The organism is Leptotrichia massiliensis, from assembly GCF_900104625.1.
GTDB classification, from domain to species: Bacteria; Fusobacteriota; Fusobacteriia; order Fusobacteriales; family Leptotrichiaceae; genus Leptotrichia; species Leptotrichia massiliensis.
In genome coordinates this window covers 1-115,343 of record NZ_FNVZ01000005.1, presented here as the reverse complement: position 1 = coordinate 115,343, position 115,343 = coordinate 1, and the positions used below count along the sequence as shown (strand labels likewise).

The window sequence follows — 115,343 nt, the reverse complement described above, 5'->3', positions numbered from 1 at the left end:
AATTGAAAGCCAAAATATCAAAGCAAATAACCAATTTTTCCAATTAAATCTTATTTCAATTTCCATAACTTCTTTTTCAATGTTTATTTTTTGTTCCGAACTTTTAACAAAAAGTGTACTTGCTTTAATTGTATGTTCTCCATAATCTACATATTCAATTTCTTTTTTTATTCCTTTAAATGTTATAATTTCATCATCTAGAAAAAAATTCATTGAAATATTTTGTCTAATATTTGATTTATCATTTATAATCAATTTAGGCATAAATTTCCCTCTCGATCATTCAGAATTATTTATTATAAAGCCTATTTATTCCGTTAATATAAGCCTTTATACTTGCTTCTACAACATCTGTACTTTGTCCTCTACCAATAAATCTGTTTCCATTTTTCTCGATAATTACAACTACTTGTGCCTGTGCATCAGTATCTCCAGTTATTGCCTCCAGCTTGTATTCTTCTAAAACAAAAGTATCACTTACCGCTAGATTAACCGCATTATAAGCTGCATCAACAGGTCCATCTCCAAGAGCTTCTTTAACTAGTTTTTCTCCATCCAGTTCAATTGTAACTGTCGCTTTTGGCTTTTTCCCTTCCTGTCTTGAAATTTCAAAGTGAGCCAGTTTTATTCTTCCTTCTATTTTTGCTGCTTCTCCAGCAACTAATGCGATAATGTCTTCATCTAAAACATATTTTTTCTTATCTGCCAATTTTTTAAACTGTGCAAATAATTCTTCCACTCTGTCACTTCCGACATGATTAAATCCTAGTGATTCTAATTTTTGTACAAAAGCGTGTTTTCCTGAATGTTTTCCGAGTACTAAGCTGTCCGGATTTCTTCCAACTGATTCTGGACTCATAATTTCGTAAGTTTCAGGATTTGCTAATACTCCATGTTGATGAATTCCTGATTCGTGTGCAAAGGCATTTGCTCCAACAATTGCTTTATTTGGCTGTGTTGAAACTCCTGTCAAAAGGCTTACTAATTTACTTGTTGGGTAAATTTGCTTTGAATCAATGTTTGTATAATATTCTTCAAACAAGTCTTTTCTAGTTTTTAAAATCATTGCAATCTCTTCAAGCGAAGTATTCCCTGCTCTTTCTCCAAGTCCATTAATTGTACACTCAATCTGAGTTGCTCCAGCTTGAATCGCCGCAACCGAATTTGCTACAGAAAGTCCCAAATCATCATGGCAATGCACAGAAATATCCACATTTTCAATCCCTTTAACATTGTTTTTCAAATAAGTTATAAGTTCAAACATTTCATTTGGAGTTCTATAGCCTACTGTATCAGGTACATTAAGTGTAGTTGCCCCAGCTTTTATAGCTGTTTCATATACTTCCACCAAAAATTCCTTTTCAGTTCTAGTCGCATCTTCTGAAGAAAATTCAATATCGTCAATAAACGATTTTGCATAAGACACCATTTCTTTTACTCTATCTAAAATCTGCTCTTTTGTCATTTTTAGTTTGTATTCCCTATGAATCGGAGAAGTTGCAATAAATGTATGTATTCTTGGTTTTTTCGCATTTTTCACTGCTTCTGCAGCTACTTCAATATCTTTTTTTACAGCCCGAGACAAACTCGTAACTGTAGACTTTTCCACATTTTCTGCAATCATCTTAACTGCCTCAAAATCCCCTGGTGATGCTACCGCAAATCCAGCCTCAATCACATCCACCCCAAGACTCTCAAGCTGTTTTGCAATTCTCAGCTTTTCCTGTGCATTAAGATTGACACGTGGTGTCTGTTCTCCATCTCTTAGCGTTGTATCGAATATTTTAATATGTTTTTTCATTGTCTCCTCCTTATTAGGTAATACTTTTCATTTTATTTTTATTTTATAGAATATATTGCTGCCTGCTCTGCATGAATAATCGCTGTATCAAATAACGGAATATCAGTATCTTCATTTTTTATAAGAAGTCCTATTTCAGTACATCCTAATATTATACCTTCTGCTCCTTTACTTCTTAGCTTATCAACAATTTCTAAAAATTTCTTTTTTGAATCAGAATTTATGGTTCCAAGACAAAGTTCGTCATATATTACTTCATTTATAATTTCTATATCATTCTTATCAGGTATTATAACATTTATACCCTTTTCAATAAGTTTTGATTTGTAAAAATCCTGTTCCATCGTATATTTTGTTCCAAGCAATGCTATATTTTTTAATCCTTTTTCTAATATTTTCTCTGCTGTCATTTCAGCAATATGCAATATTGGAATGGAGATTTTTTCTTTAATTTGGTTAACAACCTTGTGCATTGTATTTGTGCAGATAACTATGAAATCTGCTCCCGCTTTTTCCAAATTATATGCAGCTTCTCCCAAGATTTCTCCACTTTTTTCCCAGTTGCCATTTGACTGACATTCTTCTATTTCTTGAAAATCTACACTGTATAATATGCATTTAGCTGAATGAAGTCCACCAAGCTTTTCTTTCACAGTTTCATTTATTATTTTATAATAAGTTACTGTGCTTTCCCAGCTCATTCCTCCTATTAATCCTATTGTTTTCAAATTCATCTTCCTTTCAAAATAAAAATTTTCTATTCTTTCACAGCCTCAAATCTCAATCTCACATAATCCGCCAGAATTTGTCCATTTTCATTTCTTTCCAGTTCTTTTTCAACTTTTTCTGTTATTTCATCAATCAGTTTTTCATGCATTTCCACCGGAACGTTTACAAGAGCAGGTGCAGAAAAAGTTTGCAACCATCCTTTTATCCCGGTTGGAAGCAAAGTAGGACGGGGAAAGCTTATCATTCTTTTGACTTTTAATCCATATTTTTGAAGTAATTTCGTTTTTTCTTCCGGAGTTGGAAAAAACCAGCATTTTTTAGCTTTCAGGTTATGTTTTTCTACAGTTTCAAAAATAGCATTTTCTATTTTCCCCACATTTCCTTTACAGCCCGTCTCGGCTACAAAACGTCCGCCTTTTTTCAAGGCTCTAGATGCTCCTTCCATTACTTTCTCGGGATTAGTCATCCAATGTAACGCCGCATTGGAAAAAATCGCATCAAATTCATTTTCAAATTTCATATTCTGTGCATCTCCCTGTACTGCCTCAACCCCAATTTTTCTTGCTGCCTCAACAAATTTCTGACTTCCATCAAGTCCTAAAACTTTGCACCCATATTCAGTAATTTTCTTAGTCAATACTCCATCTCCACAGCCTAAATCCAAGATATACTCATCTTTTTGAGGATTTAACCATTCAATCAGCTCTTCTCCGTAAACTGATACAAAACGTGCATTTTTCTCATATTTTTCCTTTTCCCAATGCTGACTTACTTTCATTTTATATTCCCCTTCTGTTTTTTTAAAATTACACTTTGATACTATTCCTGATTTAAATAGTGAATATTTAATAAATTTTAAAATACATATTATTTAGCAAAGTTCTCATTATTACTACAGTTTCTGTTTTCTAACGATATTTAGTATCAAATTATTTTGTTTAATAATAGTTTTTCTATTTTTATTATGTTTTCTTACTTGAAAAATTTGCAATAATTTCGTTATTTAAAAAGAGTTTTGTATAAATTCTGAAAATATTACATTTTTTCTCCACGGCTCATTGCTACAACCCCAGTTTTAGCGATTTCGAGTATTCCATAACTTTTCATCATTTCTACAAATCCACGTAATTTTTTCACATTTCCTGTAAGTTCTATTACAAGCGAGTTTGGTGCCACATCCAGCACTTTTCCACGATAAATGTCTGCAATTTGAACGATTTGAGCTCTAGTCTGAGCGTCGGATTTTACTTTTATAAGCATAAGTTCACGTCTTATAACGCCTTCCGATGGAAAAATTTTTACTTTTACAACGTCAACGATTTTATAAACTTGTTTTTGAATCTGATTTAATGCCTTATCGTCACCATCAACTGTAAGTGTCAATCTTGCATAACCTGGCTTATTTGTAACTCCCGCTGTCATTTTGTTTACTGAATATCCTCTTCTATTAAACATAGACATTATTCTTGATACAATTCCGTTTGTATTTTTAGTAATTATTAATATTTCATGCTCCTTAATCATTTTCCAACACTCCTTTCTTACCTATCATCTGACTTACAGTTTTTCCAGCAGGTATCATTGGGAACACATTTTCTTCCTTTTCAACAATACAATCCAGTATCACGCCTTCATCTGATAAAATCAAATCTTTTAATTTATTCTCCAAATCTGCCTTTGTCTTCAGTCTTTCCGATTTTATGCCATACGCATCAGCAATTTTCACAAAATCAGGGTTACATTCCAAATCAACAAAAGAATATCTTCTATCTTTAAATAATTCCTGCCATTGTCTAACCATTCCCAAGAATGAATTGTTTATAATTACTACTTTTACTGGCAAATTATACTGTCTAATCATCATAATTTCTTCAAGCGTCATTTGAAAACCACCATCTCCAACGATTAACACAACTTTCTTATCTCTTGCCCCAACTTGAGCTCCAATTGCTGCTGGCACTCCAAATCCCATTGTTCCAGCTCCACCTGAAGTTACGATGCTATTTGCATTTTTATAAGTCATATATTGTGCAGCCCACATTTGATGCTGTCCAACATCTGTTACAACGATTGTATCCCCATCCAGAATATCGTTAATTGCCTTTAATACTTCCTGTGGAAGCAATTTATCCTTACCAACATCTCTATGTGCCAATGGATATTCTTTTTTCCATTCTTTTACTTTATCTGTCCATTCTTTGTGATCCTGTGGCTCCAATTCCTTATTGATTTCAGAAAGCACATTTTTCAAATCTCCAACGATTGGAACATCAGCCTTTTTATTTTTATCAATTTCAGCAGGATCAATATCTATATGTATTATTTTCGCACGTTCACAAAATTTACTCGGATTTCCTGCGATTCTATCATCAAATCTTATCCCAGCCGCAATTACCAGATCCGCCTCATCAGTGGCATAATTCGCTGGAACAGTCCCATGCATTCCAAGCATTCCAAGTGACAAATCATGATTTTCAGGAAATGCTCCAAGTCCTAAAAGAGTTGTAGTTACTGGCATATCCATTTTATTTGCAAGTTCAAAAAGTTCCTTTGAAGCCTGCGATTTTATAACTCCTGCTCCTGCAATAATTAATGGCTTTTTCGCTTTTTTTATCAATGATAATGCTCTTTTTATCTGTACAGGATGCCCAACATAAGTCGGATCGTATCCTTCCAGCTGCACTTCCTTGTCAAACAGCTTGTTAAATTCCTCATAAGAAATTTCCTGCTGCTGAATATCGTTTGGTATATCCACCAATACAGGTCCCGGTCTTCCTGTTGAAGCTATAAAATAAGCCTCTTTTATAATTCTTGGAATATCTTTAATATTTTGCACCAGATAATTCCCTTTTGTTATTGGAACTGTAATTCCTACAATGTCAGTTTCCTGAAAAGCATCTCTACCAAGCAAGTTGCTTCTTACCTGCCCTGTTATTGCCAGCAATGGTATAGAGTCCATGTGTGCTGTCATAATCCCTGTAACCAAATTTGTTGCTCCAGGTCCCGAAGTTGCAAGACAAACTCCCACTTTTCCAGAAACTCTCGCATATCCGTCTGCGGCATGTACTGCTCCCTGCTCATGTCTTGCAAAATAATGTTTAATCTTTTCAAAACTGTAAATTTCATCATAAATAGGTATTACCGCTCCACCCGGATACCCAAACATATCAGTCACACCTACTTTATGCAGGCACTCCAACAGCATTCTTGCACCATTTATCATTTCGCTACTCATTTTTCAACCACCTTTTCTTTTAAAATTTTATTTTTATTATTCTATTTCCTGAGAATTTAACCTTTTTATTACATATCCTCTTTTACTAAATTCCTCTGTTATTTTGTTAATATGTTCCTCGCCATTCGTTTCTACTGTTACCTGAAGTTCTACATCGTGAAATCTGTTAAGATTTTTAAATTGATTATGCTCAAGCCTTATAACATTTGCATTCTGTTCAGAAAGAATTTGTGACACAGCAACCAGCTGCCCCGGTTTATCAGGCAAGTCAACCGAAAATCTAAATATTCTCCCTCTTACAACAAGCCCTTTATTTATCATAGAGGAAATCGTCAGCACATCAATATTTCCTCCACTTAAAATTGATACAATTTTTTTCCCTTTTTCCTTAATCTTTCTAAGTGCCGCAACCGAAAGAACTCCCGCATTCTCTGCAACAATCTTATGCTTTTCAACTAACAGAAGAAAAGACTCCATAAGTTCATAATCTGAAATTGTAATTATATCGTCCACATAATTTTTTATATAATCAAAATTCAGTTCCCCAATTTTCCTAACTGCCGTTCCATCAGCAATTGTATTAGTTTCAGGCAGTTCCACAATATCTCCATTTTTTAGAGCCGCAATTGCCGAAGCCGCTCCTTCTGGCTCTACACCAATTATTTTTATCACAGGATTTTTCAGTTTTGCCGCAAGCGCAATTCCCGAAATAAGTCCTCCGCCTCCAAGTGGCACAAGAATTATATCAGCATCAGGTAATTCTTCTAACACTTCAAGTGCAATTGTTCCCTGTCCTTCCACAACATCATCATCATTAAATGGATGAATAAACACATACCCTTCTTTCTCCTGCAATTCTCTCGCATAATTATAGGCATCATCATATTCTTCCCCTGCCAAAATAACCTCAGCTCCATATTGACGAGTTGCTTCCACCTTTATAAGAGGCGTGTACTTAGGCATTACAATAACTGCCTTAATTCCCAGTTTCTGAGCCGCAAGAGCCACACCCTGAGCATGATTTCCTGCTGATGAAGCAATAACTCCCTTTCTCTTCTCCTCTTCCGTCAATTTTGCAATCTTGTTATATGCTCCCCTAAGTTTAAACGAACCTGTTCGTTGTAAATTTTCAGGCTTAATATAAACATCATTTCCAGTTTCTTTCGAGAATACTGAACTGTGAATCAATTTAGTTTTAGTAATCACAGTACTTAATCTCTCTCTTGCTTCCATAAAATCATAAAGTTTATGCAATCTCTTCACCTTCTTCAAAAAATTTTTATTTTAATAACTCAAATTAATATTAACAGTTCTTTGAATGACTGTTAATAAATATTTCCTCTTATAATTTCTATGTTTTTTCTTTTTTATAACGCAAAGGGGATCAATCGCCATCCCCTTTGCAATCCCTGCTCGTCTAAGCATTTTTTTGAAATAAAATTGAAACTCGCTTTTTAATAAAGATTATTTCAACTCTTTAAACAAATTCAACTTCAATATTTTTAAAAAAGCTCAGACAATCAATTTTATTCCAAAAAAATCACGACAATTTTAGTTTAATTATATATAGTTAATTTAACTGCCACAAATAATAAGAATAAAATAATTATTAATCAAATATTTTAAAATAAGAATCATATATTTTTTATCTTTTCATTTAAAAACTCTATTATTATCTTTACAATTTCTGGCTGAAACCAATATTCATCAGAATGTCCTGCCCCAGTTACTACATACCTTGTTGATTCTATCCCTTTTTCAATTAATGCCTTGTGAAGTTTTTCTGTATGAATTGGAGGGACTAAAGTGTCTGCGTCTCCATGCATCAATAGAAATGGTGGCGTTTTATCGGAAATATACGATATTGGGTTTGTTACTTTTATATCATTTCTTACATCATTTAGCCAAAATTTCACTGATAATAATATTGCCCTGTAACCTTCATCAATATCATCTGGAATTTCAAAATCCACTTCTCCAAAGTCTGTTACTCCATAAATATCGATAACTACCTTTATATCGCTATTTTCAGATAAATTTTCACCTTTGTCAAAATCTCTTGTTCCATTTGTCGCTCCAGCCATTGCTACAAGATATCCACCAGCAGAATCTCCCATTATAGCTATTCTCTCCTTGTCTATCCCATATTCATCAGCATTAGCCTTCAAAAATCTGATTGCTGATTTTACATCTTCTACACTTTGTGGAAATACTCCATCAGGAATAGTTCTATATTCCATGCTTGCAACCACGTAACCAGCCTTTGCAATTTCAATTCTTTGCTGTAGATAATTTTCCTTGTAGCTATGTGCAAATGAGCCACCTGTTACGAACAGCACTGTTGGAAACTTTCCTTCTCTATTTGGTTTCAAAATATCCATTTCCAATTTTATATTTTTTCTAAAATAGCTGACTGGCTGTGAATAAGTAACATTCACTATTGATTTTATCTTTTCCTGTGTCAGCTCGATATTTAAAACTTTACTTTCTCCACCATTTCCCATTTCTATCTTCTCCTTTGTTAAAACACATTAATCCAATATCTCAATAGCCCCTCTATCCGCAGAGGACACGTGCATTGCATATTTTCTCAAATACCCTTTTACTTCAATTTTGAATGGCTCCAATTTAGCTTTTCTTGCTTTAATTTCCTCATCCGAAATTTTTATATTTATTGTTCTGCTTGGAATATCAATTTCAATAATATCTCCATCTTGAACTATAGCAATATTTCCACCCGAAGCGGCTTCTGGCGAAACGTGTCCAATTGAAGCTCCTCTTGTCGCTCCTGAAAATCTTCCGTCTGTAATTAACGCAACATCCTTGTCAAGTCCCATTCCAGCAATCATAGCTGTTGGCGATAACATTTCTCTCATTCCAGGTCCACCTTTTGGTCCTTCATATCTAATAATTACAACATCTCCTGCTACGATTTTTCCACCAACAATTGCTTCCACAGCTTCTTCCTCACTATTAAATACTTTTGCTGGTCCTGTATGCTGCAGCATTTCTGGATCTACTGCCCCTTCTTTAACAACGCAGCCATCTGGTGCCAAGTTTCCTTTTAATACCGCAATTCCACCAGTTTTATATGCTGGCTTATCCCAAGGCTTGATTACATCATCATCATTTATAAATGCTTCTTTTGCAAGTTCTCCTTGAGTACGTAATGCTACAGTTTTTGTATTTTCATGCAATCTTCCATTTTCAAGCATTCTTTTCATAACACCTGTTACTCCGCCTGCTCTGTACAAGTCTTCTATAAAATGTTCTCCAGATGGCGATAATTTACACAATTGCGGAGTTATTTTTGCAATTTCATTAAAATCTTCCAATGTCAATTTTATTCCTGCTTCATGTGCTATTGCTGGCAAATGCAGAGCTGTATTTGATGATCCTCCAAGAGCCATATCCATTGCAACAGCATTTTCAAATGCTTCTCTTGTCAAAATATCTTTTGGACGAACATCTGCTTTCAATACTTCCATAATTTGCATCCCAGCTTTTTTAGCAAGCCGTATTCTTTCTGAAAATACCGCTGGTACAGTTCCATTTCCTGGAAGTCCTAGTCCAAGCGCTTCTGTTAGGCAGTTCATTGTATTTGCCGTATACATTCCTGCACAAGATCCGCAAGTCGGACACGCCATTTCTTCAACAGAATTAAGTTCTCTTTTAGTTATTAATCCAGCTTCATATTGTCCAACTGCTTCAAATACATTGCTAAGCCCTATCTTCTTACCTTTATACACTCCCGCAAGCATCGCTCCTCCACTTACAAATATTGAAGGTATATTTAGTCTTGCAGACGCAATTAACATTCCAGGCACTACCTTATCACAGTTTGGCATAAATACAATCGCATCAAACGGAGTAGCCATTGCAACTGCTTCAATCGAATCTGCGATTATGTTTCTTGTTACCAGTGAAAATTTCATCCCAATATGATTCATTGCAAGTCCATCACAAATTCCAATTGTATTAAATTCCATTGGAACTCCTCCAGCCATTCTTATACCATCCTTCACAGCCTGAACCAAGTTTTTCAAATGAACATGCCCCGGTATAATTTCATTAAATGAATTAGCAATCCCAATAATTGGACGATCCATTTCCTCACTTGTAAATCCTAGCCCTTTCAAAAGCGATCTGTGTGGAGCTCTAGCCTCTCCTCTTGTCAAGTTGTTACTTCTTCCTTTTCCTTTCATTGTCATTGATTTCACTCTCCTAAAAATTTTTATGTTTCACTATTTTTCTTATATATATTTCAACAAATCTAGCTTGAGTCTGTTTTATCAGCCTCAAAACTATTTGATTAAATACCAAAATTCTTTAATTCCAATCTAAAATCTAAGTTTATATACTCAATTTTAATTGGCTTTATCTATATTTTATCACATTTTTTATATTTTTTTTACTTTTTTATATGTGTATAGCAAATTTTTTTAAATTTACTTTTACTTCTAAAAAAATAAAAGACGATTTTTAAATATAAATCGCCTCAAGTTTTTTATTATTAATACTGCATATGATTTTATTAACTATTTTCTAACGAAATTAGTCATTACATCTCTACCATTTACCGACATAACAAAATCATTTTCAGAAATTTTTAAGGCAACATATTTTTGGTTTTGCACAATTACAATTTCTAAAAGTTGAATAATCAGTAATAATGATAAGACTAAAATTAATAATGACATAATTTCCTCCAATTTTTAATTTTTTTGCTTCTTTCTCTTGCTATGAAATTATTATAACAAAAATCAATCATTTTGTAAAATATATGTTATATATATGACTTATATATTTCATTAATCTTTACAATTTCAAATTAAATAAAATTTATTTTGCTTTTTGAATAACATCTAGTGCTTCTTGTAAATATTTCTTCAATTCTGAATCATCTGCTTTTTTAGATATTTCCATTCCTTTTTTAGCCCATTTTTCTGCTGTTTCAGAATCTCCTAACCCAGCATAAAAGTTCGTCAGATTATAATATGCCCATGGATATCCTTTTTGAACAGAGGCTTGATACCATTTTAATGCTTCTTTTTGATTGCCTTCCTCTTCAAACATTACCCCCAATTTATTTTCCGAAAATCCATCTTTCTCAAATTTAGCTACCTTTAAATACCATTCTTTTGCATTTTTATAATCGTCCATTTCATAATATGCTGCTGCAATCCAAAGATAATTATCGGGATTATCCACCAACTTTTGATATTCTTTATAATATTTTATTGATTTTTCATAATCTTTTTTTTCAAAATATAAATATGCTATATTTGAAATTGCTGTAAAGTTACCCTTTTCTATGGCTTTTAAATACCACTTTTCAGCCTCTGAATAATTTTTTTGATTAGTATATAAAACTGCCAACCTATTTAAATAATCTGCATTGTTTGGAAATTCAGTTACATATTTTATAATTAAAGTTTCCAATTTTTTCTTATCATTTTTTCCATAAGCATCATCTATCTGTTTTTCTAATTTTGTTTTTTCTTCTTTTGTCATCGCTGAAAAGCTTTGAACTCCTAATCCTAAATTTGCAATTACTAATAACAAAATCAAGTATTTTTTCATAATGTCCCTTCTTTCTATCTCCTATATTAATAAACTTAGTTATTACTCTCAACTTCTTTAATGATCTCCTGTATATCTTTCATTTGTTTTTGATCTTTTTCTTTTTTCGCTGTTTCAAAAGATTTTTTTAGCCATTTTAATGCTGCATTCTTGTCTCTCTGCTGATAGTACAAAATCCCTAGATTCGCTTGGCCTCCTGAATTTCCTTTATCTGAGGATTCTAAAAACCATTTTCTAGCCTCTTTTTGATTCCCTTCAGCAAGATAAATTTGCCCTAAAATATTTTGTGACATACCTTCTTCATCCTTGATGTAGGATTTTAATAAATATTTTTTTGCTTCTTCTGTATTTCCCAATCTATAATTTAAAGTACCCATTACAAGATCCATTTCATCTATTTTTTCAAAAGTTGTATTATCAATTTCACTAAACCATTCTAATGCTTTCTTATAATCCCTTTGATACATATATAATATGCCAATCACTAGCCTTACATCATATTTTTTACCATTATCTGCTATAAAAGGATATTTCTTCTGCAGCTCTACTGCCTCATTTAATTCCTTTTCACTTTCGTTCTTTCTACCCATATCATTATAAAACATTCCCAGCATAACTTTTAATATGATATTAGAAGGATTTTTTTGTATATCTTCTTTTAACATTGACAAAGCTTTCTGCTTATTTCCTTTATCGTATTCTTTCGCTACTTTCGCCATCACTTTTTCAAATTCCTTAGAATTCATTTGCGAAAATCCCTGCACTCCAAAAACTAAATTAGCGAGAATCACCATAAAAACTAATATTTTTTTCATTTTCTACCTGCCTTTTTCAATATTTCGTTGTTTTATCTTAGTAAAATTTTCTTTGTTTATTGTATCATAATCATTAAAAAAATCAAAGTTATAGATATAAAAGTATTAAAATTAATAACCTTTAACTTTAATTTTTATAAACTAAAAGTAGAGTTCTGAAATTCATCATTGAAATATTTGTAAACCTTATTAAATTTAGTTTTTTATTTAAACAAAAAAACTGCCTTTCAATTCTAAAAGACAGTTAGATATTTGTTTTTTATTTTATATTTAATTATAATCCAAATGAGTAACCTACGCTTAAAGTAAGTGCTCCGTGATTAGTATTAAATTTATTATTTGCTTTATATCCAGGAAGATCCACATCTAATTTTGTTTTCAAACTATTTATATTATATGATAAATCAGTTACAAAATTTTTATATTGAATTCCAGCTCCAATTCCATAATAAATTCCTGAATTATATTTGAATTTAACACTAGAAGGTCCTTCTTTAATTTCTATTTTTCCAGAATTAAATGCAACTCCTAAATTACCTTTTACATAAGGAGTAACTTCAGAATCATTTTTAAAGTTATATCTTGTTGTAAAATACACAGGTACTGAACTAAGTCCTTTTACACTAACTCCTGGTAAGTTCTTACTGCTTAATTTATTATATTTATAAGCAATTCCACCACCCATTTCAAGATTTTCATTGAATACTGGTGTTCTATATTCACCTGTAATTTCAAATCCTCTCTTTAATGCATCTTTGTTGATTCTCCATGTTGAATTGTCAGTATCCTTAAATGTTGCACGGTTTGTCAAGTCTCCACCTATTCTAACTTCAGCAACACCAGCCATAGCAGTTGCACTTACAACTAATCCCAATAATAACAATAATTTTTTCACAAAAATTACCTCCAATTCTTAGTTTTTATTTTAACAAAATTTTTGTTAATTATTAGCATAGTATCAAATTTTTAATGTTTTGTCAACAACTTATTTTAAAAAATATAATACCTGATGTTGTGAGATAATACATTTACTTCAAAGTCTCAAAAATAAAGCATTGAATATTTATGATAAATACTTTATAAAAATATATCTAAAACTTGTTTTATTAAATAAAAAAAGTTTTATCTTATCATTTCTCTTATTAAAAAATATACAAATAAATTTATATGACACTAAACAAAATAAAAACTAAAAAACTAAATAGTTTAAACAATACATTCTAATCTTATACATCAGGATATTTTCTTACAACTTCAGTAATATTACAAGCTCCCTCAATCACAGGGAACATCACAACAGCTCCAGTACCTTCCCCCAATTTCATATTCATAAAGAGCATTGGCTCTAAATCCAGCTCCTTCATAATATACTTCATTCCAGGCTCTTCGCTCAAGTGTGAAGCAATCATAAAATTCCTGCAGTTTGGACAAATTTTATATGCAACAAGGGCAGAAATCGCTGAAATAAAACCATCTATCACGACAGGCACACGGTTTTTTGCACATCCTAGATAAGTTCCCACCATTCCAGCAATATCAAGTCCCCCAACTTTTGCCAGTACATCTATTATTTTATTTTTTTCAAATTTTTCTTTTTTTCCTGTTCCATTTATATTTTCTTCAAAAAATTTTGACAATCCATTTACTTCAACTGCTCTTTTAACAACATTCTTCTTATGCTCCAAAGTTTTATCATCTATTCCGCTTCCATAGCCAACAATCTCATCTAGCGACAAATCTGTCAGAACCTTTAAAATAGCACTACTAGTCGTAGTATTTCCAATCCCCATTTCTCCAGTTGCAAATAAATTGTATCCGTCCCTTGCAAACTCATCAACCATTTCAATCCCAGTTTCTATAGCCTTTACAGCATCTTCATACTCCATTGCGGCTTGTTTAGCAATATTATTAGTACCTGATTCCATAATTTTTCTGCTAATAATTCCTGATAAATCTATTTCTTTTTTTATGTCCGAACTCTCATCAATTCCCAGATCTACCACTTTCACATCAGCATTATATGCCATTGAGAGAGCATTAATTGATGATTTGCCATTTAACATCGCTTCCACTACATACTGCGTTATTACTCTTTTGGATTTGCTGACTTTTTCTCTTTCCACACCGTTATCCGCTGCCATTACAAGCACCATTTTTTTGCGAGGTTTATAATTTTTACTCATTCCCTCAAGCCTGATTGCCAGTTCTTCGAGTTTTCCCAGTCCATTTGGAGTTTTTAGCAGTGAATTCAGTTCATTTTTCTTTTTTTTCATTTTATTTCTATCTAAAGCCGTTATTTTTTTTATTGTATCAAATAAAATTTCTCCTGTAATTTTACTCTTTATGATTTCCATATATATTCCTCTATTTACAAATTTATTTTAATTTTTCAGCAATTTTTTGAAAAGTTTTTTCCACACCCTTCAACAATTTTTCCACATCCTCATCATTATGAATATAAGAAACAAAATGTGCCTCATATTTTGAAGGTGGCACAATTACTCCATTTTCAAGCATTATATCAAAATATATACTGTAAAATTCATCATTCGTATTAATTGCATCTTCCAAAGTTTTCACTTTTTCCTTTGAGAAAAATATTGTAAATAAGCTTCCGAAGTAGTTCACACTTGCTGGAATATCATATTTTTTTATTAATTCATTAATTTTATTTACCAAATTCTCCGTTTTTTTATTTACATTTTCGTAAATTTTAGGATTTTCCTTCAAAATCGAAATTGTTTCTATTCCTGCAGCAACTGAAATTGGATTTCCAGAAAGCGTTCCAGCGTGATAAACATTACCAACTGGCGAAATTAAGTTCATAATTTCTTTTTTTCCACCAAATCCACCAACTGGATAACCACCACCAATAATTTTTCCAAGAACAGTTAAATCAGGTATAATTCCAAATACTTTTTGAGCACCGCCTAACGAAACTCTAAATCCAGAAATTACCTCGTCAAAAATTAACACTACATTTTTTTCTTTCGTGATTTTACGTACTTTTTCCAAATATTCCTTTTCTGTTTCAATAAGCCCCATATTTGCTGGAATTGGCTCAATAATCACACACGCAATATCATCATCATTTTCCAAAGTTTCCTTCAATTTCTCAAAATCTCCAAAAGGCAATGTTATCGTATCCTTCACAACACCTTCAGTAATTCCGTTGCTATCCTGATGTGCAAATGTCAAAAGTCCCGAACCAGCCTTAACCAGCAATGAATCTGAATGTCCGTGATAACATCCTTCAAATTTTATAATCTTATTCTTTCCAGTAAACGCACGGGCAACTCTCACACTAGCCATAGCCGCTTCTGTCCCAGAAGTAGTCAATCTTAATTTTTCAATCGAAGGAAAACAGCTCTTTACAAGTTCTGCCAGTTCCACTTCCTTTTTCGTAGGAAGTCCAAAAGAAGTCCCATTTTCAAGTTCTCTCTTCACAACTTCCAAAACTTTCGGATAATTATGCCCTAAAATCATTGGTCCCCAAGAACCTATCATATCCACATACTCATTTTCATCCTCATCATAAAGTTTACTCCCATTTCCCCTTTTAATAAAAATCGGATATTCCTTATCCACCGACTGAAATGCTCTAACTGGACTATTTACTCCACCTGGTATTGATTTTTTAGCTTTTTCATAAATTTTTTTTGAATTATCTGTTTTCATTAAAATTTCCCTCTTTTCTAAATAATATTTTCTCCATTTTATCATATTTATTTTATTTTGCAAATATTGATTCAAGTTAGTAATTTTAAAAAAATTTACTAATTAAAATAATAAGATGAAATGATAAATTTTTATTCTATATTTTTTAGAAAAAAATTAGCAAAAAAAACAATATTATGATAAAATGAAATATAAGAATTTTTTTTAGGAAAGGATTGATCTTATGTTGATAGATAAAGTGAAAAAAGTCAAGATTACTGATAATCTTACTATTGGTAATGATAAGATTTTTTTGATTGCTGGACCTTGCGTGATTGAATCAGAAGATTTGGTTATGGAAGTGGCTGGGAAAATGAAGGACATCACTAACAAGCTAGGGATTCAATATGTTTTTAAGGCTTCATTTGATAAGGCTAACCGTTCTTCTATTTCCTCGTTTAGAGGTCCAGGACTTACAAAAGGACTTGAAATTTTGGCACGAGTTAAAGAAAAATACGGTGTGGCTCTTGCAACAGATATTCACGAACCTTGGCAATGTAAAGAAGCGGCCAAAATAATTGATCTACTTCAAATACCTGCATTTTTATCACGACAGACTGACTTGCTTATTGCCGCTGCAGAAACTGGAAAAGCTGTGAATATAAAAAAAGGGCAATTTTTAGCACCTTGGGATATGAAAAATGTTGTAAGAAAATTTGAGGAAGTTGGAAATGAAAATATAATGCTTTGCGAACGTGGGGCTTCATTTGGATACAATAATTTAGTCGTAGATATGCGTGGACTTCTGGAAATGAGAAAATTTGGCTATCCTGTTGTGTTTGATGCAACACATTCAGTACAAATTCCAGGAGGACAAGGAGAAACTTCAGGAGGAAACCGTGCTTATGTTTATCCACTTACTAGAGCAGCTGTATCTGTTGGAGTTGACGGAGTTTTTGCAGAAGTACATCCTGAACCTGACAAAGGATTATCTGATGGGCCAAATATGTTAAAACTTGACAATGTTGAAGATATTTTAACAAAATTATTACAGTATGATAAATTGACAAAAGAATTATAAAATAAAAATATCTATTTTAATAAATTTTTAGGAGGATTATGATTATGAGTTCAAAATTATTATTAACACCCGGGCCAACTAACATACCCGAAGAATATTTAGAAATTTTGGGAAATGATATTATTCATCACAGAACACCTGAATTTAGAAGAATTATGAAAGAAAACAACGAAAACTTGAAAAAAGTCTTTAAAACAACAAATGATGTAGCTATACTTACTTCATCTGGAACAGGCTCAATGGAAACTGCCATTGTAAATTTCTTTTCAAAAGGAGATAAAGTTTTAGCAATAAATACTGGATATTTTGGAGACAGATTTAGAAAAATTGCTGAAATTTATGGTTTAAATGTAATCAATTTACAATATGAATTTGGGGACAGCTATAATCTAGACGATGTAAAGAAAGTTATTGCTGAAAACTCTGATTTAAAAGGAATTCTAGCAACTCATAGTGAAACTTCAGTTGGAATTTTAAATAATATAAAAGCACTTGGAGATTTAACAAACAATACTGATATTTTATTAGTTGTTGATACAATTAGTGGACTTGTAGTAAATGATTTTGATTTTGATGCTTGGCATATTGATGTAGCAATCGCAGGAAGCCAAAAAGCATTTTTAATACCACCAGGACTTGCTTTTGTTGCTGTAAGTGACAAGGCAAAAAAAGCTATGGAAACGTCTGATTTGCCAAAATACTATTTTGATTTAAAACAATATGAAAAATATTTTGACGCTAACTCAGAAACACCGTATACTCCAGCAATCGCTTTAATTTTAGCATTAAATCAATCGCTAAAAGACTTAGTTAAAAATGGAGTTGAAAGCACAATTAAACAAAAACACGATTTAAGAAAATATGTTGAAGAAAAAGCACAAAAATTAGGATTTGAACTATTAGTAAAAAATGAAGAAAATAGAACAAATACATTAATTTCAGTATATAGAGAAGGAATTGTTATAAAATCAATTATTGCCGCTCTTGAAGAAAAAGGATACACTGTTACAGGTGGAAAAGGTAAATATGCTGAAAGTCTTATGAGAATTGGAATTTTAGGACAAATTTCAAAAGAGCAAATTGATGACTTCTTTGTAATCTTTGAAGAAGAATTAAAAAAACAATTATAAAATTTACAAAAAATAAATAAAGTAATGGAACTGTCTTAAAGAATTTTATTTATTAATAACAAATAAAAATACAATACTTTAACAGTTCCTGTTGCAAAATATTGAAAAGGAGCGTAAATGAAACCATATTTATTTAAAATTGGAGGTTTTGAACTTAGAATTTATAGTTTAATGTATATTTTAGCCTTTCTTTTTGGAATGTTTATCGCACTTGCTGATGATGTTGCCGAAAAAAGAGGCGTTGATGATAGAAAAATTATTGAAGATTTTGCATTTACAACAATTTTGGCTGGATTGATTGGAGCAAGACTTTATTATGTTATTTTCAAATTTTCAGATTATATAGGAAATCCTTTATCAATTTTTTATATCTGGGAAGGCGGACTTGCCATTCATGGTGGGATTATTGGTGCATTCATAGGTTCATATTTATATGCTAAAAAAAATAAGCGAAGTTTGTGGGTACTCACAGATATGGCTGTTGGACCTTTACTATTTGGACAATTTTTAGGAAGATTTGGAAATCTGGCAAATGGGGAAGTACACGGTGTACCAACATTTACTCCACTTAGTGTAATTTTTTCAGGAACATTTACTAAATGGTGGTCAGAATATCAAGCGATGAGCATTGCTGCAAAAACTCAGTTTAAACAGCTTGTGCCTTGGGGAATAAGTTTTCCATTAGATACGCCTGCTGGTTCAGAATTTCCAAATTTACCATTACATCCAGCTATGCTTTATGAAGCATTTTTAAATTTGATTGGCTTTATAATTCTTTGGTTCTATTTTAGAAAAAAAGAATATAACCCTGGAGTTTTATCAATGATTTATTTAATTATGTATGCAATCATTAGAATGTTTGTAAGTACATTTAGAGCCGAAGATTTGTTACTTTTTGGAATCAGACTTCCATATCTAATAAGTATAGCTATGATTATTGTTGCAATTATTGGAATAAAATATCTTAGTAGTCCAGACAAAAAATTTACACCTATTGAAGTTAAAAAAGAAGAAACAAAATTAGCTGAATAATTTTCTATTTAAGAATTCTTTGTACAAAACTCTTTAAAATTTAAATATACAAAAAAACTGTCAAATTCATTTTATTAGAACGTGACAGTTTTTTATTATTTCTTTTTCTTAGTAGATTTTTCATCTTTATTTTCAGGATGTCTTTTTCCACGATTATCGACTAATGCGTCAACTCCACCTTTTTCATATTTTTTTACCCATGAATAAATTTGTTGATATGAAACGCCAAATTTCTTGATTGTTAAATTATAATCATAATTATTATTTTGACAAAATACTACAGCTTCAACTTTTGCATCAATTGATTTTCTTATATGTTTTTTTACTACTGTATAATTTCCATTTGCATCCATACTTCTTCTATAGTCTCTAATCCAGTAATTTAGTACACTTACAGACGCAATATCGTATTTTTTACAGATATCAAACAAAGATCCTTCATTATTTAAATAGCTTTTGATAGCTTTTTCTTTAATTTCACGGCTATAACGTCTATTTTTATCTCCAACCATAATACTTTCTTCGCCGATTTCAACATATTTCTTTTTCCAAGTCATTAATGAAGATTTTGCAATATTGTATTCCTTTGCTAAACTTTTAATGCTTGCTTCTCCTGATAATACCCGTTTTACGAGCTCAATTTTTAGTTCATTAGATATTTTCGATTTTCTTCCCATTAAACTACCCTTTCCAAAATAAAATATATATTTACATTTTTAATACAATAAGTACCTTAATTACCCCGTTTTAAATTTTTTATGAAACTAAATAGTATACAGCCAAAAAATGAAAGACACTTCCTAAAATAACAAAAATGTGCCAAATCATATGATTAAATTTACATATTTTCCACGAATAAAAAATTGTTCCTAGTGAGTATAACACACCACCCAAAATTAAATAAATTAATGAAACTTGATTTATATTCTTTATCAAATCATTCCAAGCAAATACAATCATCCATCCCATTATTAAATATAACATTGTGGAAAACAACTTAAATTTTCCAGTAAAAAATGCTTTAAAAACAATTCCTAAAATACACACTACCCATTGAATCGTCAATATAATTTTGTTCATTGGAGAATCAACGACTAGGTATAAAAAAGGTGTATAAGATGCTGCAATTAAAATATATATTGCAGAATGATCAAAAATTTCAAAAATCATTTTAGCTGTTCCTGGTTTTAACCCGTGATATATTGCAGACATTGTATATAAAACAACTAATCCAAATCCAAATGCCATAAAAGATATAATTGTTCCTATATCTTGATTCCAGCTTGCACGTATCGTAAGTACTATGAAAGCTATTACAGCAAGTCCAGCACCAACAGTATGACTCACAAAATTAGCAATTTCCTCACCTTGTGAAAAACTTTCTGCTTTTTTATGTATTTCTAATAACGTATTAGCGTTTTTATTCTTAGTTTTTTTATTCATATTTTTCCTTTCATATACAAAGATATTTTTTGTGTTTTACCACATCAGTTAATCAATCTTTATGCTTAAATAAACGATTAATAAGATATATATGAATATAAAATCAATTTTAAAATACTAACTTTGTATTATAATAATACCATATAAAATTTAATAGTACATTTTTTTTTGCTTATAAAATGATTTTTTTTTGCTATCAAGTTATAATTATTTAATTTTCAAATACAAATATATCACCTGTTATATTACATAATTTATTATAACAGGTATTTTGATTATAATCAACCTAAAATAACAATTTATAATTAAAAAATTTTAATTAAAACAAAATAATTACTTGTATATACTAAAAATTTAACTAAAAAAATTAAATATATTACTAAATTTCTAAATTATTATTATACTATTTCCAAACAATGTTTGACACAAAAATATTTTTATAGTAAAATAATTTTATATAAAAAATACTAAGAGAAAGAAGGACGAAGTATGTTAAAATACCTTATTGACGGCGGGATATTTATGTGGGTAATTTTACTTGCCTCAATATCTGGACTTGCTGTTATTATTGAAAAAATGTATACTTTTTTATCAAAAGAGAAAAAATTGTCAGAAAATGAGAAAAATCAGCTTTATAAAGCACTTAGAACAGGTAACAGAGAAGAAATTTTAAAACTTTGTAAAGATAAGACTGATTCAATTTCTAAAAGTGTAACAAAAATTGTTTCCAATATGGATATTAACTTTGATGAACTTGATAATTCACATAGACAGGTTATAGAGGGTATAATAAGTGAAAGCATTTTAGAGCAGACTACTGAACTCGAAAAAGGGATGAGTTTATTGGGAACAGTTGTAAATGCTGCTCCTCAACTGGGACTTCTGGGAACTGTTACAGGGATGATTGCAGCCTTTTCAGCCCTTACCCGAAATGGTACAAGCACAGCAAAAATAGTGGCTGGCGGAATTTCAGAAGCACTTTACACAACTGCGTTTGGATTAATAGTTGCAATACCTGCATTAGTCTTTTATAATTATTTTAACAGACGGATTGATGTTATTGTGGCCGAGATGGAAAGGGCGGCATTGCAGTTTTTGAGCCGAGTAAAAGATTGATTTTTAACCTTTTATTCTAATCTTAGATTTAAAATCCAAACTAATTTTATCTGATTTAGATTAGTTTAACTTCAAACAAATTATAAGTAAAATTTACAAATCAAATTTCTTAGGAGAAAAATATGAAATTTTCTAACAGACGAAAACGTCAAAACGTTGATATATCAATGTTAAACTTAATTGATGTAATTTTTATGCTGCTAATATTTTTTATGCTTGCAACTACATTTAACAATTATTCACAATTTCAGCTGTCAGTTCCAAAAACATCAGCACAGCTTGAAAAAAAGGAAGATACAAAAATAGAAGTAATCGTAAATAAAGACAAAAAATACTTCTTAAAAATAGACGACAAAACTAGGGAACTTTCCCAAAATGAAATAGCTTCCGAATTTTCAAAATTACCAAAGCAAGCATTAAAAAATATAACTTTAACTGCCGACGAACATTTAGAATATAAGGACATTGTGGATACGATGAGTATTTTAAAAAATATGAACATAGAAAATATAAGTTTAAATATTCAAAATAAAAATTAAAACTATATAAAATTAGATATTTAAAGAAAACGAATGAAGGTGAAAAATGAAATATTACATAATTTCAGCTGCAATAAACTTGGGAATACTTCTTATTCCAATTGCAACTCCAGTTTTAAAGCAGAAACTTGAAGAAAAAAAAGAAAAGCAGACTATTGTTGTTGACTTAAAAAATAGCATTTTAGAAGAAAATAAGACAAAAAGCACAGTTGATACAGATAGCAATGAGGAAAGCAACGGAACAGCCGGGTTGCAAAAGGGCAATCCACAAAATAAAAACAATGCAATTTCCGAAGCTCAAAACATAGAACAAAATAAACTGCCTAAAAATCCAAAACAGCCCGAACTTTCACCAGCACAACCAATACAGCAAAAACAAGCACAGCAACCATTACCACAATCTCCCAAAGTACCCCAAGAGACCATACAAAAAGAACAACCAAAACCTACATCACACCCAATTATCCCCCCAGTTACCTCCACCCCTAAAAATGCTACACAACCAGTAATTTCAGAGTCCACAGGAAATTCTGCCAGCACAAAACCAGTACAAAACACCATAACTGCTTCAAACTCCACTATTTCCAATAATTCTGGACATAAAAACACTCCCTCAAATTCAGGAACTTCACATGGAAATAAAAATGGAAATACTGCTAACGGAAACTCTACAAGTAACAAAAACGGAAATGGAACAGGAACAAGCGGAAATTCAACTAGTTCTGGAAATGGAAACGATAAAAAGTCTGGAAGTACACGGGGAGGTGGATGTCATGAAGGTACTGATTTTTCAGTTTCATACAGAGAAACATTGGAAATGCCACAAGGCAGTCAACGTTTAAACAGAGAATTTAATGTTGTTGTAAATGTTACAGTAAAATTTACTAGAGGTGGCGGCATCTCAGTAATTTCAGCTTCAGGAGCAAGTTCTATTTTTCTAAATGAAGCCAAAAAAGCCGCTAAAGGAATAAGAATAAACTTCAAAACTAACAATTGCTCATCTGGAGTAATAACAAAACCATTTAGATTTAGAAAAACTCACTAAATATATTTCAAGCAAAATTTCGTTAGAAGAAAAATAGCTGTTTGAGCTTTTGAAAAAATCTTTAAATCATTGATATTTATTTATATTAAAATAATTTGTATTCAAAAGCGAGTTTTCTTTTTCTTTTATAAGAAAGTTTTGCGTCAAGCCAGAGTGCAGAGGTATGGCGTTTGATACCTCTGCGTTAAAAAAGCTAATATAACTAAAATTTAATGAAAAATAAGCATTGATTGAAATCTTTTAGAAAAAATAAATAGAAAAAATTTTGAATTTGTGTTACACTTTAAAAGTAAAAAAATTTTAATAAAAAAGAGGAAAAAAACATGGAAAAAAGAACTGAAAAATTATCAAGAATTTTAAATGAACTGAATATTGATGGATTATTTATTACAGATTTGTATAACCTTCGATATTTTACTGGATTTACTGGGACAACTGGAGTCGCTCTTGCGACAAAAAACGGAAATTTTTTCTTTTCGGATTTTAGATATAAGACACAGGCTACTAAACAAGTTAGTGAAATGGGATTTGAATTTGTGGAAGTCTCACGTGGTTCACTTCAGACAGTTGGAGAATATATAAAGAAATTTGGGCTAAAAAATGTGGGATTTGAAAATGTAAATGTGTCATTTTCTCTTTATCAAACGATAAAAGACATTTTCAAAGTGGAATTAGTGCCAGTTGGAAATAAACTTGTAATGGAAAGAATGGTAAAATCTGAAGAAGAAATTGCACTTATTAAAAAGGCTGTAGAAATTAGTGATGTGGCATTTTCAGAGGCTTTAAAAATTATAAAGGAAGGTGTTTCTGAAAAGGAAGTTTCTTCATATATGGAATATATTCAAAGAAAACTGGGGGCTGAAGATCGTTCATTTGCAACAATTTTAGCCAGCGGATACCGTTCAGCTATGCCACATGGAGTTGCTTCTGATAAAAAAATTCAAAAAGAAGAATTTATTACAATGGATTTTGGGGCATATTATGAAGGATATGTGTCAGATATGACAAGAACTGTTTACTATGGAGACAATATTTCTGATAGACACGTAGAAATTTATAATACTGTTCTAGAAGCACAAATACTAGGTGTAAATACTATAAAAGAAGGAATCATGTCAGATGATGTTGACAAAGTTGTTAGAAATTTTTTAACTGAAAAAGGATATGGCGAGTATTTTGGACACGGACTGGGACACGGAATTGGTGCTGAAATTCATGAATTACCTTACTTATCAACTGCTTCACATATTGAACTGAAAGAAAATATGGTTGTAACTTCTGAACCAGGACTTTATTTTGATGGATGGGGCGGAGTTAGAATTGAAGATGATGTTGTAGTCAAAAAAGATGGTAGAGAAATATTAAATAAAAGTAATAAGGAATTAATTATCTTACATTAATTCTATTTTCGATTTACATAACAAATTTATTACAAACTTTTTCAATAAAAGATAAAAAATTAATATTTAAAGATAATTAAAATTAATAAACCGACGGAGCTTTTATTTGTTCAGCTACGACTGTCTGACGACTGGAAGGAGGAGTTTCGGAGTTGGACAAATAAAAGTCGTAGTCTAGCCATAGGTTGTAGGATTTGCGGCAATGAGCAATCCTACGAAAATAAATAAAGAAAAAATATAATAAAAATAGTAAAACTGTTATTAAACAAAATAATTTAATACTAAATCTTATTAGAGAAGAGGGAATGTCCCATAAATTGAGACACTCCCTCGTTTTTTTAAAAGTACATTTTTTTAAATAATGTTGGACACACTTCTTTCATGCTGTTTGGAAATTGTGCACACCAGTGAAATATTATTTTTGGATATTTTTTATTAATATATCCTATTTTTCTCTTATAAGTATTCAATCTTTTATTATAATCATCGATAAAATCATCTTGAAAAATAGTTCTGTTATTAATTTTGTAACTTTCCTTTTTTAAAATATTGTGTGAGCAGTTTTTTCTAGAGAAGGCATAGGCTGGGATAAAAGCAAAGTTTTCATTTTCAAAATAATTTGTCATAAATTTAGCTTCAAAAGATATGTTTATGTATTTTGATAAATTATCCTGATTTTTTATAATCGAATAATATATTTTTTCCCCCTGCGAAATCAACCATAGCCTGAAAAAATCAAAACTCCAGCTCGCTGTGTCGCCGTTTACAAGATACGAGGCACACCACAACTTTTCATTATAACTTTCACGCATTAATTCAAATGTAATTATTTCAAAATCAAAAATTTCCTCATCTGTTTTTTTTGACAGAATATCTATTAAATAATCTACAAACTCATTGTTATTTTTAGCTTTTTTATGAGATATGGAAATGTATTTCCAAAACTCTTCACGTTTCATTTTAAGTTTTGTAGCAAAATTTCTTATAGACATCTTTGTCACACCTCTTTTCTTTTCTAACTTTTATATTTCCCCATATTTTATTAATTATTTTTATAAAAATTTATTTTAAAATCCACCTCATAAATTCCGTCTAATTTTTATTAATCTGACTCTAAACACTTTTAGGCATATTCAAACTTTGAGTAATAAATGCAATAAATACAGCTTTAATCTTATTATCTCTTCTATTTCTAAAAAACAGCCCTCCATCAGAATACGACGCATCATTTTTCCTAAATTTATCCACACTTCCCTGATTCATATGAATATCGTGCAAACCTTTCCCATTCGCATAAAGCCTTCCAAACGCAATTACCTCATAATCATCATTATTCATAGCCTGCACAACATTCTTCTCGATAATTCCAGTTAAATAAATACTTGTTACATCAAACCCCTTCATCTGTACCATTTTTTCGTGTGGAAAAAGTTTCATTCTAATATAATCCAGATATAAATCCTTGTGACATTCTGTAATACCATCTTTTTGCAACAGCATTTTACGGACAATCCTCTTTCGGCAATTATAACTCTCATCATAATAAACCTTCAAATTGGAAGAAACAATTTCATTCATCTTCTCATAAATACTCCCAATATTAACCGCCAAATCAAATCTTTTCCCCTCATCATCCATCACTACAATATGATAATGTGCCCTTTTATCAAAGTCGTACCATTTATCTATAACTTTTCCTCGAAACATCACATATTTTTCCATATTTTCCTCTTTACTGCATACCTGAACTTTTACTTTTTCTCATTATAAGTATAACATATTTTTTACGAAAGAAAAGGGATTGGAAATTTTATTAAAAAATTTTTTTAAATTACAAACAAAAAAATAACCGCTGTCTTTTACAACAACGATTATTTTAAAATTTTTAATTATATAAATTTTTACTAAACATAGCAATCAACATTGTAAATATAAAGCTAATTTCCCCATCCCTCCTTTTTTATTCAAAACTTTTTACCAATCTTTCATCAACTCTAAAAAGAAATTTTTAGAATTATCATTCATATCAACAATACTAACAACAGCAAAGACATTATCATCAATTTTTTTATAATTTGATCTAATTTAACTTTTTACTATTGTCATTTCCTTTTTTAAGTATTCTAGAATTTTGGAATTCTTTTATTCGAAAACCTTTATATGAACTATTTTTTGTATTTCATCCATAGCTTCAGAAAGCCCAACATTATCTCTTGATTTTTTGAAATTATCAGGTTTTGGTATATAGATATTTAAAAGAATATTTTTTACATTTCGTTATTAACTTCTTTTTGTTATTCTATCATAAATATCTCCTATTAATTATCATTTTACTTCCTCGATATTGTTTATGAAATCAATAATTAAATCATAATATTCTTTTAGATTAGGTGAAGGATCATACATAGCGTCTATGTAAATATTTGATACTTTGGACACTATGTATTTATTACCATATCCCGATACTATTTTAACTTTTCCAAAATCTTTTAATATATCCTTATTTTTATCATAATTTTCAAATTGTTCAGAATTAGAAGAATAATTTAATGATATACCTAAACTCATCATTTTATTCTCTTTATCATATAAAAATAATGTATTCTCATATTTTTTAGTGACAATATTTTTAGGCATTTTTATAAAAGAGGTATCCGATACTTTTAAAACATATTTCTCTCTATTTTTTAAAGAATTCATGTACTCTTTAAATTTTGGTTTATCTTTATAGTAAAGTTTTTTTATTCCATCAGAACCTCCACCACGAGGACCATACTCATCAAGAATTGAACCCAAAAAAAATCCAGTTGTTAAACAAGAACTCAAACAAAAAATACTTAATAAGCATAATATCAACAATTTTAATTTTTTCATCTTAATTACCCACTCTTTCTCTTAACTTTTTTAATGTTTCATTTATGTTGCTGTTGTTTGTTGGAATTATATTATTTTTTCTTTCAAAATTTTGAATTTCTGTTCCACTTCTTTCTAATGAAGGATTTCTGGGATCTGTATTTTTCAATTCTTCTTTTAAAACATTGTTTCTTTGTTCTACTAAATCTTTATCGTAGTCTGCATTCACTCTTGGAATATTCATAAGCATATCTTTTACATTGTCCTTTTTTTTTAATTTTCTTTATATCTATTTAGACTGAACCTAATTTTACTAAATGTTTTTTTATTATATCATATTTCTATGTATTTGTACATTCTAGCCTTTAACTTTTCAAACCTTTCATTGCGTGTTTATTTTTCAATGTCCTGTAAAACAATTCTATACAGTCATTAAATAATTCCCTTTTCTACTATTAAAAGTACTCATTCCTTTTGCCACACAGTTTCTTAAATTTCGCAATTTCATAAAAAGAGCCACAAACCACTATCGCCTTATACCGGCTATTCTTTTCCAAAACCATTTGTTTTGCTTGATTATAAGCATCCAAAATATTATCTTCAAAAATAATATTATTTGTCAAAATATTTGCATTTTCCAGATTTTTCTTTATTTCATTGGCAGAAAGTCCGTAAGTAACCTCTTTTAGAGACGTTATAAAAATTTTGTAATTTTTTTCCAAAATTTTCTCAAAAATATTTGCAATGTCCTTTGTTCCAAGTATCGAAAGAATAAAAATTACTTCATCATTTTTAAAAAGTTCATTCAAATTTTCTACAAGAACTCGTACAGAATCATCATTATGAGCCACATCCAGTATTGTAGCTGGATTTTGTGAAAAAATCTCAAACCGTCCAGCCAGCGAAATTTCATCAAGCCCTTTCTGAATAATTTCATCGCCGATACCATAAATTTTAGCAATTTCATAAGCAATCAAAAAATTATTTGCCTGAAATTTTCCAAAAAGTGGCAATATAAATGTTTTTCCCAAATTATATTTATTTTTTTTATCTTCAATATTTTCAGATTCGTCTAAATTTTCATTTTCAAAAATCTTCACAATTGTCTTATAATTTTGAGTATCCAGCTCAACTTGTAAATTCTCATACTTTTTCAAGACATTTACTGAATTATCAGTTTCCTTTTTTACAGCATTCTCCAATTCGACTAAATTCTGGGCATAAATACACAGCTGTCCGTCCTTTATAATGCCAGCTTTCCTATCTGCAATTTTGTCAAGTGAATTTCCCAAAAGACTGACGTGATCAAAACTCACATTTGTTATAGCTGCAATTGTCGAATTTACAACATTTGTAGCGTCATATCTTCCGCCAAGACCAGTTTCCAGAAATATAAAGTCAGGATTTTTTGCCTCAAAATAAAGTAAAGCCATAAAAGTCGTTATCTCAAAAAAATTTATCTGCAACGAATTTTTTTCCAAAATATCCATAACAACTTCATAATACTTCACAACATCCTCATCAGAAATCATTTCTTTATCTACTAAAATTCTCTCATTAAACCGTAAAATATGTGGCGAAGTAAACTTTGCAACAGAATATCCCGCTACAAAAAAAATTCCCTCTAAAAATGTAGCTGTCGAGCCTTTCCCATTAGTTCCTGCAATATGAACAATTTTCTTATTTTTACACGGTTCTCCCAGCAACTCATAAATTTTTCTCAACTTTTCATTATTTTGTTTCAAAGATTCATTGGTTATTCTTTTATTAATTGTTCTCATATTAAAAATTTTTTCTAAAACTTCATCTATTCTCATATTTATATTTATTTTAATAATTAAAAATTTCTCCTTTCAATCAATTATAATAAATCTTCTTTAAAATTATTTAATTTTATCAGTTTGATATTAAAAAATTTGTATCTAATCCTACCACTTGTTTAAATAACGAAATTTATGAAAAATAAAAAGCCAGCCTAATGCTAACTCTTTATTAATAATTTTATATTCCTATTGGTAATTTTTATCATTTTTTTATTTATAGTGTTTCCAAATACGTAGTCAATGAAGTTGCTTTACGTCCCAGCACTTTTTCAATGTCATTTGAAACACCAGCTTGCTCACCTTCAGCGATTGCCGTATAAGTCGAAACCCACGAATCATATTCCCATTGTTCAGCTTTCCAGATTTTACGTGATTCATAAGCCTCATCTACTGTTTCAGGAATATATTTAATTTCTTTACCCAAATATTTACTTGCAAGTTTTGTAATTTCCTCCATTGTCAATTCTTCAGGTCCTGTCATATTCAATGTCTGATTTTGCCATTTTTCTGGATTTTCCAAAATTTTAGCAACCACTTCTGACACATCCGAACGCACCACAGCCGAAACTTTACCATTTCCAGCAGGCCCTTTTATTTCACCGTACTCTCTGCACATATCCACAAAGAAATCCGCATAAAAATTATCTTTCAAAAATGTATATTTAAAGCCATTTTCTTTAATGTATTCCTCAGTTGCATAATGATCTCTTCCCAATGTAAATATCGAATTTTTTGAAGCATTGTAAAACGAAAGATAAACAATATGCGACACTCCAGCTGTTTTAGCAGAATCAATAAAATCCTTATGCTGTTGAACCCGGTCAGGATTTTCAGAACCCGACACCATAAAAAGTACATCAATTCCTTCAAGCGATTTTACAGTATCATCTGACTTGTCGTAACTTGATTTAAAAACATCAGAAAACCCCATTTTTTCAGCTTTTTCCTTATTTCTAGCCAAATTTCTCACTTTTATTCCATTTTCTTTGCATAATCTTGAAACTATTACACCCAAATTTCCTGTCACTCCAGTTACTGCTATTTTAACCATTTTATTTCTCTCCTACTTTTTTTATTTCAGACATACTTTTTCTATTCCCAATTTATCTTTATAACCCTTTAAACCACCTGATAATTCTAAAACTTTATTATGTATTTTTAAAATGTCACAAACTTCAAAATATTTAATCATTATTTATCACGCATTCTGATAAAAACATCTTTATTTTCTTCCATTTTATTAAATAGAATATCCATTGAATTCTTTTCAATTTTGTTTTCTTCAACAAATTTAGCCATCAATTGAACTAAAACGTCACTTTCACTTTTTCCAGTTTTTTTTACAGCTTTTTTAAATTCATTAATTAATTTATTATTTTCTATTTCTGCAATATATGTCATCTTAATTACCCCTAATTTAATTTTTCTTTTTAAAAATTCCTCCCCCTTTATTAAACTTTATCCCTTTACAACAATATTAACCAACTTATTAGGCACTACAATTACCTTAACAACTTCTTTTCCATCAACAAATTTTTGAACTTTTTCTGAAGAAAATGCCAATTTTTCAGCGTCATCTTTTGAAATTCCAATTTGTGCAGGCAGCATATCCCTAACTTTTCCATTTACTTGTAAAACCAAGTTAAAGTTGTTTTCCACAGTTAATTTTTCATCAAATGTTGGCCATTCTTCCTCAAAAGTAAGAGTTGTATTTCCTAAATCACTCCATAATTCATCCGCCACGTGCGGTGCAAAAGGCGCAATTAGTAAAATCACTTTTTCAAGAACTTCGTGCCATACTTTTTTACTTTCTGACGAAATGTCGTTTTTGTCAATTACATTTTGCTTGTAAGTTGTCATATCATTTAGAAGTTCCATTATTGCGGCTATTGCTGTGTTAAAGTGAAAATCATCCTCAATGCTGTCTGTAACTTTTTTTACAGTCTGATGTAATTTTTTCTGAATTTCCTTGTCTTTCTCACTTCTCGCATCCAAATTAATTCCATAATTATTTTCCTTTGATGCATTTTTATCAGCAAAATCAGCTGTTGATGAAATTAGCAGATAAAGTCTGTTTATAAACCTGTAAGCCCCTGCAAGACCGTTCATATTCCATTCCAGCTCTTTTTCAGGCGGTGCAGCAAACAATGTGAACACTCTTGAAGAGTCAGCTCCGTATTCCTTCACGATTTCTTCAGGATCTACTCCATTATTTTTAGATTTACTCATTTTTTCAACTTTTGTTGCCAATTCTTCTCCAGTTTCCTTAGAAAAAGGCTTTCCATCCTTCATTTCCACTTCTCTTGGGAACAAATATCTTCTTTCATTTTGAGAATAGTAAGAAGGTCCTAAAACCATTCCTTGTGTCAATAAACGCTTAAATGGCTCATTTGTGTCAATGTATCCTAAATCTCTTAGTGATTTGTGGAAAAATCTTGCATAAAGCAAGTGCATTACCGCATGCTCAATTCCACCGATATATTGATGAACTGGAGTCCAGTTATCTGCATCTTCCTTTTTAAACGGCTCTTTATCATTGTGAGAATCCAAATACCTCAAGTAATACCACGAAGAATCAACGAAAGTATCCATTGTGTCAGTTTCTCTTCTCCCTTTTTTCCCATTTGGTAAAATCACATTTTTAAATTCCTCAGAAGTTTCAAGTGGATTTCCTTTTCCGCTAAACTCAATATCTGTAGGCAGTTTCACAGGCAAGTTTGCTTCCTCTTCCAAATAAATATTTCCATCTTCATCATAAATCACAGGAATTGGAGTTCCCCAGTATCTTTGTCTACTGATTAGCCAGTCATGAAGCCTATAATTTACTGTTTTCTTACCTAGTCCAATTTTTTCCAATTTTTCAGTAATTTTCTCTTTTGTTTCATTACTATTTAATCCATTAAATTCTTCTGAGTTTACCAGTATTCCTGGAACTGTTAAAGCATTTTCCAATTTTTCAACAGAAACTTCTTCTAAATTTCCATTTTTATCAACAGGATTTACAACAATTTTCAAATCCAAGTTATATTTCTTAGCAAATTGAAAATCTCTTTCATCATGTGCAGGTACTGCCATTACAGCTCCTGTCCCATAATCCATCAATACATAGTTTGCAACCCACAACTGCACTTTTTCACCATTTACAGGATTAATCACATAAAGTCCAGAAAATACTCCTTCTTTTTCCTTATCTTCCGCTGTACGTGCAATTTTATCCTCATTTATCATTCTTTCAACAGCTTCTCTTATCGAAGGATTTTCTTTCAAAATAATTTCCTCAACCAACGGATGCTCTGGTGCAACAGTTGCATAGGTAACCCCATAAAGCGTATCAGGTCTTGTTGTAAACACAGAAATCACAACTTCTCCATTATCATTCAATTTTAAATGCGAATTTCCATCATTTTCAAATTTATAATCTAAAATAAAGTCAACTTCAGATCCTGTTGATTTTCCAATCCAGTTTTTCTGCATTGTCAATACTTGCTCTGGCCAATGTCCTCTAAGTTCCTCATGCCCCTGCAGCAATTCTTCTGCATATTCTGTAATTTTAAAGTACCATTGCGACAATTCCTTTTGAATAACATCAGTTTTACCGTGACGCCAGCATTTCCCGTCTTCAACTTGTTCATTCGCCAAAACCGTATTACAGTCAGGACACCAGTTTACATAAGATTTTTTCTTGTAAACAAGCCCTTTTTTATACATTTCAATAAAAAACTTCTGATTCCACTTATAATATTCTGGAGTATAAGTGCTAAGTTCCCTGTTCCAATCATAAGAAAGTCCCATAAGCTTCATCTGTCTTCTCATATTGTCAATGTTCGCTTTAGTCCATTTCCCAGGATGTGCCCCATTGTCAATCGCGGCATTTTCCGCAGGCAGCCCAAAACTGTCCCATCCAAACGGATGCAGCACATTAAACCCTTTCATCTTCTTGTATCTTGCAATCGCATCTCCAATCGCATAATTTCTCAAATGCCCAACATGAAGCTTTCCAGATGGATACGCAAACATCTCAAGCACATAATAATTCTCTTTTCCCTCAACCTTATTTTCCGATTTAAAAACATCCTCTTCAAACCATTTATTCTGCCACTTTTTTTCAATTTCCGACGGTTTGTATTCCTTTATCATTGTTTTCCTCCATTTTTTTCAGTATTTATAATTTTGATTTTTTATTCATTTTACAAATCTGTAACTAAACTCTGTTGTTTTAACAGTACATAATGCAAATTACTACTTCAATTCATTTCACAATTCTATTCTCCTAATTATTAATGAATAAAATAATTTTTAAAATTTAAAGCATATGTATTTTCTATTTTTACCTAATAATTGTACTATATTTTGAGATTTTTGACAATTATTTTTCAATTCTTTACTTTAAAATATTTTATACATTTACCTATCATTTTCTAATTTCTAAAAAATTTTTAACACCTTGAACATCAAGTTTATTATCTATAACATATTTAATTTTTAAATTATCTGGTACTAAAAGCATATATTTATTTGAACTTAAGTAAGCATCTACTAAGCTTATTTTTTCTAACTTCCTTGACTCTTTTATATCATTTTCAAAAAAATTCACAATTTGCGTTTCATTTATCCCACTTTTTATAATATTGTTTACAGCTTCTTCTATAACATTATCATTTGATTGAATTGTATCATTTAATTCCCTAAAATCTTTTAAATCTAAAAAAATCAATAATAATATCATCAAAGTTCTGTCTATTTTAGTACTTCTAAATGTTTTTATATCTTTTCTATTTTTATCTAAATAAAAATAAATTTTTTGTTTTAAAATAAGATTTTTTGAAATAATTTCCAAATTTTTTCTTATTTTTTCAGAATATTTTTCCCAATTTTTTTTATCGAATAAAATTTCCTTCATTTCTTTTCTTAATTCATCAGTAATTTCTCCCTCTTCTCCCAAAAATCTAGGTGCTTTCCCATCTGTTGCCTTTTTTACAAATATTTTCTTTACCTTTTCATCTACTTTTTTTATTTTCCAAATTCCTGCGGCCAAATATATATATCATCTATATTTACTCTTATACCTAGTGGAAGTTCTCCTACTTTATTTTGATTATTGTATACTGAATACATATCCTCTACTTTAAATTGAGTGTAAAACTCTGCTTTTTTTAACAATTTCTCAAGATTAATTCCTGCGATAACATTATTGTCCAATATTTCAATATATTTCTCTTTCAAAAGATAATTACATATATTTGAAAACTCTTCATATTCAATGTCTTTCCAAGTTTGATATTTTTGAATAAATTCTTTAAACTCTGATAAATTTATTTCACTCTTTTCAACTATTAAAGATAATATCTGATGAGCCATCACATCATAAGGTTTCTTCACAACATCTATTTTGTCAACTTTTCCTTTTTTATAAATTGAAATTGCTGATAATCCTTGTAATAAATCCCATTTTTCATCTGAAATAAAATGTAAATTATTCATTCCTGTTCTTCTGCCACTTCTACCTAATCTTTGAGCTAAGGATGATACAGAATGAGGAGCATTGTATTGAACTATGCTATCAACTGCTCCTATATCTATCCCTAATTCAAGTGTTGATGTACAACATATTGTAAATAAATTTTTATTAGATTCTTTAGCAAAATTTTCTACCATTGCCCTGATGTTTTTGCTTACTGAAGCATGATGAGAAAAATAACTTATATTAATTTTTTCTTTTTGAGCTTTTTTCTTGAGATTTGCCGCTATCATTTCAACTTTTTGTCTTGTGTTCGGAAAAACTAACATTGTTTCACTTTTAGAATATTCATAAATCTTATTTAATACTTCTGTTTCATCAGAATAAAAATTATAATCTATTTTTAGTTCATTTTTTCCTTTATCTCTAATTATTTTTGTTGTTCTTTCATTTTGAAAAATTTCTTTTAAGTCTGAATAATTCTCTTCTGATACTGTTGCAGACATTCCAATAATTCTAGGATTATTATTTTCTATATATGAGTTCATTCTCTCCAGTAAAGATTTAAGCTGAATTCCTCGATTAGAACCAATAAAACTATGAATCTCATCTACAATTATATTTTCAACACTGTAAAATAATTTCCTCACTCTATCTGATTTTGTTACAAATAATGCTTCCAGACTTTCAGGAGTTATTAACAATATCCCCTTGGGATTCTTTAAAATATCTCTCTTTTTACTTTGAGAAGCTTCTCCATGCCATCTAGTAACAGTTATTTCCATATATTTACATAATTCTGAAATCCGATTAAATTGATCATTAATTAATGCAATTAATGGTGAGATATAAACTATCTTAATACCTTCTTCCCAATTTTCAATACTATTAATTGCAGGTAAAAAAGCTGCTTCTGTTTTTCCTGAGGCAGTTGGTGCAATTAAAATTAAATTATCCTCACTTTCGCTATAAAGTTTTATAGAATGTTCTTGTATTTTAGTAAATTTCTGCCAATTTTGATCATAGATATATCTTCTGATTTCTTTTTTTAACATATTATAAGTGTCCATTAAAATACCTCTATTTCATCATCAAAATTATTTTCATCCTTTTCCACTTTATTCATTTTTCCTAATTTTGCTTCTATTATTGCTATTATATTTTCATTTGGGTTCTGTCTTATTAAATCTAAAATTTCAATATAATCCTTTATTACTGCTCTCGGTGTCAAAAATTCATCTGCTCCTGAAAGATTTAATTTTCCTTCCATGTATAATCTTATTTCATTTGCATCTAGTTCTATAGAAGTTTTATAATTTACATTATAAATATCTTTCAGTCTTTCTAAAAGTATAAATATCTCTTCATTGTTTAAAGGTTTTAATAATAATACAGATTTCTTCGTATTAATTAAATTTGATAAATCATCATTTTCTGTCCCTAATCTCCCTTTTAATGCCTCATAACTTGACATTCCTCTGCTTTTGTCATATACCGTTTTTTTAGTTGCACCAAAATTTATAAACATTCCTCTTGCCTTATTAGATTTACATTCATTAAAAATATTTAATATCTTCTCATAATTTTTTTCTCTTGTTTGTGATTGAGGTATTTTATATAAATTAACTAATTCATCAAAATTAACTACAAAACCCGAGTATCCCATATCTAAAATTAATTCTCCAAATGTTTTCAAGGCCTCATACCAGTTATCATCATTGATTATTTTTCCAATTCCTAATTCCTTTTTTGCTTCAGTTTTAGTTTCAATATTTCCTCGTAACCATCTTAAAGCTTTCTCTTTTATATCATAATCTTCTTCTAATATTCCTCTATAATATTGAATAATTGCTTGACCAAATTCATAGGATATTGACGATGTCGTAAACGAAGAAGTTAAATTTAATATTTCTTTTTCAATAAATTGTGGATTTTTATCCAGTTCTTCTGCTTTTAAATTTTTATTATTTATGATTTGATTCTTGATTTTTTCTATCCAGATTTCTATTATTGTATTTATAGCTTTTCCATTTTGAGCAGTTTGAACTACTATATTATCTATTATTTCACTATAAAGAGCTTTTGATTTTCCATCTGTTGAATAAAATCTTCTTGTAGGATTCAAGTCAACTGTAGAAACAGCAAAATTCTTTTGTAAGGCAATAGATTCTATTGTCCTCAACATAAAACTCTTTCCTGAACCAAAATCTCCTACCCAAAATTTTATTTCACTATCTCCTTCAGTTATTTTATCTAATATTTTTACTATTTCCTGAACTTCGTTATTTCTTCCAACTAACAAATGCTGTATTCCTCTTCTAGGAGTTATCCCTCCCTCTATTGCTTTAATCACACTATCTGCTTCTTTGAGATTTATCTTAATCATTTTCTTTCAGCCACTCCTTTATATCATCAATATAAAATTCATCTATTTTTACAGTATTATTTTCAAGAATTATTACCTGATCATTTACAATATCATATAACTCTTTATTTATAAAATCTATGTAAGCATTTAATGACATATTTTTTTCTTTAGCATAATTTTTCAAATCATTTTCGTCTATTTTTTGAGTTTCTATTATTACTTTCAATACTTCTTTTACTTTATTATCCTGAAAATTTTCTGTTTTTTCTTGTTCTTTATTCTCAACAACTATATCTTTTTGTTCTTCATTACAAATTTTACTAATATTAGCTTCTTCATTTTCTTCTTTTAAATATTCTTCTAAAATATTAACTGTTTCAGCAAATTTCTCTTTTGTCACTTTTACTTTTTCTAAATTTAAATCTATTTTTTTCTTTTTCTGAAACTTTAATAATTTTAATTCCTCGTATGTTTTTTGAGTTATTTCATTATCTTTTTCTAATAATTTTTTATAATCTTGAAATCTATCAACAGATATTATTTTTTCTAACATTTTTACTTCAGTTTTTTTCAATTCTCTATTTCTATTCAATAGAAATAAATAAAATAACTTATCGTCACTATTTTTTTCTTTTTTCTGTAATTCTTTTATTATTTTTTCCAAATTCTCATCATTATTAAATCTTATTATTAAATTTATTTTTTTCTCATTGAATAATTCTATATATCCTAATTTTAATTTCCAATCTTTAGGATAATTTTTTATCTCATAAGTTATAATTGATTCAATTTTTTCTTTAGATAACTTAAAATTTTCAATATTTTCTAATAATTCGTTTGACATTGATTTAGAAAAAAATTTTTTTATACTTTCTAATTCTTTTTCTGTTTCAAGTATTTTGTAATTTGGTATAAAGCTTCTAATCTTGTTTTCTACTATTTTTAAAATTGCGTATACCCCTTTTATTTCATTGTATTCAAAATAACCATAATCTTGTAAATTTAAAATAGCATTTATAATTTTTTTACTTTTCTTTTTTAGTTTTTCTTCAGTTTTTACTCTTTCTTCTATTATTTTCCATTCATCCAAATATAGAAGAATCATTTGCTTCTTAGCTTCATAATTATTCCAAATTTTAGTTTGTCTGAAACTCGTTTGTTCTAATATTCTTTGTTCCAACTCTGATAAATTATACTCTTTTCTAAATTTTCCATCTCTATCCCAATATCTATAAGGCAATCCGTTTGGTGTTAAATTATAATATTCTATAATTTCAGTATTTAATCTGGGTAATTTTTCTAAATATTTATTTATTTCATCTATCACAACTTCCCTTGCCTCTTCTTGTAAAATATTCCAAAAATCTTGAAAATAATAATAATTCCTTATATTTTTTCTAACTCCGTTATACTTACTGTTTATTATCTGTATTCCCCCATAAAAAACATCCTTAAAAGTTTCTCCTTTAAAAACATAATTTTCCTTTTCAAATTTTTCAATTTCTTTAATAAGTATCCTATTTTTATTTTTTAACTCAATATTTGAAATTTCAAATATTTTATTATAAAGTTCTAAAATTTTTTCTCTTAAAAATGGAACTTTTAATTCACTAAAATAATAATTATCTATATTACCTAATTTAGATTCCCAGTTGTTAATAATCTTCATCTCATCTTCTTTAAACTCAGAATAAACAATTTTTTCTTCTTTAAAGTTTGTAATATCTATTATATCGTTTTTTTTACTAAAAAAAGCATCTTCTTTTTTAATAATGTCACTATTTATGATTTCTTTTTCAAAAGATTCTTTTTTTAAATCATAACTTTCATTTTTTAAATACTCTTTTTCATTATTTTTATAATTTAAAATTTTATTTACTTCTGAAAAAATTTCTTTTATCAACTCTGAAATATAATTTTTCATATTTTTTCGCCTTTCAAGTAAAAATTTTTTTCTTATAATTATAAATTAATTTACCATAAATTTCCTAAATTCCGTCTATCATTCATACCATTTATATCTTCAATTTTACAAACATTTTCAATTTCGCTCCAGATTTTTTACCTAATTTATCATAAGCCCAATAAATATACGTACTTGTTCCAAATGAATTTTCATTTGTCATTGATAATAAGTTTTAATTGGTCTTTATTTGCTTAAGATAAACGTCATCTCTAGTATAGATTCTTGAAATCATTTCAACATTTTTTTTATTTCTCTAAAAACTTTAAAATTTATGCTTGACTTTTTATAGTTAGTCTTTCAACAAATAATTTTGTTTCTATTTAATCAATACCCAAAATTCGGATTTTCAATCACCCATTTTCCATTCTTCTTGTTAGCCTCTAAAATTTCTTTTCTTCCCACATATTTTCCATTTTTCGTTATTTTGGCAAATTCTTCATCCATAATTTCCATTTGAATTTCGCCCATTATTTCAAAAAATTTTTTCATTGCTTTTTCATCTTTTTCTGAAATTGACTTTGAATATTTTTCCATTGTTTTTCCTGTTTTTTTCTTAAAGGCAGCATCAAGTTTTTTAGAAGTTTCCTCGGCTTTTTCTAGCATTTTATCAATACTACTCATACTTTTCATTTCATCAATATTAATAGGAAATCCCAATTTAACTTTTACATAAGCTTTATTTTCAGAAATATAATTTATCTTTTCTATTTCAATTTTATAATACTTAAACACTGTATCCATCATTTTAGAAACATAGTTTTCTCCAAAAAATCCATTCATTAATCTGCTCAAATCATTTGCTTCATTTTTACTTTGAGCAGAAACTCCATTCATCATTTTATTCATCAATCCAAACATTTCTTCTTTTGAATATATTTTGCTCACTTCTTTTTCAATTTGAGAATTATAGCTTTGAATAACATTTTGAGATATTTTCGCTGATGGTTCTATTTCTATTTGATATTTTTCCTGTGTAAAAGTTGCTAAACTTAGCAATACAAATAAACTTAAAATTATTTTTTTCATATTATTCACTTCTCTCTTTTTTATAAATTTAACTTTATTACTAAAAAATTTTATTTTTATTTCTTTATTTTTTCAATAGATATATTCATTAATCTATTTTTATTTTTAAAAATTTGTTTTATCAAATCTTAAAATACGTATAATTTTTGATTTTTCACTATTCCTTCCCATCCCAATAAATCACAACCACATTCATCTCAAATTTCTCCTCAACCTTCACCATTTCTTTTGCTGAAAGTTCCAAAATTCTCTCATTTTCATAAGACAAATTTTCTCCAACAAAAATAATAGCCTCTTCCATGCCATTCTCAATAAGTATTTCTGCTATTTTTTGAGGTGTATTTTTGTTATCTGTTAAAAGTCCGATTTTCCCAAATTCACGCAATTTTTGAACATACTCAACTTCTCGTCCGTGAACACTTGATATAAAAGCATCATTCCAATATTCAGAAACTCTTGCAAACATATATTGGATCGAAGAAATTCCAGGTATTACGTTAAGTTCCTTTGCATCAAAATGTTTTCTCATAAATGTTAGCATGCTATAAAAACCTGTATCACCAGACAAGATTAGCGATATTTTTTTATTTCGATTTTCTTCGATAAAATCCAAAACTCTTTGTAAATCAGCCTTTATATAACAATATTCTTTATTTTCTGCATATTTTCCAAGACTTTCAATGTGTCGTTTTCCACCAATTATTATATCTGATTTTTCAATTTCTTTTAATACAACTGGCAAAGTATAGTCCAGATTTCCAGGACCTAATCCAAGTACATTTATTTTATTTTTCATATTTCTCCTCACATTTTAAATTTTATCAGTTTATTATACCTTAAATAATCTAAAAATTAAAGAAAAATAATTTTTTTTTATAAATCTGGAAAAGAAAAAAAGACTGATTTTTCACAGTCTTTTAAAGTTATTTTTTATTAAAGTGCTGTAATAAAAGTCAAAAATCCTAATATTACCCCTGCTGCATTTGGCACAATTAAAATATAATCTTTTTTAGGTTCTTTAGTCCATCCGTAAATTACCCATATTAAACATGAAATTGAGGCGGAAAGTGGTTGCCACGGCTGTGCTTTTTGTCCACCTATATTGGCAATAATTTGGGGAATATATGTTATAAATACAATTATCCCTATAAATGCTCCTATTGAGCCAACTAATGTGTTAATTTTCTTTTTGTTCATTTTTTCCTCCTTGTGTTTAAAAAGTTTAGTAATTTTTGCTATATTTTGTATTATATCACGGATTCCATCGCTTTACAAATTAAAAATTTGACAAATATTTTTCTCAAGATATAATTTATTATAAGGAGGTTTTATGGATAATCAAAAAAAATATATAATCGCTCTAGATCAAGGAACAACTAGCTCACGTGCAATTATTTTTGATAAAAATCTTAACATTATTGAGAAATCTCAAAAGGAATTTACGCAGATTTTTCCACAGCCGGGATGGGTTGAGCATAATCCTATGGAAATATGGGCAAGCCAGCGTTCCGTTCTTACCGAAGTTATCGCACAATCTGGAATCTCTCTAAAGGATGTAGCGGCAATCGGAATTACAAATCAAAGGGAAACTGTAATCGTGTGGGATAAAAATACTGGTGAACCTGTTTATAACGCAATTGTCTGGCAATGCAGACGAACGGCTGAAATTTGCGAAGAATTGAAAAGCCGTGGACTTGAAGATTATGTAAAGGAAAATACAGGGCTGATAATTGACGCTTATTTTTCAGGGACAAAAGTGAAATGGATTCTTGACAATGTGAAAGGTGCAAGGGAAAAAGCTGAAAATGGGGAACTGCTTTTTGGAACGGTTGATACTTGGCTTGTATGGAAATTGACTGGCGGAAAAGTGCATGTTACTGATTTTACAAACGCTTCCAGAACTATGCTTTTTAACATAAAAAATTTAGAATGGGACCAAAAAATTTTAAAGGAACTTAACATTCCAGAAAGTATGCTTCCAGAAGTTAGAAACTCAAGCGAAGTTTACGGAAAAACAAGAATGGGAATTACGATTGGTGAAGAAAACGGTACTTCCATTCCAATTTCAGGTATCGCTGGAGATCAGCAGGCGGCGTTGTTTGGGCAGGCTGGATTTCATACTGGAGATATAAAAAATACTTACGGAACAGGATGCTTTATGCTTATGAATACTGGGAACAAGTGCATAAAATCAAATAATGGCTTACTTACAACTATTGCCATTGGGATTGACGGGAAAGTGGAATATGCTCTGGAAGGAAGTATTTTTATTGGCGGGGCTGTTATCCAGTGGCTTCGTGACGAATTAAGGTTTTTTGACAAGGCTTCTGATACAGAATATTTTGCACAGCAAGTCGATGATAACGGTGGCGTTTACTTAGTTCCAGCATTTGTTGGATTAGGCTCGCCATACTGGGATATGTACGCCCGTGGTACAATCGTTGGGCTTACCCGTGGATCTAATAAAAACCACATAATTCGTGCTGCCCTCGAATCCATCGCCTACCAGTCAAAAGACTTGATAAACGCAATGAAAGAAGATTCAGGTATTGAAATAAATTCTCTAAAAGTCGATGGTGGTGCAACAGCAAACAATTTTCTTATGCAATTTCAAAGCGATATTTTAAATACAAAAGTTTTACGTCCTGAAATTATCGAAACAACTGCATTAGGCGCTGCCTATTTGGCTGGACTTGCTGTTGGATTCTGGAAAAATAAAGAAGAAATCAAAAAAAACTGGCGTTTAAATAAGGAATTTACACCAGACTTACCTGACAATTTAAGGGAAAAATATTATATCCATTGGAAAAAGGCGGTTGAAAAAGCTAAAAGCTGGGAAGAAGATTAACAAATATAATAAATAATACAAAAAAACAGTGAAAGTCAAATTCCACTGTTTTTATTTTTAAAACTTTTCATTTTTTTATAACAATTAAATAATATTCGTTATGACTTAAATATCTTTAATATTAAATCATCCAAATGAAATAAAATAAAGGCTTAAATAGATTGTTATAAACTTGAAATCTAATTAAAGAACTTTTATGATACATTAGTAAATGGCTCTAAATCCTATTCCTGCTCTTACATTCTTACCTTTAGTATCATATCCACCATTTACTGTAACTCCGAATCTCGTATTGTCAACACCAATATTTAAATCAAACCTACATTTCCTCGTCTGTCCTCTTTTTCTCCTCTTATTCCAAACCAGTCAGCTGTTGTGTATCTAACTCTTCCTTTGTTGTTTATATTTCCAACTTTCCCTAGTTCATTCTCATAAGAAGCTGTTACTCCTACTGTTAAGTTTGTTCTTACTGCTAACAGTTGTACATATCTAAATTCCATTCCAACTTCTGGTTTTACTGAGAAATAATCGTTTCCTTGTATTTCTAGTCTCATTTCTCCTCTGTCTTCTTTAATGTGGAGTGTCGCCCAAAATTTAGACTATTTTTAAGCAATTTCTTTGTTTCCTTTCTTTATGCTTTCTTCTTATTCATTCGGACTTGTAAATCCTATTTTACTGTGTATTCTGCTGTTATTATACCATATTTCTATATACTCGTACATTCTACTTCTTAAACTTTCTAGACTTTCAAAGTTTTCATTATGTACATATTCTTTTTTCAATGTTGCATGGAATGATTCTATACAGGCATTATCATAAGGATTTCCTTTTCCGCTCTAAGATATGCTTATGCTTTTTTTTGCACAAAATTTACGATATTCTTTACTCACATACTGGCTTCCTCTATCTGTATGTATTATCAAATCAGTTATATCCCCTCTTTTATATATCGCCATTTTTAAGGTGTCGATAACTAATTTTATATCCATAAATTTTCCAACCTTATGTGATATTATTCTTCTGCTGTGCAAATCCATTATACTTGATAAATAGCACCACCCGTCCTTTCTTGTTCAAATATATGTTATATCACTTACCCATTTTTCATTTAATTTTTTTGTATCAAAATTTCTTTTTAAAATATTTCTTGCTGTTTCTTTCATGTCGTCTGATTTGTTATAATTTCTAAATTTTTTATGAATTATTGACTTTATCTGATTTTTCTTCATCAATCTTCTGACTCGTTTTATATTTACTTCTAATCCTAACTTTCTTAGTTTTTTATGAATTCTTACTGCTCCGTAAGTTTTTCTGCTGTCTTGCCATATTGATTTTATTATATCGTACAAAATTTTATTTTCTATATTCCTCTGTGTCTTGACCTCTTTAATCCAGTAGTAATAGCTGCTTTTTTTAATGCCTATTAAATTAATTATTATTGATTTTGAAACATTAAACTCATTGAATAAAATCTTTACTAATGCGTACTTGTCAACAGTCCTTATTTTTTCATCAATATGGTTGATGCCTTTTTTAATATGTCAATATCTAGTTCCTTTTGTTCCAGGTCTTTTTCTAATTTTTTATTTTTATCCATTTTGTTGTGAGATAATACATATGTGACAAGAATATATAAAAAAAGAAAGGTTTCTGATATAATGTAAGCCTACCAAAACCACATTAAGGAGAAACCTTTCATATGAGTAGTATATCAGAAATATACCGTGTTCGTCAACGGGCAATTGAGTATGCAATAAAACATAATAATAATTCAAAGGCAGCAGTGAAATATAAGACATCACGTCAGCAGATAAAACGTTGGAGAGACAGATACGACGGCACAGTCCAATCTCTTCTACCAAAAAGCAGAAGACCTAAAAGCCACCCAAACCAACACACGCAAGAAGAAATAGAACTGGTTATAAAAAAATACAGGAAATTTGGCTATGAAGGGCTAGCAGAAGTTTATGTCAAAGCAAGAAAGGAAGGCTACAGCCGTACATACGATTCAATGTGCAGGATAATAAGGAAAATGAAGGGCAATGCCAAAGAAAAGCCTAAAAAGCAGCATAAAAGAAAAAAGAAGATTGAACAGGCTAAGTACCCTGGGGAAAGAGTACAGATAGACATAAAATATGTTCCAGAAGAATGCATAAAGTTTGGCACACGTGACCAGAAGTATTATCAAATAACGGCATTAGATGAATATACAAGAAAAAGAGTGTTAAGGATAGCAGATGAAAAAAGCACCTATCAGACTGCAAAGTTTCTAGAGAACTTGGAAAAGGAGCTGGGATTTGACATAAAGAAAGTTCAGACGGACAATGGGAAAGAGTTCACAAATTCTGAAAGTGATAAGAAAACGCTGTTTGAGGTGAAACTGGAGGAGAAGGGGATAGAGTACGTGACAACCCGTCCATATTCGCCGTGGGAGAATGGAAAAGTGGAAAGAAGCCACAGGCTTGACAGCAAGTACTATGCAGACAAGAAATTTAAAAGCAAGGAAGAACTGTTAAGGTCAATAAAGAAATACAATACAAGATACAACAACATATCAAGAAAAGTACTAGGCTTTAAGAGTCCAAATGAAGTATTAAAAGAGTACAAGGAAAATCAGTAGTTTAAAGATACATTAGGAAAGAAATATTTTTTTTAATATATTTTTGTAACAAATGTTTGACATCTATACATCTAATTTTTTATTTTTATCCATTTCTTGTTGCAGCTGCCTTTTTAAGGCCATGATTTCATTTAAAGCTTCGTTAGCATTGTATTTTTTATCTATGATTCCTTTAAATTCTTTTTCCCATTTTCTGATTGTTGCCGTTGCTACCCCATATTCATTTTCTAATGATTTTTTTGTTCTTCCTTCTTCTAGCAATTCTAAAATTAACATTTTAAATTCATCTGTGTACCTTTTACTTCTCTTGTTCATAATCAAATTTCTCTCCTTAACTATATTTTAACAAATAGGAAACTAGTTTTCAAATTATTTGTCCAAGATTTTGGGTACACTCCAAACATATAAAAAAGACTAAAAAACTAACCTAATTTATATTTTCATTTATCTTTTTATATTAATCCACTATTTTCATTCCCTTTTCCTTCAATTCCACAGCATACTTCTGAGCTGTCGTATAATCTGTAATAATCACAAGCTGATTTCCGCTCTGAATTAATGTATCTCCCCGTGCGATACTATCTTTTCCTGCCTTACGTACACTCACAATAAGAAGGTTTTCAGGTAGATTCAATTCCTTAACTGTCTTATTATCAAATTCAGAATTTGCTCCTACAGGAATTAAAAGTGTTACTATTTTATCCTTTATATTTTTTTCGTCTGTCTTTATTCCAATTTCAATTTTTTTATTTTTCCACCATTTTTCCAAAATTTCCAGTCTCTTAAAACGTTTCTGCATTCTTCTTTTTTTCTTGTCTTCCTCTAAAATCTGCTTCTGAAACATATTAAAGTAAAGCCGTTCGTAAATTGGCTCCATTTTAAGCAATTCTGTAAAAATATAAGTTATTGTGCAGACAATTATTAACATATAAAGATACGAAAAATTTCCTGTCATTTCGAGAATTAACGTGATTCCCGTAATCGGAGCTCTCACAACTGCTGTAAAATAGGCAGCCATTCCAAGCAGCATGAAATGAACGATTACTTCGTTAGGAATTGCAAAATACTGATTTAATATTACTCCGTATACTTTTCCTGTTAAAGCTCCTATTACAAGCATCGGCAAGAAAATTCCGCCAGGTGCTCCTGTTGCATAGCAAAGCATTGTATAAAAAAATTTCAAAGCTAAAATTATAATAAGTGTCCTTAGAATAACATCTTTCCCAAACATTTCCTCAATAAGTTCGTGTCCACCACCTGTTATTTCACTAAAAAATACGGCAATAACGTATGCCATTACCATAAACAAAGCTATTTTTACATATTTATTAATTTTTATTTTTCTATAATGTCTTTGAATAAGCAATAAAAAATAGCTGAACGCTTTTCCAGTAATTGTAATTATAACGCAGAAAACAACCGTTATAAGAGCAAATATATAATATGGTATGCCTTTTGGAAGCATAAAATTGTATTGAAATGAAGTTTGTGAGCCTAAAATCATCCTCGAAACAAAATTTGAGGTTCCACTTGCCACAAGAGTACAAATTAACAATAACGGCGAGAAAAATTTATGCAATTCTTCAAGCGAAAAGATAACTCCTGCTAGTGGCGCATTGAATGTTGAAGAAATTCCAGCACTTGCTCCACATGTTACGAGATATTTCTCCTCTACTTCAGAACGTTTTGTAATTTCCTTTACTCCAGAGCCAACCAAAGCCCCCAAATGAACCGAAGGCCCTTCACGTCCCATAGACATTCCAGCTCCAATTGCTAATATTCCTCCCACAAATTTCGTAACCAGTTCCCCAAACCATTTAAATTTCACTTTTTTCGTAAGCAGTCCACTAACCTGAGGAATTCCACTCCCACTAATTAACGGATATTTTGTAAGCATAAATTGCATGGCTAACCCCATAATAACAAAAACTGCTATTCCAATAAATATTTTATGAAATTCCAGATTTGTTGTAAAAAATTCCCTGAAAATCGACATTTTTTTTAACATTAATGTATATGTTCCGACAATTATTCCTGAAAAAATCCCTACTAGAAAACACAATAATATAAGTACCACATTATTCCGTCTTGATTTTAGTGAATTTATATCCCTTAGTTCATGTAAAACATCTTTTGCCATTTTATTTCCTTCTTCCTTTTTTATTTTCCACAAAAATATTCTTCCATATTAAAATAAAATATCTTTCCTGCCTTATTAATCAAAAATCCTGAAATTTCCATTTCTTCAGATAATTTTCCCATAATTTCATAAAATTTTTCAGGTGTCTGGTTATACATCCCTGTTGAAATAATATCACCAAAAAAGGCACTTTTTGTAATTATTCCGACTTGTTTATTTTGAGAAGGAAAACCAGTTCTGGGACTTATAATGTGTCCGTATTTTTCGTTATTTATCAAAAGATATGTGTTTTTCTGATTAGAAGTGGAATAACTTGTATTTTTTATTTTTATTTCAAATAAATCATTATCTTCATTTTTTCCATTATACCCATACTTTGTTATTCTTACAGGCATTCCATCGGCATTTCTTAATATTTCTTTTTCTTCCTCAGGATTTTCAGCGATAATGCCCCATTCATCAATAGCAATGATACTGCTTCCGCCAGCATTTACAATTGCGTCCTTTATCCCAATTTTTTTCATCTCCTGAGCCATTTTTTCTATTGCATACGCCTTTATAAATGAACCCGTTATAATTTCCTGATTCTTTTCAATTTTTACCCGCTTTTTCTTTTTATCAATAATTATCTTTTTATAATCCACAATCCTTTTCGCTTTTTTTATTTTATCAAAAGATGGCAAAATGGGGGTTTGTTTATAAAAACCCCACAATCTTATAAGAGGCATTACTGTAATGTCATACTCTCCACCAATAATTTTTGATAAATGAATAATATTATTCAAAATACTTATGGTTTCATCATTTACTTTTACAAAATGTCCACTATTTTTATTTATTTTATCAATATACGAATTTTCAGCATAAGAATTATACTTTTCATTCACATTTTCTAAAATTCCAAATAACCTGTCAAAAACAGAATCATCATAGCTTTCAGGTATTTTAATTTTTATATCCGAATGAAATAAAAAACGTACTTGAACCTTATACATCATGTTTTCACCTAATTTCCACCTGATGTAGTCGCTTTTTCACTTGATTTAGTTTCTGTTGTTGTTTTTGAAGTTTCTGATTTTTTATTGTCTAACTTAAACTGATTTTTTGCACTTTGATTATCTTTTAAATTAGTGTTAGTTTTTTGCTGCTGTGTTGTTTTTGAAGTCTCTGGTTTTGAAGTTTGAGAATTTTCTTTTTTCTTTTGATTGTTGTCGTTCTTTGTATTCTTTTTTTCAGATACTTTACTTTGTGAATCATTATTAACTGGCTTATTTTGTGTCTGTACCGATGGAGCTGGTTGCAGCTCAGATTGTGGAACAGATTTTATTTCTGCCATAACTTCAGTATTTTGAGCATTCTGAATTTTATTGTTCCCACCTAACGAAGTTGTTTGCTCAGCATTTTTCCCTTCCGTTCCAGTTTTTCCACCAGCAGATGAAGTTGCTTTTTTGCTACCTTTTCCTTCCTTACCTGCTCCTCCTGCTGAAGATGTAGCTTTTTCACTATTTTTACCTTCAACTACCGTTTTCCCGTTATTATTTTTTAGAAACCGTGTATAATTTCCAAAAGCAATTAATGAAATTGCGCCCAAAAATAGTATTATTTTCTTTTTATTATTCATTGTTTTCTCCTTATTTTTTTCTCTACATAAATTTTAATATTTTAATTTTTTTGATTTTCTAACCAATCAAAATTTCTGCTATAAAACAAGCTAAACTTAATATCCGCTGTGGAACTTCCTTTAATTTTAAAAAATTCTCGTTATTAATTTCTAAAAACAGTATTTTTTCTATGTGTAATGTTTTTGTATATTCGCCAGGATAAAATGAATTTGTTAAAATTCTTATGTCTATATTTGTTTTTTTATCATAGTAATGGCATCCATATCCTAATCCATCATTTCCATAACTAATTTCAAAGCCACATTTTTCAGCTTTTTTTCGCATTTTATTAACTAAAAAACCTTTTTTATTATAATCCAAAATTTCTATTTTTTCCTGATTTTTTTCTGTGATTTTGTAAACAGTCATATTAATTTGATTTATTGGCTGTTTTATTTTTTCATTTTTGAAGTTTTCTTCCCAATGTTTTTGTTCCTTTTTTGAAAGTTCTGGAAAATACAATACATTTATAAAGCTATTCTCATTTAAAGTACATTCTTGGTTTTGGGACATTTTGAAAGCCCCATTATCCATGCACCTAAATGTTTTTATTAATTTCCCATTTTCATCAGTTTCTTTCCAAATAAGCTGAACTGCAAATTCTTGCATAACTGGATTTTTTATAAAAATTTCAATCCATCTTTTTGTTTTCCATTTACGTTCTAAAAACAATGCTCTCAACAAATTACTTGACTGTTCTGTTATGATTTCCTTTATCTGTTTTTTTATATATTTCACTTCTCTTCTGTACTCTTCAACTGCATTTTCTACATCATTAAACTTTTTACTTGCTTTCGGAAGACCCTTTAAGATTTTTCCTTCTTCATCATAAGCAATGATATTAGCAGGTGTATTCATAATATCAATTTTTGCCTTAATCTTTCTTTCACCATAATCAAAAATTCTTGTTCTATCCTGTCCAAATTCAAAATCAGGAATCAAAATATCATTTAGCTCATCACGTGTAATCCCACCATTTTCCGCAATTATGTCAAGTGTCTGATCAGAAGCCATTTTTATCCGTTTATCTTTGTAATTGTTTAAAAAACCTTTTACTAATATTCCAATTTCCTTCGTTTCATTTCTTAAAGCAAGAACTCTTATTCCATAAGCTGCAACTGCGACTTTATTGTATTCACTGACAAGTGTGTCAATAATACCTATCATATTATCATTGATTATCTTTATATTAGAAGTAAGTATTAATGGAATAAAAATATTTTTATATTTAGGATTAAATCTATGTTCCTTCCATTTTTGAAAAATTTTTGCAATAAATTTTCTCAAATCGCTTCTGTCTACTATTTGCTCAATTTTATTACAAACCTCGATAGTTTTTATATCATTTTCCAAAATATATTCTGAAATATAAAATTTCATTAACTTTTCAGGAACCTTTTCCTCACTTTTTCTTATTCTTATCATTCCGTAATCAACTAAACTACTAAATATGGCATTTTCCTCATGTTTTTTCAGACAAATATTTTCAGAATATTCAAAAATTTCTTTTGGATTTGTCAAATTTTTTAGCTCCCTTTGAGCTTCCACATTGTCCCAATATCTAATTAAATTCCTTGCAATTTGTACCGCTGGTGCAAATGTATTTTCCAGCAATTTTTCCACTTCTTTTCTTATTTCTGGTTTTTTTCTTAAAATTTTTTCAATTTTTTGTCCTGTATTTTTATCCGCTTTTAACAATAATTTTGGCAGCTGAAAATAATCAAAATTATTATCCTTTGAGTATAAAATTTCCACATATTTTTCCACATTTTTCAATTCAGCGTCATTTCCAAAGCTCTTGTAAAGCTCTTTCTCATGCCTATGCAAAAATTCTATCCAAATTTTATTATTTTCATTTTCACAGCCTGTTTTGGCAGTATATTCAAAATATTTTTGATTTATAAAATTAATTGATAAATTGTAATCCCACATTTCATCCAATATTAATTTCAAATCATTCATATCATAAATTACAGAATATCTCTCAAATATATCTGTAAATAAGTCTATTTTCTCTACTCCATTTACAAAAAATTGAAAAACTTTTTTATACATTTCAGAATACTTTAATAATGAAAAAACTATCGTATCCTTCTGTACCAAAGCCTTTCCATCCTTATTTCTCAAACATTGCACTTTAATATTTTTCCAATCAATTTTATCTTTCTTCAAAAATTCAAGATTTTTAAATTCTTTTGATTTCCATTTCCAAACTTTTGTCTTAAATAATTTTTTCAAATTGCTAATTAGAATATTTTCAGCTCTTACAAGAAATTTAGATTTTTCCTTTTCATCAATTAAATCATATTTTATAAAAAAATGAAGCAAAAACAAACATATTATTTTATTCCCTTTCAAATTATCTTTGAAAAATGCTTTACTATTTATAACATTTTCTTTTATTGTATCCAAAAATAAATCATACATTTTTTTGGAATAATCAAAATTGTAAAAAATAACATTTGTTCCATAATTAACGAGTAAATAAAGTTTTTGCCCATGCGAAAAATAATATTTCTTAAAAATTTTCTTTAAATTATCAAATATTTTATTTCTATAATAATAGTTACTATTTGTCGATGAAAATTCTATTTCAGAAAACATAATAAATAATTCAATTCCTTCAGAAATAACTTTTGAAATACCTATATTCTTTTTTAACACCAAAAAAAATATCTTTTCAACATATTTTCTAGTTTTTTCCAAATTTAAAGCTTCCACATTTATAAAATATCTTATAAAATTACCATTATCCAAATATTTTTCAAATATTTCATTTATATTATATTTATCTATCTTATTTTTTATATAATTTACAAAAATATTTTCTAATTTTCTTATTTCTTCACTATTTTTATTATCACTATTTCTAATAATTATTAAAATACCGATTTTTAATAAAAAATTATCACAATATTTTTTATAATTTTCGACATATTCATACGCCAGATTTTCAAAATAATTCAAAAAATATTTACAGCTTTCAACAAAAACTGTCTTATTTTTCATTTCTAAATTATTTTCAAAATCTTTTTTTACAAATTCTTCTGAGAAGTTTAACAGTTTAAATATTTTATATTTCAATGGAAAATTTGAAAATTGATAACTCAGTTCATTAGGAAAATTATTATACATATACCTAAAATATTTTAACAATATTTTCCCTGCTTCACTTTCAAAAAAAACGTCTTCTTCCATATAATTTTCCATTTTAAAATTATTAACAAATTTCAAACTTTTTTTATTAATATCTAAAAAATTATCTATCTCTCCATTTAAAAATTCTTTAATTTTACTGCGGTGAGAATCTTCTTCCACCTCACTAACAAGGTTTTCAACCACCTCATCTTTAATCATTATAATGCCTCCTTTTATTTTCCTTTCATAAAAACTCCCATTATATTATACAACATTTCTAATTTTTTTTCATTAATATTTTTTTAAAATTATATAAATAAAAAGAAAGAGTTATCTCATTTTATTCTGAAATAACTCTCTCAATTAAATGTATTTTTTATTTATCAGATAATAAATAATAGTTTAGGATTAAAACAAGATAAAATTAATAAATTACTCTAAATCCTATTCCACCTCTTACATTTTCACCTTTTGTATCATAACCTGCGTTTACTGTCACACCAAATCTTGTATTTTCAATTCCAAGGTTCAAATCAGCTTTTCCGTTTCCACGTCTATCATCCTTTTCACCTCTTATATCAAACCATCCAGCTGTTGTATAACGTACTCTTCCTTGATTATTTACATCTCCAACTTTTCCTAATTCATTTTCATAAGCAAGTCCTAATTTAGCAACAAAATTTGTTCTTACTGCCATTGGCTGTTGATATTTGAATTCTACTCCAACTTCTGGTTTTATCGAATAATAATCATTTGCTTTTACTTCTAAACGCATTTGCCCTGTATTTTCTTTTATTCCGTCAAATCTTCCATATTCAAATTTTAAGCTTCCGTATGTAGAAATACTTGTTCTTTCACTTGTTCTAATATTTTTTCTAAGCTCATTTTTTAGTCCAAATCCGTATGAACGATATTCAGATTTCGCTTCAAATATATCATCAACAACAAGGAATTTTCTCTTCATTTCACCAGTTCCTACAAATCCTTCTGCTGAAACAGTCCAATTCAATCCATTATTATGATCTTTTCCAATTGGCATTGATTTAAATACTCCTGCTTTTACAATATTTTGTTCTTCTTTTGAACCACCTATATCGCTAAAGTCAAATTTGTTTCTAACAGCTCCTGCGTACCATCCTGATGATTCTCCCAATCTGACAGTTTCATTTTCATTCAAATATGCAAATCCATAGGCTTTATTCTTGTAGTCAATAATTCCTGCTGTATCTGTCTTATATTCGCCTTTCATTCCAAATGCTTTTATTTTATTAGAATTTTTAGATTTTGTATCCCATTCATTTCTTAAATATCCAAATTCTTTATTTAACAAATTACCAGTTTCAAAAATTCTTTGTTGCACATTTGCATACTGATGTCCCATCATTTCATCAATTGCTTGAACTAATAACGCCTCTTCACTATTTCCGATAGAGTTTAACTTATTATATATTTCTTTTTCTCTTGAATCCAAGCTATTAACATCATATCTTTGTTCCAATCCGTCAGTAAAGTTAAATTCATTTGAAGTTGTTGAAACAAAGGCTGTATAAGGAATCTTTGTCATAAGAACACGTGTAATTTGCTGTGTAGATGGATCAACTTCAGGCGTTGCCATCCAAGTCAATGAAGCAGAATACGGAGTAAAGTTAAATATTCCAGAATTTATCTGATTTAAGAACGGCTGTAATATTTGTTTCCCAATAATTACATTTTTTGCATTTGTAAGTACTGAAAATTCTGTTCCGATTAATAAATCACTGTTAATTCCAAGAGAATTTGCTCCATTTATATTAATTGGACGTGTTCTTCCTAATGTATCCACATATACTCCAAAGTTTGAGAAAGCATAGTTTGTGTAAGGAGTAGTGTAATCAATTGTCTGAACTTGGCTGTCATCTAATGTTACACCGTTTCTCTGAATTGCAAGCCGTCCATTTGGCAATTGAACAATTCCAACTCCTCCAACAGTTTTGCTTGGATCTGTTGGTGAATAATAATCTTGTGCTCCATTTCCAGAAGTAATTTTTCCAGTTCCAGAACTCAATGCTGGTAACACATTCCCAGGAGTTGCATTAGCTGCTATTGGTAAATCTCCAGCTACTCCTTGAGAATTTACATCATATCTAACTCCGTAAGATTTAGAACCATTTATATTAATTTCTCCATAATTTTTGATTATAGATTTATTGTTTGTAGTACCTTTTATTAATACACCGTAACTACTATCTGCATCAATATTTATTGTTCCATGATTTTCCAAAGTACTTCCGTTTAATACAGCAACTCCCACAAGTCCTTGAACATTCTCATTTCCACGATAAGAACCAGTTGTAGTAATATTTCCTGTATTTACAAATGTAGCTCCATTATTTACAAATACTCCCATCATTGTCTGAATTTTATCAGAAGATGTTGCTCTTGAAGCATCCAAATATATATTTCCTGAGTTTCTCAATCGTGTTCCTCTGTCATCTCCGTACATTCCAATACTTAGATGTCCTGAAACATAAATGTCTCTCTCATTTGAAATGCTTGCTCCGCCTATAGCTGCCATACCAATTCCATAAACGATATTATCTGGATCAGATTTATCAGTTTTTCCAACTTTTATTGTTCCTCTATTTACAGCATTTGACGCTCCTGTCACAAGAATTCCTTGATTTCCAATTCCTTGTGATAAATCAATTGTTCCATTATTTACAATATTTGCTCCATCTTTTCCATAAATTGCAATAATTTTTCCATTTGTTCCAGATGTAATTGTTGCATTATTTGTAACTGCTGAAGCTCCTTCTGCGTAAATGAAAGTTGCTTCTTTTCCTAAAGTTACATTTGATGAAGCTGAATTTGAATAAACATTTGTTTTATTCATTCCTGGATTTGCTAAAATTACACCATAAGATTTATCCCCAACATTAAAGTTTGATGTTGTATCATTTATTGTAACTCCGCTCGTTCCATAAACTCCAACTGGTTCACTGTTCGCATCCATAACCAAATGATTTGCAACATTTACTGTTCCACCTAAATTAACACTTCCACCTTTTTTATAAACTCCAATAGCTTTATCTGCAACATTGATTATAGAACTTCCTGTAGTTTCTACATTTCCATTTTCACTAAGTGAGTAAACTCCAAATGAAGCCTCTCCAACATTTATTGTTCCACTGTTTTTGATATTAATTGTTGATCTATTTTGTGCATAAATTCCGACAGTAGAATCATTTTTAACAGAAGTTGCAGTTCTATCCACATTTATAGTTCCACTGTTTTCAAATGTCTGATCCGATGTTCCTTCTAAATATGCTGCAATCGAACGTTTTCCAGTAATGTCAATATTTCCACTATTTACAATCGCTTTTGTTACACCTGACTTGTTTTGTGAAAAAATTCCAATTGAATCATCACTAGAAAATTGCATATCAGCTTTGTTTGTAACATTTGAACCTATTGAAACAATTCCTTTTGCTTTATCAGCTGTACCAGTTATTTTCTTACCATCTATTGTAGCATTTGAATTATCTACATAAATTCCAGTAGAACCGTTATTTAATGTCATATCGTTCCATCCACCAAAAGTCGATGTTCCTGTCATATAAATTCCTGTTCCTTTTGAAGACACGATAATATCATTATTATTCATTTGTGCCTTACTGTTGATAATATATAACATTGGTTCTGAAGAAGTTGTCAATGTTCCAGCATTATTATAATTTAACACTGCATTATTTTCCAAGTATGCCAAACTTCCATTATTTGCGAAATTGTAATTTCCACCATTTACAGTCAATGTTGAATCATTTCCATACAATGCAAATCCTTTATTTCCAACTGTTACATCTCCAGTAGTAGTCAAGTTTGTTTTATTTTTTACAAATATTCCAACTGAAGTAGATTCAACATTTCCACTTGAATTAAATGTAGAATCTCCAACTGTGATATTTCCACTATTTACAACTGTCGCATTCAAAGCATTTGTAGTTTCTGGTGCAATATAAATTCCTGCTGTTCCTTTTCCTAAAGTAATGTTTCCTGTATTTTCAACATCTATTACTTTGCTGCTAGCAGACGTATTTTTAGCATAAATTCCAACTGATTTATCTCCACCAGTTATACTTCCATTATTTTCAACTTTGTCAAATCCAATTGAGTAAATAGCAGACGACTCATTTCCAATTGTTATTGTAGATCCTTTTGTTGTTGTAATTATCCCTGTATTTACAGTTCCTGCTGGTGCACCACTATAAACTGGTGTCGAATCTTTATAAATTCCATAAATTCCAGTTGATTTATTTCCTACAAGAATATCTTTTGAATTAAGTCCTCTTGCTGAATCAAGATACATCGCTGTACTTGTTTCGGCATTAGATAAGTCCAATGTCCCTTTATTTTCAGCTTCATATCCAGCAGTTCCAGCCCAAGTTAATGTAGGATTGCTGTTACCATCTGCCATAAGTCCAATAATATTCTTAGTTGATGGTTTTGCTTCAACTACAATTCCTAATGGTATAATTGCTTCTCCATTTATAACGTGTGCCATTATGTTTCCTGTTTCTAAAGCATTTTTATTTGCTATTGTTAAACTACTTAAAATTTCTACACTACCTTCAGTAACCCGTGTTCTTTCTACAGAGTGTCCATTAGTAACCAATGTTCCACCTTTGTCAATAATACGTCCTCCCTTTTGAGCAAAAATACCTACTCCATCTCCAGCAAATGTAATTGTTGAATATTTATTAAAAACAACATTTGCTTTAGTAGTAACTATTGCTCCAACTCCATTTGCTCCATTCAAATGAATATTAGCAGCACCTGTTGTTGTACCGTCTCCGATTTCTACTGTTGATGGTTTAGGTGCTCCAACTCCACCGTTTCCTACATAAATACCAGTTCCAGCTGTTGTATTATCTCCTATATTCATAGTTCCTGTATATTTTATATGGCTACTATTTTCAGCAAACAATCCAACTCCATTTGCTCCTGTTGTAATAGCAGTAGATATTGATTTTGGAGTTCCAGAAGTTCCTTGTCCATCAGTATAAATACCTATTGCATAAAAATCTCCTGAATTGCCACCTAATACTGAATTTCCAACTTTTATTTCCTGATTATAAGCTGAAATATCTGCAGTAGCACCTTTCATTAAAACTCCAATTAATCCATTTCCATTCATTCCATTAGCAGTATAGTCCAATTTAGAAGTAGTTGCATTCAAAACTCCACCATCAAGATAAACTCCAACTCCATATCCTTTTACCTTACCAATACTTCCGCCATAAAGAGCCCCAGTGTCACTAGCCCCTGTACCTTTCACATAATATGCAACTTGATTTTGAGAAGCACTGTTTAAGTCAATTTCTCCTGTTGAAGTATCTGCTTTTGCAGTATTTGATAAATATACAGCAACAGAAGATTCAGCGGCATCATTCAAGTTTATTTTTCCAACTTTTTGAATATCAGATTTTGGTGTGTAAATTCCAACTGTACTTTTTGCTTTCTGATTTATTGTTCCTTCATTTTTAACAATTGAATCCGTCAAATCTCCAAGATTTTTTGTAAACATTCCTGTTGAACTTTCAGATTCTATGTCAATTGAACCTGTTGAAGTATTAGTCAAACTAATTTTCTTCCCAGCCGCACTTGCTGATCCAAACATTCCAACTGAATTTTTAGAAGTAGAAGTTAATTTTATATTTCCAGAATTTTCTGCTGTTGCATCATCTTTTGAGAATATTCCTGTTGATTTTTCACCAGTCAATTTGATAGTAGCGTTTATTGCATTTATAACTGCTGTTTCATCATCAACGCCGTACATTCCAATTACTGATTCAGCTATTCCTGTTATCTCTTTGTTATTTGTTATTTTAGCTTTATCAGTTGCAAGCATTCCTGTTCCCTTTTTACCTTTTACAGTAACAGTTCCCTCATTTAAACCTTCAGTAACATTCGATGTGACAGTATTTTTACCTGTAGCATAAATTCCTATCGAAGTCTCTCCAGTCGATAATATTTCTATTGTTGCACCTTTATGATTCTTTATTTCTGAACCATTTTTTCCATACATTCCAACTGATTCTTTATTATTTACTGTTATTTTATTTTTATTGTTTATTACTGAATTATCCGAAAGCATTCCAACTGATTTTTCAGAATTTACTTTAATTTCCCCTTTATTATCTGCAGTTAAATTCTCTCTGTTGCCAGTAGCATTTGTAGCAAATATTCCAACTGATTCTTTCATGCTGACATCTATTGTATTTTTATTTTCTATAGTTAATGTTTTAGATGCAGCTGCTTCTAGCTCTCCATAAATTCCTGCACTTTTTATTTGTCCAGCAGTATCTTTTAAAGTAATTGTTCCACTATTTTCTATTGTATTATTTTCTGTTGCATCTTTTGTAAATTTACCATAAATTCCTGCCGAAGCACCTTTATACACATCAATAGTTCCTGCTGCTGCATTTACTGCATTACTGTTTTCAAGGTAAATTCCTGCAGATTGCTCTTCTTTAATTTCTATTTTATTATTATTAGTTACTTCCGATCCAGACTTACCATAAATTCCTGCCGACTTTTTATCGTTCATAGTAATTATTCCACTATTGTTAACCGTACTTTTTACAGCTGAAATTCCAATTGATTCTTCTGAATTTACTGTTATTGTTCCAGCGGCACTATTAATAACTTCTATTTTATCTGCGTTATTATTAACATCATTTGAAGCGAATATTCCAACTGATTGTGGGCTTCCAGCAGCAATATTTATTTCCTTATTATTCTGCAATGTCAATTTTTTAGGTGCTCCACTTACAGATTCACCATATATTCCAACATTCTTGGTAACATTTGTCAAATTTATTATTCCTTCATTTAAGATTGAATAATCTTTTTTAGATGAACTTGTTAATTTTCCATACATTGCTGCTGAACCACTAGTCGCTCCAGTAGATCCCGTCAATGTTATTGTTCCATCAGCTGTATTTGTTGCATTCGAATCTGAAGCATACATTCCAGCTGAATTTTCGTGTGAAACATTTATTGTTTTTTCATTAATTATGTTAGAGTCATTGCTTCCATACATTCCCGCTGAATTTTCTTTTTTCACATTTATTATATTCTTATTCTTTCCTGTCGCTTTATCAACAAAAATACCAACTGTGCTCTTAACATCCAAATCAATTTTTCCATTTGGAGTCTCATTTATTACAATTCCTGCACCTTCTCCAGCGTTGTTTTTCAAATACATTGCAGCTGATTCTTCCTGTCCAACGATTATATCCTTTTCATTTTGTAATGTTGTAATTCCTGCCGCTGTACTTTCAATTTCTACATACATTCCCGCTGATTTTGTCTTACCTGTTCCTTTTAATTCAATCTTTCCTGTATTTGTAATAGTTCTTGAAACAGCATCTGAAATTTTTGCAAAGATTCCTGCTGACTTATTACTTTCAACACTTATAGTTCCTGCATTTGAAGGTGTTGAATTTTCTACATAGATTCCTGCTGACTTATCTCCAGTTATTGTAATTTTTCCAGTTGTAGCATCATTTGAAATAGTCGCTCCATTTAGCCCTAGCATTCCAGCAGAAGCTCCACCATTCATTTCTATATTTCCTTTATTTGTAGCACTTCCTTTATTTGCCAAAATTCCAACTGAAGCAGAAGTAGCTGTTGTATCTGTAATTAAAATATCTCCGCTATTTTCGATTTCAGCTTCCTTACCATAAATTCCAACTGATTTTTTCCCTTGTAATTTTATTTCAGAACCTGCTGAATTAGTTACTTTTGCTTTTTCTGACATTATTCCTATCGCATCCGAAGCCGATGCATCTGAAGTTATTTTTTTCTTATTTTCAATTACAACATTAGCACCCTTACCATAAACACCAATTGAATTACCTATATGAATATTTATGTTTCCATCATTTTCTACATTCTGATTACCTTCTGCATAAATTCCAACATTTTGAGTTTCAGTCGAACTTGCCACTCCAACTTCTATAGTTCCTTTATTTTTGACATTTTTTGCAGATGTAGATGTTGAATAAATTCCTGCTGAACTTCCTTTTTTAGAAGTTATTTTCCCAGTTGTTTTATTTGTAACATCACTGTTATCCGCATAAATTCCTGCTGATCCTGTTTCTTCTGTAGTTATATTTCCAGAATTTTCAATTGTCGAATTTGTTATTCCATAAATTCCCGCCGATCCTGTTCCAGAAGTTGTTATTTCGCCACCAGTGGCATTACTTACTGTACTGCTATTTGCCAGTATTCCAACTGATGAAGTTCCAGAAGTTGTTATTTTCCCAGTACTGCTATTTGTCAATGTTGAACTTTCTTTTCCATAAATTGCGATTGAACTGTTATTTGCAGTTGTTATTATATTGTTATTTGTTACTTTCGAAGCATTGGAGTAAATTCCTATAGCCCCGTCTTTTCCTGATAATATAAGTTTTCCATCATTTGTTACAACAGCTCCATTTAATCCTGAAATTGTCGTTTTAAATCCAGAAGTCAAGATTTTTGATGACTTAATATTAACTTTTCCAGCATCAGACACTAAAAATTGTGCTGAATCATTAATATTAGAAAATTTCGTACTGTCAGCTGTAATATTTCCATCAATATTTATAGTCGTATTTTTCGCACCATAAAATACAGCTGAATTTTCACCCATACTTGAAACAGTTAAATTTTGTAACGTAGTATTTGTTATATCTACAGTATCATCTGATGTATTTCCTGTATTTCCAAAGTAGGCGAATACAGATTTTTTACCAATCGAAGTACTTAGATTTGTTATTGTGAAAGCTTTTCCAAAATTACTAGCCTTAGATGAATAAAGTCCAACTGTTCTTTCTCCCAAACTTAACACTGCATTACCCTGAAAAGTAGTACTTGTAGTAGATCCATCAGAATATACTCCGATTCCAGTGCTAGTTCCTGAATCTCCAACTGTAACTGTACCTTCAATAGTTCCAGTAGAGCCACTAGTAAATATTGCAATTCCACCATTACTAGATTTTATTTCTCCATTATTTGCATTTGTAAATGTTCCATTTTCTGAATATAAGCCTACTTTTCCACCTGCTTCAACAGATACAACTCCAGCGTTTGTAAATGTTCCTGTATTTTGTACAACAGCATGATATGCCGCATTTGAAATAATTGCGCCATTTTTATTTGTTGCAGTAGATCCGTTTGAAAGATATAACCCAATAGAGTCAGTACCATCTGATGTTACTTCTATCTTTTTTTCATTCTCAAATGTCGCATTATTTAAGATTACACCATATACTTTATTTCCCGCAACTGTTATTGTTCCTTGATTTCCTGTAGTTCCAGTCGTTCCGTTAAAGTACATTCCAATATTTTCATTTGCTCCATTTACTTTAATTTTACCTTCATTAACAAACTTTGCTGAACTTGAATAAACTCCTATATTTTTTCCATCTGTACTCTTAATAGTAATCGTACCTTCATTTTTCATATTCGTTGCCGAAGCATTTCCGACCCTTATTCCCATACTTCCTTGAGAGCCATTTTCAATATCAATATTTGCATCTTTAGTATTTTTTACATTAGAATCTACTTGTGAATAAAGTCCAAATGAATTTTTAGCAGTTATTGTAATTGTTCCATTATTAGTTGCTCCACCTTGGATTTTACCAAGTACTGTCATACCACCCGAATCATTTGCAGTAACATTAATTTTTCCATTATTCACAAAACTTGAATCAGGTCCTAAAGCATTTGTTGTTTTTGAAACAACCATACCGTGACTATTATCTCCACTAATATTTACATTCCCATTATTAATTGCTATAGTACTTACGCTTACACCACTCTTGAAATCACTAGTTGCAAATCCTGCTGAAATATTTCCACTTAAACTTATTTCCCCTTCATTTCTTAATGTATGTTTATTTGTAGTACTGCTTCCTGTTCCTTCGTCTGTAAACAAAAGAGCCACTTGTAATGATTTATTCCCGCTTATAAGACCTGTTGAACCATTTATACCGGTAACTTGCGGATTATTCCATGTATCTGGCTGTACTTCAATTCCTGCAACTTCCATTACTTCTAAATATATTTTACCTTTATTTTCAAATGAATAATTAGGATTATGATCTCCTCCTTTAATTTGAGGAAGACCAGGATCTAATGTTATTGCCCTTTGTTTTGTTATATCAACATGCATCTCTGTATTTTCACCTGAATAAAAATAACCACTGTTAGTCATATATTCTCCAATAGCTTTATGATGACCAGAAGCTGCTTTACTTAACCTGTAACTAGGATCAAGTAAATTTTTATTAGAATTCATTGTATTGTCAGCTGTTATGGTATTTCCATACGATTCCAATTGTGGAATACTAAAAACTATAGGATTAGCTGTCGGATTTGGTGGTGTAACACTTGGAGCAGTAGGTTTAGTAACACTAATTGCACTAACTTCTGAAATATCTGGAGGAATAATTGTCAATGTATTTACATTTGGAGTCGGTGCCGTTACATTCATACTTAGTGATGGTGGTGTAATATTTACAGCTATTGTTGGTGCTGACAAATTCATACTAATACTTGGAGCAGTTACTGTAGCTGGTGTAGCTGGCTCCTGTGGATTCGGTACTTCAATTGTCACAGGATTTAGAGTAGGAAGTAAAATTGTAGGGGCTGTTATTGGCGAAGTTACGCTCAAATTAATCTCAGGACGCACAACTTCTCTAGGCATATCAATTTGCGGATTGATTGAGATTTCTTCCTTTGTAACAGATTTTGGACGTACATTTGCCATTATTTGAATTTCTACTTCTGGCTCTTGAACATGTAATAATGAAGCTAGTCCATAAGATCTTGTATCCACATTTGAAGAATGTATTGGGGCACTACCAAATCCTCTACGTCTAGTTGACAAAATTCCATTATCTGCCCAGTTTCCACGAGTAAATATCCCATTAAACGGATATTTTGCAGCTTTATCTCCTCTACCTTTATACGCTCCATTACTACTTAATATAAAAGTATTTGATCCAAATTGCCACGAAGCCCATTTTGATTTTACAACTTGATCCCCTTGTTCCATTAATTGAATCAATTCTAAATTTAAATCTTCTATTGCTTCTTCATTCGCTTTTTTCTTTTTCTTAATAGCAGTACGTGTCTTATCAGCCGACATTACTAGCTCTTTATTCATACGTTCATAAAGTACATTTGAAGAAGTGTTCAAACCAATTGAAAACGTTATCATTCCTGTTATTAAATATGAAAACAGTAATGATTCCGTATATTTTACATTTTTTGCCCTTTTTGCAAAGGCTTTTAAATCTTTTTTTGCTTGTTGTAAATTGTTACTCATATTTTTCTCCTTTTTACTTTTTTCTAATCAGATAAAATACATATGATTTTCTAATTGTACCGCTATCTAATTAATTATTTTTAAATTTTTAAATCTTTATCACTCTGTAATAATTACAATATTAAAATTTTACATAATTATAGCCAATCATATTCAAAAATGCTTATTATATGTTCAAATCTATTCAAAATCATGTTAAAAAGAATTAAGAAAGTTACGGATTTGAGTAGAACTGTATAATAATTTTAAATTGATTGACTTTTTAAATTATGTTATTTTAATTTTTAATTATAATTCAAATCTAAATCTAAATTTTTTTTAGTTTTCGTTCTATTATAACACTTTTTTATTTGTATTACAACAAAAAAATCTCTCTTTTTAAATTTATAGAGAGATTTCTTTTTAACTATATTTTGAATCTATTTTCAATTAAAATAATTTATTTTACGATTAATGTACTTCCATCCATTTCAGCTGGTTTTTCCAATCCTAATAAATCAAGCATTGTTGGAGTAATGTCAGCTAGTTTTCCATCTGTTCTTAATTTTGCGTCTTTCATATCATTTGAGATGAAGATAAATGGAACAGGATTTACAGTGTGTGCTGTATGAGGTTCTCCTGTTTCAGGATTTACTAATAAATCAGCATTTCCGTGATCTGCAGTAATTAATACCGCACCATCTAATTCTAATACTTTTCTTACAATCTGCCCAGTACAGTTGTCTACCGCTTGACAAGCCTCCATAACAGCTTCTACATTTCCAGTATGCCCAACCATGTCAGGATTTGCAAAGTTTAATACAACTGTATCAACTTTTCCAGTATTTAATTCTTCAATTAATCTGTCTTTCACTTTATAAGCACTCATTTCAGGCTGCAGATCATAAGTTGCAACTTTTGGTGAATCAGACAACAATCTGATTTCTCCTGGATATGGTTCTTCTTTTCCTCCGTTGAAGAAGAATGTTACGTGTGCATATTTTTCAGTTTCTGCTGTTCTTACTTGAATTAATCCAGCTTTTGATACAACTTCCCCAAATCCATTTACAATTGTTTCAGGCGGGAATGCCACTGGCGAGCTGAATGTTACATCATATTGAGCCATTGTAGCAAAATTTACTTTAGGATAAACTTTTCTTGTAAATCCAGTAAACTCAGGGTCAACAAATGTTCTAGTTAATTGTCTAGCTCTATCAGGTCTAAAGTTTGCAAAAATTACACCATCTCCATCTTTAATCAATCCATTATCTTTTGAACCAATTTTAACAGGTTTTACAAATTCATCTGTAATTGCTTCTGCATAAGAATTTCTGATTGCTTCATCAGCAGTTGCCGCCAAGTTTCCTTCTCCAGAAGTTAGAGCATCATAGGCAAGTTCTATTCTATCCCAGTTGTTATCTCTATCCATTGCATAGTATCTTCCTACAACTGTAGCAATTTTTCCTACACCAAGTTCATCCAATGCTTTTTGCAATTGTGCCAAGTACTCCACTCCACTTTCAGGGGCAGTATCTCTTCCATCCATAATTGCATGAACATAAACTTCTGTCAATCCTTTTTTCTTAGCCATGTCAGCTAATCCAATTATATGATTAATGTGACAGTGAACTCCACCATCAGAAGTCAATCCTGTAATATGTAAAGCTTTACCATTCGATTTTGTAGTTTCCATAATATCTGACAACACTTTATTTTCTAAAATTGTACCTTCTTTAATAGCTTTTGTAATTTTTGGCAGCATTTGGTAAACTACTCTTCCAGCACCAATATTTGTATGCCCAACTTCAGAATTTCCAAACTGTCCTTCAGGCAATCCTACAAATTCCCCATCTGCTCTCAATTCAGTATATGGATATTCTTTTACATAATTGTTAAAATTTATAGGTTTTGCTAATTTTACTCCATCTACTTCATTATCGTGATGGTTCATTCCCCATCCGTCTAAAATTATTAAAACTACTGGTCTTTTTTTCATAAACATTCTTCCTTCCATTTTTTAAATAACTTTCTTTTTCTATATCTATTATACAGATTTTTTCTAAATTTATCAAGGAATTTGAATAAAAAATTTCTCTTTCTTTTTTTTAATATACTTATTGAAAAAATTATTGTTAATGAATTTTCTTTCTATAATTCATATATTTTTTCTTTTTTTATACGTAAAGGGGAACAATCGCCATCCCCTTTACAATCCCTGCTCGTCTAAGCATTTTTTTGAAATAAAAACGAAACTCGCTAATGCTCAAACAATCGTTTTCATTCCAAAAAAATCACGACACTTTTAATTTGAATCACAATAGTTATTTTAATAAAGAAATTATCAAGCAAAATTTTGTTATTAGGAAAAAGAATCAAATACGAATGTATTTCTTTTGTCATAATTTTTATAATGATAAAACTTATTTATGTAAAAATAACCTAGTATCAAGATAATAGAAAAAAATTATTCTTTATAGCTTGATTTTTATTGAAAAAAATGATAATATATTGTGTAATTTGCATATATTAAATTATATAGCATTTTATTTTATTAAGTAAAAACTATTGAAAGGAGAAATAAATGGCACACTCAAAATCATCTAAAAAAAGAGTTTTTATTGGTGAAAGAAATGCAGCTAGAAATCAAGCTATTAGAAGCAGAACTAAAACTTTCGTAAAAAAAGTGCTTGCCGCTGTTGAAGCTAAAAATGTCGACGAAGCTAAATCAGCATTAAGCGTAGCATATAAAGAATTAGATAAAGCTGTAACAAAAGGTGTTCTTAAGAAAAACACTGCATCAAGAAAAAAATCTAGATTAACATTAAAAGTTAATTCATTGGCAAATTAATTTTTTTTGCCACTGATTGATTTTAAAAAAATTTTTTTAAGATTAACAAAAATAAAAGACTATCACAATCTAAGGATAGTCTTTTTTAGTTATACAATTTTAATTACTTTTTCTAAAAAGTTCTCTTACTCTCAAATTATTTTTTCTACCTTTTAAAATCCATGAAATTGATCCTTGAAAAAAATACAGGCTTTTCAACCAGTTTGGATTTATATAAATATCTTTATCACTTTTTAAAGTTATAATATTAGCAGAAAATTCATCTAACACTTTACCTAAATTTTTTAGTGGCCCTTGCCCCAATGGATATTTTTTCAGATATGGCAGCAATTCTCCTGCGCCTACTCCAATTCCTTGTCCCCAGTCTGCCTTAACCTTTTCACACCAATTTTTTATCTGCAAAATTGCTAACCGATTTTGCTTACCTTCATAAAATCCATTATTCACTATGCAATAAACTCTAGTTGCTGGATTTACAACTTTTTCTTTCTCAAATTCTACAAATAACTTTAATAAATTAGACGGAATACCATCAACATATAATGGAAAAAGAAATATTAAAACATCACTATTATAAATTTCATTTTTATTTTCATCATTTAATCTAAAAGAAATTGAATAATATTTTTTTATTTCATTTTCTTTAAGCAAGGATGATAAATAATTTCCCAATATTTCAGAATTGCTTTTAATTGCTTTTGGACTTCCATTTATTACACTAATTTTCATATTTCATCATTCTCCTAATCTTCTAAAAAAGAAACTGTAAAATTTTTCACATCTAAATTCAAACTATTAGCCTTTACTATTTCTTTAGCAGCTCTCTTTTCATTTGGCGACAAATGTTCCCCATAAAAATATACATTTAAGTCAAATTTTGTTTTATTTCGTGTGATATGGTGCATCTCTTTATTTTTAAATTTAAAAAATGGCAACAAATATGGAATTGTCCTATCTAGCACATTTTTTACAAATGGACTGTAAGAACCATAGACACATTGACTTATAATCACAACTTTATCTGCTTTTGAATATAATTTTGCTAAACTTTCATATCCATCCCTAATTTTACACTTCCCTGGAGTTTTAATCCAACATTCAAAACATCCCATACAGCTTTTAATTCTATCATTGTCACAAATTATAGACACATCTTCCCCAACTATTATTTTTCTTTGATTTATACTATCTTTTATTTTATCCATAATTTTTTCTTTTTTTTCAATTTTCCACTTTAGATTTTCTAATTTTTCATCATCTAAATCGTGTATAATTAATTCCATATTTCTCACCTTCCATAGATATATTAAAATCTATCTAAAATTTAACTGCTAAATATTTTAAGTTTCAAAATTGTACAATAACCAGCAACTTTCAATTCTCTTTTAAGATTATTTCGCTATACAAACTGATTTTATTATCTCCTCTATTTTTTCTTCCCAGCTTTCAGAATACTTTATATCATTTGTAATCATTATTGTTGTCAATCCTTGTACCAAGGCCCACATTGCTATAATTTTATCTTGCATATCCTGATTTGGCACTCCCATTTTTTCAAGTATTTTCATTGCCTCAATTTTTAATATGCTAAAAGCTTTTTCATTATTATTTTCTATTTTTGAAAACTTTGAGAATAAATCTATTTTCATATTTTTTCTTGAAATCATAAAATGATAGTATCTATGATTCTCACAAAAAAACATAACGTACGTTTTTCCTAATTTTACCAGCAAATCCTCTTGATTTTCATATTTTTTCCTTGTTCTATCAAGTTTCACCGCCAATATTCCCCATATATAATCGCTCATTGCGTAAAGCAAATCACTTTTTTTCTTAAAATATGTATACGGTGCCGCATTACTTACTCCACACATTTTAGCCACTTTTCTTAAAGATAATTTTTCTTCTCCTGCTTCATTTATCATCTCTATCCCTTTTTCAATCAATTCTTCCCGTAAATTCCCATGATGGTAACTTTTTTTAGATTTTTCCATATTTAAATTCTCCCTAACTTTCATTATCTTATCACTGTAAAGATTATACATCCAAATCTTGACACTGTCAAGTTTATTTTAAAATTTTATTACTACTTTTTAACTGAGATTACTATAAATTACTATTTTTATAAAATTTATTGGGTAAAAAGTTGTTTTAAAAACTCAAATTATATGCAATATAAAAAAAATAATCGCTATCTTTTAAAACAACGATTATTTAATAATTTTAACTATCCTCTTTTAGATTATATTTCTTTACATAATCTTCCATCATTTTCACCGCTATTGGTCTATTAAACCTTCTCGCAAATTCAATTACTGTTAATCCCCATTTATCTTTTACTAAAAGAGGAAGTCCTGGTTGAGAAAATATCAGTTGGTATAACGGTAACATTTCTATTTCAGGAGTGCCGATATTAAATAATTCTTTGAATGAAACCGTTTTCTCTTTCTTATATATTGTTGTTATATCTGCACCTTTTTCCAATAATGTCTTACACAAAATTGTTGTTTTTACTATATCTTGCCACCCATGAGAAAATAATGGAAAAAACATACTCATTCCATCTTCTGTTATTATTTTAACATCAGCTCCTTTATTTATTAAAAAATTTGCTATTCTATATCTTTCTTTTGATTTTGTATTACATAATGCTATAAAAAGTAAACTTCTTCCTGATGAACTTATTTTATTTTGATCACCTTCTTTAAATAATTTTAGAAATTCTTCATATGTTCCCATATCTGCTGCTGAATAAATTGTCATAGCTTTGTCCTTTCTCTATTTTATAGGTATTTTCATTTGTTGTTTTTGAATTATATTTTGTATATTATTTATATAATCTGGCTTATACTCTAATAATGGTACTGTTTTGTATTCTAATAGAGGTATTGCTGGAGAATTAAATTGAGGTAATAACGGAGTTGTTATATTTTCATATGCATGACTTCTATTAGTGTGCGGTGTTTCAAATCTATAATTTCGAGGATTATTATACCAGTCTCTAAATTATTTAGGTGTCATTTTCTCGTTTAGGTTTTTGCTTTCTTGTACTGTTACAAATTCAGGATTATAAACAGTAATCGGATATTTTGGTGTTAATGCAGACGATTGATTTAATATTGCATTAAAATAATTAGTTGTCCTTAATACTACTGTATAATGCGTACGTTCTTCAATATTTTATGGTAAAACAGCCTTAGGTTAGTAAAGCCGCTTTGCTGTGAAATACTAAAAAATTAAGGGGGAATTCAAATTTCTCATAGGTTAGCACAAGAAATTTGAGTATTTGTTTTTTTAAAAAGTTCAAAAATTATAAAGTATTTATCTCAACCATTGGGAGAAGAAAAAATAAAATGTCTTCCTTTTCCTCTAGTTCCTAAATCTTAGTTTCTCCATGTACTATATGATTAAAATCAAAATTTCGAGTAATAGAATTTTTTTGATAAGCATAACCATAATTCTTTAGTCAATTCAGAATATGATTTAAATCTCATTAAGTTCTAAAAATTAAAATGGATAAATATCATTTTCTACTATTTCTGTACTTATTTTCTTTATATTTCTTGTCAATTTTCCAATTTTTATATTAATTTGTCTCTCTTCTTCCATTTTTTTCCTATTATTCCAATTTGAAGAATCAAAAAAAACATAGTAATCTAGTAATGGATCAAATTTTCCCAATCTATAAAAACTACTCCATTTTTTTATTTCTTCCTTAATTCTTGTTTTAAAGTCTTCTCTAAATTTTTCTCTTTCATCATATATTACATAATTAATTATACATAAATACTCTAATAATGATAAACTATGAGATTCTTGTAATTCATTATTTTCCCTTAAATCTCTTTTCAATTCTAGAAATTCTTCTATTGCTTTTTTTAATTCTAAATATTTGTTCATGTTATTTTCCCTTTCTTAAAATATTATTTAGGATATTTCATTATAGTTATTCCTGAAATTTCCCAAGGTTCTCGCTGAAATACTTTGACTTATATTCTATAGGTTTTTTTGGTTTCAGAAGAAAAGCTCTACCTTTTGAAAAGGGCTTATAATAGACTTCCATATTTATATCAAAATCTTCCTTGCTCAATATCAAGTTATATTCTGTCTTAAAAAAATTATGTATCCGATTAAATTCTTTTTCTTTTAGGTCTTTGTCACTCCTAAGATCAATACAGGAAAGGAGCAGGGAAAAAATGGAAAATACCAAAAACTATTTTTGATATTTTCATTACTGAACTATACCAAAAATTTTGAACTACTTTTAAAAACATAAATTATCCTTTCTTTTAAATGTTTTTTTACATTCACTTGTACTCATAATATTTAACTTGCTATATATTTTTTTTATTATACCACATTTCTTTATAATTGTATATTTCTGCTTTATGTTTTTAGACTTTCAAACCTTTACTGCAAGATAAGGTTTTGCGACAACAAGTAATCCTGTGAAAGTAAAAAAGAAAAAACATAGTAATTATGAAAAAATATTTATTAATCAAAATATCTAAAAAATAATTTAGTTGAATGATTATAAACCAATTATCAAACAACCTTATTATAAAAAATTATTCCTATTTTTAAGCGGGGTTTAATATAAAAATCTTATAAAATAAAAAAGAGCGCGTCTAAATGCACCCTCTTCCATTATTTTCTGACAATAATCAGTTTATATTAAAACTTAATTTCACAAAAAATTTTATTTTTTTACTTTTTCCACATCATCTTTTTTCTTTAAATCTTTATCTGCTTCTTTATCTTCCTCCTGTTTTACTCCCCACGCTTCAGGCTTAGGCACACAAACTGGACGTCCTTCTGGCAGCATATCCCATATTTTTTTTAATATTCCCATTAGAAATACACCTCTTTTATGTTTGCTTTCAAATTTTATTCGTATTTTTTAATTTTTTTGTTAAAATTCTATCAGGTTCAGTTAACGTAGCTTTTAAGCAATCTAATTATAAATCAATTATTTAAACATCTTTGTTCGATGTTTATATTTATTCATATTTTAGGATTTCTAAAATTATTTTTTTCTAAATAATGAGCAAATTTCCATAATTAACATTTCAACTCCTGTTTCCATTTCTATTTTACCAGTCTTTATATCTTTTTCGATTTCCCAGCATCTAAAAACTAATTTTTTTAAACTGGCATTTGTGTAGTTTTGCTCCAGTTCTATTTTTTTGAAAATTACATAGGAATTTGGGATTCTATTATTGGATTTAAAAATTTCTTTTATTTCTTCAAATTCTATTTTAAAAGTGTTGTAATTTTTACTGAATTTTCGACCTTTCATTTTTAACGAGCTTATTTTGTACATTATTTCAAGTTCATTGTAAAGAGAATACAAGATTCCCATATATTCTTTTTTTTGCTCCAAGTATCTCATTACATCCGCCGGATTGTTTAACAATGTGTTTCGGGTCATTTCATAAATTTGATAATCTTTTTCAATAGATACAATATTTTTAATTTTTTCAATATCAAACTTTTCTCCATCCAGAAAAATTTTAATTTTTGCAACTTCATTTCTGACCTTAAACGGATTGCTCCCTATCATTTCAAGAAGCATTGCCACACCCCTTGCGTTTATATTCAGTTCATTTACAACATAAGCCCGTATTTCCTCTTCTGTTTCCTTCTGAAATAAAAAAAATTCCATTTGTTTATTTTTACTAAATTCATCCAGCAGCTTTTTTAATTTTACTCCAAATTTCCCATCTTCCTTGTCATAATCAATAATAATTTCCTTATTTACTATCTCAAGATTTGCTATGTATTTCAAAATTTCCTCAATATTTTTAAGCTTTTCCGCTCTTTTCAATACTACCAGTTCCTGACTTGAAAATATGGAATTAATATTTATTTTTTCCAAAAATTTTTCATTTTCCTTCAAATCCACATCAAAAAAACTTTCACTAATTCCAATATTTTCTTTCCGAATTTTCTCCAAAAGTTCAAAATATTTAAATTCTCTTTGCTTTTTTCCTCCAATAAAATAAATCATTTATTTCCTCACGTCTATAATTATTTTTTATTTCTTGAGAAAATTATATCAAATTTTTTGTATAATTTGAACTTTAAAACAAAAAACAAATAAATTTGTTAAAATCATATTCTATATTTTTCTCTTATTTGATTTTTATATGTCTCAGCCTGAGTTCCGTATACTACTTGAATTCCTTTTCCAGAACGAATTACACCTTTTGCCTGCAATTCTTTCCATGTCGCATCATTAGCAACTATAGAAGCATCCTTTACAGTAACTCTAAGTCTTGTAATGCAGGCATCTATATTTTCTATATTTTCTGCTCCTCCTAATGAAACTACTATATTGTCTATAAGTTCTGTATTTTCTTTGGCTTCGTTATAATCTTTTCTTGTGTAAAGTTTATTTTCAGAATCTCCTCTACCTGGTGTAAGAATATTAAATTTCAAAATTAATGTTTTGAATACAAAATAATATACAAGTGCGTATACAGGCCCTAATATTAGTATCCAGTAATATGAAGTTTTTGCATTTCCTTGTAAAAGTCCAAAGAAAGTGAAATCTATAATTCCTCTTGAGAATGTAATTCCTACTGCCACATTAAGCACATACATCAGCATATAGGCAAGTCCTTCAAGCAATGCGTGAATTACATATAGTACAGGCGCTACAAATAAGAAAGTGAATTCTATTGGTTCAGTTATTCCTGTAAGGAATGATGTCAATGCAGCTGATAGCAATATTCCTTTTACAACCGCTTTGTTCTTACCATCCGCAGTTCTGTACATTGCAAGGGCCGCTGCAGGTAATCCAAACATCATAGGTAAAAATCCACCTGTCATTGTTTTTGTTGCTGCTGCACTAAAATGTTTTACTGATGGATCTGCAAGCTGTGCAAAGAATATATTTTGTCCTCCTGCTACCATCTGTCCTGCCACTTCCTGATAACCTCCAAGCTGAGTATACCAGAACAGAGGATATATAGCATGGTGCAATCCAAATACATTTAACAATCTCATTGTAAATCCATAGAAGAATGTTCCTATAGCCCCTGTAGCTGCAAACATTTCTCCAGCTTTCACAATTCCCATAAAAATTGTAGGCCAAATAAACGGAAATATCGCTGCCAAAGGAATAAACAAAATAATCGTCATAACAGGCACAAATCTATTCCCACTGAAAAATGCCAAATAATCAGGTAATTTTTTATCTGAAAAACTGTTTGTAATTGCCGAAGCCACAATACCACACACGATACCGCCAAATACACCGGTCTGTAATGTAAATATTCCAAGTTCCTTCGCATATAATGCCGCTGTTCCTCTTGCCGCAGCTTCACTCAAACCTTTTCCAATAAGAGCGTCATAAGTTACCGAATCAGGAGTTATCCCTTTAAAGCTGAGTATTGTTCCTATTATAGTGTGAAAAAGCAAAAATCCTAAAACAGCTGATAAAGCGGCAGTTTCTTTATTTTTATTTGCAAGCCCTATAGCTACACCAACCGCAAACAGTAAAGGTAAATTTGCAAAAACAAATAATCCTGTATTAGAAAACAGCTGCATAAGATAATTTAACGGTGTTCCCGGTTCAAGAAAAGTTAAATTATACGTTTTTATAAGGACAGGATTTGTAAAAGAACCTCCCACTCCTAAAAGTATCCCTGCCATTGGCAAAACTGCAATAGGAAGCATAAAAGCCCTTCCTATTTTCTGTAATACTGCAAAAATTCCATTATTTTTCATAGCATATACCATATTGAAACTATTTAAAATATTAAATTATTCTCCCTTCTTGTGTTATAAAACAGTTTCAATAATTTCCTTTCTATAATATTTATTTTAATTACTAATTTTTATTTCTCCATTTCCCTAACAAATCTTTGAGCTATTTCAAGAGGTCTTGTTATGGCACCTCCAACAACTACTGCAAACGCACCTAATTCCAGCATTTTTTTCGCCTGTTTTGGCTCATGTATCTTCCCTTCGGCTATTACTGGAATATTAAGAGTTTTAGCAAGATTTTCTACTAATTCAAAGTCAGGACCTTCTGATTTTTTGCTATAAGGAGTATATCCACTAAGCGTTGTTCCTACAAAGTCTACACCAGCTTTCTCAGCATTCACACCTTCTTCAAATGTTGAAATATCCGCCATTAATAATACATCAGGATATTTTTCCCTAATTTTTTTTATAAATTCATTTATTGTTTTTACTTCAGGACGTTCTCTCATTGTACAGTCTAGTGCAATTATATCGGCTTTAGCTTTTACTAAATCATCTATTTCCTTCATCGTTACAGTTATATGCTGAGGAAATCCTTCATATTGCTTTTTGATTAACCCTATAACAGGTAAATCTAAGTTTTTTTTAATTTCTTCAATATCTCTTATTCCATTTGTTCTTATTCCAGCTGCTCCAGCTTGTTCCGCCGCAATAGCCATAAGATGCATTATAGTCCCATCTTCTATATAAAGAGGTTCTCCAGGCAACGCCTGACACGAAACTATCAATTTCCCTTTTAATTTTTCCAATAATTTTTCTTTACTCATAATTACACCTTCTTTTATCCTTCAATTAATATTTCTTATATTCCTATGTTACCCCATTTTTTCAATTTGTCAATAGAAAAAGGTTTTAACTTTTTATTATAAAAAAAATTTTATTTTAATCTTTTTCAAATTATGCTTGAACTCTTTTATACCAAAACAAATTTATGATTTTAATATCGTAGTTCTAATTTTTTACTTTAATTTGAAATGATTTTTATACTCTTTTACACTTTATTTGTCGATTGTTACTGTATATTTTTTATTGCTTGATCTAATCCTGTTGTATTCACATAAACTTCTTAGAATTTCTCCTACACTTTTTTGTATTGTTTGTATATAATTTTGCATCTATACTTAAATTTACTTATTGTATTTAGACATCCATTTAATATAAGACAGCCGAGTAGTTTCATAATTCGACTCTTTTCGCACTCAACTAACTAAAATTAACAAAAAATGGAGTGTAACATCAAAGTTCTACTCCATTTTATTTTTTAAAAATTAATAAGATTTAGCTAATTCATAAAGTTTTTCATATTCTCTTGCTGATCTGTCCCAAGAAAAATCAAGCTCCATATTTCTTTTTACCAATTTTTCCCAAATGTCAGGTCTGTCATAATAAATTCCTTCTGCCACTTTTATTGTAAAAAGCATATCGTCTGCATTAAAGTTTGTAAATGAGAACCCATTTCCTTCATCTGTAAAAATGTTGTAAGGCTGTACAGAATCTTTTAGTCCTCCAGTTTCCCTTACAATTGGTATTGTTCCAAATCTCATTGCTATCATTTGGCTAAGTCCGCAAGGCTCATATCTTGATGGCATGAGGAACATGTCACTTCCAGCGTAGATTTCATTTGCAAGCTGTCCGTTGTACCCAAGATAAACTTTGAATTTATCTGGATATTTCCATGCCAAGTGGTTATAGTAGTCTTCGTAGAATTTATCTCCACTTCCTAAAATCACTATTTGAACAGCGTCATATTGCAATAAGTTTTCAAGTGCGGCTGATACCAAGTCCAGGCCTTTTCCTTCCACAAGTCTTGAAACTATGGAAATTAAAGCAACATCTGATTTTGGCAATCCTAATTTTTCTTGCAGTAAATATTTATTTTCTTTCTTTTTATCTAAAGAATCCTTATTAAAAGGAATTATTCCCTTTGTTGTTTCAGGATTGAATTCTTCTACATCTATTCCGTTTAAAATACCGTGAATATATTTTCTATTTGTAATCCATTCCAGCCCTTCACCAAAGTAAGCGTATTTTATTTCTTCGGCATAAGTTGGACTCACTGTATTTACAACATCTCCATATCCAATTCCAATTTCCATAAAGTTCAAGTCATGTCTGTCATCCATATAATATCCCATTCTTTCAAATGAGTATTTAGAGAATTTTCCTTGATACATTAAGTTGTGAATTGAATAAACTGTTCTCATATCCCAGTAAAATGGATCATAATTATACCTAACATTCAAAAAATATGGAACTGGACCAGTTTGCCAGTCGTTACAATGCAAGATATCCGCCTGTAAATTAATTTCCTTCAAAAATCTAAGTGCCAATTCTGAAAACATCGCATATTGAACATCCTGATCAAAATCACCGTAAACATGTCCTCTTTCGTACAATGCTTTATTTTCAATAAAGTAATAATTTATCTTATCATCTGGGTATCTTACTAAATTAAACACATCTTCGTGACTTTCAAGCCTTGCTACCCATTCCAGCTTTTCAAGATATTTTAACGGTATTATATCATATTTAGGCATTATTATAGAAACTTCATGTCCTAATTCCTGCATTTTTTTAGGCAATGCCCCCAAAACGTCAGCTAGTCCACCAGATTTATAAAACGGAGCCACTTCAGATGCCAAATATACTATTTTCAAATTAATCACTCCTATTCTTAAAAATATTTTTAGTACAATCATTTTAAAACCAAACTGCAAAATTATGATTATTCTATTATTCTACTATTTTACCAAAACCTTTTTTATTCTATCAGTTTGGTTTTAGAAGGTTTTAGGCATATTCTAAAATATTCAAGCTACCAAGATCCACTATTTAAAATAGTTTAAAAATCTCAATAACTTGAATTTTTTTAAATTATTAATTTTAGACAGTGCAAACTACCATTTTACAGTTTCCCCTGTTTCAATTAATCTATTATGCTCATCAATTTTTACTCCAGAAAAAATTCTTACATTTTTACCAATAATTGAACCATCAGGGATAACTACACCTTTACCAATAACCGTTATTCCTGAAGACAGCAAGTCTGGACGTTCTTTATTTGGAATATTTGCATTTCCATTCCCTATAAATGAATTTTTACCAATATATGTGTTTTTATCAGAAATAATTGTATCTAGGTGAGAATTTGCATCTACATAAGTTCCAGAGAAAATAATACAATTTCTCACAGTTGCACCTTTTCTAACTGTAACTCCAGGTCCTAATACTGAATTTTCCACACTTCCTTCGATTTTACATCCATTACAGATTAATGAATTTTGAACGCTTCCTGTAACTCCGATTCTTACAGGTGCCAAGTCTTCACTTCTTGTGTAAATTTTCCATCCTTGGTCATACAAATTAATTCCAACTTCTTCGGATTTTTTGATTAAATCCAGATTTGCTTCCAAGTATGAATCATAAGTTCCTACATCTTTCCAGTAGCTATCATAAGTGTGAACATAAACTTTTCTATCTTCGTGAATCATTGCAGGAATAACGTGATTTCCAAAGTCTAAATCGTGGTTTTCCAATTTTTCAAGGTATTCTAATAATGAATCTGTGTTAAAAATATAAATTCCCATTGAAGCTAAGTTACTTTTTGGTTCAGCTGGTTTTTCTTCAAAGTTTAAGATTTTTTTATTTTGATCAACTTCAAAAATACCAAATCTGCTTGCTTCTTCAATAGGTACAGGCTGTACAGCTATTGTCAATTCAGCGTCGTTTTCTTCATGTTCTTTTAACATCCATCTGTAATCCATTTTGTAAATATGGTCTCCAGATAAAATTAATACATATTTAGGATTTCTACTTTTAATAAAGTCAATATTTTGTCTAATTGCGTCGGCAGTTCCTTGATACCAAGAATTTCCACCAAGTTTTTCATGTGGCTGCAACATTGTAATTGCAGTGTCTCTTCTGTCAAAATCCCATGGTTTTCCAGATGCAATATGCTCATTTAATGATAATGGCAAATATTGAGTTAATAATGCAACATCGTAAATACCCGAATTTGAACAGTTACTTAGCGCAAAATCAATAATTCTAAATTTTCCAGCAAAAGGAACACTTGGTTTAACTCTTTTTTCTGATAGAATGTCAAGCCTTGACCCTCTTCCACCAGCTAAAATCATAGCTAAAACTTTCATATAAATACCTCCATTTTTGTTCTTTACACTAAAAGTATACCCCCATTTTTCAAAAAATCAAATTATTTTTTTAAAAAATTTCTTTTGATAATATTATCTGTTATTTAAATTATGTAGCTTAATTTATATTATAACAACGCTCTTTTTATTTCATAGTAATTTTACAACAAAACTCTATAGATTTACATCTTTTATTTTAATAATTCCCAATATTTTTTCAATTAACTCTTCAAAAATTTTATTTTTGTCTTTTTCTTTTTGGTGCATTATTAGAAAATATAAGTCTGTATAAAACTCTTTTTTTATACCATTTATAACATAATGTCCACATTTTATCTTCTTTTTATTTTTTAAAACCAGTATTCTTTCTTTATTTTCTTCAGATTTAGAAAAATAGATTCCAAATTTTAAATTGTCAAACTGAACTTTTTCAATGTTTTCATCCTTAATCTCATCTTTTTTTAAATAAAAATTTCCGCATATCTCGTGATTTAATGTACCAATATTTTCTTTATCCATATAAAAAATGAAATCTTCTGTATTTTTTCTCATAAATTTCTCCTTTTGATTTTTAATTTTTTAATTATAATCAAATCTAAATTATTAAGATTTTTTGACATTAGTTCAAATTATACATAGATTATAAGTCTATAATTTTAGATTCCCTATTATTAGTTTACATCTAACCTAGTATATTTCAATATTATTCACCTCCTATATAATATTTATTTATTTCCCCATATCTTTGTTTAAATTGTTTAATTTATTAAAAAAATAAATTATTAAAAAAATTATATCATAATAATTTCAAAATTTTTAGAGTATATTTTATATTTTGTTAATTAGTCTAAATATATCTAAAACAAATATATTATAGAATTTATAAAAATTAAAATAAAATTAAATAAAAGGTTAGAAATAAAATAAAACTCTTTAAAACAAAGGTTTCTTGTAATTATAAATTCAAAATTATAAAAAATTAATAACTAAAAAAATATTAAACACTTTAAAAACAAAAAATTTGACTAATAAAAAAATATATGGTTAAATTATATATAAAATTTATAATTTGGAGGATAGTATGAAAAAACCTATTATCGGGATTTCCAGCAATATACTTGGACTGGAAAAAGGTCTTTTTGCTGGCTATAAACGAGCTTATGTTGATGTTTCCTATATCAATGCTGTAATAAATGCTGGCGGTGTACCGCACCTTCTGCCTTTGAATGAGCATGAGGATGTTATTGAGGAATTTGTAAAAAATGTGGATGGAATAATTTTAACTGGAGGAAATGACGTTTTTCCACTTCTTTATGGGGAAGAGCCAAAAGAGAAGCTTGGAGAAATATTTCCTGAACGTGATAAATTTGACTCGCTTCTTATCCGTTATGCAATAACTTATAAAAAGCCAATTTTCGGAATTTGCCGTGGAATGCAGATAGCCAATGTTGAATGTGGAGGTTCCCTTTATCAGGACCTTTCCTACAATGAAAATGTTTCAATAAAGCATTTTCAAAAAGCCAGAGCCCACACGCCTACTCACTCCATTACTGTGGCAAGCAACTGCTTTTTAAGCGACATTTATCCTGAAGGAATTGGATTTATAAACAGCTACCATCATCAGACAATAAATAAGCTGGCACAAGGATTTGTTGTAACAGCAAAAAGTGCAGATGGAGTAATAGAAGCAATTGAAAATATTTCAGATGAAATTTTTATCGTTGGAGTTCAATGGCATCCAGAAATGATGGCAATTAACGATGAAACCGCACAAAAATTATTTAAAAAATTTGTAAATGAAGTAAGTTCAAGGAAAAAAGATTAATTAAAGAAAAAAATCATAGCCTATTTAACTATGATTTTCTTTTTTTATAAATATTTTTTCTAGTTAGCAAAGTGTTTCTTCCACTTTTTTACTTAATTCTGCTACATACTTATCAACAATTTTTTGACTTTCTGCTTCAACCATTACTCTTATAAGTGATTCTGTACCCGAAGCTCTTACTAAAATTCTACCTTTTCCAGCGATTTCTTTTTCCTTTGCCTTAATAAAGTCAATTAATTCCTTATTTGTTTCCCAAGTTGCTTTTTTCTCTTTTGCAACAAAGATATTCTTAGAATCTTGAGGCCATAATTTTATTCCTTTTACAAGTTCATGTAAAGTTTTTCCACTTTCTAAAATAGCTGCAACAAGCTGAATTGATGATAAAACTCCATCTCCAGTCGTATTGTAGTCAAGCATTAAAATATGTCCAGACTGCTCCCCACCAATGTTTAAACCATATTCTTTCATTTTTTCAAGAACATATCTATCTCCAACATTTGCACGAATTAATCCAATTCCTTTTTCATCAAGATATTTTTCAAATCCCATATTGCTAAGAACAGTTGTTACAACTTTATTATCATTTAACAAACCTCTTTTTTTCATATATTCTGCAATAATCGCAATAATCAAGTCTCCATTTATAATTGCACCTGTATTATCAACAGCAATTAGCCTGTCAGCATCTCCATCATAAGCAAGCCCTAAATCAGCCTTATAAACCTTTACAACTTCCTGAAGAAGTTCTGGATGTGTAGATCCACAATTTACATTAATATTTTTCCCATTTGGAATATTATTAATTACGATAACGTCCGCTCCTAAATTTTGAAAAACTTTTGAAGCAACTCTATAAGCGGCTCCATTTGCTGTATCAATTACAATTCGCAATTTTGAAAAATTAGTTTTTACAGTAGAAGTAAGGTAATCCAAATAGATTCTCATATCATCTTCCACATATTTAAATGTTCCTAAATCATCACCTGGGACTTGATGTTTTAAAAGTTCATCCTTTTTTTCCATTAATTTTTCAAGTTCCTCTTCAACTGAATCAGGCAGTTTATAGCCATTTTGACTGAATATTTTTATTCCATTGTCCTTTACAGGATTATGTGAAGCCGAAATCATAATTCCTGCATCAGCCTTTAATTTTCTAGTTAAATAGCAAACTCCTGGAGTAGGCATTACTCCTACAAAATCAATATTTACACCCATAGAATTTAATCCAGCAGTAAGTGCTGAACGAATCATATAACCTGAAATTCTTGTGTCAGTTCCAAGAATAATTTTTGGTTTGCCAGCTTTTTTTCTATGTTTTTTTAAATAATATCCAAGAGCAAGTCCTAGACGGGTAACTAAGTCGATTGTCAAATCTTTGTTAGCTTCCCCTCTCATTCCATCGGTTCCAAAATATTTTCTAGCCATTATACTTCCTTCCTATTCTTTTTATTTTTTTCTTTTATTTTCCTTTTCACTTTCTTTTTTTAAAAAACTGAAAACAGCCTTTTTTTCTGATTTGCTCTTTTTAACATTTTTGGCTGCTTCTTCTGATACAGTTGTAGCAGTATCTCCTATTGGCAATACAATTGAAATCTCTGTTCCCTTATTTATTTTAGAATCAATTTCAATTCTTCCATTATGAATCTCTACAATTCGTTTTACTATCGCAAGCCCCAGTCCAGTTCCACCTGTTGCCTTTGTTCTTGACAAGTCAACCCTGTAAAATCTGTCAAAAATTCTTTTTGCATCTTCATCAGAAATTCCAACACCTTCATCTCGAATTGAAATTCGTCCAAAACCGTCTTTAATAAATGATTTGATATAAATATTTGTATGTGGTTCAGAATATTTTGTAGCATTTTCGATTAACGCTCTGATCGCTTGTTGTAACAATGTTTCATCACCTTTAATCTTGTAGTTTTCTCCTGTTTCAAGATGAAACTTATGAGTTTTAGTAGAAACTACAGTATCAGAATGAATTTGATGAACCATTTCATTTGCATCAATATCTATAAATTTTGTATTAATTTTTGTAATCTCACCTTTAGCCAAAAATAAAAGTTTTTGGATTAAATTACGCATATTATCAGTTTCACTAATTATCGAATCAATCGATTCTACAAAGATGTCAATATCAGTAGTTCCACGTTTTCGTATAATTTCCGCATAACCTTTTATTATTGCAAGTGGTGTACGCAATTCATGCGAAGCATCCGACACAAATTTTGTTTGATTTTCAAATGACGTTTCAAGTCTATCTAGCATTTCGTTTATAATAAGTGTCAAATTTTGCAATTCATCTTCCTCTTTTGGAATTTCTATCCTTTTACTCAAATCATCTGTTGAAATACTCTTAGCTGTTTTTATTACGTTATTAATAGGTTTCAAAATTCTTCTACTCATTATTTTTGAAACGATAATTGTAATAACAACACCAATTATCGTAAATAGAATAACAAGATATTCCAGCCTTTTATAAATTTGATTTTCCTGCGTTACATTCTTTAAAGTATAAATATTAAATTTGTAATTTTTTATTTCACGACTTACTTTGAAAACAAAATATTTATTTTTTTCAATATTTATTATTTTTCCTTCATAGTCGTTGTCTTCTAAATTAAAAGTTTCAAGTAAATTAACCATTTTTTCATTAGTCATAGAAGCTTCTTCCGTGTCAGTGTCTCCAAGTGTATTAATTGGAATTACAGAATCTTTAGCTTGCTTTATTTCTAGCACATATAAATAATTTTCTTCACCAGGATTAAACGGCTTTACATGAATAACTTTTTTCCCTTCAATAATTTCAGGATTAAAATCAAGTGTAAGGACATTTGTTTTATCCGAAAAAATTCCAACTTTATCCAAAAAACTGTTTATTTCATCCATTTTATCGCTGGCAGAATCTTCTAACACTTTATTTGACTGCCTTTGCAGTGAATAAACAAGAATAATATTAGAAACTAATATTAATACCAAAAATAGAAGAGCGTAATTTGCTGAAATACGATCTTCTAGTTTCAAATTTTTCATCCTTTACTCCTTATTTAAAAATAAATCCAATTCCTCTTACAGTTTGAATAAATTTTCTTTCATAAGGTCTGTCAATTTTATCTCTTAAATATTTAATATACAAATCAAGAATATTGTCATTTCCAATATAATCAAATCCCCACACTTCTTCCAAGATTTTATCTCTTGATAAAACAATACCTTTATTTAACACTAAAAAATCAAGTAATTCAAATTCTCTTTTTGAAAGTTGAATTAGATTTTTTCCATATTCTCTGAACACTTCATAAGTTGAATAGTTAATTGTCAAATCTTCAAATTCAAATATTCCTTTATGAACAACAGATTTTTTAGTTCTTCTAAGAAGAGCTTTTATTCTTGCAAGCAATTCTTCATTTGAGAAAGGTTTTGTCATGTAGTCGTCTGCTCCATAGTCAAATCCTACTACTTTGTCACTAATTTCATCTTTTGCAGTAAGCATAATAATAGGTACTTGTGAAGTTTCTCTTATTCTTTTACAAACTTCCATTCCACTCATTTTCGGAAGCATCACATCTAGAAGGATAATATCGTATGAACCATACTTAGCCATGTTTAATCCTTCTTTACCATCGTATGCAAAAAATACATCAAACCCTTCAAATTTTAATTCAATTTCAAGTAATCTCGAAATTTTAGGATCATCTTCAATTACTAATATTTTTTCTCTCATAATTATCTCCAATTCTATTTTTGTTTTTAAATTTATAATTTTCAATCTTCTCATTTTAAAAAATAAAAAGTTTCTAAATATATAGATAATTATAACCTATTTTTTTTGATTTGTATAGTATTTTATCTTTTTTTTATTATAATTTTTAGTGAATATATAGTTTGGTTATTATTAAAAAATATAGTGTTCTGAGTATTACCCTTTTTTTTAGTTAAAATTATTATTAAATTAAAGTTTATATTTGTTAAAATTCAGCAGTGTCCATATCACTGTCAGACTGTCCTTCAGGCAGTTTTATTCTTATCAAATCCATTGGTCCCATTTCCACATCTGTTTCAATAATAGCGATAGTATTTGGATTTACGTATTCTTGCAATTCATCATTTTTTGTATTTAAAAAATTTTCTACTTTGAATTTAACAGCATCTCCAATTGGACGTACAAGTTCCAAAGTTTCTGTTGCATAAACTTTATTTCTTATTTGAATTTTGTATTTATTTGTGTCAACTTTTTCAAGTACGTTTGCAACAAGTCTGTAAGTTTGACTGTAAGAAAGACCCGTTTCATAATTCTGATCCTTTTCAGAAGTCGGTCCTAAATAAAATCCGTTTGAATATTGTCTATGGCTAATTGTTTTAAGCTCTTTTAGCCAATCTGGATTATATTCATAATTTCCAGAATAATAATTATCCAATGCTCTTTTATACTGTTTTACAACAGTTGAATTGTAGTAAATACTTTTCATTCTTCCTTCAATTTTTAATGAATCCACACCAGTTTCAAGAACTTTGTCAATAAATTCGATGGAACATAAATCTTTAGCGTTAAACATATATGTCCCTTCTTCATTTTCTACAATATCGTGAGCCCCAGTTTCCTCATGCCCTTCCGCAATTACCTTATAATTCCAACGGCAATCCTGTGCACAGATTCCACGGTTTGCATCACGGTTTGTAAAGTAATTACTTAATAGGCATCTTCCTGAATAAGCCATACACATTGCTCCATGAATAAATACTTCAATTTCCACATCAGGTACTTTTTCACGAATAGTTTTTATTTCTTTTAACGACATTTCTCTAGCTAAAATAACTCTTTTTGCTCCCATATCCTTCCAAGTTTTTACACTCATCCAGTTTGTATTATTTGCTTGAGTACTTACGTGTATTTTCATATTTGGAGCATGTTGCCTAACCATCTGGAAAACTCCTAAATCAGCCACAATTACAGCATCCACGCCAAATTCATCAAGTTTTTTTATAAATCTTGGCATATATTCGATCTCTGTATTATGTGCAAAAATATTTAGTGTAACATATATTTTTTTACCTAAACTATGAACATAGTCCACGGCTTCCTTTAATTCTTTATTTTTAAAGTTTGAAGACATCCCTCTCAAGTTGAAAGCACTTCCTCCAACAAAACAGGCATCAGCTCCGAAATGAAAAGCTGTTTTTAACTTTTCCATATTTCCAGCTGGTGCCAATAATTCTACTCTTTTTTTTGTTTCCATTTTTTTATTTTCTCTCCTTAATTTTTCTTTTTCTTTATTTTTATTATTCAGCAGGCGGTACAAATTCATCATCTACAACGTTTACAAACTGTTGATAGCTTGGTCTAAATCCTAATTCTATGGTTCCAGTCGGTCCACTTCTATGTTTACCAATTATTAGTTCCACTTTTTCAAGTTCATTTTCATTATCTTTTGGGACTTCCTGTGATGCACTTAGATATTTTGATGGAACATTCATGTTGTTTACTTCAGGAGCAGTGTCTTTGTGATAATATTTATCACGATATAAAAACATTACCATATCTGCATCTTGCTCAATTGCCCCTGATTCCCGCAAATCTGACAAAATTGGTCTTTTATCCACTCTCTGCTCTACTCCACGTGATAGCTGTGACAGTGTTACAATTGGAATATTAAGCTCTTTTGCCAATATTTTTAATGAACGTGAAATTTCGGATATTTCCTGTTCCCTGCTTTTTCTTGAATTTTCAGATGGATTAATTAACTGCAAGTAGTCAATTAACATAAAGTCTAATTTTCCTTCGGATTTTAATCGCCGTGCAGTGGCCTTTATTTCCAACATTGTTACACTTGAAGAATCTGAAATATAAATTGGCATTTCAGAAAGCCGACCTAATCCACTTCCCAAATTTACAAGTTCTTCTGGTGTCATTGTACTGTCTTTTAGAGCTTTTAACCGTATTTTTGCCTCACTTGCTACAAGTCTGTCAAACAATTGCTCATTTCCCATTTCTAAACTGTATATAAGTACGCCTTTTCCCTGCCGTGCAACATTTATAGCCAAATTTAAGGCAAAAGCCGTTTTACCCATAGCAGGACGTGCTGCAAGAATTAATAAGTCAGAGCCGTGAAATCCACTTGTTATACTGTCGTATCTATCAAATCCTGAAGAAATGCCAGTTATCTTGCCTTTACTCTCGCTATAATTATCCATTTGTGTAATTTTGCCTTGAACAAGCTCAAATAAAGGAACAATATCCTTTTTCTGCTTGGATTCAGCAATTTTGAAAATCATGCTTTCTGATTTATCCAGCATTGTATCAACTTCTTCGTAACCACGCATCGCCATTTTGACGATTTTTTCTCCAATGCCTATTAATTGCCTCTGTATAGATTTATCTTTTATAATTTGAGCATAATTCATTGCATTTGCAGCAGTCGGCACAACTTCTGTCAAGTCATAAATAATGTCCTCGCCTCCAACTTCATCCATCAGTTCCTGCTTTTTCAGCGATTCGATTATCAGAAGCACATCGATTATTTTTCCAACATTATAAGCCTTTACCATTTCTGAAAAAATCAGCTTATAGTTATTTTTGTAAAAGTCCTCAGATGTTACAATATCGACAACATCTCCAATAACATTAGGATTTATAAATATAGATCCGAGCAAGGCCTCTTCAGCTTCGATACTAAACGGCTTGCTGTTTTCTTCTTCTTCCAAATCATACAATCCCATTTTTGTAATTTCTCACTTTCTATAAAAATCCCATTTGAAAATCAAAACTAGAATCTATAATATTAAACTATTTAGCTTCAACTCTAACTTTCAAATTTGCTTTAACTTCAGAGTGAAGTTTTAATTCTACGTTATGCACTCCAATTTCCTTAACTTTTGAATTAGCAGAAACTTTCTTTTTATCAATTTCAACATTTAACTGCTCCTTAATTGCCTCTACAATTTCCTTTGCTCCAATTGAACCAAACACTTTATTATTTTCTCCAGCCTTCACTTTTAAAACAATTTCTTTTTCAGCCAAGAACTCCTTCAATTCATTTGCATTTTTCACATCTTTATCATGATTTTTCTGAATTTTTTCATTTTTTGCCTTCAATTTATTAACATTCTCAGGAGTTGCGAGTATTGCCTTATTTTTATTTAATAAAAAGTTATTCGCATATCCATCTTTTACTTCCACAATTTCATCTTTTTTTCCGACACCTTTTATTGTTTCCTTCAAAATTACTTTAATTTTCATATTTAATCATTCCTTTCTTTGTTTAAATTTTTTTGTTCAATATTTTAACATTATTTTTTTTCCAAAATCTTTCCATCAAAAAACTTGACTGCATTTTGCAAAAATTTATCCTCTTCATTTTGTGAATCTTCACTTTCGAGAAAAGTTTGGATCATAATATCTGAATTACAGATTTGATTAATAACTGCTTCAATTTTCGGCTTTTTCTCGGGCAGTAAAACTTGTTCGCTGTGAAATTTTTGATTTTTGGGGAATTTTATATACAAAACTCCATTTTCCACTCTATCTGGGCTGCTTTCTATCGCCAATGCCCCCAGCATAACGCTTACCTTTTTTATTCCAGCCAAAACTTTTTTCCAATTTTCAGTAAAAATTGAAATATCATAATCTTTTACAATTTTTTCAGTTTTTTCCATATTTACAGGTTCGGAAATTCCCATAGAGCCAGCCTTCTGATTCACAATATTAGCATTTTTAATAACTTGGCTTAATACTTTTTCATAAATGCTGTTTGACATATCTTTCATGTCGTTTTTATTAAAAGCAGGAATGTTTTCACTAGAATTTGTACTTTGGGAATTTTTCTTATTCTTTTTATAAAGCTCATGGATAAGTACATAGCCAAGCAGCCTTTTATCCTCTTCATACTTAAATTCATTCAAGGTAAAAAAAATCGCACTTATCGTATCCAGCAGAAAATTTACTGATAAATCCGTTTTTTTCCTAAACTGCTCTTTTAAATAATACGAAAAATCCTTTAAAAAAGTTTCGATAATAAGTCCATCTTCCCAGATTTTATCAATAAAATCAACTAATTTTTCTTTATCGCCTTCTTTTACTAGATTTAAAAATTCTTCCAGAATAACGTCAGGCACAACTCCCAAAGCATTCTGCGTCTTTGTAATATCAATTTCTTCATTGTTGAAGTTTGACACAACTTGCTCAAAGATAGAAAAACTGTCCCTTGCACTTCCTTCAGACTTTCGGTAAATCAAATCAAGGCTTGCATCGTCAATCTTAATATTTTCCTTTTCAGCCACATTTTTTAACAATTTTTTTATATCTTCCTTATCAATTGGCAAAAAATCATACCGCTGACACCTGGAAATAACTGTATCTGGAATCTTATCAATCTCTGTAGTCGCAAGAATAAATATAACGTGTGAAGGAGGTTCCTCCAGCGTCTTCAAAAGTGCATTGAAAGCCTCTTTTGTAAGCATGTGGACTTCATCAATTATATATATTTTTTTTCTTCCTTTAACAGGCTGATAATTTATCTTTTCTTTGAGTTCACGAATTTCATCAATCCCACGATTAGAAGCCGCATCAATTTCAATCATATCCATAGAAATCCCTTGAGAAATTTCACGGCAGTTTTCACACTCTCCACAAGGATTATCTGTCACATCCTCACTATTCAGGCAGTTTACACCTTTTGCAATAAGCCTTGCGATAGTTGTTTTTCCAACTCCACGTGGCCCTGTAAACAAGTACGCATGCGAAAGTTTATTTTCCCTCAAAGAATTTTTTATTGCCCTTAACACAAATTCCTGCCCTGCAATTTCGTCAAAATTCTGAGGTCGATATTTTCTATATAAAGTAATATTCAATGTTCTCACCCTTTTTCATTACTGTTTGATATTATAACATTTTTACTATGATTTGTGAACTACTGAAAAATTAAATGAAGAATAACTAAACAATCTCGTATATTTGAAAAATACACAGAAAATTATATTTTTCAATTACAATGAATCTAGAAAATCTCTTCAAATAATACCTATAAAAAACATTTTATATAACTAAAAAAATATGTTTTGAATAAAAATTTAGAAGGGTTAGATTAGAAGTGAGAATACACGAATATATAGAAATGTGATATTATGAAACCAGATTACATACTAAAATAGATTTTGTAACTCTAAATAAGTTGCAAAAAATTTGGATTCTACAGTATCAAAAAAACAAAGAAATATTTGGATAATGTTTTTTAGTAAAACTTTTAAAAAATTCTACTTTCACTTACAACAAAATCCAAGACTACATCATGCTCTTCTGACGGAACTTTTTCAATAATCTGAAAATCATAACAAATACCAATAAACAAAACTTTTTTATTTTCCCCTCGAATCTTTTTCAAAAAAGTATCATAATACCCACCGCCAAATCCAATTCTATTTTTTTCCAAATCAAAAACAACTGCTGGAACAATTACAATATCCAAAATATTTTCGTTATAAAAATCGCTGGAAGAAGATTCGTAATACCCAAATTTATGTAATACAAGCTCATTTTCCTCATATTTATTAATTTTCATTTCTCTATTTTTACTATCTGTAATTTTGGGGATAAAAAAACTTTTCTTAGGATAAAGTTCCATCAATTTTGTGATTCTCACTTCATTTTTCATGTCCATAAAAATCATTATATTTTCAGCATTTTTTATAAATTTCCCCAAATTTTCAATAATTAAATCACTTTTTTTTTCTACTTCTTCAGTGGATAAAGTATTTCTTTTTCCCAAAATTTCTTTTCTAATTTTATTCTTTTCCAGCTGTAAATCTGTTTTTTTGTTTTTCATGTTAAAATGCTCCTTTATTAATGCTTTTCAGTCATTGTAAAAGTATATAAATTTCAATAAATATAATTTTTATTCTATTATTTTTTTCCATTCTCTGAAAAGAGTGATTAATCTCTTGTACTTATAAATACCGCTATCATCCAATAATTTTATTGCTTTTACTTTTACAATTTCCTATAATAATATTTTATACATTCCCCATTAAAATAAATTAGTTGTAAATTCTAAGTTCCTATAATTACCGAACAGGACTATTAATTATTTAATTTTCATTGGAATGCCAGACACCACAAAATAAACTTCATCAGCTCTTTCTGCAACAGCCTGATTCATCTTTCCTGCAATTTCACGAAAATAACGTCCCAATGGATAACTCGGCACAAGCCCCAACCCCAGCTCATTTGACACAATTACCGTATTTTGAAATTGACTTGTTATATTCAGGAGTTCATTTACTATATTTTCCACATTTTTGTTCAACTTTTCCACAATTTTTACATAAGATTTCTTGTCAAAATTATCCCAGTCAACATCCTTTTCCTCAAAAATTATATTAGTAATCATATTTGTTAGACAGTCCACAAGCATATTATTCTTAATACCTTCTTTTATTTTAGGAAAATATTCATTTAAATTACTTTCAAAATTTTTATAAGTTTCCACAGTTCTCCAATCGTTTTTCCGTCTTTCCTTATGCAACCTCACCTTTTCCTTCATTTCTTCATCAAACACAAGCGATGTTGCCAAATACACATTCTCCTGCTTCCCATTATTCAAATTTAAAATTAACTCTTCAGCAAACTTGCTTTTCCCACTTTTTGCTCCGCCAGTAACAAAAATTATCGCCATTCCTTTCACTCCTTTTTCACAAATTTCTATAAACAAAAAAACAACCTTACATAAAAGTTGTTGTTTTTAATTTTTTGTTCCAATCCTTATTTTAATGGATTCACTATTCTTAGCTTTTTCTAAAAACTTATTGTACCATATTTTTTTGATTTTTCAAAGTTTTTTAGAAAAATTTCCCATTCAAATATTTTATACTAAACTCTATTAAAAAAACAGAAATAAAATTCTACAACAATTAATTTGGTAGCCTTGTAAAAAAGACTTTAATTACATGAATTTTCTGATTTCTACTATTCAAATGAGCACTTAGTATTACTTTATCAAAACAAAAAAAGAGAAAAATAATATTATTAAATTTCTCTCTTTTCTCAAACTATATAAAAATATTTTTAGTTAAATTTTATTTTTTTCTGCTGTCAATTACTTTTTGTGCCAAGTCTCCCATTAATTCTTCATATCTTACAAGTTTCATTTCAAAGTATCCACGTCCTTGCGTGATGGCTTTCAATTCGTTGGCATATTTGAATGTTTCTGACATTGGGGCTTCAGCTACTATTTTTTGTTTTGTATTTTTGTGGGCTTCCATTCCTATTACTCTACCACGTTTTTTGTTGATGTCACCCATTACATCTCCGATATATTCTTCTGGAATGATAATTGTAAGTTCCATAATTGGTTCTAATAAAATTGGTTTTGCTTCCAGCATTCCCTTTTTGAAGGCCAAGTTTGCGGCAATTTTAAAGGCTAATTCTGAAGAATCTACATCGTGATATGAACCGTCGTATAAGACAGCTTTTATGTTAGTTACTGGATAACCAGCTAGAACTCCCTCTTTTAGCGATTCTCTTAATCCTTTTTCTACAGCTGGAATATATGATTTTGGAACGCTTCCACCTGTAATTGTTTCTTCAAAGACAAAGTCTTCATCTACGTGAGAAAATTTAATTAATACATCTCCGTATTGTCCGTGCCCTCCTGACTGTTTCTTGTGTTTTCCTTGAACATCAGAAGTTCCTTTGATTGTTTCACGGTACGGCACTTTTAATTCGATAGTTTTTATTGATATTCCAAATTTAGCTTTTAATTTTTCGATAACTGTTGCAGAATGAAGTTCTCCTTGTACTCCTAGCACTGTCTGTCCTGTTTCAAGGTTTCTGTGCCAAGTGAAAGACGGATCTTCTTCCATCAGGCGGTTAAGTCCAGAAGACATTTTTTCATCATCATTTTTGTTCAAAGGCTCTATTGCCACGAATAATTGTGGTTTTGGAAAAGTTATTTCCTTTATGGCAGCTTCTTTTTCATTAGTTGACAATGTATCAGAAGTTCTTGTACTGTTAAATTTTGAAAATACAACAATATCTCCAGCGATTCCCTTTTGAACTTCTTCCATTTTATTCATAACGAATGTGTAAATTTTTCCAATTCTTTCTTTTGTTTTTCTATTTATATTAAAAACTTCGCTATCTTGCTTAACTTCACCAGAATAAACTTTTGCGTATGAAACTTTTCCTAAAAAAGAATCAATAGTAGTTTTGAAAATTTGGCATGTAAATGTATTTTTTTCAGGCTCAATTTTTTTATTGTCATTAGGTGATGGCAAGAAATCCTTTACCATGTCAAAAGTTGTGTGAAGTCCAATATTTTTTAGAGTCGCACCGCAAATAACAGGAATTACAGAACAGTCAAGCACTCCCTGTCTAAGTCCACGATGAATTTCAGCTGTTGTAAACTCAATTCCATTAAAATATTTATCCATTAATTCTTCATCTGTTTCAGCTACTGCTTCCAAAAGCATTTCACGAATTGAATTTATTTCATCATCCATATCAGCGGGCATTTCCACAGTTGCACATTCATTTTTATTTTTATCAAATTCCCTTGCAAACATATCAATTACATTAATATGCCCACGAAATTCGTCTCCCCGTCCCCAAGGTACATGAAATGGAGCGATTCTTTTACCATATTTTTCTCTCAACTGTGAAAGAATCTTTTCATAATCAGCTTTTTCATTGTCAATTTTATTTACAAAAATAAATCGTGGAATATTTCTGCTGTCTGTCAACTCAAGAGCCGTTTCTGTCCCAACTGTTAAATCAGTCGTTCCGTCAACAATAATAATCGCTCCGTCAACTGCCGCAAGTCCCGATTCAACTTCACCAAAAAAATCTCCGTACCCTGGAATATCCACAAAATTAAATTTCGCAGCCTGATACTCAATAGCATGCAAACTCAAAGAATTAGTAATTTTTGTATCATTTTCATTTGCTGCAATACGATTAGTAAGTCCAGCTGTAAATTCCAGTCCCTCCACCATATTACTCTTTCCTGAACCGCTATGTCCTAAAATTCCTACATTTCTAATGTTACTGCTGTCATATATTCTCATAACATTTCCTCCCTGTATCTACTTTCTTTAATTAACAAAATTTACCTTATATTAAATTTTAACTTGAAATACGAAAAAATCAAGTTAGTTTTTGTTATTTTTCTTTAATTATATAAATTTTACCAATTTACAACTATATTCTTTGAAAATATAATTAAACAATATCATCTAAAAAACATTACAATAAATCATTGAAGATGGAGTACTGTAAATTTAATAACATTAAGGAAGATAAGAATTCATGTTTTGCTGTTCTTTTTTGATAACTTAAAATAATTACTTTACAATACCTAAAAAGTATGTTACTATAAGGTATATATAGGAGGTGTATTATGGATAAAATAATTTTAGGAATTTTAATGTTACGTAGAATGACTGCATATGAGCTTAGAAATACTATAAGAGATAATTTTAAGTCTATGTGCAGCGATAGTCTTGGAAGCATTCAGGCCGCTCTAAAAAAACTTCTCTCATTAAAAATGGTTACTTTTGAAGAACTCGTTGAAAAAGGGGTAAATAAAAAAAGGTACGCAATAACTGATGCTGGAGAAAAAATATTAATGGAATGGATAAAAATTCCTATTGATATTTCAAAAACTAAAAATATAGATGCAGGAAAACTGCTTTTTATGGGATATATTTCAAAAAATGAACAGAAAAATTTAATTAATAAAATCATTCTTTCTTTAGAAGAAGAATATACTGCACTAAAAAACTTAAAAGAATCTATAAATTTTGAAAGTGAAAGACTAGAAATTGAAAACTATCTACTTACAGATACAGAATATCAGAAAAGAATAAAAAACTTAAATAAAAAAAATAATATTTCTGAAAACATCAAAGAAATCAGCAAATTTACACTGGCTAGTTTAGATTATGGAATTGATGCTGTAGATTTTAACATTAGATGGTTTAAAAAACTAAAGAAAAAATATAGACTTTAAGAAGATTTTAAATTTATTTTATAAGAGGTGAATTTATATGAATAATAGGAATAAAATTAAACAAAATGTAATTATTTTTACAATTTTTATTACTATTTGTGGTTGGATAGGATATTTTATTGATAAACTGACAGGGCAGGATTATTATGAAAATATTGGAACAGTAACAAGCAAAGATGGTTCATTGGGGCTTCTTATATGGCTTGTATCTCCATTTATTTGCACAATAATACTTCGTACTTTTAGAGGAGATGGATGGAAAAATACAGGATTTTCCCTTAATTTTAAAAATAATAAAAAGTTTTATCTAATCAGCTTTTTAATATATCCTGTTGTTACCCTAACTGTTCTTTTATTGGGATTAATAACACAAAGTATTAAATTTTCCAGTGTAAATATTGGAATTGCAGCCTATACTGGAGTTTTAATTATACAAATTGTCTCTCAATTTATAAAAAATATATTTGAAGAATCAGTTTGGAGATCCTATCTTACAAATCAGCTTATAAAACTAAAGTTATCTGATTTAAAAATTTATTTACTTATGGGAATTATTTGGTGGATTTGGCATTTGCCATATATTCTAATATTTTTATCTGAAAATGAAATAAAAAATACTTTACCAGTTGATAGATTGACATTTTTTCTAATAGGGACTGTAGTAGTAACATGCTGGACAATAATGTATACAGAAATTTTTAGAATTACTAAATCAATGTGGCCAGCAGTTATTATGCACACTATGGAAGATGCTGTTATAAATCCTTTACTACTTTTAGGAATTGTATCTGTAGAAAAAAGTCAAGCACTTCTCTTTTCACTTTCAGTAGGTATAATTCCGACAATTCTTTATTTGATAGTAGGATTATTTATTCGAAAATGGAGAAAACAGCAAAGATAATTTTAGTAATTTCTTTTAAAAACAAAAAAAAATCCGATCTACCGTTCTAACGTAATTTTTGGTTGCCTGTAAGACGTTACAGGTGGTAGTCATATTTATAAATTGTACAGAATCCGTACAAAGCATTAGCCGTCGTGATTTCCCTGAAACAATTTATAAAGGAATAACCCCATTAAAATAGAGTAAAGCCCAAAAATTCATTATTAGTATCGCATAGATCAGAAAACTTTTAATTTATTATTGATTATTTATCTGTAATCATTATAACTTTTATCTGAAAAAATGTCAAACATTCTTTTTAAAATTTATCAAATAGACATTATTTTCAGCTTTTATTAAAATTTTCTTTTTACATAGATTTGAAATTTCTCTTGATAAAGCAGGTCTTGTTACTTCAAAACGTTTTGCCAAAGCTGAAATACTAGGCAAAAATTTAATTTTACCATTTTCAGAATTTTCTTTTATGTAGCTTAAAATCTTTTCCTCAATTGTCTTATTTGTAAAATTAAACCATATTCGCTTTGATAAAAGTTGACTTTTATTTGAAATTTCAGTTATAAAATTAAGTAAAAGTCTTTTATCAGAATGAATTGTATCTAAATATTTTTCTTTATCAAAAAATAATAATTTAGAATTTTCCAAAGTTATCAAATCAACAGGAAAAATATTATTTTCTCCAAATAAAAATGCAGAAGCCAGAACTTCCCCTGTTTTCATCTCACCTATAACAATCGTATCTCCATTAAATTTTTGCATTTCTCCATAAGCAGAACCTTTTATAATAATTATTACTTTTTCCAAAGTATCTCCACGAAAAAATACAGTTTCATTCTTTTCATATTTTTTTATTTTAAAATCCAATTTTTCCAAACATTTTGAAATTTTTTCAGGATCTAATCCCTTAAATAACGAAACTTTTGTCAATAAAATTGATAAGTCTTTTATTTTCATATTTTATTTTCTCCCATATTTTTCACAAATATACTTAAACTTTTTAAAATAAACTTAAAATTTAAGCAATCTAATAACAATCTATAATTTTGTAATCAAAATAATTTGATTATAAAATATTTTGCTTAATTTCTATATTATCATTTTTATATTTTAATTTCAATAATAAATAAAAATTATTTTTTTTAATATAAAATTTATTGCTTTTTAGATTAAAGATGTGTAAAATATGTGTAAAAACTAACATTTTTGAAAGGACTTTATGAAAAAATATATTGTATTAATTTTAATAGCTATTTTAGTTACAATATTTATGATAATTCCAACAAATCCTAGTTTTAAAATTGTTGCTAATAAATTTATTAATAATTCAAAAATATCAAATATTTCCAAAAATGATACTCCTAAAATTGATAAACATAATAAAAAAACAGAATTTACAATAATTGGCGTTGGAGATATAATGCTTGGTTCAAACTATCCCTTTGAATATTTGCTTCCTAAAAATGATGCCAATATTCTTCAAAATACACAAAATATACTAAAAAGTGCTGATATAACGGTGGGAAATCTGGAAGGAACTCTATTTGATAATGATGGAACTCCTAAAAGCTGTAATAATCCAAATGTATGTTATGTCTTTCGTATGCCTTTAAGATATGCGACATATCTAAAACAAGCTGGATTTGATTATTTGAGCATTGCCAATAACCATAGCAATGATTTTGGAGAAATTGGAATTAAAGAAACCATGAAAAATCTTGATAATTTAGGAATAAAATATTCTGGAATTAAAGATATTGCTGAAAGTGCTATTTTAGAAAAAGATGGAAAAAAATTTGGATTTATTTCATTTTCTCCAAATTCAGCTACTGTAAAACTAAATGATTATAATTATGCAAAAAAACTTATTTCTGAATTAAAATCAAAAGTTGATATTGTAATCGTCATGTTTCATGGTGGAGCCGAAGGTGCTAATGCTGAACACATTACTAAAAGACATGAAATTTTTCATGGCGAAGATAGAGGAAATGTTTATGAATTTGCCCATTTTGCTATAGACAATGGAGCTGATGTAATCTTTGGGCAAGGCCCTCATGTTACAAGAGCAGTCGAACTATACAAAAATAAATTTATTTCATATAGTGGAGGAAATTTTGCAACTTTCGGAAAAATAAACGTTTCTGGTTCAATGGGAATTGCACCTATTTTTAAAATCAAAATAAATAATAAAGGAGACTTTATTTCTGGAGAAATTATTCCAGTAAGACAAACTTACAAAAGTTTCGGTCCTTTTATAGATTCAGAAAAATTAGCAATAAAAAAGATAATTTCCTTGAATAAATCTGATTTTCCAAATGGAAATGGACTTTCTATCACTGCTGATGGAAAAATTACTAAGGTTGGTAATTCAAATTAAACCACTAAACTTATACTATTTCCCATTTAAATAGCAAATGTTTAATAAATTTCTAACTCATCATAGGTTTTAGTCTTAGATTATTTTGTTTAGAAAAGAGTTTTAATAACTTTGTTATTTAAATACGGTTTAGTATTGCATTATTACGTTCAAATCAAATCATAAATCCATATAAAAAATAATATATTATTTTCTCTTCAGTCTGATAATCTCCCTCTCATTCTCATCCATTCTATTCCCCAGCTTTTCATTTTCCCACTCTAACCTTTCCAATTTTTTCTTCTTTTCAATTTCCTCATCCTTAATATTCCTTCGTTCCACAATCACATTATTCTCAATCTTATTATCAGGATTTCTAATAATTTCCAACCCTTCTCCAATATCCATTCCAAAAATTTCAATCTTCTCTCCATTATCCATCCCAATAAACACTTCCTTTTCTTTAACCAAATTATTCTTATCAATCAAATAAATATAGTTTTTTTGATTTTTAAAAATAACAGCCTTTTTTGGAACAGCCAGAACATTCTCTTTTTTCCTATAAATCACACGAATATCTACTTGCTCATTTAAAAACAAATCCTTAAATAATGTTGGCAAAAACTCAAACACACTCATATCCCCAATTTTATTAATTTTAAATAATTCTGCTTCAATAACCTTTTTTTCAGAAAATAAATCCGAATTCTCTTTTGTCTTATCTTTATCCCACAAAATTTCCTCATTTTTATCATTTTTCATTTCAATTAATTCTTCAAGTATTTTTTCTTCTCCAATTTTTTTATTTTCCCTCCTGAAAATAGTAATGTCAGCAACATTTCCAATATTCAGATTTTTAACTTTCTCACTTTTCAAACTTTCACTAACTATTTTCAAATCTTCTCTTTTGGCAAGAATCAAAATAGGTTCATTTTTATTTGCAATTCCACCTTTCACTGCATTAATTTTCACAATGTAAGCATCAAATGGACTTTTTACACTTCTCTGAACCAATCTTGTATTTCTCATTTCATCTTTAATTTCAATTTCCAATCCTGATATTTCTCCACGTAATTCCTGAATTTTCTGACTAACATCAGCTCCCAATTCCTTTTGTTTTTCCAAATTTCTTAATTCCCGATTTTTAATCACTAATAACATACGTTTTTCATTCAATCCATTTTTCTGATAATCGCTAAATTTCACTATTACATCGCCCTTTTTTACAAAATCTCCAGCCTTGTAATAAACATCATCAACGGATAAATTCACATCCAGTCCAATTTTAGTAATATTATGTGCAACAACAGTTCCTTTCATATCCACAAAAAGTTCAAGATTTTCACGTGTTATTTTTTCAATAACATATTTCTGATTAATTTTGGGAGTACAGAATTTTATCATAAAAAGAATAATAAAAATAAAAATTGCGGGCATTATCCAAATTATCTCATCTTTTTTTCTCAAATTTCTCTTCCTTTTTTAGTGGTTTCCATCAAAATAGGAATTTTCACTTAAATTATCTTCATAAGGGAAATATTCCTTTCGTCCAAGATAAAGCTGATCCGATTTCCTTTGGATTGGAACGACAAAAAATCCCCAGTTGTTCAAATCGGTGTAAACAAAAAATCTTACTGTGCTGTTTTGAATTGTATCGGTATCATTTTGAGAAATTATATTTATAAATTCAGCCAAAATTTCCTGTGCGTCCATTTCTTCATAATTATCCTCATTTTTATAAATCATCTCTTTTTTCAATTCGCCTTCTGCAGTATAAACATAAATTTTTAGTTCTTCAGCAGAAATCTTTTTATCAATTTGTCCAATTAGAATATCAGCCTTTCGTGAAGTTTGTATCATTTCCACTTTTTCCCCATCGTATTTTTCCACCCACACAGAATATGGTACAAGCGGAACTTCATTCACAATTTCCACATCTATATGTCCAAAACGCTTATAATCCAGATATTTTATAGCTCCATCCAGACAGTTCAGTTTTAGCTCGTAATCATCACGATGGCTCAGCTCCTTGTATTCAATCATCTTTCCCGGCACAAATTCCTTTAGTACTTCCTGAAATGTACTGATTTTTGTTGACTGTCCACTTAATTTTATCAATGAATATTCAAAAAGCAGCCCTTCCTTGTAATATGTATTCAAAAATTTTCTGAGCATTCCGTAAATATCAGCTTTTACGATTTTTTCAATTTCCTTTATCGTAAAAATATGTCTTGGGTAATCTGTTATTGTGGTAAATATTCCATTTTCATAAGTATGAATTTTCCAGCTTTTTAACTGCGTTATATGAATATCATTCCGTTTTTCATAATTTTTAGGCACATCAAAACGTGTCCGCAGTCTTCCATCGGATGTAAAAAATTCCTTTTTAAGATTTTCAGCTGCTTCCCAAAGCATATAAAAATTATTGCGTATTTTCTGATACTCCTCACTCATTTTATTCTCAAACTGTGAATATTTTGTAGGGATTACATTTTCATACTTTTCATATTCCAAATTCATATTTTCAAAAATTTTCTCAACACCGCTCTCATCGATTACCTTGTAAATCATATCATTGTCATATTTTATCAAATCATTAATAGAAACAACCCTATTTTCAGAATATCTTGTCCCAAGCACAATTTTCAAAAACTGTACAATTCTGTAAGTCAAGTCATTTCCACCAAAATTCTCATCCCCATTTTCAAAACTTGTTCTTATATCCAGATAATATGAAATTTTGTCCTTACTAATCACATATTTACAAGCCGCCAAATCCGTCGTCCCACCACCACAGTCAATAATTAATGCACTGTATTCTTCGTTCTCCTTATATTTCCCCTTCCTTATCTGTATCTCAATTGTATTATACAACACTGCAATCGCTTCATCCATCGCATTTTCACGAATAATCTCATATTCATAATTTTTCTCGCTTGAAATTATATTTTTTTCAGTAATTTCAGAATTCTGATTTTTATTAAATTTATTTTCCATCATAAAAATTTCCTGAAACATCGCCAAAAACTGCTCCTTCAATTTTACAGGGCTGGAAGCGTGAATTTTTTTAAATTTGCATTTAAACATATATTCAGCACGATTCACAACATATTTTAAGTACGCCTTTATTATATCCTTTCTTTTTACATATAGAATATTTCCAAACTCATCATTAATTTTCTCAAGTTTATTATGTTCATGCACCCACCTTTTCAAGCTGTAAAAAATTGAGCCATTGACAATATAGTCATTTCTCTCTAACTTTCTTACCACATCGTAACCAAATGAATACTTAATTTTGTTAGCATCGCTGCAATCATCAACATAAACTAATGTTGGAAAAATCTCACGGTAACGTCTCTCTCCATCATCAAATTTCACATAATTTATCGCATCTATCACGACATTTCCATTCAAAATATCATTAGTAGGCAAATCTTTCACATAATTTTTATCCAGATATGCCCCAAGAGCCGTATTTACCGTTCCAAAATCAATACAAAGCGGTGTATTCGTAGTTTCCAGATTTTTCACAACAAAATTTTCAATTTCAACTTTATAATAGTCCATCTGATATGGATAAAGCGGTGTCATTTCATTTTCCTTCAAATTATAAAACTTATGAATAAATTTCAAGTCATTTTCTTTAAAGAACAAAAATGAAAATTTATTATTTCTCAGCGTTTCGACTCTAAAAAATTCCTTTTTACTAATTAAAAAATACTTATTCCTGCTATTCAAATCCTTTTCCAGCTGGAAAATCCCACACAAGTAATTATTTGCATTTATAAGAAAAACATTTGCACTGCTCACATTTTCAGGAATCTCAATTTTATAATTGTCTTCCCTCATCAAATTAAGTTCCTTATACAAAATAATCTTGTGCGGCACCCGTATTTTATTCTCATGATGAATCCTCTCACCAAGTTTATTATCAAAAAGTTCCTGAACATTCACAAGCCCATTTTTATTAAACTTGTCAATACAGTAATTTTCCTTGACTCCCCTATATTTCATTAAAAGCGAGATAAGCTCCTCTCTCGTGGGCGTTTCCACATGTACATTTACCAAATGTTCCTCAATTGCAATCTGATACATCTCATAATAAGATTTTCTTCGCAATTCCTCTTCATAAAATAATCTCATATTTTTACCTTTTCCCCTTTACTATTTTCAAGTATTATAACGATTTTATTAAAATTCAAGATTTACTTGTTTTTGATTTTATCGTGATTTATCTAATAGTTTCCTGAATAACAAAGAATTCTTTACCTTTGTTAAACAATATTTACTTTAAATTTAAACGGTTATCAAGCATATCTAATACTAACCCAAATTTAAAAAACAGAAATTATATTTTGTTGCATAAAAAAAATTATACTATACTCTAACCTGTTTAAAATTAAACTACTAAAAATTATATGAATTTAGAGTTTGAGTAAAATAGTCATGACTTTTGAGTTCGGTTTTAAAGAAGTTTTACTATAATTCTATTATTTTAATGGCAAATAGTATAATTTATAAAATCTAAAAATATTAAAAATATTTAGCTTTGCATAAAAATTTTTCTCAATTTTTCAATCATTTCCCTAACACTTCCAAACCTTTTCTGCCTATCAAACTCTAGCCCCTTTTTTATAACTTCTTCCACTTCCTTAAATTTCTCAATCTTCTCAAATCCCAAAATAACCTCTCTATCAAACTCCTGTTCAGCCTTATAAAACCTATTAATCGCCCCATCCACTTTCACTCCACAAAGCATAAAATATAAAAGTGCCGCAAGTGAATAAACATCTGTTCTTTCATCAATCTCTACTTTTTCTGAATAAATCTCAATCGGCGAATATCTTTCCGAAACCTTAACAAACTCAACTTTTTCCTTCTTTTTTAAGCTCGCTCCAAAATCAATAATCCTAATATTTCCCCTAATATCAATCAAAATATTAGAAGGCTTCAAATCACAATGAATAATTCCCTTTTTATGAATTTTACAAACTACTTCTGCAATTTTAAAGAATATTTCCAAAATATGATTTATCCTCAATTTTCCATTTTTTATCCGATTTTCCAAAATATATTTTTTCAAGGTAACTCCACGAAAATATTCAGTAACAATATAATTTGTCCTATTTTCACTAAAAAAATCCACAAGTTTAACAACATCATTCACAAATCTCTGTTTCTTCCTTTTAGATTTTTTCAAAAATTTCTCCAAAATACATTTCTCTTTCCAAAAACATTCTTTCAGCGGTTCAAAATCTTTCTTATACTTTTCCGTAAAAACCTCTTTGCCATTTCTCATAACAATTTCCGAAGGATAACATTCTTTAATAATTACTTTTTCCCCTTGTCTATCTTCACACATATAAATATTGGAAAAATCACTTTTAGCTACATAATTTAAAATTTTATACTTCCCATTCAATATTGTTCCCTTTAATAAAAAATCCATTCTTCTTTTCCCTTTTAAATTCTCTATTTTTCACAAAATTATTCCCATTCCTATCACGCCCAAGAACTTCCCAGTTTTTCTCAATTTCCTTTTCAAGTTGTGAAATTCCATTACTTTTTACCTTATAATATTTCTTAAAATTTCTATTATCTGCATTCAGATTTTTTCTATTATATTTTTTATTTTTAGAACTTTTCTTTTTTATTCTTGAATTATTTAATTTTTCAGCCCTTTTTACTTTACTTTCTTTATTATTTTCAGTTATCTGTAAATTTTCCATATCTTTATTTTTTATTTCTTCATTCCCAGTTTCTTCCTTTTGATATTCAACTAAATTACGATTCCCAGCAGATTCTTTAACTTCAACTTTAACATTTCCCAAATTTTCCAGCTCAATTTTACTCTTTTCTATTTCTGCTTTTACATATAACCTGCTTTCTAATAAATTTGCTTTTTCTCCAATCTTTTTAGCCATCACATTTTCAGTATTTCCGTTTTTTCTGTTTTCAAAATAACTTTTTTGAATATTTTTTCCCACAGAAACAAATAAAAATATAAACATTGCAACTAAAAACATATATTTTACAGCCATTTCACACTTTTGATTTTTCTCATTAATCTCGTTTCCTAACAATTTATAATTCTTTTCCATTTCAATATCTTCAACAAAAATCGACAAAAATGGTATCACTTTTCCCAATTTTTTCTCACTAGCCTTTATCTGTTCACTTAAATTCTGCTCGACATTTAATTTACTTTTCCTATCAACATAAATCTCCTCAATTTCACTCTCATTAACAACTTTCCAAAATCCAGGACTCCCAGCCAGCAAATAATCATGTTTTTTCAGTCTTATTTTTTTAACTTGCTCTCCACTTATCTTTTCCACAATTCTATTTTCCCTATACAAAACAAGTTCAGTTTTCCCCATATTTCCAACAATCATATTATTTTTTTCAATAATAATAACAATTTGCGAATAAAAATTTTTTAAGTCAAGATTATTTTCAGCTTTATGAACTTTATATAATTTTGTTTTCTCAAAAACCACTTTATCAATGGAAGATTGTATTATCTGTTCTATATTTTCTAACGAAAATTCATTATTTTCCAAATATTTTTCAATAATTTTATGAACTCCAATTTTTGCTAAATTTATCTTATCAATTTTCTTGTTTTCAACATTACTATTTTCAAATTTTTGAGATATTTCTGACTTTTCCTGCCATTTTTCATTTGTCTTTTCATCAAGGTCAGTAATACACCATATTCCCTTGCTTCCATTTGGAATATATGCCGAATAAGTGTTTTTTTCAGCAATTTGTGCATATTCCTTAAAAAAGAAAGTATTTAATTTTATTTTTTTTATCATTTTCCCTCCTCCCTTTTAAAAAATCTTCCAAAACTGCCACCATTTTTTATTTGCCTTTTTCTCTGCCTTTTTAAGCTTTTTCTGAATTTCAGCTATTTCATTTTGTTTTGTACCGCTTTTTTCCAGCTTTTCCTTCGCCTGCGTAAATTTTTCCACAGCTTCTTTCCATTTTTTATTCTTAAAATCATCTTCTGCTTTTCTCTTTAATAAATATCCCTCATTTTTTTCAATTTTTTTATTCAAATCCTCAATTTTAGACATCTGATTTCCAAAATTTCCATCTGCATTTACCTCTTCCAAAAGTTTCTTCGTTTCCTCATATTTTGAAATACTTTCTTCAAATCTTTCATTTATAGCCAGCTGATCAGCCTGCATTTCCAGAATTGACGCATTTTCCATTTTCCTTGTTATTTCTTCACGTCTTTGCCGATCTCGCTCCAGTTCTTCCTGCTGTGCCTTGATTTCAGCTTCTTTTATCTGCAGTTGCTGCTCCATCTGGATTTCCTGCTGCCTTAACCTTTCCGAATATTCCATTTCCTGTGTTTTCAACTTTTCAGCATTCTGGCTCTCAAATTTAATAAATTCCTGTGCCTGGCTTATGTATTTGTCGACGGCATTTGCATTATTTGTATCTTTCATCTTCTGATAAATATTTTTAGCCTGTGTTAGAATATTTATTGCTTGTGCTGGATTATTGGCAGTTATTTGCGAAAGTCCTTCCTGAACGAGATTATTGGCAGTCTGTAAATCAGCGTTTTGCTGGGAATTAAGTTCCTGTATCTTATTGTCAATTTCTCCCACTTTCACAGTATCTCCAAGCGTCTGGTACATCTGTCGTGCCTGATAATAGGCTTCTTTTGAAGAATTAATATTGCTTTGTGCCAGCGAATCCCCTTTATTTTCAGCAAGCATTGCCCCATTATACGCTGTTTTTTCTTTATCCGTTATTTCCTCCAGCTTTTTCTCAACTTGCGAAACATAATCTGCCCTTCCATTTGCCAAATACATATCAGCCGCATTTTTATAGCTAACTTTTGCCAAATTGTAGCTTCCTTCATTAACCGCCGTATCTCCAGCGACCTCTAAAGCCTTAGCTTCCTTTAATTTCACGGTTGAATTTATCCGTGAATCCAATGTAGTTAAAATCTCTTCCGTATTCAGTTCATCCCGTTTATAACTGTTGTCATTTAGGTTATACTTAGCCTGCTGATACTTTACGTTCGCCTCGTCATAATTTCCGCTGTTAAATATCTCATTTCCCTCACTAATATCCGAAAATGCCTTTTTAATCTTCTCAGTTTCTCCAATTTTCTTATTTATCTCATCAATTTTCTTACTTGCATCAGCTCTCTTTTTCTCAGCATTCGTAAGAAATCCTATTATACCCTTGCTTTTTGGCTTTAATTTTTCATACTCTCCGATTTCAAGCTTCAAATTATCAATTGAATTATTAAAATTTTTCTTTAAGATCTCCTCATCCGCCAATTTTTCATACTGTGTTGCCGCCTGCAGAATACCATTTCGCCTTTTTACATTCCAAATTATAACAAACAAAATAATTACAACAATAATTAGCATTACAAGTATTATTTTTTTAATAAGTTTCCTTTTATCCTTTTCCATCGGCTCTGGACTTGCTACAGCACCTACTTCTACCTGTGCAATCGTATAATTTTCAATATTATCCCTAAGCGAAGCAAGTATCCGTTTTTCCAATGAATTTAACCATTGCTTCTTATCCTCAAATCTGGATAAATCATTTTCCATATCATGCTCATCAATATTTTCCCAGAATCCTACAGTCGTCAAGCAAAAAACATCCTTTTCTATAAGTTCTACAGGTTTTTTTATAATATTTGGCTTAATTTTCCCAAAATCCCCAATTGCCTGCAGCAAATCATTTCTTTGCCTGTGAAATCTCATATCCGATATATTCAATGCCTCTTCGTCCACCAAAAGCTGTGCTATCGTGTCATCTCTACTTTGAGAAATGATATATCCTCCTCTAATATGATAAAACCTTGTATTTCCGATATTTCCATATAAAATTGAATTATAATTACTTATAATGATTAAAAGAGAAGTGTGCATAAGAGAATATTTCTGAGTTTCTTCCTGTTTTTCCTTAACTTTCAGATTGGCATAATCCATCATTTCCTTTATTACATCATAGTTAAATCGTGGACGTAGCATAAAATATTCAATAGCAGATTCCACAGCAATCCTTGCCGCAACTTTTGCCCCTTCTTCCTCATCAAATCCATCTGCCACAGCCCAAATCGCATAATTATCCAGCAAAACATACCCAAAATAATCGTTATTTTCAACCTTCGTCCCAGCCTCGCTCAAAAATTCCGTAATAAATTTTGCCTCATCTTTCCTCATTTCTCAATTTCTCCCTCTATTTTTGGTTAATTCAACTTTATAAAATATATTTATTTTATATATATGAAAATTATTTAAAATAAAACTTTAATACTAAATCCCGTTAAAAAATAAGAATAAATTTTTATAATAAGGTTGTTTTATAGTTAATTCATAATCATTTAACTAAATTGTTTTTTATTATTTTTTAGGTATTTTGATTAATGAATTTTTTTCATATTACCATGTTTTTTCTTTTTTATTTTCGTAGGATTGCTCATTGCCGCAAATCCTACAACCTATGGCTAGACTCCGACTTTTATTTGCCCAACTTCGAAACTCCTCCTTTCAGTCGTCAAACAATCGCAGTTGAACAAATAAAAGCTTCGTCGATTTATTAAAACAAAAAAAATATTTTAATTATTTTGAAATACTAGGTTTATATCTCTTATTAGAAAAGTTTGTAATAAATTCTTTATTTAAAAGGGGTTTAGTATAAATTTATTAAATCTGTTCGTACTCTTCGATTTTTACTTCTATATCATTATTTTTATTCTGAAAATTTGTATTTTTCACAATTTTTTCATCATTTAAATTTTCATATTTTCTTTTCACGCTTTCCTCTCTCGATTTTTCCTTTTCCCAGTCAAAATAATCTCCGCACAAATTCACAAATACAAACTTGCTTTCCCCCATTTCCACTACTGAATATGCCCGTAATTCTAATGTGTTGTAGACTGCTTCTCCATTTAGATAAATAAGTCCGTTGGAATCCCCAGGAGTTAGCATAAATTTTCGCTGTTTGGGATTATAGCTTATTGAACAATGGTTTTTTCTAGAAATCATAGTGTCTCCTAAAATTTGTATATCCATATTTTCTCCACGCCCAACAAAGTTACGTTCGCTCACAATCCTGTAGTCTTTTCCCTTATCATGCCCCTCAATGCACGTAAGCCAACCCACGACAGGATCTACAGTGCTGTCTTTAGACCAGTAGGCTGTTGTTCTGTCTTCATCCTTCATTTCTTCAACCAGATTAATTTTGTCATCCAGATTTTCCGTTTCCAGCCCTTCTGATTTGCAATAAGGACATAAGCTGTATCTTGAAACATCGTATATATGCCCATTTTTACATCTATCCAATTTCATTTTAAAATTTTCCTTTCTTTTTCATTTATAGATTTATTTTAATAATATTTTTGTAGTCGCTAAATAAATTATGTCTCCTGATTCTACTTTTACTGGTATATTTTTTTTCAGTTTTATTTTCCTTTTATCTAAACTTCTTTCAATTCCGCTTCCATTTTGTGAGCCTAAATCCTCATAATACCAGATTCCATTGACACGATTTAAGATTCCATGAGCCCTGCTGACTAAATTTGAGTAAATTCCTTCACTTACATCTATATCCACTCTGTTTCTTGGCGATTGCTTCCCAATGAGAAGCGATGTTGCCCTCCCGATTTTCCAAATTTTCATATCATAATCTTCTGAATCCTTCAAAAATATATGCTCAATCTGCTTTTTCTCCAAATCCTCTATTTCCTTTACTCTCTCTAAAAACACATTATGCTCTCTTTCCCTCTCATTTTTTATATTTCTGATTTCCTCCTCAACTTTCACCTTTTCAAAGAATCTTTCCACAATAAGAAGGTAAAGTGTAACTCCAATATAAATAAAAATTGAAAAATAAAGACTTTTTGTAGAATAACCTGAAAGGTGTACAAAAATGAATGTAAATATTAAAACTGTCATTATTAAAATATTTTTTATATTTAAAAATTTGTAACTTTTTTGATTTTTTGCATTCAATTTACGTTTTTCATATTTTTTAATTCCCTTATCCACACTAATTTTATTTTTTTCATCGTCAATTTTTCCATTTTCTTTATTTTTTCCAAGCCGTGCCACGCTCCTAAGCCTTTCCAGCCTGTAAATGCTCCCACGCCCAAGCGGACGCCTAAAAATATTTCCCCAATTTGTAAAACTTCTTCTAATTCCCCACAACATTTCTAATTTCCCCTTCTTACTTTTTCTCTTTCATATCAAAAAAACTCTCAAACCTGCTTTTCAAACTTTCCTTCTCATTTTTTGCTTTATTCTTTATCATTTTATCTAGCCCAAAACTATTTTCAAACATTCCTTTCATTTCGGCCGCACTTTTAAAAAATTCTTTTCCAAAACTAAAATTATTTTCAGAATATTTATTTTTAAAATTTTCCTTATCATTTTTCTTTTTTGTATGATTATTCTCATTTTCTCTTTTATAATCATACTCTTTCCGTTTTTCCCCATTTGAAAGTACTTCATAAGCCTCTGTTATTTCTCGAAATTTTTTTGCAGCCCTTTCATCTCCTGCGTTTCTATCGGGATGATATTTCATTGCCAATTTTCTATATTGCTTTTTTATTTTCAAAATATCTGCATTTTCAGACACTTCCAGTATTTTATAATAATCCATTCCCCTTCCTTTTCTTAATTATATTTTAATTTTAACTTATAATACTACATTTTTATATTTTTGTCAATTATTTTTTAATTTTAATTTAACCAATATTATAAAAATAAAAATTAAATTTCACAAAAAAGACACAAAATTTACATAATTTTGACAAAATTAAATGATACTATATACTTGTCAAGAGAAAATAGAAAAAATAAATTTGAATGGAGATGGTTAAATATGAATATAAAAAACACCTTTAAGAAAATGGTTGCAATTCTAGGAATTATTGGAATTTCAATAGTCTCTTTTGCAGTACCTCCTAAGCATCCAAAGCCAAAACCAAAAATAACGGTTGTTCAATCAAAAAGAAAAACGATAAACAAAAAGCCAACAAAAAAACAAACAATAAATCCTCAAGAAAAAAGAAACACTAAAAAACCTAGTATAAAACAAAATAAAAGACATTAATTTATACTACTAAAACTTTAAACAAGCTAAGTTAAAAAGACACTTAACTCCTTTATAGTAATTAAAACTTTTAATTTAAGCTTTAATACATAGTATTACTATGTTATCCAATTTAAAATTATGAAAAAGCAGTCAATGTTATTAATTTGGCTGCATATTTTATTTTTAATAAAATTTTATCTTCTTTTAGAAAAAAGTTCTTGAAATTATAAAAAAAAAATGATAATATATATTGCTAAAATGGGATTGGAAAATTTTAGACTTAAAATTTTTATTGGTCAACTGTTTTATAGAAAATCAAAATATAACTTACCATTTGAAAGATCTATAAAAAACTGCTAAATACAAATTTAGCATTATAAATAATGCTGAAGGGAGGTAATAAATGAAGAAAAAATTAAAAAATAACAGTTTTTTAATTCCATCTTTCTTAGCGGGTGTAACAGGATTAAGTTATGAAAAAACTGTACATTCCTCAAATATTGATTCGTCAATACAAACTTCTAATTTTAATAATTTAAAAAATAAAACCATATCAAGTGTAGAAAGTAATTTTAATTTTTCTAAAAATGATGAAATTTTTGATATTATAAAAAATAATTTAAAAAATGAAAATGAATTTAAAGTTGATTTTGGCTATACTGGTGATATTCATAAAAGTAAAGTTACAAATACTTATTCTTCTAATCATGATTTCCTTAGTACACCAGACTCTGAAAATTATGAATATGAAACAACAATTCCTTACGTTATAATCAATCCCGACAACGGGCCATCTGACAAGGCTGATTATAACTATGTTGTTCAAATCAAAAAAAATAAAGAACTGGGAATCAAAAATCTCGGATACGTAACTACAAACGAATATACTAAAAGCATAAAGCAAGTGTATTCTGAAATTGACAAATATATACAATTTTATGGTTCTGATAATATTTCAGGAATTTTCTTTGATGAAATATCATCTGGAAAAAACCCTCTAGAGGTCAAATATATGGCACAATTATACAATTATGTCAAAACAAAGTATCCTGATTCAATGGTTGTTGCAAATCCTGGCGTAAGTATTACAGATGAAATGTCAAATTATTCTGATTTATGGCTAACAAGCGAAGTATCGGCAGATACTTACATCAACTACTGGACTCCTAGAAGTTACAATTTTGAAAGTAATCCTGAAAATGCAGATCGTATTGTTCATGTCATTCATTCTGCAACCCCAGATCAGTACAAAACTCTTTTAAAACTCTCAAAAGAACGCAATGCAGGATTTCTAATGATAACAACAAATATGCCAAATATCCCTTATGATGACTTACCACAAAATGTTGAAAATTTAATATTATCAATAAATAACTCAACATCACACGTTCTTTCAAATACTAATAATAATTTGGAAAAAAAATTAACTTCTGCAATTGAAACAATCAAATTATCACAAAATACAGCAGAAAATGTTGAAATTAATTCCGTTTCTTTCAAGTTAAGAATACCTAAAAAATATAATATTACTGGAAACTTATATCTTTCAAGTCTTGACTTATGGAATCTTTTAAATAATCATTACAAAAATTATTCAAAAAATAAATTTGACAATAATTTTGATTTTGGATTTAATATTTTTGATGAATTTTTAAGCGATATTTCGCACAATATAATGGATAAATTTGGAAATTTTAAAATTAATCTAAGAAAAAAATGGAATACATAATAAATACATTAAAAAATTAAAAGTACCATAATTAAGACTATAATTTACGTATTCAATAAGAATCTTTTAAAAATTCTAAAATTTTTGAAAAACACACAAAAATAAATATTTAAAAATTTATACTCATTATAATTTAAGACTGTCTCATGATATCAATTTTATGACACAGTCTATTTTTTTGACATAAAACATAACTAAATAATAAACTTATTGTTTATGAAGAAACATAAATAAATACAAATATATAAACTAAACACACGTAAAACTTGTGCAACACACTTGTTATGTTTAACTTAAACTATAAATAAGAAATATTTAACAGATTTTAAATTACATACTGTTTAGAAAGAAATAAAAACTTCTTGCTCATAATATTATTTCTATAGTAAAACTCTCAAATTTGAAACCCCATTAAAAAGCATAAGTTTCTTTCCTGAAAACAAAAAAGACAAGAATCCTTTTTAAAGAAAGTTTTCTTGTCTAATTAACAATATTCTTGCAATTACTATTTTGATATTTATAAAAGTCTCATTCATTAACATACTGTGCAATGCTTTATTCCTTTTTGCTTTAAACTCTTATGAAATTTTGCAAAAAAAATGGCGTCCCCGGTTGGACTCGAACCAACGACCCTCTGATTAACAGTCAGATGCTCTAACCGGCTGAGCTACGGAGACACACAAAAGAAAAAAGTTTGGCAACTACCTATTTTCCCGGGACGAATCCAAGTATCGTAGGCGTAAACAGACTTAACTGCCGGGTTCGAAATGTAACCGGGTGTATCCCTGCTGCTAACATCACCAAACTTTAAAAACTAAATTGTCAAGTTAAGACAATGAGAAATAAATAGTAGTAGTAAAAGATTAATTAAAAAGCAGATGTAATATTAGTACCAGTCAGCTGAATGCATTGCTGCACTTACACCTCTGGCCTATCAACCATGTGTTCTCCATGGATACTGCGAATACTCATCTCAAAGTCGGTTTCTCGCTTAGATGCTTTCAGCGATTATCCGTTCCAGACGTGACTACCCAGCCATGCCACTGGCGTGACAACTGGTACATCAGAGGTCTGTCCAACCCGGTCCTCTCGTACTAAGGTCAGATCTTTTCAGTATTCAAGCGCCTGCAGTGGATAGGGACCGAACTGTCTCACGACGTTCTGAACCCAGCTCGCGTGCCTCTTTAATGGGCGAACAGCCCAACCCTTGGGACCTTCTCCAGCCCCAGGATGAGACGAGCCGACATCGAGGTGCCAAACACTTCCGTCGATATGGACTCTTGGGAAGTATCAGCCTGTTATCCCCGGGGTAGCTTTTATCCGTTGAGCGACGGTCCTTCCATACGGAACCGCCGGATCACTAACTCCTACTTTCGTACCTGCTCGACCCGTCAGTCTTGCAGTCAAGCTCCCTTATGCGTTTGCACTCTTAGGCTGATTTCCATCCAGCCTGAGGGAACCTTTGAACGCCTCCGTTACTCTTTGGGAGGCGACCGCCCCAGTCAAACTGCCCATCTAGCACTGTCTCCGTTACCAGATTAGAATTTCAACGGCATATGGTTGGTATTCCAACGACGACTCTGTTAAAACTGACGCCTTAACTTCACAGTCTCCCAACTATCCTATACACACACAGCCAAAACCCAATGCCAAACTACAGTAAAGCTCCACGGGGTCTTTCCGTCCTACTGCAGGTAGTCGGTATCTTCACCGACATTACAACTTCACCAGGTCTCCAGCCAAGACAGCTCCCAAATCATTTCACCATTCGTGCAGGTCGGAACTTACCCGACAAGGAATTTCGCTACCTTAGGACCGTTATAGTTACGGCCGCCGTTCACCGGGGCTTCAATTCGAATCTCTCAATCCTCCTCTTAACCTTCCGGCACTGGGCAGGTGTCAGCCCATATACGTCGCCTTTCAGCTTAGCATAGACCTGTGTTTTTGGTAAACAGTTGCTTGGGACTCTTCACTGCGGCCTGTTTCCCCTTGAGGTGTTTCTCCTCTCAAGTATATCAGGCACCCCTTCTCCCGAAGTTACGGGGCTATTTTGCAGAGTTCCTTAGCTAGAGTTATCCTGTCGGCCTTAAGTTTCTCACTCTGTCCACCTGTGTCGGTTTACAGTACGGGCACTATTTCTCATCGATAGAAGTTTTTCTCGGCAGTGTAGGATCTGTGACTTATGCTAATGCACTTCCCCATCAGGTCTCACATTTAGACACGCGGATTTTCCTGCGTGTCCATGCTACGCCCTTAGAAAGACTATTCCGTCAGTCTTCTCACATACCTTCCTGCGTCACTCCGTCTCTCAAGCGATAATAGTGGTACAGGAATATTAACCTGTTTTCCATTCGCCATCACAATTTTGCTTATGCTTAGGTCCCGACTTCCCCAGGGCGGACAAACCTTCCCCTGGAAACCTTGGACTTCCGGCCGGCGGGATTCTCGCCCGCCTTCTCGCTACTCATTCCTGCATTCTCACTTCTGATACCTCCAGAATGGCCTTACGGCATTCCTTCAACGGCCTACAGAACGCTCTCCTACCAGGCGTGTTTACACGCCTCCGCAGCTTCGGTTTATGTCTTAGCCCCGTTACATCTTCGGCGCAGATACTCTCGACCAGTGAGCTATTACGCACTCTTTTAAGGTATGGCTGCTTCTAAGCCAACCTCCTGGTTGTCTGTGAATATCCACCTCCTTTCCCACTTAGACATAATTAGGGACCTTAGCTGGCGGTCTGGGCTGTTCCCCTCTCGTCCGCGGACCTTGTCATCCGCGGACTCACTCCTGACTATTAATATATGGTATTCGAAGTTTGCTTGATTTCGGTAAGCAGTACGCCCCCTAGACCATACAGAGCTCTACCCCCACATATCTTAACGTCAAGGCTGCACCTAAATGCATTTCGGAGAGAACGAGCTATCTCCTAGTTCGATTGGCTTTTCACCCCTAGACCTGCCTCATCTCCCAACTTTTCAACGGCGGTGAGTTCGGCCCTCCACTGAGTCTTACCTCAGCTTCAGCCTGGACAGGCCTAGATCACTAGGTTTCGCGTCTATGACTAGCGACTTAACGCCCTATTAAGACTCGGTTTCCCTTCGGCTCCACTTTATTAACCTTGCCACTAATCATAACTCGCAGGATGATTAACCAAAATCCACGCAGTCACACATAAAGTGCTCCTACCGTTTGTAAGCACACGGTTTCAAATTCTATTTCACTCCCTTGCTCAGGGTTCTTTTCACCTTTCCCTCACGGTACTCTTCACTATCGGTCAACAACAGTATTTAGCCTTGCGTGATATGGTCCACGCTGATTCACGCCAGATTCCTCGTGCCTGACGCTACTCGGGTGCTTCCAGTCACTATATGTATTTTATGTTCTACAGGACTATCACCTTCTTTGGTTCAGCTTCCCAGCTGATTCTACTTACATACATACAGTTTAAACATTATGACAATCCGTTAATGGAAGTCCCACAACCCCGTGCCAGCAATGCTGTCCGCTTGGCACTGGCACGGTTTAGGCTTTTCCCCGTTCGCTCGCCGCTACTTAGGGAATCGTTTTTACTTTCTTTTCCTCCCGTTACTTAGATGTTTCAGTTCACGGGCTTACCGTTTTCACGCATGTCCTCCAGACATGCAGGTTTTCCCATTCGGAAATCTGGGGATTAACGATTATGTGCATCTTCTCCCAGCTTATCGCAGCTTATCACGTCCTTCATCGGCTGTTGTTGCCTAGGCATCCTCCGTGTGCCCTTATTAGCTTTTTATCCAGAATAACTTTTACTCTAGTTTCATTGTAATCTTTTACCTACTATTCATTTCCCATTGTCCTAAA

General features: G+C 30.1%; 87 protein-coding genes, 1 tRNA gene, 2 rRNA genes, 1 other RNA gene and 4 pseudogenes (1 of these 95 running past the window's edge). 16 read left to right on the top strand and 79 right to left on the bottom strand.

What is annotated here, in order from left to right:
• The 15 genes from BQ5344_RS04535 to hemL form a co-directional block, all read right to left on the bottom strand.
• Window positions 1-264 carry the 5' portion of a hypothetical protein gene (locus BQ5344_RS04535; protein WP_071124346.1) on the bottom strand. The gene continues 147 nt to the left of window position 1, outside the view, so 264 of the gene's 411 nt are visible here — the first part of the coding sequence; it begins with the start codon at window positions 262-264; its stop codon lies beyond the left edge, outside the window.
• Window positions 265-289: 25 nt separating this feature from the next.
• Window positions 290-1,801, bottom strand: a complete 1,512-nt coding sequence (locus BQ5344_RS04530; RefSeq protein ID WP_071124345.1) for a 2-isopropylmalate synthase — start codon at window positions 1,799-1,801, stop codon at window positions 290-292.
• Between the two features lie 38 nt (window positions 1,802-1,839).
• Window positions 1,840-2,529 (bottom strand): aspartate/glutamate racemase family protein, encoded by a 690-nt coding sequence (locus tag BQ5344_RS04525; RefSeq protein ID WP_205407993.1) that lies wholly within the window; start codon window positions 2,527-2,529, stop codon window positions 1,840-1,842.
• A gap of 29 nt (window positions 2,530-2,558) precedes the next feature.
• On the bottom strand, window positions 2,559-3,308 hold the full coding sequence (locus BQ5344_RS04520; RefSeq protein ID WP_071124343.1) for a class I SAM-dependent methyltransferase: 750 nt from the start codon (window positions 3,306-3,308) through the stop codon (window positions 2,559-2,561).
• A gap of 257 nt (window positions 3,309-3,565) precedes the next feature.
• A complete protein-coding gene (gene ilvN, locus BQ5344_RS04515; RefSeq protein WP_021769600.1) occupies window positions 3,566-4,054 on the bottom strand; it encodes an acetolactate synthase small subunit in 489 nt (162 codons plus the stop codon).
• Window positions 4,047-5,765 (bottom strand): biosynthetic-type acetolactate synthase large subunit, encoded by a 1,719-nt coding sequence (gene ilvB / locus BQ5344_RS04510; RefSeq protein WP_071124342.1) that lies wholly within the window; start codon window positions 5,763-5,765, stop codon window positions 4,047-4,049. The genes ilvN and ilvB overlap by 8 nt, the downstream gene beginning before the upstream one ends.
• 36 nt (window positions 5,766-5,801) lie before the next feature.
• Window positions 5,802-7,019: a threonine ammonia-lyase gene (ilvA, locus tag BQ5344_RS04505; protein ID WP_071124341.1), complete on the bottom strand. Its 1,218-nt coding sequence runs from the start codon at window positions 7,017-7,019 to the stop codon at window positions 5,802-5,804.
• A gap of 380 nt (window positions 7,020-7,399) precedes the next feature.
• Window positions 7,400-8,269 (bottom strand): alpha/beta hydrolase, encoded by an 870-nt coding sequence (locus BQ5344_RS04500; RefSeq protein ID WP_071124340.1) that lies wholly within the window; start codon window positions 8,267-8,269, stop codon window positions 7,400-7,402.
• Window positions 8,270-8,296: 27 nt separating this feature from the next.
• A complete protein-coding gene (ilvD, locus tag BQ5344_RS04495) occupies window positions 8,297-9,976 on the bottom strand; it encodes a dihydroxy-acid dehydratase (RefSeq protein WP_205407992.1) in 1,680 nt (559 codons plus the stop codon).
• Between the two features lie 327 nt (window positions 9,977-10,303).
• The gene (locus BQ5344_RS04490) at window positions 10,304-10,465 is read right to left on the bottom strand and encodes a hypothetical protein (RefSeq protein ID WP_021769606.1); all 162 of its coding nucleotides are present in this window, start codon (window positions 10,463-10,465) and stop codon (window positions 10,304-10,306) included.
• Between the two features lie 142 nt (window positions 10,466-10,607).
• Window positions 10,608-11,348, bottom strand: a complete 741-nt coding sequence (locus BQ5344_RS04485; protein WP_071124339.1) for a tetratricopeptide repeat protein — start codon at window positions 11,346-11,348, stop codon at window positions 10,608-10,610.
• Between the two features lie 35 nt (window positions 11,349-11,383).
• Entirely contained in the window at window positions 11,384-12,163 is a 780-nt protein-coding gene (locus BQ5344_RS04480) for a tetratricopeptide repeat protein (protein ID WP_071124338.1), read from the bottom strand.
• 274 nt (window positions 12,164-12,437) lie between these two features.
• Complete coding sequence (locus tag BQ5344_RS04475; RefSeq protein ID WP_021769609.1) at window positions 12,438-13,058, bottom strand: outer membrane beta-barrel protein; 621 nt, start codon at window positions 13,056-13,058, stop codon at window positions 12,438-12,440.
• Window positions 13,059-13,389: 331 nt separating this feature from the next.
• Window positions 13,390-14,517 carry a nicotinate-nucleotide--dimethylbenzimidazole phosphoribosyltransferase gene (gene cobT, locus BQ5344_RS04470; RefSeq protein WP_071124337.1) on the bottom strand — a complete coding sequence of 376 codons (1,128 nt, stop codon included), beginning with the start codon at window positions 14,515-14,517 and terminating at the stop codon, window positions 13,390-13,392.
• Window positions 14,518-14,539: 22 nt separating this feature from the next.
• A complete protein-coding gene (gene hemL / locus BQ5344_RS04465) occupies window positions 14,540-15,841 on the bottom strand; it encodes a glutamate-1-semialdehyde 2,1-aminomutase (protein ID WP_071124336.1) in 1,302 nt (433 codons plus the stop codon).
• A 223-nt stretch (window positions 15,842-16,064) separates the two neighbouring features.
• Here hemL and kdsA point away from each other — a divergent pair, with 223 nt between their 5' ends.
• The 3 genes from kdsA (at window position 16,065) to lgt (ending at window position 19,063) form a co-directional block, all read left to right on the top strand.
• Window positions 16,065-16,901: a 3-deoxy-8-phosphooctulonate synthase gene (gene kdsA, locus BQ5344_RS04460; protein WP_071124335.1), complete on the top strand. Its 837-nt coding sequence runs from the start codon at window positions 16,065-16,067 to the stop codon at window positions 16,899-16,901.
• Window positions 16,902-16,945: 44 nt separating this feature from the next.
• Complete coding sequence (locus tag BQ5344_RS04455) at window positions 16,946-18,031, top strand: pyridoxal-phosphate-dependent aminotransferase family protein (protein WP_036071295.1); 1,086 nt, start codon at window positions 16,946-16,948, stop codon at window positions 18,029-18,031.
• A gap of 117 nt (window positions 18,032-18,148) precedes the next feature.
• On the top strand, window positions 18,149-19,063 hold the full coding sequence (gene lgt, locus BQ5344_RS04450; protein ID WP_021769614.1) for a prolipoprotein diacylglyceryl transferase: 915 nt from the start codon (window positions 18,149-18,151) through the stop codon (window positions 19,061-19,063).
• Between the two features lie 95 nt (window positions 19,064-19,158).
• On the opposite strand, the gene BQ5344_RS04445 is transcribed toward lgt, so the two are convergent.
• Entirely contained in the window at window positions 19,159-19,740 is a 582-nt protein-coding gene (locus BQ5344_RS04445; protein WP_021769615.1) for a helix-turn-helix domain-containing protein, read from the bottom strand.
• Window positions 19,741-19,819: 79 nt separating this feature from the next.
• Complete coding sequence (trhA, locus tag BQ5344_RS04440) at window positions 19,820-20,506, bottom strand: PAQR family membrane homeostasis protein TrhA (protein ID WP_071124334.1); 687 nt, start codon at window positions 20,504-20,506, stop codon at window positions 19,820-19,822.
• Window positions 20,507-20,995: 489 nt separating this feature from the next.
• On the opposite strand from trhA, the gene BQ5344_RS04435 reads away from it, so the two are divergent.
• From BQ5344_RS04435 to BQ5344_RS04420, 4 genes are all read left to right on the top strand, one after another.
• Complete coding sequence (locus tag BQ5344_RS04435) at window positions 20,996-21,622, top strand: MotA/TolQ/ExbB proton channel family protein (protein WP_071124333.1); 627 nt, start codon at window positions 20,996-20,998, stop codon at window positions 21,620-21,622.
• A 122-nt stretch (window positions 21,623-21,744) separates the two neighbouring features.
• A complete protein-coding gene (locus BQ5344_RS04430) occupies window positions 21,745-22,161 on the top strand; it encodes an ExbD/TolR family protein (protein WP_071124332.1) in 417 nt (138 codons plus the stop codon).
• A 46-nt stretch (window positions 22,162-22,207) separates the two neighbouring features.
• Window positions 22,208-23,206, top strand: coding sequence for an energy transducer TonB (locus tag BQ5344_RS04425; RefSeq protein ID WP_071124331.1), 999 nt, complete (start codon window positions 22,208-22,210; stop codon window positions 23,204-23,206).
• Between the two features lie 323 nt (window positions 23,207-23,529).
• Window positions 23,530-24,606 (top strand): M24 family metallopeptidase, encoded by a 1,077-nt coding sequence (locus BQ5344_RS04420; protein ID WP_071124330.1) that lies wholly within the window; start codon window positions 23,530-23,532, stop codon window positions 24,604-24,606.
• Window positions 24,607-24,944: 338 nt separating this feature from the next.
• On the opposite strand, the gene BQ5344_RS04415 is transcribed toward BQ5344_RS04420, so the two are convergent.
• The 15 genes from BQ5344_RS04415 to BQ5344_RS04350 all read right to left on the bottom strand — a co-directional run bounded on the left by BQ5344_RS04415 (window position 24,945) and on the right by BQ5344_RS04350 (window position 41,297).
• Entirely contained in the window at window positions 24,945-25,598 is a 654-nt protein-coding gene (locus BQ5344_RS04415) for a DUF4240 domain-containing protein (RefSeq protein WP_071124329.1), read from the bottom strand.
• A 121-nt stretch (window positions 25,599-25,719) separates the two neighbouring features.
• Window positions 25,720-26,328 (bottom strand): DUF2278 family protein, encoded by a 609-nt coding sequence (locus BQ5344_RS04410; protein ID WP_071124328.1) that lies wholly within the window; start codon window positions 26,326-26,328, stop codon window positions 25,720-25,722.
• A 603-nt stretch (window positions 26,329-26,931) separates the two neighbouring features.
• On the bottom strand, window positions 26,932-27,480 hold the full coding sequence (locus tag BQ5344_RS04405; RefSeq protein ID WP_071124327.1) for a hypothetical protein: 549 nt from the start codon (window positions 27,478-27,480) through the stop codon (window positions 26,932-26,934).
• Window position 27,481: 1 nt separating this feature from the next.
• Window positions 27,482-27,703, bottom strand: coding sequence for a hypothetical protein (locus tag BQ5344_RS04400; RefSeq protein WP_158662991.1), 222 nt, complete (start codon window positions 27,701-27,703; stop codon window positions 27,482-27,484).
• A 211-nt stretch (window positions 27,704-27,914) separates the two neighbouring features.
• On the bottom strand, window positions 27,915-29,240 hold the full coding sequence (locus BQ5344_RS04395; RefSeq protein ID WP_235846110.1) for a bifunctional folylpolyglutamate synthase/dihydrofolate synthase: 1,326 nt from the start codon (window positions 29,238-29,240) through the stop codon (window positions 27,915-27,917).
• 256 nt (window positions 29,241-29,496) lie between these two features.
• Window positions 29,497-30,333 carry an SDR family oxidoreductase gene (locus BQ5344_RS04390; RefSeq protein ID WP_071124324.1) on the bottom strand — a complete coding sequence of 279 codons (837 nt, stop codon included), beginning with the start codon at window positions 30,331-30,333 and terminating at the stop codon, window positions 29,497-29,499.
• Window positions 30,334-30,473: 140 nt separating this feature from the next.
• Complete coding sequence (locus BQ5344_RS04385) at window positions 30,474-30,683, bottom strand: hypothetical protein (protein WP_021744007.1); 210 nt, start codon at window positions 30,681-30,683, stop codon at window positions 30,474-30,476.
• Window positions 30,684-30,740: 57 nt separating this feature from the next.
• Complete coding sequence (gene leuS, locus BQ5344_RS04380) at window positions 30,741-33,419, bottom strand: leucine--tRNA ligase (RefSeq protein WP_083378196.1); 2,679 nt, start codon at window positions 33,417-33,419, stop codon at window positions 30,741-30,743.
• A gap of 274 nt (window positions 33,420-33,693) precedes the next feature.
• Window positions 33,694-34,317 carry a hypothetical protein gene (locus tag BQ5344_RS12010; RefSeq protein ID WP_083378195.1) on the bottom strand — a complete coding sequence of 208 codons (624 nt, stop codon included), beginning with the start codon at window positions 34,315-34,317 and terminating at the stop codon, window positions 33,694-33,696.
• Complete coding sequence (locus BQ5344_RS04375; protein WP_083378194.1) at window positions 34,293-35,810, bottom strand: DEAD/DEAH box helicase; 1,518 nt, start codon at window positions 35,808-35,810, stop codon at window positions 34,293-34,295. Before BQ5344_RS04375 ends, BQ5344_RS12010 begins: the two co-directional genes overlap by 25 nt.
• Entirely contained in the window at window positions 35,810-37,126 is a 1,317-nt protein-coding gene (locus BQ5344_RS04370) for a BREX system ATP-binding domain-containing protein (RefSeq protein WP_071124323.1), read from the bottom strand. The genes BQ5344_RS04375 and BQ5344_RS04370 overlap by 1 nt, the downstream gene beginning before the upstream one ends.
• Window positions 37,119-39,032 carry a tellurite resistance TerB C-terminal domain-containing protein gene (locus BQ5344_RS04365; protein WP_071124322.1) on the bottom strand — a complete coding sequence of 638 codons (1,914 nt, stop codon included), beginning with the start codon at window positions 39,030-39,032 and terminating at the stop codon, window positions 37,119-37,121. The genes BQ5344_RS04370 and BQ5344_RS04365 overlap by 8 nt, the downstream gene beginning before the upstream one ends.
• A 366-nt stretch (window positions 39,033-39,398) precedes the next feature.
• A complete protein-coding gene (locus tag BQ5344_RS04360; protein WP_071124321.1) occupies window positions 39,399-40,100 on the bottom strand; it encodes a hypothetical protein in 702 nt (233 codons plus the stop codon).
• Window positions 40,101-40,257: 157 nt separating this feature from the next.
• Entirely contained in the window at window positions 40,258-40,896 is a 639-nt protein-coding gene (gene cbiE, locus BQ5344_RS04355; protein WP_071124320.1) for a precorrin-6y C5,15-methyltransferase (decarboxylating) subunit CbiE, read from the bottom strand.
• A gap of 137 nt (window positions 40,897-41,033) precedes the next feature.
• Window positions 41,034-41,297, bottom strand: coding sequence for a SemiSWEET family transporter (locus BQ5344_RS04350; RefSeq protein ID WP_071124319.1), 264 nt, complete (start codon window positions 41,295-41,297; stop codon window positions 41,034-41,036).
• Between the two features lie 133 nt (window positions 41,298-41,430).
• On the opposite strand from BQ5344_RS04350, the gene glpK reads away from it, so the two are divergent.
• Window positions 41,431-42,948, top strand: a complete 1,518-nt coding sequence (glpK, locus tag BQ5344_RS04345) for a glycerol kinase GlpK (RefSeq protein ID WP_071124318.1) — start codon at window positions 41,431-41,433, stop codon at window positions 42,946-42,948.
• Between the two features lie 204 nt (window positions 42,949-43,152).
• Here the strand turns inward: glpK and BQ5344_RS04340 are convergent.
• The 4 genes and pseudogenes from BQ5344_RS04340 to BQ5344_RS12125 form a co-directional block, all read right to left on the bottom strand.
• Window positions 43,153-43,523 (bottom strand): annotated as a pseudogene (locus tag BQ5344_RS04340) (autotransporter domain-containing protein); the annotation flags it as partial.
• A 69-nt stretch (window positions 43,524-43,592) separates the two neighbouring features.
• Window positions 43,593-43,763: pseudogene (locus tag BQ5344_RS12005) on the bottom strand (IS3 family transposase); the annotation flags it as partial.
• A gap of 21 nt (window positions 43,764-43,784) precedes the next feature.
• A pseudogene (locus tag BQ5344_RS12000) lies at window positions 43,785-44,003 on the bottom strand (DDE-type integrase/transposase/recombinase); the annotation flags it as partial.
• A gap of 18 nt (window positions 44,004-44,021) precedes the next feature.
• Window positions 44,022-44,297, bottom strand: coding sequence for an IS3 family transposase (locus tag BQ5344_RS12125; protein ID WP_158662990.1), 276 nt, complete (start codon window positions 44,295-44,297; stop codon window positions 44,022-44,024).
• A 350-nt stretch (window positions 44,298-44,647) separates the two neighbouring features.
• Between BQ5344_RS12125 and BQ5344_RS04330 the strand changes: the two genes are divergently transcribed.
• Window positions 44,648-45,568 (top strand): DDE-type integrase/transposase/recombinase, encoded by a 921-nt coding sequence (locus tag BQ5344_RS04330; protein ID WP_071124316.1) that lies wholly within the window; start codon window positions 44,648-44,650, stop codon window positions 45,566-45,568.
• A gap of 63 nt (window positions 45,569-45,631) precedes the next feature.
• Here the strand turns inward: BQ5344_RS04330 and BQ5344_RS04325 are convergent, their stop codons facing one another.
• The 7 genes from BQ5344_RS04325 to gpmI form a co-directional block, all read right to left on the bottom strand.
• Complete coding sequence (locus tag BQ5344_RS04325) at window positions 45,632-45,883, bottom strand: transposase (protein WP_071124315.1); 252 nt, start codon at window positions 45,881-45,883, stop codon at window positions 45,632-45,634.
• Between the two features lie 142 nt (window positions 45,884-46,025).
• Window positions 46,026-47,741: a ClC family H(+)/Cl(-) exchange transporter gene (locus BQ5344_RS04320; protein WP_235846109.1), complete on the bottom strand. Its 1,716-nt coding sequence runs from the start codon at window positions 47,739-47,741 to the stop codon at window positions 46,026-46,028.
• Entirely contained in the window at window positions 47,729-48,706 is a 978-nt protein-coding gene (locus BQ5344_RS04315) for an FAD:protein FMN transferase (RefSeq protein WP_071124314.1), read from the bottom strand. Before BQ5344_RS04315 ends, BQ5344_RS04320 begins: the two co-directional genes overlap by 13 nt.
• Before the next feature lie 8 nt (window positions 48,707-48,714).
• Complete coding sequence (locus BQ5344_RS04310) at window positions 48,715-49,329, bottom strand: hypothetical protein (RefSeq protein WP_071124313.1); 615 nt, start codon at window positions 49,327-49,329, stop codon at window positions 48,715-48,717.
• Window positions 49,330-49,387: 58 nt separating this feature from the next.
• Window positions 49,388-52,726 (bottom strand): DUF4132 domain-containing protein, encoded by a 3,339-nt coding sequence (locus BQ5344_RS04305; protein ID WP_071124312.1) that lies wholly within the window; start codon window positions 52,724-52,726, stop codon window positions 49,388-49,390.
• A gap of 205 nt (window positions 52,727-52,931) precedes the next feature.
• Window positions 52,932-63,866 carry an autotransporter-associated N-terminal domain-containing protein gene (locus tag BQ5344_RS04300; RefSeq protein ID WP_071124311.1) on the bottom strand — a complete coding sequence of 3,645 codons (10,935 nt, stop codon included), beginning with the start codon at window positions 63,864-63,866 and terminating at the stop codon, window positions 52,932-52,934.
• 439 nt (window positions 63,867-64,305) lie between these two features.
• Window positions 64,306-65,841: a 2,3-bisphosphoglycerate-independent phosphoglycerate mutase gene (gpmI, locus tag BQ5344_RS04295; protein WP_071124310.1), complete on the bottom strand. Its 1,536-nt coding sequence runs from the start codon at window positions 65,839-65,841 to the stop codon at window positions 64,306-64,308.
• Between the two features lie 585 nt (window positions 65,842-66,426).
• Here gpmI and rpsT point away from each other — a divergent pair.
• Window positions 66,427-66,693 carry a 30S ribosomal protein S20 gene (rpsT, locus tag BQ5344_RS04290; RefSeq protein WP_021768146.1) on the top strand — a complete coding sequence of 89 codons (267 nt, stop codon included), beginning with the start codon at window positions 66,427-66,429 and terminating at the stop codon, window positions 66,691-66,693.
• A 99-nt stretch (window positions 66,694-66,792) separates the two neighbouring features.
• On the opposite strand, the gene BQ5344_RS04285 is transcribed toward rpsT, so the two are convergent.
• The 13 genes and pseudogenes from BQ5344_RS04285 to BQ5344_RS04235 all read right to left on the bottom strand — a co-directional run bounded on the left by BQ5344_RS04285 (window position 66,793) and on the right by BQ5344_RS04235 (window position 79,169).
• The gene (locus tag BQ5344_RS04285; RefSeq protein WP_071124309.1) at window positions 66,793-67,422 is read right to left on the bottom strand and encodes a hypothetical protein; all 630 of its coding nucleotides are present in this window, start codon (window positions 67,420-67,422) and stop codon (window positions 66,793-66,795) included.
• A gap of 14 nt (window positions 67,423-67,436) precedes the next feature.
• Window positions 67,437-67,976: a flavodoxin family protein gene (locus BQ5344_RS04280; protein WP_071124308.1), complete on the bottom strand. Its 540-nt coding sequence runs from the start codon at window positions 67,974-67,976 to the stop codon at window positions 67,437-67,439.
• Between the two features lie 108 nt (window positions 67,977-68,084).
• Window positions 68,085-68,687, bottom strand: a complete 603-nt coding sequence (locus BQ5344_RS04275; RefSeq protein ID WP_071124307.1) for a TetR/AcrR family transcriptional regulator — start codon at window positions 68,685-68,687, stop codon at window positions 68,085-68,087.
• A gap of 229 nt (window positions 68,688-68,916) precedes the next feature.
• Window positions 68,917-69,456: an ankyrin repeat domain-containing protein gene (locus tag BQ5344_RS04270; RefSeq protein ID WP_071124306.1), complete on the bottom strand. Its 540-nt coding sequence runs from the start codon at window positions 69,454-69,456 to the stop codon at window positions 68,917-68,919.
• A gap of 15 nt (window positions 69,457-69,471) precedes the next feature.
• Window positions 69,472-69,690: pseudogene (locus BQ5344_RS12595) on the bottom strand (GH-E family nuclease); the annotation flags it as partial.
• Between the two features lie 510 nt (window positions 69,691-70,200).
• Complete coding sequence (locus BQ5344_RS04265; protein ID WP_071124305.1) at window positions 70,201-70,593, bottom strand: hypothetical protein; 393 nt, start codon at window positions 70,591-70,593, stop codon at window positions 70,201-70,203.
• A 799-nt stretch (window positions 70,594-71,392) separates the two neighbouring features.
• A complete protein-coding gene (locus BQ5344_RS12275; RefSeq protein ID WP_021769234.1) occupies window positions 71,393-71,545 on the bottom strand; it encodes a hypothetical protein in 153 nt (50 codons plus the stop codon).
• Between the two features lie 174 nt (window positions 71,546-71,719).
• Complete coding sequence (gene holA / locus BQ5344_RS04260) at window positions 71,720-72,703, bottom strand: DNA polymerase III subunit delta (RefSeq protein WP_071124304.1); 984 nt, start codon at window positions 72,701-72,703, stop codon at window positions 71,720-71,722.
• A gap of 104 nt (window positions 72,704-72,807) precedes the next feature.
• The gene (locus BQ5344_RS04255; RefSeq protein ID WP_071125478.1) at window positions 72,808-74,427 is read right to left on the bottom strand and encodes a PTS transporter subunit EIIC; all 1,620 of its coding nucleotides are present in this window, start codon (window positions 74,425-74,427) and stop codon (window positions 72,808-72,810) included.
• Between the two features lie 110 nt (window positions 74,428-74,537).
• Window positions 74,538-75,233, bottom strand: coding sequence for an N-acetylmannosamine-6-phosphate 2-epimerase (locus BQ5344_RS04250; RefSeq protein ID WP_071124303.1), 696 nt, complete (start codon window positions 75,231-75,233; stop codon window positions 74,538-74,540).
• Window positions 75,234-75,734: 501 nt separating this feature from the next.
• Window positions 75,735-77,123 (bottom strand): glycogen synthase, encoded by a 1,389-nt coding sequence (locus tag BQ5344_RS04245; RefSeq protein WP_071124302.1) that lies wholly within the window; start codon window positions 77,121-77,123, stop codon window positions 75,735-75,737.
• Between the two features lie 240 nt (window positions 77,124-77,363).
• On the bottom strand, window positions 77,364-78,617 hold the full coding sequence (locus BQ5344_RS04240; RefSeq protein ID WP_071124301.1) for a glucose-1-phosphate adenylyltransferase: 1,254 nt from the start codon (window positions 78,615-78,617) through the stop codon (window positions 77,364-77,366).
• A 174-nt stretch (window positions 78,618-78,791) separates the two neighbouring features.
• Window positions 78,792-79,169 carry a hypothetical protein gene (locus BQ5344_RS04235; protein ID WP_021769228.1) on the bottom strand — a complete coding sequence of 126 codons (378 nt, stop codon included), beginning with the start codon at window positions 79,167-79,169 and terminating at the stop codon, window positions 78,792-78,794.
• A gap of 529 nt (window positions 79,170-79,698) precedes the next feature.
• Between BQ5344_RS04235 and BQ5344_RS04230 the strand changes: the two genes are divergently transcribed.
• Window positions 79,699-80,442, top strand: coding sequence for a gamma-glutamyl-gamma-aminobutyrate hydrolase family protein (locus BQ5344_RS04230; RefSeq protein ID WP_071124300.1), 744 nt, complete (start codon window positions 79,699-79,701; stop codon window positions 80,440-80,442).
• Between the two features lie 63 nt (window positions 80,443-80,505).
• Here the strand turns inward: BQ5344_RS04230 and glmM are convergent, their stop codons facing one another.
• The 10 genes from glmM to BQ5344_RS04180 all read right to left on the bottom strand — a co-directional run bounded on the left by glmM (window position 80,506) and on the right by BQ5344_RS04180 (window position 93,495).
• Window positions 80,506-81,867: a phosphoglucosamine mutase gene (gene glmM / locus BQ5344_RS04225; RefSeq protein WP_071124299.1), complete on the bottom strand. Its 1,362-nt coding sequence runs from the start codon at window positions 81,865-81,867 to the stop codon at window positions 80,506-80,508.
• A 21-nt stretch (window positions 81,868-81,888) separates the two neighbouring features.
• Window positions 81,889-83,472 carry a sensor histidine kinase gene (locus BQ5344_RS04220; protein WP_071124298.1) on the bottom strand — a complete coding sequence of 528 codons (1,584 nt, stop codon included), beginning with the start codon at window positions 83,470-83,472 and terminating at the stop codon, window positions 81,889-81,891.
• Between the two features lie 10 nt (window positions 83,473-83,482).
• Window positions 83,483-84,163, bottom strand: a complete 681-nt coding sequence (locus BQ5344_RS04215) for a response regulator transcription factor (protein ID WP_006805100.1) — start codon at window positions 84,161-84,163, stop codon at window positions 83,483-83,485.
• A gap of 244 nt (window positions 84,164-84,407) precedes the next feature.
• Window positions 84,408-85,676 (bottom strand): peptidase U32 family protein, encoded by a 1,269-nt coding sequence (locus BQ5344_RS04210; RefSeq protein ID WP_071124297.1) that lies wholly within the window; start codon window positions 85,674-85,676, stop codon window positions 84,408-84,410.
• A gap of 43 nt (window positions 85,677-85,719) precedes the next feature.
• Window positions 85,720-87,156, bottom strand: a complete 1,437-nt coding sequence (dnaB, locus tag BQ5344_RS04205; RefSeq protein ID WP_071124296.1) for a replicative DNA helicase — start codon at window positions 87,154-87,156, stop codon at window positions 85,720-85,722.
• A 67-nt stretch (window positions 87,157-87,223) separates the two neighbouring features.
• The gene (gene rplI / locus BQ5344_RS04200) at window positions 87,224-87,676 is read right to left on the bottom strand and encodes a 50S ribosomal protein L9 (protein WP_071124295.1); all 453 of its coding nucleotides are present in this window, start codon (window positions 87,674-87,676) and stop codon (window positions 87,224-87,226) included.
• Window positions 87,677-87,726: 50 nt separating this feature from the next.
• The gene (dnaX, locus tag BQ5344_RS04195) at window positions 87,727-89,286 is read right to left on the bottom strand and encodes a DNA polymerase III subunit gamma/tau (protein ID WP_071124294.1); all 1,560 of its coding nucleotides are present in this window, start codon (window positions 89,284-89,286) and stop codon (window positions 87,727-87,729) included.
• A 392-nt stretch (window positions 89,287-89,678) separates the two neighbouring features.
• On the bottom strand, window positions 89,679-90,257 hold the full coding sequence (locus BQ5344_RS04190; RefSeq protein ID WP_071124293.1) for a 5-formyltetrahydrofolate cyclo-ligase: 579 nt from the start codon (window positions 90,255-90,257) through the stop codon (window positions 89,679-89,681).
• Window positions 90,258-90,515: 258 nt separating this feature from the next.
• Window positions 90,516-91,106, bottom strand: a complete 591-nt coding sequence (gene cobU, locus BQ5344_RS04185) for a bifunctional adenosylcobinamide kinase/adenosylcobinamide-phosphate guanylyltransferase (protein ID WP_071124292.1) — start codon at window positions 91,104-91,106, stop codon at window positions 90,516-90,518.
• 400 nt (window positions 91,107-91,506) lie between these two features.
• Window positions 91,507-93,495 (bottom strand): elongation factor G, encoded by a 1,989-nt coding sequence (locus BQ5344_RS04180; RefSeq protein WP_071124291.1) that lies wholly within the window; start codon window positions 93,493-93,495, stop codon window positions 91,507-91,509.
• A 332-nt stretch (window positions 93,496-93,827) separates the two neighbouring features.
• On the opposite strand from BQ5344_RS04180, the gene BQ5344_RS04175 reads away from it, so the two are divergent.
• Window positions 93,828-94,439 (top strand): PadR family transcriptional regulator, encoded by a 612-nt coding sequence (locus tag BQ5344_RS04175; protein WP_071124290.1) that lies wholly within the window; start codon window positions 93,828-93,830, stop codon window positions 94,437-94,439.
• A gap of 37 nt (window positions 94,440-94,476) precedes the next feature.
• Window positions 94,477-95,340 (top strand): CPBP family intramembrane glutamic endopeptidase, encoded by an 864-nt coding sequence (locus BQ5344_RS04170; RefSeq protein WP_071124289.1) that lies wholly within the window; start codon window positions 94,477-94,479, stop codon window positions 95,338-95,340.
• A 26-nt stretch (window positions 95,341-95,366) separates the two neighbouring features.
• Here the strand turns inward: BQ5344_RS04170 and ssrS are convergent.
• Both ssrS and BQ5344_RS04160 read right to left on the bottom strand, forming a co-directional pair.
• A non-coding RNA gene (gene ssrS / locus BQ5344_RS04165) (6S RNA) lies at window positions 95,367-95,568 on the bottom strand.
• Window positions 95,569-95,625: 57 nt separating this feature from the next.
• Window positions 95,626-96,291 carry a Crp/Fnr family transcriptional regulator gene (locus tag BQ5344_RS04160; RefSeq protein ID WP_071124288.1) on the bottom strand — a complete coding sequence of 222 codons (666 nt, stop codon included), beginning with the start codon at window positions 96,289-96,291 and terminating at the stop codon, window positions 95,626-95,628.
• Window positions 96,292-96,553: 262 nt separating this feature from the next.
• Here BQ5344_RS04160 and BQ5344_RS04155 point away from each other — a divergent pair, with 262 nt between their 5' ends.
• On the top strand, window positions 96,554-97,711 hold the full coding sequence (locus BQ5344_RS04155; protein ID WP_071124287.1) for a CapA family protein: 1,158 nt from the start codon (window positions 96,554-96,556) through the stop codon (window positions 97,709-97,711).
• A gap of 186 nt (window positions 97,712-97,897) precedes the next feature.
• Here BQ5344_RS04155 and BQ5344_RS04150 read toward each other — a convergent pair whose 3' ends face one another.
• The 8 genes from BQ5344_RS04150 to BQ5344_RS12555 all read right to left on the bottom strand — a co-directional run bounded on the left by BQ5344_RS04150 (window position 97,898) and on the right by BQ5344_RS12555 (window position 109,339).
• The gene (locus BQ5344_RS04150; protein ID WP_071124286.1) at window positions 97,898-99,157 is read right to left on the bottom strand and encodes an efflux RND transporter periplasmic adaptor subunit; all 1,260 of its coding nucleotides are present in this window, start codon (window positions 99,155-99,157) and stop codon (window positions 97,898-97,900) included.
• A gap of 15 nt (window positions 99,158-99,172) precedes the next feature.
• Complete coding sequence (locus BQ5344_RS04145) at window positions 99,173-101,836, bottom strand: acetate and sugar kinases/Hsc70/actin family protein (RefSeq protein WP_071124285.1); 2,664 nt, start codon at window positions 101,834-101,836, stop codon at window positions 99,173-99,175.
• 400 nt (window positions 101,837-102,236) lie between these two features.
• A complete protein-coding gene (locus BQ5344_RS04140) occupies window positions 102,237-103,142 on the bottom strand; it encodes a serine/threonine protein kinase (RefSeq protein WP_071124284.1) in 906 nt (301 codons plus the stop codon).
• Window positions 103,099-104,514: a hypothetical protein gene (locus tag BQ5344_RS04135; protein WP_071124283.1), complete on the bottom strand. Its 1,416-nt coding sequence runs from the start codon at window positions 104,512-104,514 to the stop codon at window positions 103,099-103,101. The genes BQ5344_RS04140 and BQ5344_RS04135 overlap by 44 nt, the downstream gene beginning before the upstream one ends.
• 15 nt (window positions 104,515-104,529) lie before the next feature.
• Window positions 104,530-106,899, bottom strand: coding sequence for a PP2C family protein-serine/threonine phosphatase (locus BQ5344_RS04130; protein WP_071124282.1), 2,370 nt, complete (start codon window positions 106,897-106,899; stop codon window positions 104,530-104,532).
• A gap of 483 nt (window positions 106,900-107,382) precedes the next feature.
• Window positions 107,383-108,027 carry an FHA domain-containing protein gene (locus BQ5344_RS04125; protein WP_071124281.1) on the bottom strand — a complete coding sequence of 215 codons (645 nt, stop codon included), beginning with the start codon at window positions 108,025-108,027 and terminating at the stop codon, window positions 107,383-107,385.
• Between the two features lie 33 nt (window positions 108,028-108,060).
• Window positions 108,061-108,888, bottom strand: a complete 828-nt coding sequence (locus BQ5344_RS04120) for an FHA domain-containing protein (RefSeq protein ID WP_071124280.1) — start codon at window positions 108,886-108,888, stop codon at window positions 108,061-108,063.
• Between the two features lie 16 nt (window positions 108,889-108,904).
• Window positions 108,905-109,339 carry a DnaJ domain-containing protein gene (locus tag BQ5344_RS12555; protein ID WP_071124279.1) on the bottom strand — a complete coding sequence of 145 codons (435 nt, stop codon included), beginning with the start codon at window positions 109,337-109,339 and terminating at the stop codon, window positions 108,905-108,907.
• A gap of 222 nt (window positions 109,340-109,561) precedes the next feature.
• On the opposite strand from BQ5344_RS12555, the gene BQ5344_RS04110 reads away from it, so the two are divergent.
• Both BQ5344_RS04110 and BQ5344_RS04105 read left to right on the top strand, forming a co-directional pair.
• Complete coding sequence (locus tag BQ5344_RS04110; protein WP_036072093.1) at window positions 109,562-109,792, top strand: hypothetical protein; 231 nt, start codon at window positions 109,562-109,564, stop codon at window positions 109,790-109,792.
• Window positions 109,793-110,177: 385 nt separating this feature from the next.
• Window positions 110,178-111,503: a spherulation-specific family 4 protein gene (locus tag BQ5344_RS04105; RefSeq protein WP_071124278.1), complete on the top strand. Its 1,326-nt coding sequence runs from the start codon at window positions 110,178-110,180 to the stop codon at window positions 111,501-111,503.
• 600 nt (window positions 111,504-112,103) lie between these two features.
• Here BQ5344_RS04105 and BQ5344_RS04100 read toward each other — a convergent pair.
• The 3 genes from BQ5344_RS04100 to BQ5344_RS04090 form a co-directional block, all read right to left on the bottom strand.
• Window positions 112,104-112,180, bottom strand: a tRNA-Asn gene (locus tag BQ5344_RS04100).
• Window positions 112,181-112,195: 15 nt separating this feature from the next.
• A 5S ribosomal RNA gene (gene rrf / locus BQ5344_RS04095) occupies window positions 112,196-112,308 on the bottom strand.
• Window positions 112,309-112,369: 61 nt separating this feature from the next.
• Window positions 112,370-115,275: ribosomal RNA gene (locus BQ5344_RS04090) — 23S ribosomal RNA — on the bottom strand.
• Window positions 115,276-115,343 lie beyond the last annotated feature (68 nt).

Excerpts from the sequence above, each read along its gene's own strand:
- BQ5344_RS04530 (WP_071124345.1), bottom strand. The coding sequence starts at position 1,801 with ATGAAAAAACATATTAAAATATTCGATACAACGCTAAGAGATGGAGAA.
- BQ5344_RS04520 (WP_071124343.1), bottom strand. The coding sequence starts at position 3,308 with ATGAAAGTAAGTCAGCATTGGGAAAAGGAAAAATATGAGAAAAATGCA.
- ilvN (WP_021769600.1), bottom strand. The coding sequence starts at position 4,054 with ATGATTAAGGAGCATGAAATATTAATAATTACTAAAAATACAAACGGA.
- ilvB (WP_071124342.1), bottom strand. The coding sequence starts at position 5,765 with ATGAGTAGCGAAATGATAAATGGTGCAAGAATGCTGTTGGAGTGCCTG.
- BQ5344_RS04500 (WP_071124340.1), bottom strand. The coding sequence starts at position 8,269 with ATGGGAAATGGTGGAGAAAGTAAAGTTTTAAATATCGAGCTGACACAG.
- ilvD (WP_205407992.1), bottom strand. The coding sequence starts at position 9,976 with ATGACAATGAAAGGAAAAGGAAGAAGTAACAACTTGACAAGAGGAGAG.
- BQ5344_RS04490 (WP_021769606.1), bottom strand. The coding sequence starts at position 10,465 with ATGTCATTATTAATTTTAGTCTTATCATTATTACTGATTATTCAACTT.
- BQ5344_RS04485 (WP_071124339.1), bottom strand. The coding sequence starts at position 11,348 with ATGAAAAAATACTTGATTTTGTTATTAGTAATTGCAAATTTAGGATTA.
- BQ5344_RS04480 (WP_071124338.1), bottom strand. The coding sequence starts at position 12,163 with ATGAAAAAAATATTAGTTTTTATGGTGATTCTCGCTAATTTAGTTTTT.
- cobT (WP_071124337.1), bottom strand. The coding sequence starts at position 14,517 with ATGGAAATCATAAAGAGTAAAATTACAGGAGAAATTTTATTTGATACA.
- hemL (WP_071124336.1), bottom strand. The coding sequence starts at position 15,841 with ATGAAAACAGATAATTCAAAAAAAATTTATGAAAAAGCTAAAAAATCA.
- kdsA (WP_071124335.1), top strand. The coding sequence starts at position 16,065 with ATGTTGATAGATAAAGTGAAAAAAGTCAAGATTACTGATAATCTTACT.
- BQ5344_RS04455 (WP_036071295.1), top strand. The coding sequence starts at position 16,946 with ATGAGTTCAAAATTATTATTAACACCCGGGCCAACTAACATACCCGAA.
- lgt (WP_021769614.1), top strand. The coding sequence starts at position 18,149 with ATGAAACCATATTTATTTAAAATTGGAGGTTTTGAACTTAGAATTTAT.
- BQ5344_RS04445 (WP_021769615.1), bottom strand. The coding sequence starts at position 19,740 with ATGGGAAGAAAATCGAAAATATCTAATGAACTAAAAATTGAGCTCGTA.
- trhA (WP_071124334.1), bottom strand. The coding sequence starts at position 20,506 with ATGAATAAAAAAACTAAGAATAAAAACGCTAATACGTTATTAGAAATA.
- BQ5344_RS04435 (WP_071124333.1), top strand. The coding sequence starts at position 20,996 with ATGTTAAAATACCTTATTGACGGCGGGATATTTATGTGGGTAATTTTA.
- BQ5344_RS04430 (WP_071124332.1), top strand. The coding sequence starts at position 21,745 with ATGAAATTTTCTAACAGACGAAAACGTCAAAACGTTGATATATCAATG.
- BQ5344_RS04425 (WP_071124331.1), top strand. The coding sequence starts at position 22,208 with ATGAAATATTACATAATTTCAGCTGCAATAAACTTGGGAATACTTCTT.
- BQ5344_RS04420 (WP_071124330.1), top strand. The coding sequence starts at position 23,530 with ATGGAAAAAAGAACTGAAAAATTATCAAGAATTTTAAATGAACTGAAT.
- BQ5344_RS04415 (WP_071124329.1), bottom strand. The coding sequence starts at position 25,598 with ATGTCTATAAGAAATTTTGCTACAAAACTTAAAATGAAACGTGAAGAG.
- BQ5344_RS04410 (WP_071124328.1), bottom strand. The coding sequence starts at position 26,328 with ATGGAAAAATATGTGATGTTTCGAGGAAAAGTTATAGATAAATGGTAC.
- BQ5344_RS04405 (WP_071124327.1), bottom strand. The coding sequence starts at position 27,480 with ATGAAAAAATTAAAATTGTTGATATTATGCTTATTAAGTATTTTTTGT.
- BQ5344_RS04400 (WP_158662991.1), bottom strand. The coding sequence starts at position 27,703 with ATGAATATTCCAAGAGTGAATGCAGACTACGATAAAGATTTAGTAGAA.
- BQ5344_RS04395 (WP_235846110.1), bottom strand. The coding sequence starts at position 29,240 with ATGAGAACAATTAATAAAAGAATAACCAATGAATCTTTGAAACAAAAT.
- BQ5344_RS04390 (WP_071124324.1), bottom strand. The coding sequence starts at position 30,333 with ATGGTTAAAATAGCAGTAACTGGAGTGACAGGAAATTTGGGTGTAATA.
- BQ5344_RS04385 (WP_021744007.1), bottom strand. The coding sequence starts at position 30,683 with ATGACATATATTGCAGAAATAGAAAATAATAAATTAATTAATGAATTT.
- leuS (WP_083378196.1), bottom strand. The coding sequence starts at position 33,419 with ATGATAAAGGAATACAAACCGTCGGAAATTGAAAAAAAGTGGCAGAAT.
- BQ5344_RS04375 (WP_083378194.1), bottom strand. The coding sequence starts at position 35,810 with ATGGACACTTATAATATGTTAAAAAAAGAAATCAGAAGATATATCTAT.
- BQ5344_RS04370 (WP_071124323.1), bottom strand. The coding sequence starts at position 37,126 with ATGATTAAGATAAATCTCAAAGAAGCAGATAGTGTGATTAAAGCAATA.
- BQ5344_RS04365 (WP_071124322.1), bottom strand. The coding sequence starts at position 39,032 with ATGAAAAATTATATTTCAGAGTTGATAAAAGAAATTTTTTCAGAAGTA.
- BQ5344_RS04360 (WP_071124321.1), bottom strand. The coding sequence starts at position 40,100 with ATGAAAAAAATAATTTTAAGTTTATTTGTATTGCTAAGTTTAGCAACT.
- cbiE (WP_071124320.1), bottom strand. The coding sequence starts at position 40,896 with ATGAAAAATAAAATAAATGTACTTGGATTAGGTCCTGGAAATCTGGAC.
- BQ5344_RS04350 (WP_071124319.1), bottom strand. The coding sequence starts at position 41,297 with ATGAACAAAAAGAAAATTAACACATTAGTTGGCTCAATAGGAGCATTT.
- glpK (WP_071124318.1), top strand. The coding sequence starts at position 41,431 with ATGGATAATCAAAAAAAATATATAATCGCTCTAGATCAAGGAACAACT.
- BQ5344_RS04330 (WP_071124316.1), top strand. The coding sequence starts at position 44,648 with ATGAGTAGTATATCAGAAATATACCGTGTTCGTCAACGGGCAATTGAG.
- BQ5344_RS04325 (WP_071124315.1), bottom strand. The coding sequence starts at position 45,883 with ATGAACAAGAGAAGTAAAAGGTACACAGATGAATTTAAAATGTTAATT.
- BQ5344_RS04315 (WP_071124314.1), bottom strand. The coding sequence starts at position 48,706 with ATGATGTATAAGGTTCAAGTACGTTTTTTATTTCATTCGGATATAAAA.
- BQ5344_RS04310 (WP_071124313.1), bottom strand. The coding sequence starts at position 49,329 with ATGAATAATAAAAAGAAAATAATACTATTTTTGGGCGCAATTTCATTA.
- BQ5344_RS04305 (WP_071124312.1), bottom strand. The coding sequence starts at position 52,726 with ATGATTAAAGATGAGGTGGTTGAAAACCTTGTTAGTGAGGTGGAAGAA.
- BQ5344_RS04300 (WP_071124311.1), bottom strand. The coding sequence starts at position 63,866 with ATGAGTAACAATTTACAACAAGCAAAAAAAGATTTAAAAGCCTTTGCA.
- gpmI (WP_071124310.1), bottom strand. The coding sequence starts at position 65,841 with ATGAAAAAAAGACCAGTAGTTTTAATAATTTTAGACGGATGGGGAATG.
- rpsT (WP_021768146.1), top strand. The coding sequence starts at position 66,427 with ATGGCACACTCAAAATCATCTAAAAAAAGAGTTTTTATTGGTGAAAGA.
- BQ5344_RS04285 (WP_071124309.1), bottom strand. The coding sequence starts at position 67,422 with ATGAAAATTAGTGTAATAAATGGAAGTCCAAAAGCAATTAAAAGCAAT.
- BQ5344_RS04280 (WP_071124308.1), bottom strand. The coding sequence starts at position 67,976 with ATGGAATTAATTATACACGATTTAGATGATGAAAAATTAGAAAATCTA.
- BQ5344_RS04275 (WP_071124307.1), bottom strand. The coding sequence starts at position 68,687 with ATGGAAAAATCTAAAAAAAGTTACCATCATGGGAATTTACGGGAAGAA.
- BQ5344_RS04270 (WP_071124306.1), bottom strand. The coding sequence starts at position 69,456 with ATGACAATTTATTCAGCAGCAGATATGGGAACATATGAAGAATTTCTA.
- BQ5344_RS04265 (WP_071124305.1), bottom strand. The coding sequence starts at position 70,593 with ATGAACAAATATTTAGAATTAAAAAAAGCAATAGAAGAATTTCTAGAA.
- BQ5344_RS12275 (WP_021769234.1), bottom strand. The coding sequence starts at position 71,545 with ATGGGAATATTAAAAAAAATATGGGATATGCTGCCAGAAGGACGTCCA.
- holA (WP_071124304.1), bottom strand. The coding sequence starts at position 72,703 with ATGATTTATTTTATTGGAGGAAAAAAGCAAAGAGAATTTAAATATTTT.
- BQ5344_RS04255 (WP_071125478.1), bottom strand. The coding sequence starts at position 74,427 with ATGAAAAATAATGGAATTTTTGCAGTATTACAGAAAATAGGAAGGGCT.
- BQ5344_RS04250 (WP_071124303.1), bottom strand. The coding sequence starts at position 75,233 with ATGAGTAAAGAAAAATTATTGGAAAAATTAAAAGGGAAATTGATAGTT.
- BQ5344_RS04240 (WP_071124301.1), bottom strand. The coding sequence starts at position 78,617 with ATGAAAGTTTTAGCTATGATTTTAGCTGGTGGAAGAGGGTCAAGGCTT.
- BQ5344_RS04235 (WP_021769228.1), bottom strand. The coding sequence starts at position 79,169 with ATGAGAAAAAATACAGAAGATTTCATTTTTTATATGGATAAAGAAAAT.
- BQ5344_RS04230 (WP_071124300.1), top strand. The coding sequence starts at position 79,699 with ATGAAAAAACCTATTATCGGGATTTCCAGCAATATACTTGGACTGGAA.
- glmM (WP_071124299.1), bottom strand. The coding sequence starts at position 81,867 with ATGGCTAGAAAATATTTTGGAACCGATGGAATGAGAGGGGAAGCTAAC.
- BQ5344_RS04220 (WP_071124298.1), bottom strand. The coding sequence starts at position 83,472 with ATGAAAAATTTGAAACTAGAAGATCGTATTTCAGCAAATTACGCTCTT.
- BQ5344_RS04215 (WP_006805100.1), bottom strand. The coding sequence starts at position 84,163 with ATGAGAGAAAAAATATTAGTAATTGAAGATGATCCTAAAATTTCGAGA.
- BQ5344_RS04210 (WP_071124297.1), bottom strand. The coding sequence starts at position 85,676 with ATGGAAACAAAAAAAAGAGTAGAATTATTGGCACCAGCTGGAAATATG.
- dnaB (WP_071124296.1), bottom strand. The coding sequence starts at position 87,156 with ATGGGATTGTATGATTTGGAAGAAGAAGAAAACAGCAAGCCGTTTAGT.
- rplI (WP_071124295.1), bottom strand. The coding sequence starts at position 87,676 with ATGAAAATTAAAGTAATTTTGAAGGAAACAATAAAAGGTGTCGGAAAA.
- BQ5344_RS04190 (WP_071124293.1), bottom strand. The coding sequence starts at position 90,257 with ATGAAAAACAAAAAAACAGATTTACAGCTGGAAAAGAATAAAATTAGA.
- cobU (WP_071124292.1), bottom strand. The coding sequence starts at position 91,106 with ATGGCGATAATTTTTGTTACTGGCGGAGCAAAAAGTGGGAAAAGCAAG.
- BQ5344_RS04180 (WP_071124291.1), bottom strand. The coding sequence starts at position 93,495 with ATGAGAATATATGACAGCAGTAACATTAGAAATGTAGGAATTTTAGGA.
- BQ5344_RS04175 (WP_071124290.1), top strand. The coding sequence starts at position 93,828 with ATGGATAAAATAATTTTAGGAATTTTAATGTTACGTAGAATGACTGCA.
- BQ5344_RS04170 (WP_071124289.1), top strand. The coding sequence starts at position 94,477 with ATGAATAATAGGAATAAAATTAAACAAAATGTAATTATTTTTACAATT.
- BQ5344_RS04160 (WP_071124288.1), bottom strand. The coding sequence starts at position 96,291 with ATGAAAATAAAAGACTTATCAATTTTATTGACAAAAGTTTCGTTATTT.
- BQ5344_RS04155 (WP_071124287.1), top strand. The coding sequence starts at position 96,554 with ATGAAAAAATATATTGTATTAATTTTAATAGCTATTTTAGTTACAATA.
- BQ5344_RS04145 (WP_071124285.1), bottom strand. The coding sequence starts at position 101,836 with ATGAGATTATTTTATGAAGAGGAATTGCGAAGAAAATCTTATTATGAG.
- BQ5344_RS04140 (WP_071124284.1), bottom strand. The coding sequence starts at position 103,142 with ATGGATTTTTTATTAAAGGGAACAATATTGAATGGGAAGTATAAAATT.
- BQ5344_RS04135 (WP_071124283.1), bottom strand. The coding sequence starts at position 104,514 with ATGATAAAAAAAATAAAATTAAATACTTTCTTTTTTAAGGAATATGCA.
- BQ5344_RS04130 (WP_071124282.1), bottom strand. The coding sequence starts at position 106,899 with ATGAGGAAAGATGAGGCAAAATTTATTACGGAATTTTTGAGCGAGGCT.
- BQ5344_RS04125 (WP_071124281.1), bottom strand. The coding sequence starts at position 108,027 with ATGAAATTGGATAGATGTAAAAATGGGCATATATACGATGTTTCAAGA.
- BQ5344_RS04120 (WP_071124280.1), bottom strand. The coding sequence starts at position 108,888 with ATGTTGTGGGGAATTAGAAGAAGTTTTACAAATTGGGGAAATATTTTT.
- BQ5344_RS12555 (WP_071124279.1), bottom strand. The coding sequence starts at position 109,339 with ATGGATTATTATAAAATACTGGAAGTGTCTGAAAATGCAGATATTTTG.
- BQ5344_RS04110 (WP_036072093.1), top strand. The coding sequence starts at position 109,562 with ATGAATATAAAAAACACCTTTAAGAAAATGGTTGCAATTCTAGGAATT.
- BQ5344_RS04105 (WP_071124278.1), top strand. The coding sequence starts at position 110,178 with ATGAAGAAAAAATTAAAAAATAACAGTTTTTTAATTCCATCTTTCTTA.